Here is a 113,134-nt window from a genome sequence, read left to right as displayed (position 1 = left end):
GTCCACTTTCCGCTTCCCGACTTCAAGCATGCTTTCACTGAAATCGAGCCCTGTCACACTGCCGGATTCGCCCACTGCCTGTGCGAGGGCAATCGTCCAGTCCGCCGTCCCGCAGCACAGATCGAGTGCGTTGCTCCCTTCTCTTACCGCCATTTTCCGCATCAGGTCTTTCCGCCACCGTTTATGCTGGCTGAAGCTGATCACCGAGTTCATCCTGTCGTAGTTTTGCGAAATTTTTTCGAAAACGGCGTGTACCCGTTCTTCTTTTGGCATCATGGTTACCCTTCCTCCGCATATAATCTCGTTGCATCGCCATACCGCCCCAACAGCAGGCGGATCCGCTCTGAAAGCATTTCGTTTCCGCACGACATGGCCGCAGCCTGCAGCGCACGGATGCTTTCTTTCAAATACTTCTCACAAATATAAAATAGTTTCCGCTTTTTCTCATGCGGCAGCTGCTCAAAAGGGCGCCCGTCACCCGGGTAAGCCATTTTGTTCAAGGCTTCAAACAGGATGGAGCGCTTCCCGTTTTCAGCCTGTTTCTTTTCCCTTAACAGCCGGTTAAACAAAAGCAGTTCTTCGCTTAAACGGATGAGCGGCTGCGAACCGAAAAACTGCATAAATTTTGTAATAATCGCGGATTCGGTTTTTTTCAAATGCCCGACGAACGTTTCCGCGTCGGAATCGTCAAATTGGTAAAGCATCACTTTATATTCATTTACGGATTTGATTCCTTCCGCCAGTATGCCGACAAGCCGGACGTTGTGCACGCCCGCAAGCAGTTTGTAGTAAAGGCTGCTGAAATAATCCCCCGCTAGAACAGTAAGCTGGCGGTTTTTTTGATTTTCATTTGCATTGGTTACTTTTTCATGGGTGTCAAGGGCAATCTGGATCAGCATGGCAGTCGCAACAAACTGCTTCACTTCATGTTCCGTATACGGCTGCCCCGCAAGGCTGCTTATCAAAAGCAAAATCCGGTCTTCATCTATGTATGGGGCATCAATAAACTGATTTAAATAGTCGTGTGCCACTTCTTCTTCAATCGCCTGTTTGATTGCGGCAATTTGCTGCTCCCTCTGGTATGACATAACCCTTTCCCCGTTTCTTCGTTGATCTGGCCTAAAAATAAGCTGTAGTTTATTATATCACATATGTAAAACGGCCGTTAACAAATTGATTTCGGTTTATTTTTTCGCTTCGCTTTGCAAACTCCCGATGCCGGTCATGATTTGCGCTTCACCGCGAATCTTGATCATGGAAGTATGTTCGGTAAACTGTGCGACAGCACTTCGCCATCATCCAGCATTTCCGTATGGTTCAGCTTCGTATCGGTACCCCTTGACAGCCCAATGACGCTCACCCCGTCCTGCAACGCTTTCACGACGATATAATCCGCCTGCGCCTCTGCTTTCATTTTCGGGCCTCCTTTTTATTCGTTTAAAAAACTTTTCATATATTCATCTTACCACAGCGCCGTTTGCAGTCAAAGCGCCGGAAACGCCGCGCTCAGGCTTTCCCCGGCTGTACCGGGATTTCGCAGGCATTTGCCCCGGGAAAACGGGTGCCAAACGTATGCGCGTTTCCCTTTTTTGGGCCCTGCTGTATTAAAAAAAAAGGCTGCCCAGGCAGCCTTTTTTCCGCTCAAAGCCAACCATATGTAATTACTTCACTGCGTCTTTAAGCGCTTTCCCCGGCTTGAATGCAGGCACTTTGCTTGCCGCAATGTCGATTTCCTCGCCGGTTTGCGGGTTTCTTCCTTTACGGGCAGCGCGTTCGCGCACTTCGAAATTACCAAACCCGATCAGTTGGACTTTATCTCCGTTTGCCAATGCATTTTGAATTGTATCAAAAATAGCGTCAACTGCTTTTGTCGTATCTTTTTTGGAAAGTTCGGTAGCTTCTGCCACTGCATTGATTAAATCCGTTTTATTCATTCCATTCACCTCCTCCAAAAGAAACGTAGAAGTCATTTCCAGTTTCTTCTCTTCAGTGTATACGGTTTTCCCTCATCATAAACGTTTAAAACCGGATGGAATCAGGCTTTTCAGCACCAATTCTGTTAAAAGATTATCATAATCGCAAGAGAGGTGCAAGAACTATTCGCTAACAAAGGAAAACTTTTCAATTTTTTTCGGATTTAAAGTACTTTTCCCGAAAAAATTCTAACTTGCGGCCAAAGATGCTCGTCCCACGTATACAAAAAAGGGATACCGCGGTATCCCTCTTACAAAATAATGGCGATCAGGCCGCCTGACCCTTCGTTAATGATCCGTTCGAGCGTTTCTTTTAACTTATAGCGGGCATTTTCCGGCATAAGCGATAATTTTGCCTGGATGCCTTCCCTGACAATGGAACTTAAGTTGCGCCCGAAAATATCCGAATTCCAGATGGACAGCGGGTCATCTTCAAAATCCTGCATCAGGTACCGCACAAGCTCCTCGCTCTGCTTTTCCGTCCCGATGATCGGGGCAAATTCCGATTCGACATCGACTTTGATCATATGGATGGACGGCGCCACTGCCTTCAGCCGGACGCCGAAACGGGATCCTTGGCGGATGATTTCCGGCTCATCCAGGCTCATATCCTGCAGGGAAGGTGAGGCAATCCCGTAGCCGGTTTGTTTCACCATTTTCAGGGCATCGGAAATTTGGTCGTATTCCGATTTTGCATGGGCGAAATCCTGCATCAGCTCGAGCAGATGATCCTTGCCGCGGATTTCAACGCCGACGATTTCCTTTAAGACCTGGTCGTACAGTTCATCCGGCGCCTCGAGGTCGATTTCCGCCACCCCTTGCCCCATTTCAATGCCAGCAAGGCTTGCAGATTCAATAAATTCATATTCGTTAAAAGCCTGGACAACGCGGTCCACATCGCGTAGCCGCTTAATGTCTTTTACTGACTCTTTCACGGCGTCCTGATAATTTTCACGCAGCCAGTGGTTTTCTTTTAACACCATGACCCAGCTCGGCAGGTTCACATTGACTTCCAGTACCGGAAATTCGTACAGCGCTTCCCGCAGCACATTCAGCACATCGGCTTCACGCATGCTTTCCACTGACATGGCGAGCACCGGAAGATCATACTTTTCCTGCAATTCCGCCCTCAGCATTTCCGTCTCCGAATGATGCGGCTTTGCCGAATTTACAACAATGATAAACGGTTTGCCGACTTCTTTTAACTCGGCAACAACCCTTTCTTCCGCTTCCACGTAATCCTCACGCGGAATTTCGCCGATCGTGCCGTCTGTCGTGATCACAACCCCAATGCTTGAATGTTCCTGAATGACCTTTCTCGTGCCGATTTCCGCCGCTTCGTGGAAAGAAATCGGTTCTTCATACCACGGCGTATGGATCATGCGCGGGCCGTTTTCATCTTCATATCCTTTCGCGCCCGGAACCGTGTAGCCGACACAGTCGACAAGCCGGATGTTCACATCAAGCCCTTCGTCGACATGGACAGCAACCGCCTGGTTCGGCACAAATTTCGGTTCTGTCGTCATAATCGTTCTCCCAGCCGCGCTTTGCGGGAGTTCATCCTGCGCCCGGTTTCTGTCCGCTTCGTTTGTAATGTTCGGAAGCACAACGAGTTCCATGAATTTTTTAATAAAAGTGGATTTCCCCGTTCTGACGGCGCCCACGACCCCCAAATAAATATCGCCGCCCGTACGTTCTGCAATATCTTTAAAAATATCAACTTTTTCCAATTTGTTTCCCTCCCCACATTCGTTCCCGGGACACCATCATTCGCGCTGATGATAGGACATTATATGTGTATGATGTTGTCCGACCGCCTTATGTCTATAAAATGATTTTTTATAGATTTTCAAAAAGTTGCTGTACAGGATTTGCCCCTGTTTATTTTTTCAAAATTTTTCCTTACGAAGAGACGCAGGACCAAAAAATAAACCCTTTCTCTAACAATATATTGGGATGAGAAAGGGTTATGACTATTTTGCCATAAATACCGGTTCATTTTTTTGATTTACGGTGCAGGGAAGGGAATAAGCCGGTACAAACGGGGAGCCTTCAGTTAACAGCACGCGGATATCTTCCCCGGGTTTAAACGCCCGCTTGCCCGTTTTGAGCGCTTTTGCCAGATCAGCCCGGTAATCGACATAAATGCCGCCTCTCCCGGTAATGACAAACGGCAGTTTCCGGCCGGTATACGGAGACACCACGTACGGATCTGTTTTGTAACCGAGCTTTTTAAAATCTAAAGCGTATACATTTCTTGCAATCTCTTTTTTAAATGGCGGATAGCCCTGGGACGCAATCCGGATTTGCAAGTCTCTTATTTTCTCGGGTATTCTCGTATCAAACACTTTGACCGTCGGATGATGTTCCGGATCAAGGAGCACATATTGCAACGTGCCGCCGTTGTCATACGCATTTGCCGGCGGATCGGGCAGGTAGTTTTTCGGGCTTTTCAGCTTGTTGAAATCAATCGGGTATTTTAAATAGACCGGCGTATTTTGCGGCTTTGTCTTGATCGGAAGCAGGCCGCTATTGTCTTTCCGGTATTCATCTACAGCTTTTTGCACCATTTGAAGCTGCATGTCATCCGGCAGCCCGCTTTCTTTTTCCTGTGCCCCCGGATAAAGGCAGCCGCCTAAACTGATGCAGGCGCAAACAGCTACAAGCAATAGCAGCATATTTTTGAAGTGCAAAACGATCTCCCCCTCCGGTTAATTTGCCGGCCCGCTCAGCACGATATAAGCCATAATCAGGCCGCCCAGCGCCAGGCAGGCATACGCAATCACAGCAGCCGCCCATTTGAACAGTTTTTGTTTCAGCCTGTATCGGCTTGCAACAATCAATACCATCGCCAAACAGAGCAGGCCCATGCCAAAAAGCGAAATCCACATATTCGCCATCCCCCGGGACAAAACCATCTCCCCTTTCTCCCTTGTAAAATTCGTAAACTTTTCGGACTTCGGACATTATATCATAAGCTTTTGAAATGTTTCAATTTACGGCATAAAAAAGGCCGGGGCGAACGTCTGCCCCGGAGAAAAGGTTGACTATACCCAGCCTGCGCAGTTTAAAGCGAATTCTTTTTCCTTGCAGTTTATGCAACATGCATCCATCCGGTATCGTCCGAAAGCCTACCGGGACTTTTTTGCCAAGATGCCTAGTACTGTTCCCCCAGCATATCCATCAAACCTTCCATTTCATGTTTTTTCAGCCGGCCCATTAAATTGTCGACTGCTTCTTTCGGATCAAGTCCTTCAAATAAGACATGGTAAAGGGCATCGGTAATCGGCATTTTCACTTCGTACCGGCTGGAGAGCTGGTAAGCCGCCTTTGTTGTCCGGACGCCTTCCACGACCATTCCCATTTGTTCCAGCACATCATCGAGCTTTTTGCCTTTGCCGAGCATATTGCCGGCCCGCCAGTTCCGCGAGTGGACACTCGTACACGTCACGATCAGGTCGCCAATTCCGGCAAGCCCGAGAAAAGTGAGCGGATTTGCACCCATTTTAGTGCCGAGCCGGGCGATTTCCGCAAGCCCTCTTGTCATTAAAGCCGCTTTCGCATTGTCCCCGTAGCCGAGGCCGTCCGAAATGCCGGCTGCAAGCGCAATAATATTTTTCAGGGAACCGCCCAATTCGACGCCAATGATGTCGGGATTCGTATAGACGCGAAAATTCGAGTTCATAAAAATGTCCTGCGCTTTTTTGGCAGCTGCCATTTTTTTCGATGAAACGGTTACGGTCGTCGGGTGGCGCAGGCTGACTTCTTCAGCATGGCTCGGCCCCGATAAAACCGTGAGATCCCGCAGCAACGATTCCGGCATTTCTTCTTCAATCATTTCCGAAATGCGCATCAGGGAACCCGGTTCAATCCCTTTCGTGACATGGATGATGGAAAGCGGGCTTTTCCGCACCGCTTTTACTTGCCTGCATACATCACGCACCGCTTTTGTAGGGACCGCCAGTACAGCGGTATCAATGTCGTCTAACGCTTCTTCAAGTGAAAAGATGCCGGTAATGGCAGATTGCAGCTGAATGCCCGGCAAATAAAACGCGTTTGTATGGGATGTATTGATTTCATCGATCTGGCCTTTTTTGTTTCCCCACAACCTGACCTGAAAGCCGTTATCAGCCAAAACAATCGACAAGGCAGTGCCCCAGCTCCCCGCGCCGAGCACTGCAATCGTTTTTTTGGACAAATGAAACACCCTCTTTATGTTTATTTACGCGCACGGGCGATGATGTGGATCGGCGTTCCGGTAAAACCAAACGCATCACGGATCCGATTTTCCAAAAAACGTTCGTACGAAAAATGCATCAATTCGGGATCATTGACAAACACAACGATCGTCGGCGGTTTGACGGAGACTTGCGTTGCATAAAAAATTTTCAGCCGCCGCCCTTTGTCCGTCGGCGTCGGATTCATCGCAACCGCATCCGTTATAACTTCATTCAGCACGCTGGACTTCACGCGCATCGCATGGTTCTCGCTGACCGTCTTAAGCAGCGGGAACAGCTGGTCCAGCCTCTTTTTCGTTTTTGCCGATACGTAAATGACCGGCGCATAATCAAGAAACTGAAAATGGTCCCGGATTTTCTGTGTAAACTGATTCATCGTTTTTTCATCTTTTTGAACGGCATCCCATTTGTTGACGACAATGATCACGCCGCGGCCCGCTTCATGGGCGTAGCCGGCAATCCGCTTATCCTGTTCGCGGATCCCTTCCTCGCCGTTTAAAACGACACAGACGACATCGGAACGCTCAATCGCCCTCAATGCGCGCAGCACACTGTATTTTTCCGTGTTTTCATACACTTTTCCTTTTTTGCGCATCCCTGCTGTATCAATCATAACATAAGTTTGATCTTCATAAGTATAGACGGTATCCACTGCGTCTCTTGTCGTCCCTTCTATGTCGCTAACAATGACGCGCTCTTCGCCGAGAATCGCATTAAACAGCGAAGATTTTCCGACGTTCGGCCTCCCGATGAAACAAAATTTAATGACATCTTCCCCGTACTCCTCGTCCGCTTTTTCCGGAAAATGTTTGACAACTGCATCGAGCAGGTCGCCAAGGCCGAGGCCGTGTGCGCCTGATATCGGGAAAGGATCGCCAAAACCGAGGGCGTAAAAATCATAAATCTGGGTGCGCATCTCGGGATTGTCGACCTTGTTCACTGCCAGAACGACCGGCTTTTTTGACCGGTACAATATTTTGGCGACCATTTCATCCGCAGAAGTCACGCCTTCTCTGCCGCTTGTGATAAAAATGATCACATCCGCTTCCTGGATGGCGATTTCAGCCTGCTGCCGGATCTGCTCGAGGAACGGTTCATCCCCGATATCAATGCCGCCTGTATCAATCACGTTAAATTCGTGTGTCAGCCATTCAGCCGGACTGTATATGCGGTCCCTTGTCACTCCCGGAACATCTTCCACAATCGAAACGCGCTCTCCTACAATTCGGTTAAAAATGGTAGATTTGCCTACATTCGGGCGTCCGACAATTGCCACAACCGGTTTTGCCATACGATTCACCCTTTCTGTTCCGTTTTCGCAAAACAAATCAACTTTAGTAGTTTATCAATATTTTCTTGTTCAAGCAATATGCCGTAATTCATCCTGGCTTTTCCTTTTTTGCCGCTCTTTCTGAGATGAGATTCAAGGCGGTATCGATGAAATGCCAGCCGCACGCGTAGAGGAGAAAAAGCCCGGCGATATCGAGATATGCCGCAGATCCTGCCGTAATATGGAAATCCCATTTTGCAAGCACGAGCGCATACAGGATTTCCCCTTGTGCCGTACCGGTGAGTGCAGCGGCAACGGCATCCATTTTTGAGCGAAAAAGCAAATGGACAAGGATAAACAAAAACAGGCTATAGCAAATGGTACGCCAGGCAAACGTCCAGACCGGATCGTACAGTTCAAATAACAACAGGCCTGCATAACCTGTCATTACGATGAAGACGCCGGCGAGCCGGACCAAAAGTGCCCATTTCGAAAATCTGCCGAAGTACCCATAACCGGCAGCCATAATGACGATGAGCGCCCAGCTCATATCAAGACGGCCCACCGCCGCTTGATGCGGAAAGGCAATCAAAACCAGCAAAGCAACCAGTGCTGCCGGAAACCGCAAAGGGTGATCCCTTTCCAGCAAAAATGTCGCCCAAATCCATACCGCCCACATCACCCCCAAAAAAAATGCTCCTTCCACGGTGCACCCTCCTTTATCTCCATTATGGGAAAGATTGCACCGGGTTAACCGCAAGTTTTTCGCTTTTTTCAGGCATACTACAAGCGGGGGTGAATGGGCAATGGGAAAAGACCGCCAGGAGAAAAAACTGCGCCAAAGCGGGCGTGTAGAAAGCGACCGTGACCAAGCGCTCCATTACGGAGGGGCAACCCGCCTCGAAAGCGCTGACGCAGCACGCAAACGGCAGTAAAGAAAACGGTTTATAGAAAAGACAAAGCGCAAAAAAGCTGAGCGGCACCGGCAACCCGGGCGCCGCTCAGCTTTTCCATTCCATCCGGACATTTTTACTGTTTAAATTTCTTCAACTGGTCCCCAATCATATCCCCGAGCTGGAACCCGGTATTTTCTTCAGGCAGGTCATAATCAGAAGCTTCTGTATCGGCCTGTTCCAGTTCTTTCATGCTTAAGGACAAGCGGTGTGCCTGTTCGTTGACATCGAGCACTTTCACCTGCACTTCCTGTCCTTCCCTTAACACTTCATGCGGGGTGGACACATGCTTATGGGAAATTTGTGAAATATGAACAAGCCCTTCAACGCCCGGGAATACTTCTACAAACGCCCCGAACGAAACTAGGCGTTTTACCGTTCCTGTAAGGACAGTCCCTTTCGGCGCTTTCTGTTCAATGCCTTCCCAAGGGCCCGGAAGCGTATCCTTGATGGACAAGGAAATCCGCCCGTTGTCCCGGTCCACCGACAACACTTTCACTTTGACTTGCTCTCCTTCTTGGACGACATCGGACGGCGTTTCCACCCGTTCGTGCGCAAGCTGGGAAATATGGACAAGGCCGTCAATTCCGCCGATATCGACAAAAGCGCCGAAACTCGTCAGCCTTTGCACGGTCCCTTCCAGCACCTGGCCTGCTTCGAGATGGTCAAGGATATCCTGGCGTTTTTCTTCTTTTTCTTTTTCCACAACAGCTCGGTGTGATAAAATCAACCGGTTTTTGTCTTCGTCCAGTTCAACGATCAAAAAGGGCAATGTCTTCCCTTTATAGTCGGAGAAGTCTTCAACAAAGTGGTCCTCGACAAGGGACGCAGGAACAAAGCCGCGGACACCCAAATCGACAACAAGGCCGCCTTTTACCACTTCATTGACTTCCGCTTCAATGATTTCCTGGTTTTCAAATTTTTCCTTCAGCTCATCCCAGGCTTTTTCAGCATCATATTTCCGTTTGGAAAGAATGACGGCGTCTTCTTCCACTTTCGTAACGACGAGATTCAGCTCGTCCCCTTCTTTCACGGCATCTGATGCGGTTTCAATATGGAGATTGGAAAGCTCGCTGATCGGAATAATCCCGTCCACTTTGCTGCCTTCAATGGAAACGAGCACTTGCTTTTCCTCCACTTTGACAACCGATGCTTTCACTTTATCCCCTACAGAAAGGGACCGTACTTCTATTTCATTCATTTCGTCTGACATATGTACTTCCTCCTTATCCGGCGCTTCAACTACCATTGAATATACCCGTTCTTTTCAAATTAATTCGTATAATTCAAAAAGAAACGCTTTCCTATCAAATTTCTAACATCTTTTACTTTTTGTCAAGTAAAGAAGCCGATTGCTGCTGTGCCATTTTTTCTTTTGCCATCGCAAGAATCTTTCCGGCAACTTCATCAATATCCATGCTTGTCGTGTCCAGTTCTACGGCGTCCGCCGCTTTAGAGAGCGGTGAAACTTCCCGTTCGGAATCCAGCCTGTCCCTTTCCTCAATCTCCTGTTTTAAACGGCTGAGGTCTGAAGGGATCCCTTTTGCAACATTTTCGGCATGGCGCCGTTTTGCGCGCTCATCGACACTGGCCAGCAAAAAAATCTTCAATTCGGCATCCGGCAATACTTTTGTCCCGATATCCCGGCCATCCATGACAACGCCGCCGCCAAGGGCGAGCATCCGCTGTCGCTTGACCATTTCTTCACGGACAACGGCATGTTTTGAAACAGCCGAAACTGCTCTCGTCACTTCCCTTTCCCTGATCTTGCCGGTTACGTCTTCACCGTCGACAAAAACGACCTGGCCGTTTTCCCCCGGCTCCAGGCGGATATTTGTCTTGTACAAAAGTTCGGCAAGCGCATTGCCGTCTTCAAGGTCCGTTCCGTACTGCAGCGCTTTATAAGTAAGCGACCGGTACATTGCCCCTGTATCAATGTAAATATATTGCAACTGCTCGGCAACTTTTTTCGCCGCCGTGCTTTTCCCTGCAGCAGCAGGACCGTCGATGGCAATATTGATTTTTTTCATACAACGATTTCACCCTATTCTCTCTTGTTGCATATACCCGTTTTTTGGGCAGATAAAAGGATACACCCTTTTTATAGTGTACCATAAAATGGTGAATCCTCCTATCCATGAAATGCAAGTTTTATCCGGAAAGCCCCTTTTTACGGAGCAAAAGCTGCTGCTCGAAGCAAAAACGCAGGATATACTGCCTCTCTTTCGCGCTTGTATTTTTAAACTGGAGCGAGGCCCCTGTTTTTCCGCCGGTTTCAAACAGCCTAACGACGGAAAAATGCAGCTGTAAGTATTGGTAACCTTCTTTTAGCGGCAGGACAAGAAGCGCTTTTCCTGTTTCATGCTCCCTTGGGCGGATATCATCAGGCAAATAGACCGCACAGCCGCCCGAACTGATGTCTTTTGTAACTGCCGTTGTTTTCAAATTGGATTCCGGAAAGGTGAGGGCAATATCGAGTGCGGCGTCTACCCTGACATACTGCCGTCGCTGGATTTTGCGCACATCTTCCGGATCAGGAGCGGATAAAATGAGCATCGGGATATTGCCGAGTTCCCTGCCGGTTACTTTCGATGAAAACCGGTAAGGAATCTGGCCGTCCGAAACGAAATCAACGAGCAGCCCCTGGCCGAGCAGCAAAAATACGGTCCGGTTTGTTTCCATGTCGATCGGGTAATCAATATAAATTTTATCCTCTTTTATATCCGCAATTTTACATCTATATCTTTTACCTGTATCTTTATCTTCCAGTGTGAGTTCCAGCCCGACTTTTAACATCTTCCCAAACCCCTTTTATAGATTCCAATCTTATTATGACACAGGCTGGGCAGTTTTGTATTCTTTTTTCGCGTTTCATTTCATTTTTTGCCAAAAGGCCCGGCTGTACGCCGGGCAATGCTCATATGGACTTGCCGTATGCTCTTTCCGTGTTTTTCAGCTTTTCCACTTTTTCTTCGTTGCCGTTTTCCGCGTTGATATAAATCCGGTACGTTTCATCATGCAACACGCCGAGAAATTCATAACAAAGCACTTCCCGGTTCATGTCGCCGGTCATGATCGCAAGGCGGCTTTCCATAATGTCAAGCTTCGGATTCACACGGGACCTTGCTTCTTTTTCGCTGATGGCGGGCTTTGGAATATCCCTTTTTTGATGGCTTTTCAGAAAATCATCCGCTACAAACCCGATCACCTGGCCGTTGTCAAGCGCCACTTTTAATTTGACCGTTTCCGGATAAATGCGGACATTCCCCTGTTTCGCAGCGAAAGAAAAAACACCGACGTTGTCATATTGTGTGCTTTCAAACATGTCCATTTTCTCAAAATGGTGCCGGTTTAAAAAATCCGCCGCTTTCTTTTGGGCCTCGTTTAAACTGATTTTTTGCTTTCCCACCGGACGCTTGTTGAAAAACCAGACCGGGTATCCCCCTTTCCGCGTCACATCTGCGGTTGTTTCATTGCCGTTTTTGTCTTTTATACGGACGGTGTAAAAAGAAAAACGGGCGCCTTTTTGATTCGGTTTGGCTTCCGCCTGGCGGGCCGTTTTGAGTCCGGCGTATTGTTTTACAGTGGCGACCGCCTGTTTTTTGCTGATCATTTTTCCTTCCAGGTGCTCATAATGGTCATCGCGGTTTTGGAAACTCGTAAAAGACGGGCTGTTCAAATCGGCATTGTCATAGCCTTTGACCGTCCTTTCGACCGTCTTAAAGCCGTCGATGATCGTGTTATCCTTCGTTTCTTTTCCTTGGGCAAGGGCGCGTTCCACGTCCATCCAGCGGAGATTGTGCTTTAAAACATTATTTTGCACGCCCCGGAGCTGGTCCTGGATATCCGCGCTCTGGCCGTACAGTTTTTTCAGTGAAGCATACTCTTAATCGGATAGAGGTTCTTTATCCAAATCGCGCACCGCCGTCCGGTAGCTGAAATTCCCGATATTAGTCAGAAATTCTTCCGTTTTATGAAAAGGCAGAAGCGATAACGGAAGTTGGCCGACATCCGCATGCGCTTCTGATGTCAGGCGCCATACTTCAGCCAGTGCCGGTGAAAGGGACTTGCGTGAGTTCATGGCGAGGGTGTTTCCGATTTCATCATGCAAAAGGTCCATTCTGTATGCAAGGTCATGAAAAGCCCTTTGATACGTGCTTTCTGCATTTAACAAGACCGCCTCTTTTTCACGGTGCTCTTTATATGCCCAGGCAGCAGTCCCGCAAAGCCCGAGGGCAAGCACAACAATCATTGCCCGTTTCAGCATATTCATTTCCCCCTCTTATTTACAAAAAATATGTTTGCCGATTCGTTTGATTTGCGGCCTTGACCAGATCCACTTGCTTGTTGCGGTCGCCGGATTAAAATAATACAGCGCATTACCGGACGGATCCCAGCCATTGATCGCATCGAGGACGGCTTTTTTTGCCGTATCATTCGGCGCAAGCCAGATCTGCCCGTCGGAAACACAGGTAAACGCACCCGGTTCGAAAATCACCCCCGAGATGGTGTTTGGAAAAGACGGGCTGTCAATACGGTTTAAAATAACAGCCGCCACGGCCACCTGCCCTTCATACGGTTCGCCGCGCGCCTCCCCGTAAACCGCTTGCGACAAAAGGCGAATATCGTTTTGCGAAAATCCGTTCGGCACATTGGTAGCGGTTTGGACGGGTTTTTTGGCTGCCGTTTTCGGTGCCTGCTTTTTTGTGCCGCCGTAATACGTGAATTTTTTCCCGCTTGCAACCATGGACTTTACGTATGCCGCATCGTATTTTGACGCTTTGACGAGTTTCGCTTTGACGCCCGGGCCGGCGAGGCCGTCAACAGGCATTCCGTATGCCTTCTGGAAATTTCTTAAAGCCCAGTAAGTGCTGTAACCAAACACCCCGTCAATCGTTCCTTTATAGTAACCGATGTACTGCAGCCTCGCCTGCAGTTCAATCACATCATCCCCGACCGCTCCTTTTTGAATCACCTGATTCGAAAACGCCCGGGCCGTCCCGCTTGTGCCAAAAGAAAACAAGGCCAATACGGCACAAAGCAGCAACATGTATTTTAAGCGATTTTTTCCAATCATACCGCACCCCCCAAAAACTTTAAGCATTATCCGTAGTTTCTGGAGAAGGCGGCAATTTTATGCAAGACATAAAAAAACAACCGGCGATTGATCCGGTTGTTTTGCCCATTATCATAATTGTTGTGTCCCTGCCGCATCCTGCGCAAAATGTTTGGCAGAAAGGCTGTGCGCCTGCTTTGCTTTTTTCAGGCCGAGCCACCAAAGCCCGAGCATAAACGGTACCATAAAATACAGCCATTTTTGCTGGGTGAGCATGATCCAGTCGTAAAAACCGTGCAGGATCACCGGCACCATAAAAGAAAAAAGGAACCAGCACTTTTTGCGCGGGGAGAATCTGGATTTTCCCATATAAAAGCCCATCATGACACCGAAAATGGCATGGCTTGATACAGGAAGAAGCGCACGCCCGAACGCCAGGTCAACGCCGCCCGAAAAAAGCGATAAAATATTTTCGAGCGTGGCAAATCCGAGCGAGACGCTGACGCCGTAAACGATGCCGTCAAAAGGTTCATCAAATTCCCGGTTAAAAAACACAATAGCGGCCAAACACAGCCACTTGCAAAGTTCCTCCGGCAAAGCGGAATGGAGGAAAGCATGCCAGATGCTGCCCGAAAAGAGATGCTCCCGTTCGAGGATAAACTGCAAAAACATAACCGGCAGCGTGACAAGCGCACCGTATAAAAACGCTTTTGCAACAACAAGTATCGGCTCTGGCTCAAACTGGTCCCGCAAATAAAAATAGCATAGCAGGGCAAGTCCGGGGGCGATGCCGGCTGACAAAAGGACAAGCATATCGAAACCTCGCTTTTTGCAAAACTCAAATGATCCGTGCCAAGTCATTTGTTTTCATCGTAACATGAAAAAGCCGGAAAAGAAATACTGCCCCCCGAAAAAACCCTTTAATTTCCTTTTTGCAAGAGAGCCTCCCGGTTTTTGATCGCTGTGGCAATTACACCGCCATGGAAACGTCCGTTTTCAATAAAAATCTCATTGGCATTGTTTCCGGCAGCAAGCACGCCCGCAATAAAAATCCCTTCAACATTCGTTTCCATTGTCTCTTCGTTGTAATGCGGGCGGCCTGTTTCCGGGTCAACGTCCACTCCCATTTTCCGCAAAAACGTATGATCCGGATGATAACCGACCATCGCAAATACAAAATCATTCCGGATCTCTTTCACTTCTCCGCCTGCTTCGTATACAACGCTCTGTTCTTTAATTTCTTTTACGTGCGCCTGAAATTCCATTTTCACTTTCCCGTGGCGGATAAGCGAATCAAATTCAGGCAATATCCACGGTTTAATGCTTTCGGAATAATGATCGCCGCGGTACAGCACGGTCACACGGGCACCCGCCTTGTGAAGCTCAATGGCAGCGTCCACAGCCGAGTTTTTTCCGCCGATCACACAAACATCGGTGTCAAAAAACGGATGGGCTTCTTTAAAATAATGGTACACTTTGTTTAAATCTTCCCCCGGAACATCCAGCCTGTTCGGATTGTCGTAATAGCCGGTTGCGACGACCACATAAGGCGTCTCATATTGGCCTTTTGTCGTCGTAATGGAAAAGGTTCCGCGTTTCTTTTCGACACGGAGCGCTTCTTCAAACCGGTGGATGCGAAGGGCCTTCAGTTTCGCCACTTCACGGTAGTATGTAAGCGCTTGGTTGCGTTTCGGCTTTAAATTTTCGGTAATAAACGGCACATCACCAATTGCAAGCCGGTCGCTTGAACTGAAAAAAGTCTGGTGCGTCGGATACCGGTAAATCGCATTGACGACATTTCCTTTTTCCAGTATAAGCGGATGTTTCCCGATTTCCTGCAGGCTGATTGCAGCAGCCAATCCGCAAGGGCCGCCGCCGATAATAATACAATCTTCTTTTCGCATGTTTGTCCACTCATCCTTTTTTCGTATCTGCCTTTTCGTTTTCATCCGTTTATTTAAAAATCTCCCACCGTGAACACGACAGGAGATTTCAGCCTTTCCTTCTTCTGAACCTGTAAAGCCCCGTTTGCTGCCCAGCTGGAGCCGGCTTTCGGAAACTCTAAATCCAGCCTCTGAACCGCGAAGCTTCCGCCACTCTTCTCACACCGATCATATAAGCGGCAAGCCGCATGTTCACCCGGCGTGAGCGGGAAGTATTGTAGACCGTATTAAACGCCTGGACAAGCACTTTTTCAAGCTTTTCTTCCACTTCTTCCTCCGTCCAGTAATACCCCTGGTTATTTTGTACCCATTCAAAATACGAAACTGTGACGCCCCCTGCAGATGCGAGCACATCCGGAACGAGCAGAATGCCGCGGTTGGTTAAAATTTCGGTTGCTTCAAGCGTTGTCGGACCGTTTGCTGCTTCCACCACGATTTTCGCCCGGATATTATGGGCGTTTTCTTCTGTAATTTGGTTTTCAATGGCGGCCGGAACGAGAATATCGCAATCCAGTTCAAGCAATTCCTTGTTCGTAATCGTATTTTTAAACAGGGTTGTAACCGTCCCGAAACTGTCGCGGCGGTCGAGCAAATAGTCAATATCGAGGCCTTCCGGATCATGCAGCGCGCCGTATGCGTCGGATATGCCGATCACTTTTGCGCCCGCATCATGCATAAATTTTGCAAGGAAACTTCCGGCATTGCCGAACCCCTGAATGACAACCCTGGCGCCTTTTAAATCAATCCCTTTTTTTCTGGCCGCTTCACGGATGCAGATGGTTACCCCTTTGGCCGTAGCGGATTCGCGGCCGTGCGAACCACCAAGCACAAGCGGTTTTCCTGTGATAAAGCCCGGCGAATTGAATTCGTCAATCCGGCTATACTCATCCATCATCCAGGCCATAATCTGCGAATTTGTAAACACGTCCGGTGCCGGAATGTCTTTCGTTGGGCCGACAATCTGGCTGATCGCCCGGACATAGCCGCGGCTCAAATTCTCAAGCTCGCGGAAAGACATTTTCCGCGGATCGCAGATAATGCCACCTTTTCCTCCCCCATACGGCAGATTCACAATGCCGCATTTCAGCGTCATCCAGATAGATAAGGCTTTCACTTCATTTTCCGTCACATCCGGGTGAAACCGGACGCCTCCTTTGGTCGGGCCGACAGCATCATTGTGCTGCGCGCGATACCCCGTAAAAATCTTAACCGTACCATCATCCATTCTGACGGGAATTTTAACCGTTAACATACGGACCGGCTCTTTTAAAAGTTCGTATACTTCTTCAGGGTATCCAAGCTTTTCAAGAGCTTCGTGAATAATTGTCTGTGTCGATTTCAGCACATCTCGACTTGCTTCCATTGTTTGATGATCAGCGCCCTTTTCGGCTGCCATTATCGCAAACCTCCTAGATACGAAAGAAATATCTGCTATCAAATTTAGTATACAACTTTCCCCAGCAGATGAAAACCTGAAAAAACATGGCGGACGGTTACGGGAAATGCTTCAGGAGTTCCGCAAGCGCATTTTCCTCAAACACCGCGATCCCGTATTCCCGGACCATAAACGGGGAAATCCGGGCGCGCTCGCCGTATTCAAGAATAAGCGGCGCATTTTGTGTTCCCGGTTTTTGCAGCAAATAATACTGGTCTTCGAATATATAAAGGCTGCACGCGGAAATCCGGCCGATCTGGTTTAAAAAGCCCGCAAGCGCAATCACTTCCTCAATCGATGGAAAAAAGTAGGCTTCTTCCTGTTCCAGCGTTTCCGGATCCGCCCATTCGCCCGGATCCGCGTCGTCCGCTTCGCCCACTGTCAGAATAAACACCAATTCCTGGACATTAAATGAATAGATTTCAATGGTCAGCATATCGCTTTCGCCGACATGGTAAGCCTGATCCGCCAACTCCAGCATTTCTTCAAATAAATGATTCCAAATGGGCGAGTCGAGATCGTTTTCCATAATACCGCGTTCCGATAACTCTTCAAACGTAATGGAGTATTTAATTTTATTGGATGAAATCCGTTCCAGCTTCATTGATTTCCGCCCCCTGCATACGGATCTTACCTTATCGTATGCGGAAGGGGAAAGATGGTTCATGATGGCCGCCTGCTGCTTTCGATCGTAATTAAATGGGCTTCCGGTTTTGCACAAAGCCTGAGTGGAACAAGTGTCGTGCCGTAACCGTTGCTTATGAGGTGGATGACATTGCGCACTTTTCTCACCCCGCCGCGCCTGTAACGGCTAAGGCCGAGAATACGAATCTGCCCGCCGTGCGTATGGCCGCTCAGCATCACATCGATATTGTCCCATTCATGAAGCTGGTGGATCATTTTCGGGTTATGGCTGATTAAAATCCGGAGATCGTCCGGCTGCACCGATTGAAGTGCTTCATCGAGATTTTCGTTTTCCGTCGTCAAATCATCCACGCCGATCAGCGCAATCCGTTTTTTCCCGTTTACATATACAAAATTCGCCGCGTTGCGCAGCGTGCGGACGCCGGTTCTGGCAAAAACGGTCGCGAGCGCTTCGCCGTCCGCTTCATAATCATTATTTCCCCACACAAAAAATACCGGGCCAATTTTTTTCAGCAACCGCAAATTTTCCTCTGTTCTGGAAAGCGGAACCCCCTTTTCCAGCAAATCTCCCCCGATTATTGCAAATCGTGCTTCTCCTGTTGCCTCTTCGACCAGCCTGGGATCAATTTTGCGCCGGTGGATATCAGAAATAAAGAAAAAAGTGCACGGCTCCTCTCCGGCCGGATACTCATCAAGCAAAAACCGGTGCCGGATGAGCCGATTTAACGATGCTTCATAATGCATATACATCAATAAAACAATGCCAAGCAAAAAGGCAATCGATAAAAATGCAAACATACACGAGTGCTCCTGTTCCGCCGGGTGCTGGCCGGCACAAACGAAATTTTCTGCAATCCCTATCCGTATTATATCTTAATCATGGCAGATAGAAAGCATTCCGGCATTGTTTTTGACATAGCGGGAGAGAACCGCACATAAAATGAAAAAGACTTTTAAATGTCAGGAGGACTGAGATGAAAAACCATTATAAAACGTATCATCCCTTTATCGGACCGTTTGACCCCTGCCCGCCGATAACCGAAAAAGTTTACTCCACCCCGCCGAATTTGTATTTAGGGTTTCAGCCCCCGAACCTTCCGCAATTTGCACCGCAGGAAGCGTTAAGGCGCGGGACGCTTTGGAGGCCGCTTTATGACCCGTATTACAGCCCTTATGAACGGGCAAAGGAGGAAAACGATTGAAGCAGCTGCCAAAAGAGTATTACACAAGGCTTGAAGAACTGCAGGCCCTTGATTTTGCACTTGTGGAACTGAACCTTTATTTGGATACCCATCCCGATGACCAGGCAGCGATCGAACAGTATAACACTTTTGTCCATGCCAGGAAAAAAGTCAAAAGAGCATTTGAAAAACAGTTCGGGCCGCTGACAAATTTCGGGCACAGCTATTCGCCAACGCCTTTCCAGTGGAAAGAGCCGCCGTGGCCATGGCAGGTATAAGCAAATAAAGGAGGAAACCGTACATGTGGATCTATGAGAAAAAATTGCAATATCCCGTCCGGGTCTCAAGCTGTAACCCGAGACTTGCGAAACTTTTAATCGAGCAGTACGGCGGAGCGGACGGAGAGCTTGCGGCAGCGCTCCGGTATTTGAACCAGCGCTACACCATCCCAGATAAAGTGATGGGGCTTTTAAATGATATCGGCACGGAAGAACTGGCCCATCTTGAAATGATTGCAACGATGGTCTTAAAATTAACAAAAGATGCCACACCGGATCAATTGATTGCTGCCGGCCTTGACGCGCATTATGTGGACCATGATAAAGCGCTCCATTATCATAATGCCGCAGGAGCCCCGTGGACAGCTACCTATATCCAGGCAAAAGGGGATCCGATTGCCGATATTTATGAAGACATTGCCGCCGAGGAAAAAGCGCGGGCTACGTATCAATGGATCATCAATTTAAGTGACGACCCTGACCTAAATGACGGGCTCCGCTTTTTAAGGGAGCGGGAGATTGTCCACTCGCAGCGGTTCCGCGAAGCCGCGCAAATTTTAATGGAAGAAAGAGACAGAAAAAAAATTTTTTAGAAGATGCCGGGGCATCTTCTTTTTTTCGGCGGCTTTTAGTCTCCGTACCTGTTCCGGTGAATGGCTACTTGTTCTCGTGGTATAAATTAATATCAAACTCTTTTTGCATCATTTCGAATACAAGGTGGCGATCCTTCCAGCTTTCCCCTTTCCATAAATCTTTGCTTTTATCAATAATTTCGCAGCGGAGCGCATGAAATTCTTTTTCAGCCTTTTCCCGCTTGTCAAACAAGATTTTGCTCATGCCCCAAAGCGCAGCGGCCACAAGCAGGAAAAACAGGTGAAACGGGCTTTCAGAAATACCGGAGAAAACGGAGAACACGGAACCGGCATTTTCAAAAGACCTGTAAACATAGTAAGCCCAAGCGCATGTGTAGAGCATGCTTGTCCAAAGAAAAACAAGATGCCGCTTCCGCAGGCGGTCAAATTTTTTTTTGCGTTTGACAGCACTTTGCAGCATCTGCTTTGTCGCCGCATCTGTCCCTTTTAGTCCGGTGATGGACGGCTCCATACTGATCCCCCCTCACTCTACTATATGCGGCAAGGGACAGATCCATGACAAGCAGGCAGCTGCCCTGTCCTGAAATTTCGCCGGCAGATCCCCCCTTCTTGTGGCACCATTTATCGCGGGACGGGCATCTATCTGAAAAACAAAAAAGTATAACAGATGTAAACGGCAATTGGCACTAAAATAAAAATGACAGCCAATAGGTTCACAAGCGGCAACCGGGAGCGGGATTCCTTTTCGGTACTTTTCCGCTTTTCTGCCCGCGAAACGGCCGCCGCCGTTTGTTTCTCCGTTTTTTCCTTTGCTTTGCCGGCCGGTTCAAGCTTTTGCCGCCGTTTTTCCATTTCAATGATATATTTTTCGTCTGACATGGCTTCCCCTTCCCCACATCCGGACTAAATCCCCTGTTTTTTGATGCGGATACCTAGTAAACAATCGATTGTAAAATGCATGATGATGACCGCCGGAAGATTTTCATGAGAAAGCGCATAAACGGCACCAATCCAAAAACTCAAAAGCAGCACATTCGCGATTAAATACCAGTGGTCAAAATACCGGATATGCATGAGTGCAAAAATAAGGCTTGCTGCCGGCAATCCAAAATGCGTCTGGATGGCGCCCCGAAACAAGAGCTCTTCCGCCACCGCGATCAGCGCCGTTAAAGCAATAATAGACGGAACCGAACGGGTTTTAAAAATCCGCTCATTCACGCCCCCGTCATCATAATACGCTTTCGGGAGCCATTTCATGAGCAAAGTATCCGCAAAAACGACAGCAACTCCGTTTAATAAACCGTATGCACATTTCGCAAATGACATATGAAAGTGCTGAAAAAATGCTTTGCCATCCGGAAATAACAGAAATCCGAGCAAAGCGGCAGCAAACAGGAGAATCAGCTGTGTCAAAATTAAGTGAAAAGTAAGTTCCCGGTCTGTGAGTTCCTTGATCAAATCCGCCTGTTTTCTTCGTGCCATTTTTGTTCCCCTTTTCTGAATAGGTCCTGCAAAAGCAATTCCCATGCAGGAACGGTTTCGAGGGTGCCCCCGCTTTTTTGATTGCTTTCATATAAGGCTGTTTCAAGGCCGCAAATGTCACAGCACGCTTCATTGCCAGCAGCGGGCGGTTCACCGAAATACCGTAAAATTTCCGAGCGGCGGCATGACGAAGACCGGACCATCTGCACCATTTCCTTTAACTTCCGGCGCTTGTACGCCATCCGCTCGTCCCGGATGGCTGCAACCTCCCGGGTCCATGCTTCTTCCGGCAGGTTAAGCACTCTATGGTGCAGCAGAAACCGGAGTTGCGGTTCCGTGCATCCAAGCGCCGCCCCGGCTTCCTTCAAATCTCCTTTCCATCTGCTGAAAGCGGCCAATTGTGCATCAGTCGGAAGCTCAGCCTCGATCAGCTGAAGCGGGAGCCGTTCATCCCCTTCCGTATACAAAAGGACGGCAATGCTCGGGAGCCCGTCCCGCCCGGCTCTACCGATTTCCTGCAGATAGGCTTCCATCTGCAACGGCAGGTGAAAATGGATGACAAAGCGGATATCTGCTTTGTTCACCCCCATGCCAAACGCGCTTGTCGCACAAATGATCTTGATCTGTCCGTAAATAAACTGCTGCTGGATCAAAATTCTTTGCTCCTGGTCAATGCCGCTGTGATAGGCGGCCGCTTCGGCGATCCCCTCCTGCCTTAACCGCGCCGCCATTTCCTCAGCCGCCTTTTTGCTTGAAAAATAGATGATGCCGGGCTTCTGCAAGTTTTTCGCATAGGCAACTAGTTTTTCCTCTTTTTCGCGGTATGAAGGAATCCGGTCTATTTTAATGGCGATATTGGGCCTGTTGACAGAATAAATAAACCGGTTTGGGTCTTTTAAGCCAAGATACTTGCAAATATCGTCCCTCACCTGTTCTGTTGCTGTGGCGGTCAGAGCTAGGGTAAGCGGTGTGCCCAATTGTTTCCGGACTTCGCCAAGGTTTAAGTATTCCGGCCTGAAATCATGACCCCACTGGGAAATACAATGCGCTTCATCGACTGCAAAGAGCGCAGTCCGGATGGTTTTTAATTTTCCGAGGACATGGCGGTTGTGCAGCATCTCCGGCGAGACAAAGATGAATTTGAAAGCGCCCAGATGCGCAAGGGCCGCTTCCCGCTCCGGACCGGTTAAAAACGAATTTAACGCAACCACACTTTTTTCGCCGCGCATTTTCATCTGCTCTGTCTGGTCCTGCATGAGCGATAAAAGCGGAGAAACAATGATGCAGGATCCGTCCAGCAAATAGGCAGGCAACTGGTAGCATAAAGATTTTCCGGTACCGGTCGCAAGCATCGCCAGTGTATCTTTACCGTCCAGCAGTGAACGGATGACTTCTTCCTGCCCTGGCCGGAATGCGCTGAACCCGAACTTACTTTTCAAAAAGCTTAAAAGATCCACTGCGGCCCATCCTTTCTGCCAATACAAGGCGAATATGGAAATACGGGATGTCCCCTACTTTTTCTTTAATCGGTTTTAATTTCTTTGTATTTAAATCAGCGGCTGCCCGGATGATCTTTTGTTCTTCATCCTTTGGCACATACCGGTTCAGCGGAAAATCCGGGACCGTTAACGCGATTTCAATCAAATGGTCTTCAATCGTGCTTTGTTTTAACCCTCTCAGCGTGCTGATTTCCGCAATCGTTTTCCCTTGCTTCAAGAAGCCAAATGTCACCGCGGCAGACCGGGTCAGTGGCAAGGCCTTTTGCACATCGTGAAGCATTTGGTATAAATACCGGAATGTTTCAGGATCTCCAAGGATGCGCCGGACGATAAAATGAAGCAAATGCAAAAACCGGTACCAGTACTCTACAGGATCAAGGTGCAGGGCGGAGGCAGCCTGCGTGATCGTATATCCGATCCGGCCCGCACCCGTCAACCGAAGGACAAAAATTTCAGGCTTTTCCGGCGGGCTGCCGGAAAACAGACGGTAAAATTCACGGTACAAATGCTCCGCTAACGCAATCCTGCTTTTTGCATGCTGTTTCAGCCAGTTTTTTGCCCAAGCCTGAAGAGCCGGGTCCCTTTGAACCGGATAATATACTTTATTTCCATACACTAAGTTGGATACGGCCTGGGTGATGAGATTCAACCTTTTCCAAAACAGATTTGCCGAATCCTGGTATTTCAAGCCGTCCAGGTAAGGAAACCGTTCTTCCATCCTGCCGGTTGCCAAAAGCAGGGCAGTGCCTTTTTCTGTGACCACGCAGGCATCCGGGCCGCTTTTTTGCAGTAACCCGGCTTTTAAAAGGGCATCTACTTCGCGTGTGAAAGCCTCACGGGTAATAAATGGAAACGTTTGAAAGAGCCTGCCAATCTTGAAAAAATGGGAATCCTGGATCGTCTGTGCTGATTTTTTGCCGTTTAATAGATGAAAAACAGCATAAGGGGTGCGTTCTCCATTCAGGTTGCTGAAGCAATCCAGCAATACAGCCTGTAAAAAAGGCATCTGAATCCTCTCCTGTTCTTTAGCTGAAAAAAGGGGAAAGTGCAAGGAAAAATCGGGGGTTGGTTCTATTTTAACATGGAAACCGGCGATTTGTTTACCATTTTTTTCATTGATTCGACAGGTTTCACGAACTCCGCCAGCCCGCTATTGAAATAAGAAAAAAAGAGTTTTAAAATGAAGGAGAAACACCGGCATGCCTTCGTGCACATGACGAGGCTGCCCGTTTTTCTTTTCTGCCATGATTGAACAACGAGGAGGAATCAAAATGGCAAAGTTTACAATCGTGGACAAAGATACATGCATCGCTTGCGGCGCTTGTTCCGCCAGCGCTCCTGATATTTTCGACTATGACGATGAAGGGCTTTCTTTCGTGATTTTGGATGATAATAAAGGCACTGCGGAAGTCCCGGAAATATTGGAAGATGACCTGATGGATGCCTTTGAAGGATGCCCGACAGAATCGATTAAAGTTTCCGACAAGCCTTTTGATGGCGATCCGTTAAAATACGAATGAAAAAAAGCAGGCCGTTTGAGCCTGCTTTTTTTCATATTCTTTTCCCCCCAATGGCGGATGCTTTGTCAATCCAATTTTTCATTTTTGTAAACATGAGCATAAACAAAGCCGTCACGATGAGGCCTTTCACAAGATTAAAAGGCAGCACGCCCGCCACAATATACGCTTTTACATTCCCGACCGAAAAGTTCATGAAGTACAGATAAGCCGGTAAAATGACGAAATAATTTAAAATGCTCATACATACCGACATGGATACCGTGCCAGTGACTAGACCTACAGTCATGCCTTTTTTTGTCCGCATCCGTTTGTAAATGAGATATGTCGGCAGGACGAACAGCATCCCTGCAAAAAAGTTTGCCACATTCCCGATCGGTACCCCTGCTTCACTGCCGAGTGATAAATAATTCAGGATATTTTTGATTAGTTCCGCTACAACAGAAGCCATCGGCCCGTAAAGAAGGGCTGCCACCAATACCGGAATGTCGCTGAAGTCCACTGTTAAAAACGATGGAAAAGGCGGAACCGGAAATTTAATAAACATCAGCATAAAAGCCAGAGCACTGAGCAACGCGACCGCAACGAATTGCTTTACATCCCATTTCTTCATTTAAACTTCCTCTCTCCTTGTGACCGATTTATCATCAAAGGAAGAAAGGTGCCGCGGACCAAAATGAAAAGCCCCTGACAAAATGTCGGGGGCTTTGTAATAGGCGAGTCCAAATAAGCGTTTAATACGTCATTAAACACTGGCAACCTTTATCTTCTCCCATCCAGACTATACTGTCGGTTTTGGAATTTCACCAAATCCTGCCGGAAATCCGGCTCGCGGACTGAAAGGCAACTGCCTTATCACCGCCGGTCGGGAATCTCACCCAGCCCCGAAGATAAATCGTATGAAATTTTGATTACAAGCTTATTATACATGCCGGCTGCCATTTTGTGAAGCATTCCGCATCACTTTCATTCATTTTTTATTTTCAGCACCTGGCCGGCCATAATTCGGTCCGACCGCAATTTGTTCCAGCTTTTCAGCCTTCCCACGCTCGTATGAAAATGGAGGGCAATGTTCCAGAGCGTGTCGCCTTTTTTCACAGTGTAAGCTGCAGGCTGAGGGACGGTGGAAGCAGCAAAAACCCCGTAAGGATCATGGGTCTTGGCGGAAACCGTCTGGCCCGGCGCGCCTGGTCCGAAGATCAAAAACGGGTCAATGGCGTTTTTCTTATCCGGCGTCCATGGCCCGTTATGCACTTCAAAATGAAGATGGATACCAGTTGAATGGCCGGTCGAACCCATATAGCCGACCACCTTTCCTTTTTCAACATGCTGCCCCGCTCTCACTGCCCTTCCGGCAAGATGGGCGTAAACCGTTTCATAACCGGACGGATGGCGGATAAAAACAACATGGCCGTAGGATGCGGACAGATAGGAACGGGTAACGGTACCTTCTTGGGCGCTGAATACTTTTGCGCGGTATCTTCCGGCAATATCAAGCCCTTTATGTGTGCCGTATCTTGTGTTAAATGTGTCGGAGATCGTCCCTGCCGCCGGAAAAATCCAGTCTTTTGTCGCTTCATGGATAACCGACCCGGATGCGGCTACGTCATTTGCCGAACAGGCAAACCCCAGGCATGCAGCTGTCAATGAAACGAAAAGGCATATTTTGATGTATGCCGGCAATTGATCCACCCCATTTTCATTTTTTCAATTCCGTTTCAAGCAAAGCCATCTTCTAAGATGCGCAAAAAACGGGAAAATATACAAAAAAGGCAGACCCGGCGCAGAGGTCAGCCTTTTTTTGGAAGGAAAAATGAAAAGGTGGTCCCTTCCCCTAATTTGCTTTTGACAAAGATCCGGCCACCATGCCCTTCGACAATGTTTTTAGCAATCGCAAGGCCCAGCCCTGTTCCCGATTTGCCGCGCGTCCTTGCTTTATCCGCTTTGTAAAAGCGTTCAAATACAAACGGCAAATCCTCATCCGGTATACCGGATCCGTTGTCTTCGACGTGTACATATACGCCGCCGGGTGCTTCTTCCTCTTTTACTTTGACGTAACCGTTCGAGGAAGTATGCCGGAGGGCGTTATCAATTAAATTCGTCAGCACCTGTTCAATTCTGTCGGCATCGATTTCAAGGGTGAGATCGCTGTCCGAAGTCTCGCAAACGAGGTCGATTCCTTTTTCTTTCGCGATGCCGTTAAATTTATGTGTCACTCTTTCAATGAAACTGTTAAATGAGACCGGCTCCATTCTGAACGAAAAATGCCCCGCTTCCATTCTTGCCAGATCGAGCAGCTCATTGACAAGCCGGCCGATCCTTAGCGTTTCATCGTAAATGATTTTGGCAAATTCTTTCTTTTCTTCTTCACTTGCCGCAATATCATCAATGATCGCTTCGCTGTATCCCTGCAACATGGCAACCGGCGTCCGCAATTCGTGCGAAACGTTTGCGATAAAATCATCGCGCAGCTTGTCCAGCTTCCGTTCTTCCGTCATATCGCGGATAATGGTGACAACGCCGCGGATCCGGGACAAATTATAAAGCGGGCTTGCAATCATAACATAGTACCGACCGTTGATTTCAATTTCATCCGTCTGTTCTTTCTCCGTTTCGACCACTTTCGCAAGCAATGCGGACAACCCTTCAGGAAGCGGGGCGTCTTTTGCAGCCTGGTTATGATACCAGTTTTGAAGAAACATCTCAGCCGGCGGGTTCATGATTAAAATGGCACCGTCCCGGTTAAAGGTCAAAACACCGTCGGCCATGCTGCTTAAAATATTCCGCAGCTGCTCTTTTTCCTGCTTTAAGGCGTCCATATTAAATTTAAGCTGTCGCCCCATCGTATTAAAAGCGGTCGCCAGTTCCCCGATTTCATCACGGGTTAAAATCGGCACCTTTTTGTCAAAACGCCCTTTTGCCACTTCAAAAGCCGCTTCCCGCATTTTATGCAATGGCCCGCCAATCCTTTTTGAAAGGAAGAAAGCAAAGCCGGTCGTTAAAATAATGGCAATGCCTGCACCGAGCAAAATGATTTTTGTCGTTTGCCGCGTCATTTCCTGAAGCACTTCCAATGACTGGTAAACAAATACCGCGCCCGGTTCTTCCCCCTTCACATGAAGCGGGACGGCCGTCACAATCACATGATGGTACTTATTGCGGGAAGACCCGCCAGAAGGGGTTAACTCTTTGCTCACTTTCTTCTTTTCGCTAAACACTTGGGACAGCTGCTTGTCCTTTAAAATCGACGCGTACGGGATCCCTTTGTATGATTTGGAACCGGATGGATAAAAGATATCATTTTTGCGGTAAACGATCATGACTTTCTCGTTTTGGTCCAGAACGCCGAGGGCAATTTCTTTCCCGATCTTTCCGCTTGGGTGCTCCTCCATAATCCTCGAGATTTTTTGCGCCGTATTAGACAAATCCTGCTCAATCTGATTGATATGGTATTCTTCAAAAAACTTGAGCAACAGTACCGTCAGGATGAGCAGAACGCAGGCAACCATCAGTAGAATGGTCATCCACAGTTTCCCGACAACCGTCCGCCAAATTCTCATTCCGGCGCAACCTCAAATTTATACCCGACGCCCCAGACGGTAACGATCATTTTAGCCGCGTTTTCGCTCACTTTATTCAATTTTTCCCGCAAGCGTTTGACATGCGTATCCACCGTACGGAGATCACCGAAAAATTCATAATGCCATACTTCTTTTAAAAGCTGTTCGCGGTCAAACACTTTATCCGGAGATTTGGCGAGAAAATAAAGCAGCTCATACTCTTTCGGGGTCAGATTGACTTCCTTTCCGTCCGCTGTGACGCGGTGAGCATCATTGTCAATGGTAATATGCGGGAAAACGACAATGTCTTTTGCTTTTGTATCCGCGTTTAAGAAACCCGTTTGCAACGACCGGCGAAGCAGGGCTTTCACCCGTAGTACCACTTCGCGCGGGCTGAAAGGTTTTACAATATAATCATCCGCGCCAACTTCAAATCCTTCCACCCTGTTGGCTTCTTCGCCTTTAGCCGTCAGCATGATCACGGGCGTCATTTTCTTTTCGTGCAATTCCTGGCACACTTCAATGCCGTCTTTGCCCGGCATCATAATATCGAGCAAAATGCAGCTGTAGTCTTTTTCAAGCGCCATTTTCAAAGCGGTATCGCCGTCTTCCGCTTCATCTATCGTGTAATTTTCCCTTTCCAAATACATTCGTAACAGGCGCCGGATCCTTTCTTCATCATCAACCACTAAAATTTTTACATCCTCATCCATTGCTATTCCTCCTCAGTCAATATCAGCCGCCTGCTGCGAGCAAGATTCATCCAGCCGGTAAAATCCTTGCGGGCTTCCCGAGGCCATGCAAGCCGCCCGCATCCCCGGGTGGGGCTCCCGGGGATGCGGAGGATTCAAAAGCTTACAAAATCAGGCATACGAATGCAGCCCAGCAATGACAAGATTTACTGCAATCAGGTTAAACAGAATAATGGCAAAGCCAATGACGGCCAGCCAGGCGGATTTTTCACCTTGCCAGCCTTTTGACATGCGCAAATGGAGAAAAGCGGCATAAAACAGCCACGTAACCAGTGCCCACACTTCTTTCGGGTCCCAGCTCCAAAATTTGCTCCAGGCAATTTGTGCCCAGATCATCGCAAAGATTAACGCGCCGAGCGTAAACACCGGAAACCCGATCAATACCGAACGGTAGCCGATCTCATCCATTAAATCCGCATTTATATTTTTGGTGAGCGGTTTTAACAGCGCGCCGATCCGCTTTCTGGCCGCCAACCGGACCAGCACGTAAAGAATGATGCCGCTCAAAACAGACCAGAGCACCGTGTTCAGTTTGACGGCATTGATAAAGGCCGGCACATAAAACCACGGCGTCATTCTCCCAGCTGTTAAAAGTTCCCCGCCATGCGGCCCGATAACAGCCGGCATATGGTAGACGAGGGCATTTTCCCCCGTGTTTTTTGCCCCGTTACGGTCAATCCAGCTGAAATCCGCTTTGTAATGAAACAAGCCGAAAGCGGATTTTGCGACAATAAAACCGGCGATGCAGATTAAACAAAGCATAACAAATTCCAGCCAGAAAGTCTGCCGGTTTGATTTTTGCTGATCAGTGCTTTTCACAAGGTAAATCAGCCCGGCAGCAAAACTGACAGCAAGAATGGCCTCCCCGGCGGCCGCCGTTGTCACATGAATCTGCAGCCAGTAGCTCCTGAGAGACGGCACGAGCGGATTGATGTCTTTCGGGAACATGCTTGCATAGGCAATCAAAAGAAGTGCAACCGGCAAAGCAAACAGCCCGAGCACCGCACTCCTGTAAAGAAAATAAATGACCATAAAGGCTCCAACAAGCATCATACCAAAAAAAGTAGTGAATTCAAATAAATTACTTACAGGGGCATGCCCGGATGCGATCCACCTTGTAATAAAATAACCGGCCTGGCAAATAAACCCCGCAACCGTTGCGAAGATCGCAAAATTTCCCCACTTCGTTTTTTGCGGCCCAGTGCTTCCCTGTCCCTTTTTCGGTGTGCGGATCGCGCCGCCAAACAGTAAAGTGCCGATTAAATACAAAAGAAATGCGGCGAACAACAACCGGCTGCTCGTTTCGACCAGATTTTCCAATTTTCCCCCTCCTCATCCGATTGCTCCTGTCTGTTTAAGCCGTATGGGCCTGTTGCGGATTCTTCCGTTCTTTTCTGTCAACAAGCGCCGGCATGCCGGATGCGCTGAGCACCCATTCCAGCTCCCTTTTTAGCCCGTACCAGTTTTTATTTGTATGGGCTGCCAAAAGCACGGCGCCTTTCTCCCGCTTCAGCCAGAAACGGCGGTGATTCCAGTACGCGCCTTGAATAACCCCGATCATAAAGATCGCGCCCCCAACGGCCAGTACCCAGAGCGTCTCGTCTTTTCTTACGGCCAAAGCAGAAACATTCCGCGTTTCAAGCCCGGCAAAAGCCAGCTTGTAGTCATTTTTCCCGAGCGGTTCCACAGTCTGACGGATGGCAACAAAGCTTTTTTCCCCTTTCGGATGCTCCGGCGAAATTAAGCTAAAAAGAAAAGCAGGATTGTTTGGAATATACGAATCCGTTTGCGGCTCCCCGTTTTTGGCAAACCCTGTAAACGAAGGATAGTAGCCGAGCAGCTTGACTTTATAGCCTTTTCCGAGCGGGTACTCCGCCTTTGGATGGTACAGGTCAATTTTAAGTTTGCCGTATATTTTTTTATTCGACTTCTTCTCAAAAGCAAAAGACATCGCCTGGAATTCATCCAGCTTGTAATCCATTTGATACACGGCGTAATGTCCGAATTTCAAAGGTTTATTGACCTGGATGCGGTAGAATTTCACTTTTTTAAGCGGGGCGTCTTCCCCTAAAACGCGCTTTTTCCCCTGCTTGTAAAGCACGGCATCCGTCTCGAAATTTTTCGCAACATTGCCGACCCTATTCAGTGCCGATTCAAAATTTTGATTGTCTTTTTTGCTGTAAACTTGCAGCTTGAATTGCTTGTTCAGGAGCACATACTGCCCGTTTGTGCCGGGGAGCACCGCTTTTTCTCCTTCCCTCACCCAGACCAGTTCATCGACATACATGCCGGGAACAAAGCGGAGCATAGAGCCGCAAAGAAAGATGATCAATCCGATATGGTTGACGTACGGCCCCCAGCGGGAAAACCGATTTTTCTCGGCAAATAAGTTCCCGCCTTCTTCGCGGATTTTATAATGTTTCGCTTCAAGCCGGTGTTTGACCTGTGTATAAGCGGCGTCATCGATGACCCCATCTTTTTTCACGTACAGGCGCTGCCGCTTCAGAAACCCTTCATGGCGCGCTGCTTTCTGGTTTAAGAGGGCGCGGCGCAGCGGGATAAAGCGGTCAAGGCTGCAAATGACGAGCGAAACGCCGATCAGGGCGATGAAAAGCAGATACCACCAGGAATTGTAAAGGTTATCAAATCCGAGCGTATACCAGAGCTTGCCGAACCAGCCGTACTGATTCTCGTAATACTCGGACGGGTCGACATTGGAAGGGATATAGTCGGCCTGGGGCAGCACAGTGCCGAGTGCTGACGCAATTAACGTCAGGACAATCAGCCAGACGCCGGTTTTTACGGACGAAAAAAAATTCCAGATTTTATCCACCGGCGTTTTTTTATACACTTGCGACCTGCGCGCGCTCCCTTCATACCGCATATCATGGAGAACTGCCGCCTCCGCTTCTGCTGTCAGCGCTTTCCCACACGACTCGCACAAAACGGTCCCGGGAGGATTCACATGTCCGCACTCACATTTTATATCCTTCATTGTCTCTCTCCTCGGTTATGGTTTGATCATATCCATCATGTCCTGAATGTCTTTTTTGGAGAGGTTTTGGTTTCCAATGATCACTTTTTTGACTTTCCCGTCCGGCCCGATCAAAAAGGTTGTCGGAAGGGGGTCGATGTGATACGCATGCTGAACATCGCCGTTTTTATCAATCAGCACCGGGAACGTTAGCCCATACTGTTTCACGAATTCGTCCACAAGAAAGCGCGTATTTTTTACGTGGACGGCAAGAATTTCCACGCCTTTTGGTTTATAGGATGAATAGAGTTCATTCATATAAGGCATTTCTTTCTTGCACGGCTCACACCATGTCCCCCAAAAATTCAAAAGGACACCTTTCCCTTTATAATCAGATAACCGGTACGTTTTCCCATTCAAATCTTTCAGGATAAAATCAGGGGCCTTATCCCCCGCTGCAAGCGCTCCCCGCGACTCCTTCGTCGCATTTGCATACAGTGTGTAACCGACAGCCAATATCAAAACAGCGAGAATCGCGGCGCGGAAAATGAGACGTTTCTGTTTCGTTTGTGACATTGCTCCTCCCCCTGTCCAAAAGTGTCACACAACTCTCATACATTATAACATTTTTCTGTCCTTTTTCGCTGTTTTTTGAAGTTTTTGTGAACAAAATAAGCCCCTTAACTTGCGCTTTTATTTACGGGAGGCGTCGCCGTTTTCGGCAAGGGATCTTAACGTCTTGACTTCGTGCGGGGTGAGCTCCCTTTTTTCGCCCGCGTTTAATCCTTTTAATGTCAGCATGCCGTATGCTTCGCGCCGCAGTTTTTCAACCGGGTAGCCGAGATGTTCGAACATGCGCCTCACTTGCCTGTTTCTGCCTTCATGGATCGTAAGCTGGACGATCGCTTTCTTTTTTCGTTTGTCCATGGACAACAGTTTTGCCCTGGCAGGCGCAGTCATGCCGTCCTTTAGCCGGATCCCTTTTTCCAGCTGCTTTAATTCCTGCCTGGATGGAATGCCGGAAAGCCTTGCAATATACGTTTTGTCGATTTCAAAACGCGGATGCATCAGAAGGTTTGCAAATTCACCGTCATTGGTGACTACTAAAAGGCCCGACGTGTCGTAGTCGAGCCGGCCGACCGGATAAACCCTTGCACCTGCATCGCGGAAATAATCGCTTACCGTTTTTCTCCCTTTGTCATCGCTGACAGCGGAAATCACCCCTCTTGGTTTATAAAAAAGGTAATATACTTTTTCTTCACGCTCAAGCGGAATACCTTCCACTTCAATTTTATCCGACTGGGACACTTTTGTCCCCAGCGTTCTGACTGTCTCCCCGTTCACTTTTACTTTCCCTTCCAGTATCAGCTGTTCCGCTTTTCTCCGGGATGTGACACCGGCCTGTGCGATCACTTTTTGCAAACGTTCCATCCGTTACACCTCAATCTGTTTTGCTTAAACTATCCTTTAAGCATTATGGCATAACGTAAATAAAATGCAAAGCCGGACGAGCGAAACAAGCACCCTGAAATGACGGAGAAACCGTTTTTTCTTTTACCGCGTCAGAATAACAACAGCACCATGAAAATCGCAATTATAATCCCGAACAGATCGGCGAGCAGCCCGACTTTTAAGGCGTCCCCCATTTTCCGGATGCCGACTGCCCCGAAATAAACGGTTACAACATAAAGGGTGGTGTCCGTGCTGCCCTGGATGACGGATGCCATTCTCCCGATGAGCGAGTCCGGCCCGTATGTTTTGATCAGATCCGCCATCAGGGCAAGAGCGGCATTGCCGGAAACCGGCCGGATCAAAGCAAGCGGCACGACTTCAGATGGGATACCGAGCAAATGCAGGGCCGGTTTTAAAAATCCGACAAAAAAATCGAGCGCCCCTGAGGCCCTGAAAATTGTGATCGAGACAAGCATGCCAACTAAAAAAGGAATGATGGAAAAGGCAATTTTAATGCCTTCTTTGCCGCCTTCCACAAATGTTTCGTAAGCCGGCACTTTTTTCCATGCGCTGTAAAGTAGGATAAATCCGACCATTGCCGGAATCAGCCAAATTGAAATCAGTGAGATCCATTTCAAAAACATCACTTCCTCCGTTTCGTCCGCCGGTGGTAAAAATAGCGGTCAATGCAAATGGCGGCAATGGTCGTTGCAAAAGTGGCGATGCAGGTCGGCGCCACAATCTCGGTCGGATGCGCGGAACCTGCATTCAGGCGGATGGCAATCACCGTTGCCGGAATAAGTGTGAGCCCGGATGTGTTTAAAGCAAGGAACGTGATCATTGAACGGCTTGCTTCCGGTTTCCTTCCGTTCAGTTCGTGCAGCTGCTCCATCGCTTTAATGCCGAGCGGAGTGGCGGCATTTCCGAGCCCAAACATATTGGCAATCATATTGGAGAGGATGTAGCCGAGTGCCGGATGGTTGTCCGGCACATCCGGAAACAATTTTTTTATCACCGGCCGGAACAGGCGGGAAAGTTTCGAAAGGAGGCCTGAAACTTCCGCAATCTTCATCATCCCGAGCCAGAAAACAAGAACGCTGATCAGGCCGATGCTGATCGAGACCGCATCGCGCGCGGATGTAAAAATCGCCTCGTTCACCGCCTGCATCTTGCCATTTACCGCCGCAAAAACGAGCCCGATCACGGCCATGCCGATCCAAATATAATTAACCATTGTTTTTCAGCCCCAATTGGATCCAAAATGTCTCTTTGAACTGTTCAAGCCATGTTTCTTTCTCTTTAACCGGCGTTTTCTGATAATAAATAGGCGTGCTCGCGATCACCTTTTCGTTTAAATAAACAATCGCCCTTCCGACGGTCTCCGGCACTTTTTCCGGGTCTTTCCACGAATTTTCAGGCTTTTTGATCCGGTATTCGACTTTTACGGCGTCTTCTTCTCCGGCTTTAAGCGGGTAGGTGATATCCCGTTTCACATAAACATGCTGTTTCAAATATTTCGTGCGGACGGCGGCAACCGGCCCCTCTTCCACAATCCGTTTCCTGTCATACTGGCTGAAGCCGTACTCATACATCGCAATATGGTCATCCCAGTCATCCGAATCGTTCAGGGTAACGGCGATGAGATTTTCGCCGCCTTTTGTCGCCGTTGTCACAAGTGTCCGTCTGGCCGCTTTCGTATAACCGGTTTTCCCGCCCGTACAGTACCGGTACTTTTCAGTCAGCAGCCGATTTTTGTTCCGCCAGCCTTTGTAAAATTTCGTGCCGGTAATTTTCCGGAACTCTTTATTTTGCATCGCGTATTTCATTAACAGCGCCATATCGTAAGCGGTCGAATAATGGCGGCCACCCGGGTCTTCAAGGCCGTTCGGGTTAGCAAAATGGGTGTCATGCATGCCGATCTCCTTCGCTTTTTCGTTCATCATAAAAACAAAGCCTTCTATGCTGCCCCCGACATTTTCGGCAATGACATTGGCGGCGTCATTTCCCGACCGGAGCATGAGCCCGTAAACAAGATCCTTCATTTTCCATTTGTCTCCCGGTTTCAAATACAATGATGACCCCTCGGTACGTACGGCGCGGTTCGAAACGACAGCCTCCTTGTCCATTTTTCCCGATTCAATGGCCACTAGCGCCGTCATGATTTTCGTAATCGAGGCAATGCTTCTCGGTTCATATGCATCTTTTTCGTACAAAATCCGCCCTGTATCCTGGTCCATTAATATCGCGCTTTTTGCCTGCACAGACGGCGTATCAGCAGCAGCCGCTCCGGGCGGAAGGGCCGAAAAAACAAGCACTGCAAGCGCCGCATATAGGAAGTACCGTTTCATAAAGAAGCTCCTTTTTTCAGCTTTTCCAAACCGCGTTTTGTACAAGTTTATGCACGGAACAGGAAGAAATAACCGGAATATGTGTGAGACGAAAAAAGCCTGCACCAATTTGGGCAAGCTTTCTTCACGGCGAAAATCCGTTTTCGCCTTTTTCTTCATGGAATTTTTCAAAAAACAGATCTGCTTCTTCCTGCGAAAATTCGTCTTCCGGCTGTTCGGGAAACGGCGGCAGTTCTTTTAAACTTTTCAGCCCGAAATGGTCAAGAAATTCTTTGGTCGTACCGTAAAGGATTGCCCGCCCGGCGCCTTCCTGCCTGCCGACTTCCTGGATGAGCCCTTTTGCCATCAGCGTCTGCAGCGGCCTTTCTGTTTTCACACCGCGGATTTCTTCGATTTCAATTCTTGTAATCGGCTGTTTATAGGAGATGATCGCCAGTGTTTCAAGTGCCGCCTGCGATAATGTATTCGTATTCGGGGATTCGACCAGTTTTTTTAAATACGGCGCATGCTCTTTTTTGGTTGCCAACTGGTACGTGCCGGCCAGTTCAATGAGCGTAATGCCGCGATCCGGGTCGTTTTCATATTGTTCTTTTAAACGCTTTAAAATTTCAACTGCTTCAAACTCTTCAATTTCCATTACATGGGAAATTTGCTTCAGGGAAAGCCCCTCGTCCCCTGCAACAAACAACAGGCTTTCGAGGATGCCTTTCCAATGGACGATTTCCATATCAATCCCCCTCTTTCCTTACAACGGTAATGTCACCGAAATTTTCTTCCTGTACCGCCATAATTTGATGGCGCTTAATCAGTTCCAGGACAGCCAAAAAAGTTACGACAATTTGTTCTTTATCGTGAAAAGAGAATAAGTCGTAAAATTGGACGCCTCCCGGCGCCGTTTCCAGCTGTTTTAAAATTTCATCCATTCTTTCTTCGATCGAGATTTCCTGCCGTGTGATTTTGGTAAACAGCGGTTTTTGCAATTTTTTTCTGCGCAAAAGTTTATTTAACGCGCCGATCATATCATAGATCGTCACATTGGCGCCGATTTTTCTTCCATCTGCGTCCGACGCATACGCCGACAAATCGCTCGGCGGCTTGGTGAAGATTTCGCTGCGGCCGGCTTCAAGGCGTTTGAACGTGCTGGCTGCTTCCTTGTATTTTTTGTATTCGAGGAGGCGCTCGACAAGTTGTTCGCGCGGGTCTTCTTCCACCGTATAATCTTCATCCGGTTCATCTGGCTCCTGTTTTGGCAAAAGCATTTTGCTTTTGATCGCCAAAAGCGTGGCCGCCATCACAAGATATTCGCTTGCGACGTCCAGTTCAAGCTCTTTCATTGTATGGATGTAGTCCAAATACTGCTCGGTAATTTCAGCAACCGGAATATCGTAAATGTCGATTTCAAGCTGGTGGATCAGATGCAAAAGCAGATCGAGCGGTCCTTCAAACGCGCCGATTTTCACCTTATATTCCATAAAATTGTACACCGTTCCTTTTTCAAAGCGTCAAAATAAGTATAGCCTGAAACGTATGTATCTCCAATCAAAAGCGCGCAGATGGGCAGGAGTCCATACACGTTCCGGCGCGCCTACATAGTATACCATGTAATGACTGTTGAGGGAGGGGTTATCATGGCTGACGGTTTTGGCTGGGGCAGCGGATTTGCGTTAATTGTCGTGCTTTTTATTTTGTTGATCATTGTCGGCAGTGCGTATATCTGGTAACCGTAAAAAGGGCCTCCGGCATCATGCCGGCAGGTCCTTTTTGCCGTATCCGAAATAAAAGAAGACCCGGTCAGGACAGGTCTTCTTTTTCAGCACACTTATGGAAGAAGTCAACAATGTATTTATTCGGAACCACTTCTTTTCCTTCATACATTTGTTTTAAAGCCTTGACCATGCTTTTCCCGATTCCTTGGTCGCGATAAGACGGATTGACGGAAATATGCTGGATTTCCACTTTGTCCCCATCCAGTACAACCCCGATCAGGCCAACAATGTCATCATCCTCTTTCCATAAAAAAAGCTGCCACTTGTCTTCTGTTTCGTACAATTGCTTTGTTTGCTGCAGCTTTTTCAAATCTTTTTCATCTGGCATAAAGGACAACAGGCCCATTGCAATCTTATCGAAAGATTTTTTATACCGAATTAACATACTGAATCCCTCGTAATCATCCAATTTAATTCAAACGCTTTACTTATTAGTATATTCCTATTTCAGAGAAAGTAAACAAGGCACGTACAATATTTTCCAAAAGCAAGTCCGGAAAACAAGTGCCATCCGCTTTTCCGCCCCGGATTTGTCAAGAAAGCGGCACGCGCAGACGGAGATCATTGCGGATCAGGTCTTCGTACGTCTCCCGCTTTACGACAAGCTCATCTTTGCCGTTTTCGACAAACACAACCGGCGGGCGTGGGATCCGGTTATAGTTATTTGCCATCGAATAACCGTAAGCGCCAGTGCAAAATACGGCCAAAAGGTCATCGCTGCCTGTCTTCGGCAGCGGCAGATCCCAAATCAGCATATCCCCCGACTCGCAGCATTTCCCGGCAACGGATACGGTCTCTTCGCACTTATCAAGCGGACGGTTGGCCAGCACTGCTTCATATTTTGCGTCATAAAGTGCCGGGCGGATATTGTCGCTCATCCCCCCGTCAACCGCAATATATTTTCTGACATGCGGCACTTCCTTGCGGGACCCGACCGAATAAAGCGTCGTCCCGGCTTCGCCGACAAGCGAGCGGCCCGGTTCGATCCAGATCTCGGGAACCGGCAGGCGGCGGGAACCGGCCTGTTTCTTCACTTCTTTGACGATTTCTTCTACATAATAAGCAGGCGGAAGCGGATGGTCTTCTTCCGTATAGCGGATGCCGAAACCACCGCCAAGGTTAAGCACTTCCGGAAAATAACCGTACCTGGCATGCCACTCGTCCAGTTTATCCATAATTTTCTGCACAGCCAGGACAAAGCCGGCTGTTTCAAAAATTTGCGATCCGATATGGCAATGCACCCCGAGCAATTTTATCCAGCCGGATGAAAGCACCTGCTTCAGCGCCGCCTCCGCCTGCCCGTTTTGCAAGTCAAAACCGAATTTTGAATCTTCCTGGCCCGTTAAAATATAATCATGCGTATGGGCTTCAATGCCCGGTGTGACCCTTAAGAGCGCGGAAACTTTGCGGCCTTTTTCAGCGCACAAGTTTTCCAGCATGTCAAGCTCGTAAAAATTATCGGCAACGATGTAGCCGATTCCGGCATCAAGCGCCATTTCCAATTCTTCCCGGCTTTTATTGTTGCCGTGGAAATGAATGTGTTCAACAGGAAACCCGGCAGCAAGGGCAGTATACAGTTCCCCGCCTGAAACAACATCCAAAGACAGCCCCTCTTCATCTGCAAGCTGGATCATGGCAATGGCGGAAAAAGCCTTGCTGGCATAAGCAACCTGGGATTTGACGCCGAGTTTCCGGAATGTTTCCTTGAACGCTCTGGCCCTTTGCCGTATTAAAGCAACGTCATATACATAAAGAGGCGTTCCGTAACGGGCAGCGAGGCTTACCGTGTCAACACCGCCGATTTCGAGATGCCCCTTTCCATTTACCTTTACCGACCCGTTATGCTTCATGTTTTCAACCCCACCTAATATTCCGCCAATCGGGAGAGAAGCCTTCCCGGCATAAACCGGGGTAGGCTTCCCTCCCTTTCCTAGAGCTTTTGCGTTAATTTTCTACTAACTTTAACATAAAAACAGGCTTTCTGCAATAGTTTCAAGCTTCAGGCGGCTGGCGGAAGCGATCGACCGGGTGGACAATGCTCGGGCGGTACTTGGAGCCCGGAACCGGCCTTCTGAACAGGATTTGGAAAAATGCCTGCGGGTTAAACGGGATAAACGGCCAGAAATACGGCGTGTTCAACGGCCGGATGGACACGAGGAACAGCAGAAAAACGGTGCTGCCGATCACAAAGCCTTTGACTTTAAAAATTGCTACGATAATCAGTAAAATCATTCTCACAAGTTTATTCGCCACGCTCAGCTCATAACTTGGTGTGACAAAAGTGCCAATCGCCGCGGCGGATACATACAAAATGACTTCCGAAACAAACAGCCCGGCTTCAACCGCAATCTGCCCGACCAAAACGGCCGCAATCAAGCCCATGGCGGTGGCGAGCGGCGTCGGCGTATGGATGGCGGCAACCCGCATAAACTCAATGCCTAAATCGGCGATAAGAAGCTGAAGGACAAGCGGGACATGCGACTGCTTATTCGGCCCAATGTAATCCAGTTGCTCCGGCAAAAGCGACGGTTCCACCGCCACTAAATACCAAAGCGGCAGGAGAAAAAGAGAAACGGCAATCCCGAAAAACCGCACCCAGCGGATAAACGTGCCGACAGCTGCAGCCTGGCGGTATTCTTCGGCGTGCTGCATATGGTGAAAAACCGTTGTCGGCATAATCATCACGCTTGGTGAAGTGTCCACCAATACAAGCACATGCCCCTCCAGCAAATGGGTGGCCGCGACGTCCGCCCGTTCCGTATAGCGGATCAGCGGGAAAGGATTATAATTTTGTTTCAAAATAAATTCTTCTACCGTTTTATCTGCCATCGTAATTCCGTCAATATCAATCGCCTTCAGTTCTTTTCTGACCGTTTCGATGACTTCGGGATCTGCCACGCCTTCAATATAAGCAATCGATACATCCGTTTTCGAGCGTTCGCCAACTTTCATCATTTCAAAGCGCAGCCGCTCATCGCGGATCCGCCGCCGCGTCAAGGCCGTATTGATAACAATATTTTCAACATAACCGTCACGCGCCCCACGGACGACTTTTTCCGTATCCGGTTCCATCGGCGTCCTTCCCGGATAACTGCGAACATCGATAATAAATGCTTCTTGTTTTCCTTCGACATAAATGGCGATCAGCCCGGACAGCACTTCATCGACCATTTCATCATAGGTTTTGACTTTTTCGACCTGCATATGGACGATGTAATTTTCAACAAGCTCATGCACTTTCCCGGAAGAAAATTTGCCGTTATTTAATCTCAGCAGTTCTCTCATAATTTGGATAATCGAAATCGTTTCCGTGAGCCCGTTGACATAGTACAGCTGGATTTCTGTATCAAGGACCTGGATTTTTCTGACACCAATATCATAACTGATGCCAAGTCCGACTTTATTTTTAAAAAATGCTTCCACTTCTGCCGGATTGGATGAAATCAGCCTTTTCCTGCCTGTTTCAGCCATGCTTGAACCCGCTCCTTTCCAAGATCAGTCGTACCGCTTTTTCTGTGATCGGGGCGCCGATATGATAATCGTCTTTTTTCGACATTTTGCCGACATCCCCGATGCCGACAATAATGGGCACGTCCAGCCGGTCAAGACTGTAAACCGTGTCCCCGTTGATTTTTTTCAAATCCATTTCCGGAATGCCGAATTTGTCCACCCCGTACGGCGTGATTTCACCGGTATTGTCAATGCACACATCCACCCTTGACCATTCGGCCTGATGGGTTTTCGATGCGACCGCAATCACGCCGAGCACTTCGATGCGCGGATGCCCGGCCACAAAAGTGAGCGCCTCTTCGCCGGGTCCCGGGCCGATCACCCCTGAATCATCGAACATGGCAAAAACAGGGTCTCCGGCCGCCTTGAGGATCAGGTCCGCGATCTGCTCCCCACAAAGCCGGGTTGGATTTCCGTATGATTGTGAAATACAGCGCCCGCCCATTTTTTTCGCGACGCATTCGATTGCTTTTTTCGCATACTCATCCCCGTCCGTGACAAGGATCACCCGCCGTTTTTCCCCCATGCCGGTTGTTCCTTTCTTAATGATTTACATAATAAAGCCATTGAAATAAAGCGCCAGCCACCTTCCCGAGCACGATCGCCATCAATGCGCCGGCAAGACGCCCGTCCATTCCAATTCTTTTGGAAAAAATTGGGATGACATTGACCACTTCTGTGAGCGCCGCAGCAAGCATGCCGACAAACAGGCCGCAAAACAACCCGACAGGCGCCGCAACGATTGCTGAAAGCCGGCCGCCTGCGTCACCAAGCCCCCACCATGTCCCGGACAGCACCCCGAATACAACTGCCCATTCGTATGATTGGATGAACCGTTCTGTCCTGGACAGCTGGACAAGCCGCGGCACAATGCCAAGCACCGTTAAAAAAGCCACATACCCGCAGCCGACCACAAGCCCGCCGCCGAGCCCGCAAAACACGGTGAAGATTTGCTTAAGGATGGTCAAAATGTTTCATGTTCTCCTTATTCTCATTCAACAGGATATAATGGTCGATGTCCTGCTGATAGTTGAAAATTTCAACTTCAAGCGGGCTCGGTTCTTCATTAAATTTCTTTTTAAATGCATGGTTAAAAAAAATTACCATACCCGCCCCGAGGCCGAGCGAATAGGGAATTTGAAACATAAGCGGCGTATTGTCGCGGATGCCTGTAATCAGATAATAAATTTTTTCCTGGGCAGCCCGCATGCCGACATCTTCGTGAAAATTGATAATCCCAAGCGCAGAGCCTAAAAAAAGCAAAATCCAAATCAATATAAAAAACAAAAGCGGCAGGTACCTCTTTTTTGCGGCTACTTCCACAATCGTTGCCGCCGGACCGACCGGAGACACGGCAGCGTCCGGAATCTTTTTCTTGATACAGGAAATAATTTTCATCATATCAATGACAACGGTGTTCCCGTCGGCCTTGGAAATGGTTTGGACGGGGGTGTCCAAAAGGGTTTCCTGTATACCGGACGGCGCGTGAATCTGGGCAATATGGGATAATCTTACAGTAAAGCCCGGATTGACGCGAATACGGTGGCGGAGCCGCAAATAAATCGTTTCATCCACTGCCTTCACCCCCTGCTTTCATACGTTGTGTTTGTAGTATGTGATATTGGAAGATTTTCATGCACCAGTTTCATGCTGTATGTATCGTATGATCAGGCGATTCGCCGGACTTTTGCACGCTTCCTGTACTTTTTTCCATTGCCGGATGATTTTCGGCTTCTGTTGGACGCCACATCCGGGAATAAAAAAGCAAAAAAGCGCACGTTTACAACTCCATGCGCTCTTTCATTACTTCAAGTATTTTCTTTTCAAGCCGTGAAACCTGCACTTGCGAAATGCCAAGCCGTTCGGCCACTTCGGACTGTGTCTGGTCTTTGTAATAGCGGAGGTACACAATCAGCCTTTCGCGCTCCTCAAGCCCTCTGATCGCTTCCTGGAGGGCAATCTGGTCAAACCACTTTTGGTCGTTCTGGTCTGAAATCTGGTCGAGAAGCGTGATCGGGTCGCCATCGTTTTCATATACCGTCTCATGGATCGATGACGGGGCTTTGCCTGCCTCCTGCGCCATGACGACTTCCTCGACCGGCATCCCGAGTTCTGATGCGATTTCGTGCACGGTCGGCGATCTCCCCAGCTTTTTCGTTAACTCATCGCGGGTTTTGCGGATCCGGTTGCCCGTTTCTTTCAAAGAACGGCTTACTTTCACCGTTCCGTCGTCGCGCAAAAACCGCTGGATTTCCCCGATGATCATGGGGACTGCATAGGTGGAAAATTTGACGTCATACGAAAGATCAAATTTATCGACCGATTTTAACAGCCCGATACAGCCGATTTGAAATAAGTCATCCGGTTCATATCCGCGATTCAAAAAGCGCTGGACAACCGACCAGACAAGGCGCATATTTTTTTCAACAATCAGGTCGCGTGCCCCCTGGTCCCCTTCCTGGCTGCGCCTGATCAGGTTTTTCACTTCCTCATCTTTTAACCGGGTTTTCTTTTCTGCCTTTTTCAGTTCTGCATCCATCGGCACGACTCCTTAATTGCATAAGGCGTTTTTCAAGGCCAAATGCTTTTTTAGACGAATGATGGTGCCTGATTCTGGCTGCGACTTGATTTCTACATCGTCCATAAAGTTTTCCATGATCGTAAAGCCCATTCCGGATCTTTCCAGGTCAGGCTTTGTTGTAAATAGCGGCTGCCTGGCTTCTTCAATATCCGCTATGCCTTTTCCTTCATCGCGGACGGTAATTTCAACCGTGCCGTCGTCATAAATGGCAGCCGATACATAAACCATTCCGTCCGGGTTTTCTTCATATCCGTGAATAATCGCGTTTGTTACCGCTTCGGATACGACCGTTTTGATTTCGGTCAATTCATCAAGCGTCGGGTCAAGCTGGGCAACAAAAGCGGCAACCGCCACGCGGGCGAAAGATTCATTCCGGCTGAGCGCGGAAAACTGCAATTGCATTTTATTTTTCATTCAGGCAACCCCCAATCTGTGCAGCGCGTATTGTTCCGATTCATCAAGGCGGATGATTTTAAAGAGGCCGGACAGTTCAAACAGCCTTTTTACGGCCGGAGAAATGGCGCAGACGATCATTTCCCCGTTTTTCTGCTTGATCTGTTTGTATCTTCCCAATATCACACCTAAACCGGAGCTATCCATAAAGGAAAGCTGCTCCAGATTTAATACAAGATGGCGGATGCCGTTTTCTTCAATTGCTTTTGTCACACTTGCACGCAAACTTTCAGCCGTATGATGGTCCAATTCCCCCTGCAGCCGGATGCACAGGACATCTTTTTTCACTTCCAGGTCAATTGCCAGACTCACAATTAAAGCCTCCTTCGCTGTTAATAGTGAGTCATTTCGACCTTGCTTCCCGTTTTTCCTTCCGGGAGACAAAAGAAGCTTTAAAAAAACAGAAACCAAGCGGATTCGACATCAATCTTTCTGGACAAACATGCCCGCTGCACGTTTAAACAGCTGCCACCAGCCTGCACGTTTCACCGTTTTGTCGGCAACAAGCGTTGTTTTTGAAAGCACCTTTCCGTCTTGGCTGATAGTCAGTGTTCCAATTTCATCGCCTTTTTGGACAGGGGCCTGCACATTTTTTTTGAGCTTCACAGTTTTTTTCAAATTTGACAATTTGACGCCTTTTTTCGTCAGCACCGATACCGGTTCGCTCGTCACCGCCCGGACATGCCGCATGCTCCCTTTTGACACTTTGACCTGGTCAAGCGCCGCGCCTTTTTTGTACAGCGGGTGGGAGGTATACTGGCTGAACGCATAGTCAAGCATTTTTGAAACCTGGGCGTTCCGCACTTTTGTTGATGGCGCCCCGAAAACGACGGCGATCACACGCATGCCGTTTTTCTTTGCCGTTGCGGTCAGGCAGAATTTTGCTTCATTTGTAAAGCCGGTTTTCAGGCCGTCAACGCCGGGATAATGGCGGACCAGTTTATTGGTATTGACGAGCCAGAACTTTTTATCGGAGCCTTCCCTTAAGTAATCTTCATATTTGCCGGTGAAATGGGTAATGCCGTGATGTTTCAGCAATTGCTTCGCCATGATGGCCATGTCATAAGCTGAACTGTAGTGACCTTTGACAGGGAGCCCGGTCACATTTTCAAAATGGGTGTTTTTCAAACCGAGCGCTTTTGCCCGCTCATTCATTTTGTCGACAAAAGCTTCTTCGCTTCCGCCAATTCTTTCCGCCATCGCAACGGCCGCGTCATTTGCCGAACCGATCGCAATCCCTTTCAGCATTTGTTCCACCGTCATTTCTTCGCCGGGCTCGAGAAAAATTTGCGATCCGCCCATGGATGCCGCATACTCACTCGTCCGTACTTTTTCATCCATTTTGATTTCGCCTTTGTCGAGCGCTTCCATAATTAAAAGCATGGTCATGATTTTCGTCATGGAAGCAGGCGGCAATTCTTCATGGCTGTTCTTGCTGTACAGCACTTCGCCCGTGGCCTGTTCAATTAAAATGGCGGATTTCGCTTCCGGCGCCAGTTCATTTTTCTTTTCAGCTGCGAACGCTTCAGGCACAAGGACGCCGGCTGCAAGCATGAAGCAGGTAACCAAACCAATGATTTTCTTCATGATGACCCTCCAACTTGTAAAATCATAAAACGTGAAAACAAAACCTCCGTACACGATGGGAGATATGCATAAAATCATTTTTTCCAGTTGCGCCATTTTTATACTGGATAAATTCCCTTTCTTCTAATCCGCGGGATGCCGGCTGCCAGACAAATAAAAAACGCACGGTTTTTACGCCGTGCGCCTTAAAAATCTGTTTTTAGTTTTGTCCTTATAATTCCCGGAAACAGGGTGCTGCCAAACCCGGCTCGCCCGGAAAAAAGCATGCGGCCGGGTTTAAGCCCTTGGATGGAATTTCGCATAAACATCCTTTAACCTCGTTTTGGAAACATGGGTGTAAATTTGCGTTGTGGAAATGTCGGCATGGCCGAGCATTTCCTGGACCGCCCGCAAGTCTGCCCCGTTTTCAATCAGATGAGTGGCAAATGAATGCCTCAGTGTGTGCGGGGTAATGTCTTTCTCAATATTGGCTTTTTTCGCAAGCGCCTTTAATATTTTCCAAAAGCCTTGCCGTGAGAGACGGGCGCCGTGATGGTTCAAAAACAGGGCATCCGTTCTATTCGTTTTTGAAACCAGTTTGGGCCGCCCTTCTTTTAAATACCGTTCAAGCGCAGCCGACGCCGTGCGACCGATCGGGATAATCCTTTCCTTGTCCCCTTTTCCGATACATTTAATAAATCCCATTGATAAATGCAGATCATCAAGATTAAGGCCGGTCATCTCACTGACGCGCATGCCGGTCGCATACAACAGTTCAAGCATCGCACCATCCCGCATATGAAGAGGGGTATCCCCTTTTGGCGCAGCAAGGAGCGCTTCCACTTCCTGAACGCTCAGCACTTTCGGAAGCGTCCGCTCAGGCTTCGGGGTTTCAATATGGACAGTCGGATCCTGGCCCGCAAATTTTTCCCGCAACAAAAACTGATGAAAAGACCGGATAGAGGCGACATGCCTGGCAATCGTCTTCGAGGACTTTCCCTGCTGTTTTAAAAAGTTCAGAAAGTGGAGGATGTGAAACCGCGTCACTTCATTCCAAGATGTAACAAGCTCCACTTTTTGCAGGTAGCGGAGATAACTGTGCAGATCGCGTTTATAGGACGCGATCGTATTTTCAGCGAGCCCTTTTTCAACGATCATAAAATGCATGAAATCTTTGATTTGATCTTCCATTCCAATTACTCCCCATCCATATAAAAGAGCAGCAGCCGTTCTGCCCAAGCAGGCTTATGGTCCCCGGCACTCACCTTTACAGCCGCGCCTTTTGGTTTTTCATAACGGTGGTAGCTTTCATATTCCTGATTCACCCAAAGCAGGGCAAAGTAGAACAACAATGTGCAGCATAAAAATAAAATGAAGACTTTAAGCGCATGAAGCAAAAGTTTCAGCCACGGCATATCCCGCCCGCCTTTCTGTATCGCTTTACATACAAGCTATGACAGACTTCCGCCGTTTTATACATCCTTTTATGTAAAAATTCAACCGGCTGAAAATGCGGTGTTATAACAAAAACCTTTTCGTCTTGCGAAAAGGCCGGTTATTTTTCGTTTTTTCCGTTTTCGTTTCCCTTTTCTTTTTGCTGGCACCGGTAACAAATCCCGTGAAATGTCAGGCGATGGTCTTTGATAATAAAATTCCAGCGGCTTTCCACAACTTTTTCGACATTTTCCAGTAAATCTTCCTGAATTTCGTCCACCGCGCCGCATTCAATGCAGACAAGATGATGGTGAAAATGTGCGGCGCCTTCCTGCCTCAAATCATAACGGTACACCCCGTCGCCGAAATTGATTTTGTCCACCACTTTCAGTTCGGACAGCAGTTCCAGCGTGCGATAAACGGTGGCCAGACCGATTTCAGGGGATTTTTCTTTCACAAGGAGGTATACATCTTCCGCACTTAAATGGTCTGTTTCATGTTCCAGCAAAACGCGCACGGTTGCTTCCCGTTGCGGCGTCAGTTTGTAGCTGGCCGAATGCAATTGCTTCTTAATTCTATCAATACGAGCTTCTTCCATGATTCCTCCCCCTTGCCGCTGTCTCTGATATTATAGCAGATTAAGGGGAATAGTCAAAATGAAATGATTATAAACAGTTAAAAACAACATTTATTATTTAAGAATGATTTTAATGGATCATCTTCATCACGGCCTGCATCAGCTGCGGAGAAAGATAAGCCTCGATGCAGGCGGCCGCGAGAGATGCGATGAAAACAGCGAGAAGCGCCGTGCAATACCTTAAAAACAATTGAAAAAAAGCAAAGTGGGCAGCCTGTTTCATAAAAATTTTCCGGATCAGGTTCAAGGAAAACATGACAGCCATCACCGAGGTGAAAATAAACAAAGGAATGATCAGCAAATTTTGCGGAAGAACGGTTACAAACGAAAGCAAAAAACCGCCCCATTTCATCTGGTTGACAAGAAAACCGATCGAAAACCCGACGACAAGCCCCTTTAAAAATAAGAGAACAAGAATGAGCGGCAGGCCGATGATCGAAATACCGAGCAGCCAGATGAGGCCGAGAAATTTCAAATTGTGCAGGAAACTTGAACGGAACAGGTCCTCAGGCGCGGCGAGTTTGCCGGTTGAGACTTGTCCGAAAAATTGCTTTAAGTAAAAAAACAAGTCTTCTTTCTGTGCGATCGACAGGCTGTTGACGATGACGGCGCCAAAAATGACGCCCATCAGGAACAACGCGATGACAAATGCATAAATAGAGGAGTTTTCCCGGATATGGCGGCTGACAGGATTTTGCAGGGCAATTTGCTTCATGAGCGGTGTCCCCTCCTTCAAAAGATTGGCACTTGCTATTAATCTATGAAAGGACATAGCCGCTTATGAAAAAAGTCCAAAACCGGAGCGAAACTATTCCGGCTTTGGATTTTTTACCTTGCCATATTTTCCGCCCCCGCCGGCCTCAAACGCCAATCCCCCGGAACGCTGTTTCAAGATCAGTTCCGAAAGCGGCGGTTTTACAACGCTTTTCAGGGCGGATTCGGGCGCCCGGTGCAAAATATTCATCTCCGTCCCGAAATGGTCCAGCAGCTTGCCCATCGTTTTCGGGCCGAGCCCCGGCAAAAAATCAAGCGGCACCTGGTGGATGTAGGGTGGCCGGGCAGGATGCGTTTTTGCGTCTGTCAGCTCTTCTATTCTTTCCGAGACACCTTTTGTTTTCAGGCGCGACCCGCAATGCGGGCATGGGCCGTTTGAAACAGGGTTCCGGCATTTGGCGCAAGTCGTTGTATAATATTTCCCAAGTTTCGGGTTTAAGCCGTAATTGGCGGCAATCCGGTTTTCCCCTTCGCCGCGCAAAGCTTTTAACAGCCCTGTAAACCCCGGCGTTTCCAGCATCAATTTTTGGTATTCCCTTGCCATTTTGCCGAGGGAATGGGCGTCTGAATTGGTCACGAACGGATAGCGGTGCAGCTCACTGATGTTATCAGCCATGGTGGTATCAGAACTTAATCCCAATTCCACAGCATCTATCAGATCCGGGTCCAGCACTTCTGTTAGCGACCGTTCCACACCTTTTCCATAAAGGCTCTTAAAGGGGGTAAATACATGGGCGGGAATAAACAGCCCGGAGAGTTCTTTCGTTTTTTCCTGCACTTTCCGGGCCTCTGCGCGGACCCGCTGTGTGCTTAAATGCGGATTGGACACGCGCCCGCCATACCATGCGGAAAACTTGCCGAGTGTGTCCATATCCGGAAAATAGCTGAGCAGATGGACCGGCCCACGGCAGTTTTCATCATACACTTCCATTTCAATCCCGGGAATCAGCGTGACTTCCCCCTGGTAGAGGAGGCCGCCTTCATCAAGCTGCACCAGTTCACCGGCTGCAAGAAGCGCCTTCATCTCTTCCCTGACTTCCGGGACATGGCAGTCGATCACCCCGACGAGATCGAGCCCTTTCGGCTGTTTGGCCGCCTTTAATATATTTTCAAGCGTCAGGCTTTTTGCCCCCGTAATTTTGACGGGCCGCCCCGTTTTTGTGCGCCCGATGTGGATGTGTAAATCTGCAAAGTACGGATTGACACTCATTTTCGCGCCTCTTCAAGCATCCAGTGCTGGAGGGCAACCAATGTTTTGGCGTCGCATATTTTCCCCGACCGGATCATTTCCCTGACTTCATCCATGCCCAGTTCCAAAATATCGACAAATTCATCATCATCGCCCGCTTTTGGATTGGAAAGTTTTTCAAGGCCGGTTCCGGCATAAAGATGGATATATTCATCCGCAAAGCCCGGTGAAGTATAAAAAGCGGTTACCGGTTCTAATTTCGCGCAGGCATAACCGGTTTCTTCCTCCAGTTCGCGTTTTGCCGCTTCAAGCGGGTCTTCCCCCGGCTCGAGCTTTCCCGCCGGAATTTCAATGAGCGCGCGTTCAGCCGCTTTCCGGTATTGTTCCACCATCACCACTTTATGCTCATTTGTAACCGCAAGCACACAGACGGCGCCGGGGTGCTTGATGACCTCGCGTTTCGACGTTTTTCCGTCCGGCAGTTCAACCTCCAAGACTTGCACGTGCAAAATTTTGCCGTTGAAAATTTCTTCCGTCTTCAATGTTTTCTCTTCGTATTTATATTTATGCATGTTACCCGGCTCCTTTTGTTCTTCACCTGAAACTAACACATATATTTTACCATAAAAAACAGACTGTTCCGGGAGGGAAAGCTTGATGATCATCATCGTCCATCCGAAAGGCATCCTCATGAAGGGAAAAGCATGGGAAATTCGCGACCGGCTGAAAACATACTGTAAAAAATACGAAACGGTCGCCGAATGGGTTGCAAAAACAACTTCCTCATAAGGGGGCTGTCTCCATATTTGTATTTTTTCCTGCCCCTTCTATACAATAAAAAAAAGGAGGCAGAAAAACATGGAAAAAAACCGGTTGGGAAATTCAGATTTATATGTTTCAAAGCTCGGGCTCGGCTGCATGTCGCTCGGTACGGATCCGAAAAAAGCACGGATCATCATTGAATCCGCACTTGAAGCAGGCATCAACTATTTTGACACGGCCGATCTTTATGACCACGGGGTGAATGAAAAACTGGTCGCAGAAGCGCTTAAAACTGTGCGCGATGAAGTCGTCATTGCCACAAAAGCCGGAAACCGCTGGAATGAAGACGGCAAAACGTGGCGCTGGGATGCTTCCAAAGCTTACATAAAAGAAGCGGCAAAACAAAGCCTGAAACGACTCGGCACGGACTATATCGATTTGTACCAGCTGCACGGCGGCACGATTGAAGACCCGATAGACGAAACGATCGAAGCGTTTGAGGAATTAAAGGCAGAAGGCATCATCCGCGCTTACGGCATTTCTTCCATCCGCCCGAACGTGATCCGCGAATATGTGAAAAAGTCATCCATCGCAAGCGTCATGATGCAGTACAGCCTGCTTGACCGGCGGCCGGAAGAGGCCATCACGACGCTTTTGGGCGAAAACGGCATCAGCATTGTCGCAAGAGGCCCGGTCGCAAAAGGGATTTTAAGCGGTCTGCCGGAAAAGATTCCGGCAGACGGTTATCTTGGTACCCGTTATGAAGAAATCGCCGCCCTTCTTGAGAAAATCAAAAATACGCTTTTAACCGGCGGGCGGACGATGCTTGAACTTGCACTTCAATATGATCTCGCCTGCCCTCCAGTTGCCGCCGTGGTTGCCGGCGCCAGTTCCCCGGACCAGGTGCGCGCCAATGCAAAAGCCGTAAACGCTGCGCCACTTACACCGGAGGAGCACCGGCTTCTGCGCGAGCTCACCAAACAAAACCGATACGAAGCGCATCGGTAATCTGTTTTCAGCAAAGAATGCACCGCGTTCTTTGCTTTTTTGTTTATTTTTTTACCTTGTTCCAACAGCCCTTTCCCGGTTATGCCGGAAACCATCCCGTTTTCCCCCGTGCAAAGGAAGGATTTAAACGGCAAATGGAAATCAGGGCGTAGTCCATCGTACAGGCAGTTGTGTCAAGGCAACTGCCTGTACGATGGCCCCCTTTTTTAGCCTTTATATCGTTTCCAGTCCAAATCGGATTCTTCCAGCAGTTCCGCAAACGATTTGTTCCGCTCGCGCTGCTTCCGTTCTTCTCTTTTTCGTTCTTCTTCCGCCCTCTTTTTTTCTACTTCCACTGCCGCAAGTTCCTGCTTTGCCTGTTTCAATTTTTCGAGCACATCTTTTTGCAGCGCATCCTTCAGCTGCACTTTCTCATCCTGTTTTCCTTTTTGTTGTGCCTGTCTCTTTTTTGCCATTTGCTGCTGTTTGCAAAAAGCCCGCATGCCTCGAGTGCAGCCGGGGGCATCTTACAAACGGCCTTCACCGCCCTTCTTCTATCATCTTTTTTCATTATAATATATTTACCAATGCTTCATCATCCATCAGGCGGTCCGTTCATGGGCGACCCGCTCCCATACTGAAAAATATTTTCCGGAAGCTGCTTTCTCTCTTTAAATCCATGCGCGATCTCTGGTATAGTAGCGTTAAAGAAGAAATTTGCAAGGTTTTTGAATCTTTTCAGGGCTGCTTTTCGTATAAGACGTATGGCCGAATCAACCAAGATCGTGATCAGGGGTGTCGATTATGAAATTTTTTATGGGTACGGTGATTCGCACCGTAATAACCATTTCTAGCGTTATCCTTCTCTTTCTCGTCATTTATTTTTCATCCGGCCATCTGTTCTGGCTGTCGCTTTTGCTTTCGCTTGTCGGCGGCTTTCTGATCAACCGGCTTGTGAAGTGGCAAATGTTGCGGGGTTTTCTGAAAGCGCAGCAGCTAACGCGGAAAGATTATCAATATATCCGGAAAAACCTGAAAGAAGCGGACGAAAAAATCAGGCGATTGCAAAAAACCTTTTTATCCGTTCGTTCCATTAGCACGTTCAAACTTTTTTACGATATGAATAAAGTAATCAGGAAAATACAGGCACTGGTCAAAAGAGAGCCGAAACGTTTCTATCAGGCTGAATCTTTTTATTTTTACCATTTGGATTCCATGACGGAGCTTGCGGAAAAATATGCCCTCCTGCAATCCCAGCCTGTAAAAAACAAAGAAATGGCCGTGCAAATCCGGGAAACGGAAGAAACGTTAAAACAATTGGGACGCGAAACAGAGAAAGATCTGTACCATATGCTGTCAACGGATATGGATGAGCTCGATTACGAACTGGCATACGCCAGGCACACCATCGAACGCAAATCCCCTTCCCGGCATGAAAGGAGTGCAAAAAAATGAACGCAGACAAAGAACTTTGGCAGGAACCAACAGGCGGCGGGCTGGATGATCTGCTTGCCGATCCGTTCGGCACGCGTGACGCCATGCTGCCGGATGAGGGACAGAAAGCGGAGCCTGTCACTGAAACGAAACCATCACGCCTTGTGGACATGCTGCCGGAGGAAAACCGGCAAAAAGCATACGAACTCGCAAAGCAAATTGACCCTTCAAACCACCAGGCCGTCATTTTATATGGCACGCAGGCGCAGTCGAAGCTGCTGAATTTCTCGCATGCCATGCTTGACCAGGTCCAGAAAAAAGATATCGGGGAAATCGGCGATATTTTAAATGATTTGATGAAAAAACTTGAGCAGGTGAATCCCGAAGAACTTGTCCCAGAAAAGAAAAACTTCTTTTCGCGCATGTTCGGCAAAATTTCCAATTCGGTGCAGGAACTGCTTTCAAAATACCAGAAAACAAGCGCGCAGATCGACCGCATCAGCGTGAAGCTCGATCTCTCGAAAAAGACGTTGCTGAAAGATATCCAGCTGCTCGAACAGCTGTATGAAAAAAACAAAGATTATTTCCATGCACTTAATATTTATATTGCAGCCGGCGAACTGAAGCTCGAAGAACTGAACACAAAAACGATTCCTGAAATGAAGAAAAAAGCGGAAGCAACCGGCGACCAGATGGCCTTCCAGGAAGTCAACGACATGGTCCAGTTTGCCGACCGGCTTGAAAAACGGCTGCACGACTTAAAATTAAGCCGGCAAATCACGATTCAGAGCGCACCGCAAATCCGGCTGATCCAAAACACAAATCAGACGCTGGCTGAAAAAATCCAGTCCTCTATTATGACGGCGATCCCGCTATGGAAAAACCAGATCGCGATTGCCCTGACGCTCATCCGCCAGCGCCATGCGGTCGAAGCGCAAAAACAAGTGTCCAAAACGACCAATGAACTTCTGTTGCGCAATGCCGAAATGCTGAAATCGAACACGATCGAAACGGCGCAGGAAAATGAGCGCGGCCTTGTCGACATTGAAACGTTGAAAAAAACGCAGGAAAGCCTGATTTCAACGCTCGAAGAAACGCTGCGCATCCAGCAGGAAGGAAGAGCCCGGCGGTTCCAGGCCGAACAGGAACTGGCGACGATGGAAAACGAACTGAAACAAAAACTGATGAACTTGAAAGGGCCGGGGCCGGGTGCCGGGGCGTCCTGACCAAAACGGGCAAAACGGCAACAGGCCGGGCCGGCGGACGGAAAGCCTGCTGCCGCTTTCAAACATAGATCCATCCGGAAAAGCGGCAGGAGCCTGAAAATAAAACCGGCGCAACCGGAAACTTGCGCCGGTTTTTTCTTTCCGCTTATTAAACCGCATCCGGCATCCTTTTTTACTTCAACATGCGGAGGGATTTTGATGAAAAAATGGTTCTCCCTGGCCGGCACGGCGGCGCTTGCTGCAGGCGGGCTCGGCTTTTACATGTCAGAGCGGGTGATGCATATCCGAAAAAAAGACGACAGCCACGTCATAAGCCGGGAAGTGGCCGCGAAAAGGCTGGATCTTAAAGCGTACGAATCATTGCCGAAAGAAGAAGTTTTGATTCCGTCCCCATTCGGTTACAAGCTCAAATCGGTTTTTGTGAAACCGTTCCCCGAGTCAAAAAAATGGATGATTTTTTGCCATGGCGTGACGGAAAACAAAATGAATTCTGTTAAATATATGAACCTGTTCCTGAAGCGGGGCTTTAACGCTGTCCTCTACGACCACCGCCGCCACGGGGAATCCGGCGGCAGTACAACGAGCTACGGATACTATGAAAAGCATGACTTAAAAGCGGTGGCAGATGAACTTCTCAGGCGCGAAGGGGACGGTATCTTTTTCGGGATTCACGGCGAATCAATGGGCGCCGCCACGCTCCTGCTGTATGCCGGCGAGCTTTGCGGCCGCGCCGATTTTTACATCGCCGACTGCCCGTTTTCCTCGTTCCGGTCGCAATTGATCCGGGAATTTACGCGGGAAACGCGGCTGCCCGGAAAATGGTTTTTTCCGCTTGCCGATTTTTTTGTCCGCATCCGCGACGGCTACTCGCTCCGCCGTGTGTCGCCGATTGATGTAGTCGGCCGGATCAAACAGCCGGTCCTCTTTATCCACAGCGCCAAGGACGACTACATTCTGCCCGGGATGACCAAAGCGCTTTATGAAAAGAAAAAAGGGCCGAAACAGCTGTTTATTGCCGAAAACGGCGCCCACGCCCAGTCGCTCAACTTAAACCGCGAACAGTATGAACAGGTGATTGATGAATTTCTTGAAAAAATGGCGGCGTCCCGTAAGCTTTAATGCCATTTTTTGCGAACGTCCGCCCATGTTGCTGAATATGGTATAGGAGCCTATCAAAACAGGGAGTGTCCATGATGGAAATCTATACCGTACAGCAAGGCGATACCCTTTGGCGGATTGCAAACCGCCTCGATGCCGATCTTGCCCAGCTCTTTTTGGCAAACGGGCTGACTGCATCATCCCCGCTCGTCCCCGGCCAGGCGCTTGCCGTTCCTGACCGGTTCTTTCAGTACATCGTCCAGGAAGGGGACCAGCTCGGCACAATCGCCGCACGCCTCGGCGTTTTGGCACAAGCGCTTATAAACGCCAACCAGCTCCGCAATCCCGCCTCGCTTTTTCCGGGGCAGGTGCTTTTTATCCCCTACCGGAACCATACGGTAAAACAGGGCGAAACTTTGTATGGCATTGCCCGTACTTACGGGGCGGACATGGGGGCCATTATGCAGGCGAACCGGCTTCCCGGCACTGCTCTTTCCGCCGGCCAGGTGCTGCGTATACCCGCACCCCGCCGCCCTGTGAAAGAAGTCAATGCCTATACAACCGGGTTCGGCGCTGCGGGCACCGCTGAAGTTTACCAGCTCGGGCCGTATTTTACGTACTTGTCCCCTTTCCGTCATACATTCCGCGAAGATGGCAGCCTGACGCCGCTCAACGACCGCTCCGTCCTTCAGGCAGCGGAAGCAAACGGTGTCCTTCCGCTTTTAATCCTGGCCAATTTCACCTCGGAAGGATTCAGCTCCGATCTGGCTGCCCGGCTGCTTCGCAATGAAGCATTGCAGGAAACTTTGATCAGCAATCTTCTCGCCACGATACGGCAAAAAGGGTACCGGGGCGTCAATTTTGATTTTGAATATGTGTATCCGGAAGACCGCGACCGTTATACGGCGTTTCTCAGGCGCGTCGCCCGCCGGTTCCGCCCGGAAGGCCTGCTCGTCTCGACTGCGCTTGCGCCGAAAATTTCCGGCACGCAGCCGGGCCTGCTTTACGAAGCCCACGATTACGGCGCACACGGGGCCATCGTTGATTTTGTCATTTTGATGACGTATGAATGGGGATGGGCCGGCGGCAGGCCGCGGGCCATCGCCCCGATTCCTGAAGTGAGGCGTGTCCTTGATTATGCCGTTACCGTCATTCCGCGGAATAAGATTATGATGGGGGCGCCGCTTTACGGACGTGACTGGAGAATCCCGTGGCGCGCAGGCACAACGGCGCGCACGATCAGCCCGCATGAAGCCCTTTCCTTGGCGGCACGGTACGGGGCTGACATCCGCTACCACCCGACCGACCAGGCGCCTTATTTCCGTTACACTGATGCATCAGGCCAGCAGCATGAAGTCTGGTTTGAAGATGCGCGCAGCATGCGGGCAAAAATCAATTTGCTAAACGAATACGGGCTGCGCGGAATCAGCTACTGGGTGCTCGGCAACCCGTTTCCCGAAAACTGGGTCGTGCAGCAGGCACTCATTCAGGCAAGAAAACGGTAATCCGCAACAAAGCGTACGGATGCCCTAAGATTGATTTCATGAATGCTGCTTCTTGCTGCAACAGGATGCGTCCAAACCGCCAGTGCTGCATTTTTCTGCATCGCCCGTACGAAAATCCATCCGGCAGGCTTTTTCAGGCTTGCCGGTTTTTCATGCCCGTTCCACTTCTGTCACCGCGGAAAGTTTGATCGATATCCGCTCCCCTGTCTCCCCTGCCAGCTCCAGCTTTTTTTCGAGCGGCCGGAATTTTGTAATGGTACCGGTGGCGGTAAGAAAATTTCCCGCTTCAAAGAAACGGACCGTAACCGGCACGCGCAGCCGGCAGGCAGATATGAGCATACGGTTCATCTCTTCAAGCTGCTGCTCATCGAGTTCGGGTTTTGTCTGTTTCTCCTGTTCTTTCTGCCATTTTAAAAGTGCCTGCTTATGCTCGGGCAAAAACATGCGTGACCCTTCCCAAAGTTTGTTACCGCGCTGCAAATGGCCGCTCATTTATAATGCCCTCCTATCTTTTTGGCACGTTCAAGCGCCTGGCCGGCATCAAGCAGCGACACGGCGCGGATGACGGCGCCGGAACCGTATTTCTGCTTGATGCGGTCGACCGCATACCCAATCTTTCTTTCCCCTTCCCTGTTTTCAAACAGATCAAGCTGCCGGATATCATCCCGCGACAGGCGCGACAGCCCGACGCTGATACGGCGGACCGGATTTCCGTCCCAAAACGAAAGAAACAGCCGGCACGCCGCCCGGTAAACGTCCATTGTCCCGTTTGTCGGCGCCAGAAGCGTCATCTGGCGGTGAAAGCCGGACGGATGGGCATAATCCGCCCCCTGGCAGCCGACCGAAACACAAGCGCCCATGACGCCTGAAGTACGCGCCCGGAAACAGACTTCCTCGCAAAGTTCAAGAAGGGCAACTTTGATTTCATGCTCAAAATCGGCGTAGTCGCGCGGCAGCGTCATCGCATGCCCGATCGCTTTCTGTCCGACGTGCGATTCTTTCGAGACGGGCGACTCATCAATGCCGTTTGCCGTCTCCCACAGTACCTGGCCGCCAATCCCCCACCGTTTTTTTAAAACAGAAAGTGGAAAGCAGGCAAGCGCACCGATTGTATAAATGCCGAGCCGCTTCAGATGCTGCTCCATCCGGCTGCCGACACCGAACATCCTGCCAACCGGCAAAGGCCATAAATGCGTTTTGAGATGATGGTGATCCAGTTCAAAAATGCCGGTTTTGTTTTTCTTCGCAAAATGGTCGCACGCCATTTTGGCCAGCACTTTGTTCGGCCCGATCCCGCAGCGGGCATACACGCCGGTTTCTTCCATGATGTCCCGCTGGATTTGCGCGGCGATCTCGCGCGGCTCTCCGAACAGTCGCCTGCTGCCCGTTACATCCATGAACTGCTCGTCAACGGAATACGGTTCAACCATATCCGTATAGCGGGCAAGAATCGAAGAAATCTGCACCGATACATCGAGATAGCGCTGCATGCGCGGCCGAACAATAACGGCATCCGGGCAGAGCTGCTGCGCTTCCCACAGGCGGAGCGCATTCTTCACGCCGCGCTTTTTCGCGAGCGGGCAGGCAGCGAGCACCACCCCGGACCGGCGCGCCGGATCCCCCGATACGATCACGGGTTTATCCCTGTACGCCGGATGATCGGCTTTTTCCACACTTGCATAAAAAGACTGCATATCGACGAGAAAAATCACACGCTGGCTCATCTTTCAACCCCTCTTACCTTAGAAACTAAGCAAACAACACGAACTATAGTTCTTATTCTATTCCTCATTATAAACGAATATACGTTCTTTCGCCAATTGTTTTTTTAGGCAGAGGGGTTATATTTTTCCAAAACGCGCATCACACCGGCTGCTATTTTTTAAAGAAAGCCTGCCGTCCGAGCCTTTCCACAAGCCCGGGGAAAAGCGCATGGATGGTAGCGGATGCATTCATCCATTTTGGCGCATTGATTTCACGCCGATTTACAAGCATCGTATCCGTTATTTTTTCTGCAAGTTTTTCGGGATCCAGCATCCATTTTTCAATATTTTTCCGGTAGGTGCCGGACCGGTCGGCGATGTCGAAAAAACCGGTTGCAACCGGGCCGGGATGAACGGCTGTCACATAGACGCCAAAGCGCGCCATTTCCATGCGGAGGCTGTCCGTAAAGCCGCGCACTGCAAACTTGCTGGCCGCATAGACGCTTGATTTTGGGGTCGCCATTTTGGCCGCCTGGGAAGCGATATTGATAATATGGCCGGCACGGTTTTTTTGCATATGCGGGACGACCGCTTTGGTGCAGGCAATGAGCCCGATGACATTGACATCAAACATCCCCCTGACATCCTCCATGCGGATATCCTGCACTTCATCAAAAACGCCGAAACCGGCATTGTTCACGAGCACATCAATCTGGCCACAGCGGTTGTAAATCGATTCAAAAACAGCAGGAATTTTGCCGTGCTCCGCTACATCGCAGCGAACGGTCAGACACGAAACCTGGTAAGCTGCTTCGATCTCCGCCTTGATTTTTTCAAGCTTGCCGAGGCTTCTGGCGAGCAGAACAAGGTTAGCCTCGTTTTTGGCGGCGGCAAAGGCGATTTTTTCCCCGAGGCCGCCGGAAGCGCCGGTAATCACGATCGTTTTCTTCCGGATCCGTTTATTTGCCATGTTTCCATCTTCTCCCTCTATCTTGAAAATTTTCATTCCTCCACTGGTGCCATTTGCCGCGGCATGGATGCCTATTCTGAAAAATGGTGCCGGCCGATTTTCATGCTTCCTCCCGTGCCGCGTTCATTGCGGCAGCACGCCTGGTACCATTTTAAAATGGCCGGGCACGGATTTTTTATCTGAAAATTCACGGAATCGCTCTTGACAACTCCCCGATTTTTCTTCATAATAAGTAATACCATTTTGATAAGCGACCGGCTGTGACCAGGACCAGTAAGCCGGGCATGATGCAAGAGAGCGGGGTTCTCAGGCTGGAAAACTCCGCCATCCGCTGCCCGGCCGAACCTGCCTGTGAGCTGTTTGGCAAAACCAAACCGGATGAAAACCGTTAACCAAATGAGGTGTAGGATCGAATTCCTGCAATAAAGGTGGTACCGCGGAACATGCCCTTTCGTCCTTTACGGATGAAGGGGTTTTTTACTTTGAAGGGAGGCATTTGCATGAAAATATCATTTATTGGCGCCGGGTCCATGGCTGAAGCGATGATCATTGGCATGCTTGAAAAAAGAATCGTAAAAGCCTGGGACATCCGCGCCCATAACCGCACGAACAAGAAAAGGCTCCGCACATTGGAACAGAAATACGGCATCCGGGCTGCAGACGGCCTCGACCAGCTTTTCGAAGGCCCGGACGCGGTCATCTTAGCCGTAAAACCGAAAGATGCCCCAGATGTGCTCGAATCGGTCCGTCCGCTCATATCTCCGGACACCCTGCTCGTTTCGGTAGCGGCCGGCATCACCATTCCGTTTATCGAAAACAAGATTGGCCGGCATATTCCCGTTGCGCGCGCAATGCCGAACACATCGGCGAAAGTCGGGCTGTCGGCAACCGGCATTGCCTTTAACGCCGCTGCGACAAAACAGCACCGGCACCGGGCGTTTGCCATATTTTCGGCTGTCGGCATGACTACGGCCGTAAAAGAAGAACAGCTCGATGCTGTAACAGGGCTTTCGGGAAGCGGACCGGCGTATATTTATTATATCGCCGAAGCGCTCCAGCAGTCAGCTGCAGAAATCGGGCTCGACGCACAAACGGCAAAACAATTTATCCTCCAGACGATCATCGGCGCAGCAGAAATGCTGAAAACTTCAGCAGAACCGCCGGAAGCGCTCCGGAAAGCCGTCACAAGCCCGAACGGCACCACAGAAGCCGCGATCCGCGTCCTTGACCAACGCGAGGTCAAACAAGCTTTCATTGACTGTGTAAAAGCAGCTGCAAAGCGGGCAAATGAATTATCGAACGCAGGAAAAGAACCCGCAAGAGAATAACCGGCAATAAAAAAAGCGGCAGGCAAGCCGCTTTTTTTGCTTTACAAAACAGGCACTTCCATCAAATCATGGACAAGCAGACTGTCCGGGAATAAAGCTTGCGCTTCCTGCTCAAGCGCCGGCCAGTCTTCTTTTCCGTACCTGGCACTAATATGGGTGAGAAGCAGCCGTTTTGCCCCCGCCTGCTTTGCCGTTTGCGCCGCGTCCGCCGTTGTCGAATGAAAATAATCATGCGCCATTTGCCCGCTCTCCTTGTTAAACGTTGCTTCGTGAACGAGAAGATCGGCATTGGCTGCGAGCCGGATTTCCGCCTCATTCGGCCTTGTATCGCCAAGGATGGCAATGATCTTCCCCTTTTTCGCCGGGCCGAGATAATCTTTTCCGCTGATCACGCGGCCGTCTTCCAATGTTACCGTCCGGCCTTCTTTCAGCAGCCGGTAAACCGGGCCCGGGCGGATCCCTTCTTTTTTCAATCGATCCGCATCCAGCGCGCCCGGTTTGTCTTTTTCGGTAATCCGGTAGCCGAAGCTTTCGATCCCATGATCAAGCCGCAGCGCACAAACCGTAAAGCGGTCGTCTTCAAATACCGTCCCCTCTTCAATTTCGATGATCTCCAAAGGATATTTCAGACGGGTTTCGCTCACTTTCAGGGAAACTTCCACAAACGCTTTTATGCCTTTCGGGCCGTAAACGGTAAGCGGGCCATCCCCGCCCTGGAACGACCGGCTCCCAAGAAAGCCGGGAAGCCCGAAAATATGGTCGCCGTGCAAGTGGGTGATAAAAATTTTTTCAACTTTGCGCGGTTTGATCGCAGTGTGCAAAATCTGGTGCTGTGTCGCTTCCCCACAGTCAAAAAGCCAGATGGCATTTCGTTCTTCCAGCAATTTGAGCGCAATGGACGTGACGTTTCTTGCTTTGGCAGGTACGCCCGCGCCAGTTCCCAAAAATAAAATTTCCAAATGATGTTCCCCCCTTTCCTGCCGGATCCCGGCCGCACATATAGAACTATCTTATCATAATTTTACGGAAAGGAAACTATTGCATATCATTTGCGTATTTGCCCGTGAAAGTCTAGAATATAGTGACAATGAAATGGGGCCGGAAAACGGAAAAAAATGATTTTTCCCTGCTTTTGAAATGAAATGGCTGCAACAAGGCAAACTATAACCGTATCATGAGACAGGCCGGCCTTAAATCGTGATTTTTTGAACAAAGAGAGGTAAGAAAGATGCAGACAACTGAGACACCGAAATCGTTATTTATGCTTTTTGGCGCAACAGGTGATCTGGCGAAGCGTAAGCTGTTTCCTTCCCTGTACAATTTGTACCGGAAAGGCAGGCTGTCAGAGCATTTCGCTGTGATCGGCACGGCAAGAAGGGAATGGACGGACGAAATCTTCCGTGCGCATATAAAAGATTCCGTTCTGAGCGCGAGAGAACATGCTGAACAGCTTGAAGCGTTTGCCGCTCATTTTTACTATCAGCCGCATGATGTGACAGACAGCAACTCGTACATACAGTTGAAGCAATTGGCGGATGAACTGGATGAAAAGTACCAGCTGGAAGGCAACCGGATCTTCTATTTGGCGATGGCCCCGGAATATTTCGGGACGATTTCGGACCATCTGAAAAGTGACGGGCTTACCGCTACAAACGGGTTTAAACGGCTTGTCATCGAAAAACCTTTCGGGCATAGCCTCGAATCAGCGAAACAGCTGAACAGCCAGATCCGGAAATCTTTTTCAGAAGACCAGATTTACCGAATCGACCATTATTTAGGTAAAGCGATGGTACAAAATATCGAGGTCATCCGGTTTGCCAACGCCCTGTTCGAGCCGCTTTGGAACAATCGTTATATTTCCAACATCCAGATTACATCAAGCGAGATGCTTGGCGTGGAAGAACGGGCGCGGTATTACGAAGCGAGCGGGGCGCTCAGGGATATGGTGCAAAACCATATGCTGCAAATGGTGGCGCTCCTTGCAATGGAACCGCCGATCAGCCTGACAACAAACGAAATCCGGAGCGAAAAAGTGCGGGTGCTGCGTGCCTTGCGCACCATTGAAGGAAAAGATGTGCCGGCATACTTCGTGCGCGGCCAGTACGGTCCGGGCGAAATTGGCGGCAAAAAAGTCCAGGGTTACCGGGAAGAGCTGAATGTAGCGCCGGATTCCAGGACCGAAACGTTTGTCGCCGGGAAACTGATGATTGATAATTTCAGATGGGCGGGCGTGCCGTTTTACATCCGCACCGGCAAACGGATGGCGGCGAAATCGACGAAAATTGTCGTGCAGTTTAAAGATATCCCGATGAATTTGTACTACAATACAAATCATGAACTGAACCCGAATCTGCTTGTCATCCATATCCAGCCGGAAGAAGGGATTTCGCTTCATCTGAACGCCAAAAAACCGGGCCAGCATATGGAAACCACCCCTGTGCAGCTCAGCTTTGCAAGCAGCAGCAAAAACGGTATCAATACGCCCGAAGCCTATGAAAAATTGATTCATGACTGCCTGATGGGCGACGCAACCAACTTTACCCATTGGGATGAAGTCGCCTTATCGTGGAGCTTTGTCGATAATATTTCAAAAGTGTGGGAAAACAAGCCGATTTCATTCCCAAATTACAAATCCGGTTCGATGGGGCCGAAAGCAGCCGATGAACTGCTGGAAAAAGACGGCTTCTTCTGGTGGCCGGTGGAAGATCTGGAAGTTGGGAACTGCTGAACCTGTTAAAAAAGGAACACGCCATCTTTGCGCGTGTTCCTTTTTTATGGGACGTGCCGGAAGCCGGTAATTAACCGCGGGGATCCGGCGGCCGCTTTCCCGCTTCTCTCCCGGTTTGGATAATCTGCTCCCCAAATTTCTTGCGGAGCCGGCTGATTGCCTCATACAGCGGCTCTTTTTTGGCTGCTTCTTCATATGAAAACAGACTCAGCTGTTCTGCTTCCGCCTTCCGGTCCGTTAAACCGGAGGCGGTAATGCCCAAAAGGCGTACGGGCTGCCCGTTCCAGTTCCGGATAAAAAGCGTGCGGGCGGCTTGAAACAACGCATCGCCGCTTTCAACCGGCCCTCCGCTTTTTTTGCTCCTCGTCACCGTTTTCCGGTCCGCGTAACGGATCATGATGCCCACATTGGTTGCCGCAACCTCTTTTTTTCTCATCCGCTCCGCCGTTTCATCCGCAAGCTTTTTCAAGACGGCATCGATTTGGTGTTCATCCCCCGTATCCTTAGATAGCGTCACCATCCGTCCAACGCTTTTGGTGACGTTTACGGATTCGGGATCAACAGGACGCGGGTCTCTTCCATTCGCCCTTTCTTTCAAACGGATGCCACGGATGCCGAGAAGCTGCTTTAAAAGAAAATCATCCGCATGCGCCAGATCGCCGATCGTAAAAAGACCACAGCCGTTAAGCTTTTCCGCCGTTTTGCCGCCTACACCGTGCATCTCGATCAACGGCCGCGGCCATAATAAACGGGGAATATCCCGCTTTCTTAAAATGGTGATGCCCATCGGCTTTTTCATATCCGACGCTGTTTTCGCCAAAAATTTATTCGGGGCGATCCCGATGCTTGACGGCAAATCGAGTTCCGCAAGAATTTGCTGCTGGATCGATTCGGCAATGGCAGGCGGCGTCCCCAGTTCCTCGAGGCCGGTAATGTCCACATAACCTTCATCGATCGAAACCGGTTCGACCAAAGGCGAATACGCGCGGAGAATTGAAAACATTTCGGCGGATGCTTTTTTATACAGATCAAAACGGGGTGGCACGATTAAAAGATCCGGGCAGCGTTTTTTTGCTTCCCACACCGGCATGGTCGTTTTTACACCGAATTTTCTCGCTTCATAACTGCACGTCACAATGATGCCTTTTCGTTCTTTCGGATTCCCGGCAACGGCCAGCGGCTTCCCTTTAAGCGCAGGGTTTTCCGCCATTTCAACCGAAGCGAAAAAACTGTTCATATCGACATGCAAAATGACACGGCCGTTTTTCGGATAAAATGCTTTCATCTTTACCCACTCCGGTACTTCACAAATTTCCGGCCGCTTCTTTCATATAAGCGGCAATGTCTGCAATCCCTTCAAGCGACGCCGTAAACAAATCGGCATCCACAATGGTAATCAGCCTGTCCTTCAAACTGGCAACAGCCGTAAAATAATTTGTCCGCCCGTAGCCGGCAAGGCCGATCTGTTTTTTCTCTTCTTCCTGTATTTCCACGATGTCGTTTGCCTCTTTGACGAGCAGGCCGACCGGAATGGCTTCTGTCCGGACGACGATAATGCGGGCGTCCTCTATGGAAGAAAGCGGTGTCTGGTAAAAACAATGTTCGACGTCAATAACCGGGATCAGTTCATCCCTCACCTTCATGATGCCCCGTACAAATGCAGGCAGTTTTGGGACGGGATTGGCTGCTTGCGCCTTTTCAACAGAAATGACCGATCCAATATGAATGCCGTACTCCTCTTCCCTCGTTTTAAAAATGATATATTTATTGAGCGCTTCCAACTGATCGCTTCCTTTCTTAAAAAGGAAGCGGTTATCCCGCTTCCGCCTCAAATCCTGTTACTCCCCGCCGGCCACTTCCGCAATGGCAACCGCCATCTCAGCCAGTTTGACCAGTTCTTTAACCGGAATTCTTTCTTTTGTCGTATGGATTTCTTCATACCCTGTGCCGAGATTGACCGTCGGGATGTTAAATCCTGCAATGACGTTGGCGTCGCTTCCGCCCCCGCTTTGCTCCAGCTTGCTCTCGCAGCCGATTTTTGCTGCTGCTTTTTTGGCCACTTCCACCACTTGGTCGCCGTCTGAGAATTTAAATCCCGGGTACACGACGTTCACTTCGACTTCCGCTTTTCCGCCCATTTCCAGTGCCGTCTGTTCAAAAGCGGTTTTCATTTTGGCAACCTGTGTTTCCATTTTTTCCGGAACGAGTGAACGGGCTTCCGCCAGAATATCGACGCGGTCGCAAACGATATTGGTTGCCTGACCGCCTTCAAAGCGCCCGATATTCGCGGTCGTTTCACTGTCAATGCGGCCGAGCGGCATTTTTGCGATCGCTTTTGCGGCAATGGTGATCGCGGAGACCCCTTTTTCCGGCGCCACACCGGCATGGGCGGTTTTGCCTAAAATGGTTGCTTTGATTTTGGCCTGCGTCGGGGCAGCCGTCACAATCGTGCCAACCGGGCCGTCGCTGTCAAGGGCAAAGCCGTATTTTGCTTTTAACAGCGACGAATCGAGCGCGCGCGAACCGACCAGACCGGACTCTTCGCCGACAGTAATGACAAACTGGATATCCCCGTGGCGGATCTGGTCTTCTTTCAATACCCGGATCATTTCCAACATCGCGGAGAGCCCGGCTTTGTCGTCAGATCCGAGGATTGTCGTGCCGTCTGATTGGATCCAGCCGTCTTTGATGGACGGTTTGATGCCTTTCCCCGGAACGACGGTATCCATATGGGAAGTAAAATAAATCGGCGTCGCTTCAGGAACATTGCCTTTCAATGTGCAGATCAGATTGCCAAAGCCGTGCCCCGTTTTTGCTTTTGTATCATCCTCATATACTTCAAGGCCAAGGCCTTCAAATTTTTGTTTTAAGACCTTGCCAATTTCTTCTTCATGTCCGGTTTCCGAATCCACCTGAACCAGTTCAAAAAATTCTTTTACTAACCGTTCTTCATTCACCATGGAAAAACCTCCAATATGTATATGTACTTTAATAGTATAACGCGAATGATTTTACTTGTACAACCGGCGGCTTCAGGCTAGAATAAAAATGATTACCGTCCGTTTAAGAGGTGAAGTCTGCTTTGTCGAAAAAAACGCAGAAAATTGTCGTGTACTTAATGCTCATTGCCATGCTGGCAGGAACAGTTCTTTCCGGCCTTTCAATGCTGTTTTAAAAAAGGAACGGGAAAGTCCGCGTTCCTTTTTTAAATGGCGCCTTTTGCTTTTGCCAGTTCGGTCATCGGCCGGGTTGACCGAGTGATGTAAATTTTTGTTCCGACCGGCACTTCATCGTACAGCTTTTCGAGTGCCGCTTTCGGCAGGCGGATGCAGCCGTTTGAAATATACCGGCCGATTGAAGCAGGATTGTTTGTGCCGTGCAGGCCGTAAATCCGGCCGTCCGTGCCGCGCGCATCAAAACCGATCCAGCGCGAGCCGAGCGGATTGCGCGGGTCACCGCCAGGAATATTCTTTTTCCGGTAATACGGATTTTTCGCCTTGACTTTGATCGTAAAAAACCCTTCCGGCGTCAGGTCATTTGTTTTCCCGGTCGCAACCGGTGTTTCGAGCCGGACTTTCCCGCCGCGGATCCAAGCAAGCCGGTTTGTTGTTTTATTGACAATAATGAGCGGGTCCCCCGGGGCAACATGCCCATCCGCCGGCCATACCGATAACCCGAAAACAAGCATCCATGCCACCCATATATGCATAAGCCATTCACCTGCTGGTTGTATTTTTCTTTAGTATGCATCCCGCATGCCGGTTCATACATGCGGAAGATGCGCTTACGCAGAAGGCACACTTTGCACCCGGGTCACGCCCCTGTAAAAAAAGCCTGCCCCTTTCCAAAACGGAGGGGACAGGCTTTATGCATTACAGTTCTTCACAATATTCTTCAAACAATGCTTGCAGCTCGGCCACGACAGCCGCCGGGTCATGCCCTTCGATCTGGTGCCGTTCAATCATTTTCACAATCTTGCCGTCTTTTAAAAGAGCGAAAGACGGGGAGGACGGCGGATAACCGGTAAAATAGCTGCGTGCCCTCGCCGTTGCTTCTTTATCCTGGCCGGCAAAGACGGTTACAAGCTGGTCCGGACGCTTATCATAATGGATGGCGTGCGCCGCAGCCGGCCGTGCAATGCCCCCTGCGCAGCCGCACACAGAGTTGACCAGGACAAGCGTCGTCCCTTTTTTGGAAAACGCTTCGTCTACTTCTTCCGGCGTCCTCAGTTCCCGGTAGCCGGCTTCTACTGCCTCTTCACGGGACATGCGCACGACATCATTCATATAAAGATTAAAATTGACAGACATGCCACTCATCCTTTCATTCTGCTTTAAAGCTAATCATAGCAGGTTTTCACGCTGCTTTTCAAATATTCTGTTTGCAGCCGTCCCTTTTCTTTTATTTTACGCGTAAAAACGAAAAAATAGCCGGAAAGCGTTTATTTTTCCAAAAACGGGGTAAAATGACAGTACATCTAGATCCATACCCCTAAACTCCCTAGATGCTTTGGATGGCGCCTTATGCGCTGTCCCTTTTTTATGCAAAAAAACCGGGGCATCCCGGTTTTTCGTTTTATAAAGATTGGACATGGACCTGTTCGAGAAGCGATGTTGCTTCTTGCTTTGTGCACAGTTCCATGGAAAATGCCGTTGCAGAACCGCAGGCAACCCCGAGTGCAAACGATTCTTTGTACGATTTTCCTTTTGCCATCCCGCTTACAAACCCGGCCATGACCGAATCGCCGGCACCGGCAGAATTTTTTACCTTCCCTTTCGGCGCTTGCGCAAAATAAGATACTTCCTTATTCAAAAAGAGCGCACCCTTTTCTGCCATCGAAACGATCACATTTTCAACGCCCATATCAAGCAGGCGGCTGCCATATTGTTTCGCTTCTTCAGGCGTTTCGACTTTCACGCCGAAAATTTCGCCGATTTCATGATGGTTCGGCTTGATTAAGAACGGGCCCGTTTTGATGACATGGCCGAGCGATTCGCCGGAAACATCTGCGATCACGCGGATTTGTTTTTCACGGCATTTTTGAATGAGGCTGGCATAAATGGATGGCGGGAGCGAACTTGGGATGCTGCCGGAAAACAAAATGACATCGTCTTTCCCTAGGCTGTCAATTTTGGCAAGCAGCCGGTCCAGCTCAGCTTCCGAAATGGAAGGCCCCGTTCCGTTGATTTCCGTCTCTACACCGGATTTTAATTTTATATTGATCCGCGTGTCGCCTGAAACTTGGACAAAATCCGTTAAAATGCCTTCTGCTTTAAGAAAATTTTCAATGTAGCTGCCGGTGAAACCGCCGAGAAAGCCGAGTGCCGTAGAATCAACGCCCAGCCTTTTCATGACGCGCGAGACGTTGATGCCTTTTCCGCCCGGAAATTTGGTGTCCATCACGGAACGGTTCAATCCGCCAAGTTCAAAATGTTCCACCTGGACGATGTAGTCAACAGACGGATTCAGTGTTACCGTATAAATCATTTTTTACACAACCTTTGCTTTGGAGATCATTTTTAGTATTCCCCTTTTTGATGGCAATCGTTCCCCGCCTGCGCGATTGCAAGCGGTGTATCCGGTCGTTATTTTACCTTCAAAAACAGTAAAAATCAATTAAAATCGTTCAAAAACAATCAGTTTTGATAAATCGCCACATTTTCCAAAATAGAAAAGCCCGCTTCATCAGCGGGCTTTTCATTAATAGAGCGGTGCCGTTTCCGGTGTCACCGTCTCTAAAATCTCTTTGACGCGCTTCAAGAAGCGGCCGGAGACAAGTCCGTCCAAAATGCGGTGGTCAATCGACAGACAAAGGTTCACGATATCGCGCGCCGCAAACATTCCCTCTTCCATGATGACAGGGCGTTTGACAATCGACTCGACCTGGAGAATGGCAGCCTGCGGATAGTTGATAATCCCCATCGACTGCACCGAACCAAATGACCCGGTATTATTGACGGTAAAGGTGCCACCCTCCATGTCTTCCGGGGCGAGTTTCCCGGCGCGGGCTTTTTGCGCCAGGACAGCAATTTCACGGGCAATGCCTTTGATCGATTTTTCATCGGCATGCTTTATGACCGGCACGTACAGCTTGTCTTCGGCGGCAACCGCGATCGAGATGTTGACATCATGTTTCTGGATAATGGCATCCCCGGCCCACGTTGAATTGAGCGCAGGAAACTCTTTCAATGCCCGGGCGACCGCTTTGACAAAAAAGGCAAAGTATGTGAGGTTAAAGCCTTCACGCCGCTTAAACTCTTCTTTTACGGCATCCCGGTAGCGGACAAGGTTCGTAACGTCCGCTTCGACCATCATCCACGCATGCGGAATTTCCTGTTTGCTGCGTGCCATATTGTTCGCGATCGCTTTACGCACGCCGGTAACCGGAATCACCGTATCTTCTTTTCCAGCTTCCCGTACAGGCAAAGGCCGGGAAGCAGGCGGCGTTTCACGGGCAGGTGCCGGTTTTGCCGGTTCCGGTTTTGAAGGTGCCGGTTTTGAAGGAGTCGGTTCCGCCTCATTCCCCCTGCTTTCAATGATTTTTAACAGGTCTTTGCGCGTGATCCGGCCTTCCCTTCCCGTTCCTTTCACCTGGTTCAAGTCAATGCCGTATTCCTGGGACAGTTTTAAAACGGCCGGGGAATAGCGGACTTTTTTCCCTTTTTCCGCTTCCGGCTGTGGCGCTGCAGCATCCGAACCCGGACCCGGTTCTGCTTCAGGCTGGACATTTGTTTCGGCTGCGGTTTTGACCGTGCAAATGACTTCCCCGACAGCAACGGTTTCGTCTTCCGAAGCGATCAGTTCCACGATTTCCCCTTCAAACGAAGAAGGCACTTCGGCATTGACTTTGTCTGTTAATACTTCACAAAGCGGATCGTATTTATGGACATGATCACCCGGGGATACAAGCCACTTGCTGATGGTTCCTTCCGTCACACTTTCTCCGAGCTGCGGCATCGTAATATTTTCTATCGCCAATTGGCACCCTCCTATCCTGCAATTCTAAAATTCGGCCAGTTCCCGCATTGCTTTTTCGACTTTTTCGGGATTGACCATAAAATATTTTTCCATCGTCGGCGCATACGGCATTGCCGGAACATCCGGACCGGCCAGACGCATGATCGGGGCGTCCAGGTCAAACAGGCAGTTTTCCGCAATGATCGCGGCAACTTCGCCGATAATGCTTCCTTCTTTATTGTCTTCCGTGATAAGCAGCACTTTCCCGGTTTTTGCAGCTGCCTCGATGATTGCCTCTTTGTCGAGCGGATAAACGGTGCGCAAATCGAGAATATGTGCTTCGATCCCGTCCTCTCTAAGCTTTTCCGCAGCCTGGAGGGCAAAATGGACGCAAAGCCCGTACGTGATCACCGTAATATCCGTTCCTTCCCTTTTTACTTCGGCCTTGCCGATCGGGAGCACATAATCTTCATCCGGCACTTCACCCTTAATCAGGCGGTACGCGCGCTTATGTTCGAAAAAGAGAACCGGATCATCGTCCCGGATTGCGGCTTTCAGCAACCCTTTTACATCATAAGGCGTGGACGGCATGACAATTTTCAGCCCCGGCTGGTTTGCAAACACCGATTCAAGCGACTGGGAGTGATACAGTGCCCCGTGGACACCACCTCCGTACGGTGCACGCACGACAAGCGGGCATTGCCAGTCATTATTGGTGCGGTAGCGGATTTTCGCCGCTTCCGAAATAATCTGATTGACAGCCGGCAGAATAAAATCGGCAAACTGGATCTCGGCAACCGGCCGCATCCCGTACATCGCAGCCCCTACGCCGACCCCGGCAATCGCCGATTCAGCGAGCGGCGTATCGATCACTCTTTCGGCGCCGAACTGCTCGTATAATCCGGCCGTCGCCTTAAATACCCCGCCTTTTTTTCCAACATCTTCGCCGAGCACAAATACTTTTTCGTCCCGTTCCATTTCTTCCCGCAATGCTTTTGTAATTGCGTCAATATATGAAATGACAGCCATCGTTCTCCTCCTTACTCCCCGTAAACAAACCGGAGCGCATCTTCCGGTTTAGCATACGGCGCTTTTTCGGCGTAATCGGTTGCCTCATTGACGGTTTGGATGACGCGCGCATCGATTTCTTTTTCTTTTTCCCCGTCAAGAAGGCCCGCCTCTTTTAAGTACCGGCTAAATAAAACAACCGGATCTTTTTCTTTTGCCGTCTTCACTTCTTCCTGCGCACGGTAGCGGTCATCATCATCGGAAGAATGCGGTGTAAAGCGGTAAACAAGCGTTTCGATTAAAGTCGGCCCTTCCCCGCGCCGGGCACGGTCCGCCGCTTCTTTGACCACTTCATAGACAGCGAGCGGATCGTTTCCGTCAACTGTCACACCCGGCATGCCGTAGCCGATCGCACGGTCGGAAACGCGCGGGTTCCCGAGCTGCTTTTCAATCGGGACACTGATGGCATACTGGTTATTTTCGCACATGAAAATGACCGGCAGCTTGTGGACCGCGGCAAAATTCGCCCCTTCATGGAAATCGCCCTGGTTGGATGATCCTTCCCCGAAAGTGACAAAGGTAACAAAATCCTTTTTCTCCATTTTGCCTGCGAGCGCAATTCCGGCCGCATGCGGTACCTGTGTCGTTACAGGGGAAGACTGGGTGACGATTCTGTTTTTCTTCTGCCCGTAGTGGCCTGGCATTTGCCGGCCGCCCGAATTCGGGTCTTCCGCTTTGGCAAACCCGGAAAGCATAATGTCGCGTGCGGTCATGCCGAAAGCGAGCACAATCCCGAGATCGCGGTAATACGGCAATACATAATCTTTTGTCCTGTCGAGCGCAAAAGCGGCGCCAACCTGGGCAGCTTCCTGGCCCTGGCAGGAGACAACAAACGGAATTTTGCCGGACCGGTTTAAAAGCCACATCCGTTCATCCACCTTGCGCGCAAGCAGCATCATTTCGTACATTTCCAATACTTCCCGGTCGCTTAAACCTAAGTCTTTATGCCGATTTTTATTCATTGTTATCACTCCTTATCCAAAAGCTACGCATGGATTTCAAGCCCATCTACTGCGAGTGCCGCCTCCCCAATCGCTTCGCTTAGCGTCGGGTGCGGATGGATATTCATGGCCACCTCCCACGGCGCCGCATCCAAAACGCGTGCAAGCCCGGCTTCTGAAATCATATCTGTTGCATGCGGCCCGATGATATGTACGCCTAACAGATCGTCGGTTTTTGCGTCTGCCACGATTTTAACAAAGCCGTCCGTTTCCCCGTAGACAAGCGCTTTGCCGACTGCCTGGAACGAAAACCGGCCAATTTTTACATCATATCCTTTTTCTTTTGCTTTCTCTTCCGTCAGGCCGACACTGGCAATTTCAGGATTGGAATACACACATTTCGGCACCATGGTGTCATCGAGCGGGTCCACGCTTTTCCCGGCGATGCGGTCAGCCGCAATGATGCCTTCCCTTGCTGCTACATGGGCAAGCTGCAACCCGCCGATGCAGTCCCCGATCGCATAAATATGGGATTCTTTTGTCTGGTAAACTTCATTGACCTGAATAACGCCGTTTTCGATTTCAATATCCGTATTTTCGAGGCCGATGTTTTCCGTGTTGGCCAGCCGGCCGACCGATAATAAAAGCTTATCTGCCTCAAACGTTTTTCCGTTTTCCGTGCCGATCCGCACCTTGCCGTCCCCTGTCTGGAGGGAAGCTGCATTGAATGCGGTACCGGTGAAGATGGCAACCCCTTTTTTCTTCATAAGGCGCGTAATTTCTTTTGAAATGTCGCTGTCTTCTCCCGGCAAAAGGCGCGGGGAAGCCTCAATGATCGTCACCTTTACGCCAAAGTCGGCAAGCATCGAGGCCCATTCCACACCGATCGCCCCGCCGCCTGCAATCAGGATGGATGCAGGGAGTTCTTCCATTTCAAGCGCTTCGTCAGATGTCATCACATATTCCCCGTCGACTGCAAACCCGGGAAGCACACGCGGGCGCGAGCCGGTCGCAATGATTAAATTTTTCGGGAGGAGCATCTCATTGTCTGTACCCGCACCCTCGATTGAAACCGTTCCTGCTACGGGCGAAAAAATGGAGGGGCCGAGGATTCTGCCGGTGCCTTCATACACATCAATTTTCCCTTTTTTCATCAAGGATTGAACGCCGCGGTGCAATTGCGCCACAACTGCGTTTTTCCGTTCCCGGATTTTTGCAAAATTCAAGGCGGCATCACGGACATCCACGCCGAAATCGGCGCTTTTTCGGACCAGCCGGTATACTTCCGCGCTTCTTAACAGGGCTTTTGTCGGAATGCAGCCTTTATGGAGGCAGGTGCCGCCAAGTTTTGATTTTTCAACAATTGCTGTTTTTAACCCGTTTTTTGCTGCGCGGATGGCGGCCACATAGCCGCCTGTTCCGCCGCCCAAAACAACGACATCGTATTCTTTTGCCAATGTTGTTCCTCCTTCACTTGCGTTACCGCGGAAGCCGTTTTTCGAGCACGTGTTTATTGTGCGGCAAAAATTGTGAACGCGCACGGGAAACTTTTGCAATCCGTTCTTCCGCCATCCGGTCTGCCGCCAAATAGGACGGAATCCCGTCGCGTTTTGAAATGTCGATCACTTTCTGTACATTATAGTAGACTTGCTCGACTTTTTTCATCGCTCTTTCCCGGTTGTAACCGTGCAGTTCGTCAGCCACATTGATAACCCCGCCGGCATTGATGACATAATCGGGTGCATAAAGAATGCCCATTTCATGCAGCCGGTCGCCGTGCTTCGGTTCTTTCAACTGGTTATTTGCAGACCCCGCAATCACTTTTGCTTTCAGCTGCGGAAGCGTTTCATCATTCAAAATGGCCCCGAGCGCGCATGGGGCAAAAATATCACAGTCCTGGGCGTAAATGTCATCCGGGCCCACTGCTTTTGCCCCGAAAGCCTCAACAGCCCGTTTTACCGCCTCCGTTGAAATATCGGTCACAATAAGGCGGGCGCCTTCTTCGTGCAAATAGCGGCACAGTTCAAATGCAACATGGCCGACGCCCTGGACGGCGACGGTTTTCCCCTCAAGCGAATCACTTCCGAACGCCTCTTTTGCCGCTGCTTTCATGCCGACATAGCAGCCATACGCCGTGACAGGTGAAGGATTTCCGGATGAACCGTACGTTTGCGAAACGCCTGTCACAAAATCGGTTTCCTCGTGGATGATGTCCATATCTTCAACAGTGGTGCCGACATCTTCAGCTGTAATATAGCGGCCCCCGAGCCCCTGGATGAACCGGCCGAACGCCCGGAACATTTCTTCATTTTTGTCTTTGCGCGGGTCGCCGATGATGACGGTTTTCCCTCCGCCAAGATTGAGACCGGCGGCAGCGTTTTTATACGTCATCCCCCGCGCAAGCCGCAACGCATCTTCAATGGCGGCTTCTTCCGTTGCGTAAGTCCACATTCTCGTGCCCCCGAGCGCTGGCCCGAGTGTTGTATCATGTATGGCGATCACCGCTTTTAATCCAGATGCGTCATCATGGCAAAACAACAGTTGTTCATAATCGTATTTTCGCATATAATCAAAAATTTCCATTGGACTTCCTCCTTTTCCGCAAGCAAAGCTGTCAGAAAGCTGTACAGGCATTTTTGCGGCTGTAACGGACAGCCCGATGCCTCTTTTGAAAACGGCACACCGCTTTTTCCGAAACCCCGGGCCAGCCTTCACTGTTGAAAATGCAAAAAGAATGCCACTTTCGCATTGTTTTCCTGTTTCCGCTTTTCATGCAGAAATGGCGAAAAGAGCGGGGCTTAAAAAAATAAACTTCCGTTTACCAGTTTGCTACTTTTTGCACGAATATGCAAATTATTGCATGCTGATTTTTGCAAGCCGGTATTTTTCCAATTTATAGTACAGGCTTCTTAGTGAAATGCCAAGCTGTTTGGCCGTATTCGTTTTGTTCCCGGCATTTTCTTCGAGCGCTTTTTGGATCAGCTGCTTTTCAAAAGCGGACAGCATTTCATCGAGGTTGCCTTTTTCGGGTACCCCGTCCGCTTCTTGCTTTTCCGCGCGTTTCCCCGGGGATAAACCAAGCCCGTCAAGATGGTCCGCATCAATCGATTTTTCATGGAAACCCATAAAAATGATGGCCCGCCCGAGCACATTTTCCAATTCACGGACGTTTCCCGGCCAGTCGTAGCGGTACAGAATGGAAAGCGCTCTGCTTGTGATGCCTTCTACATTCCGGCCGTAATCCTGATTGATTTTTGGATGAGACGCCTGGCCAGTAACGGAATCTCCTGTTTTCTCGCCCTGAGCGGCGGAATCCGATTGGCATGCGGTCGAGCCGGTAATATAAGTCTTCCCGGAAATTTCCTTCTGCAACAGCTTTTTCAAGGTCGGCATGCGTGGCACAAATAATCCGGACATCCACCGGTACCGGCTTTGTGCCGCCGACTTTCACAATCTCTTTTTCCTGCAGGACGCGCAAAAGTTTTGCCTGCATATGGGCGCTCAGTTCACCGATTTCGTCCAAAAACAGGCTGCCATGGTCGGCTTCTTCAAACAACCCCTTTTTGCCGCCTTTTTTCGCGCCTGAAAAAGCGCCTTCCTCATAGCCGAACAGCTCGCTTTCAAGCAGCGACTCGGCAATGGCCGCACAGTTGACACGGACAAATTTATGGTTTTTCCGGCTGGATGCCTGGTGGATGGCATGCGCAAACAGCTCTTTACCGGTGCCGGATTCGCCGCGCAGCAAAATCGTCACAGGTGTCTGTGCCGCCAGTTTGGCCTGTTCCACGGCGATATCCATTTCATCGGAAGCATGGATAATGTCCTCAAATGTATATTTTGCCGTGGCAGCCTGCATCATTTGCCTTCTCGCCCGGCGCAATTCCGTTGTTAATGTCTCGATTTCAGAGACGTCATGAATCACGCCGACGCTTCCCTTTAGCATGCCGTTGACGATGACCGGCGCAACATTGACAATCACTTCTTTTTTTAACGGACCGACCCGCATTTTCACGCCGCGTACCGGTTTTTTCGTTTGCAGCACTTTAAAATGCATGCTTTCGCCTTCGGAAATATCCGCTGTTGCCGGTTTGCCGATGACTTCCTCTTCGCTTAACCCGGTGATTCTTGTATAAGCCGGATTGATGAGGATGCCGCGCCCTTTTTCATCGACAACGGAAATCGCATCATCGCTTGAGTGGATAATGGCCTGCAGCATCATCTTGATTTCTTTTAAATTCGTAATCTCCTCAGCCTGTTTCACAGCTTCCGTAATATCCCGGAAAACGGAAATGGCCCCGGCGACTTTCCCGCCATCAAACATCGGAATGTGGGAGGCGAGTATTTTGACCCCGTTTTGCAGTTCAATTTCCACGTTTGTTTCCCTTTTCTTTGTTTCAAGGACATGGGCAAGCCGGCTTTTCGGGATCACGCTTGAGATCGGCTTGCCAAGCACTTCCCGGGCCGAAACGCCGTTGATCTTTTCCGCGGCCCTGTTCATAAAAATGATCCGGCCGTTTTTGTCAATCACCGTCATGCCTTCTGCCGTCGACTGAAGGATGAGCGCATGTTTTTTTGTTTCGCTTTCCAACTTCCGGATTAAGGCTTCTTTTTCCTCCAGCAATTTCGCAATCAAATAGGCGACACTGCCGGGGATGACAATCCGGCCCGTGCAATCGGCAGCGATTTCACGAAAAACTTGCTCATCCCCGGTTACCTCAATGATAATATCGACATCGGGACCTGAAAAAACGCGCCAGTTGTTTCCGGTCTTTACGCCCATGTTTTTGGCAAGCCGGATCCCCTCCGCCTGCGGATTGATATCAACGATGCCGGCCACACGGAACCGTGCGCTCTCGGACAATATTTTTAAAATCGCTTTTCCGCCTTTCCCCCCGCCAACGATTAAAACATTTTGCATCGCTGCTCCCCCTTTTCGTGCTGGTCTCCGCTATTCTATTTTATTTGAAAGGGCTTACATTTACAATGGGCTGCATTGCCTGCGTCCAATCCCGGGTGTTATAATGATGGAAACGGTTTAAAGGGGGGCCGGGATGGGCAGGTTGGTGGCACTTTTTGTATTGGCGGTGCCGGTCATCGCCGCTGCTTATGGGATCAAATGGATGCGGGATATGGTTTTCGGGATTCCGGACCGCCCGTTTTCTTCGCTGACGCTCCAGTTTCTGACCGGGCTTTTGCTCTCTGCCGGCGGCATTGCCTTTACCGCCGGATTTATCCTGCACCGGGACAGAAAGCACCAAAAGGTACAGAAACGTTTCAGCAAACCATCAAAATAAAGCATCCGGCTATTGCCCGGATGCTTTTTCCCGTTCTGCTTTTCTTTCCTGTACCGCCATTTCCGGGAAATCCGTGATGATTGCCGTGCAACCGATTTTAAACAGCCTTCTCATATCTTTCGCTTTATTCACTGTGTACGGCCTGACTGCAACACCGTGGTTCATGGCGGCACGGATGATCCATTCGGCCGTTGTCAAAAGGCGCGGATGGATCGCTTTTGCTCGGATCGATTTCGCGTAGACCCACGGCATAAACATCACTTCCGAATACAGCGGGGCAATCTCCACTTCGGGTGCCAGACGGTAGCATTGAATGATGGAATAGTGGTTAAAGGAAGAAAAAATGACCCTTTCTTCCAAATGGTATGCCCGGATTAACGAAACGGCTTTTTCCTCGATCAGCGGATAATCCACTTTTGCCGTCTTCAGTTCAATATTGCAGAGAAGCTGGTTTTGGGCGAGCCATTCAAAGACTTCTTCAAGTGCCGGGATGCTTAGCGGTTTGCCGGTTTCGAACCGGTCAATCACATCAAGCGACCGTAATTGAGCAAATGTTAAATCTTTCACATACCCTTTGCCTTCTGTCGTACGGTTGACCGTTTCATCATGAATGACGACCAGTTCGCCGTCTTTTGACAACTGAATATCCAGTTCAATCCCGTCCGCTCCGGCCTTTTCCGCTTCGAAAAAAGCTTCCATTGTGTTTTCCGGACGTGTGCCTGCCGATCCCCGGTGGGCAAAAATAAGCGTCACTTGATACACACCCTTTATTTATTTCGTTCATCATTATATATTCCCCGAACAAGAAAAGCGTAACCTTTTACGCACGGAATCCGGCCGGTACAACTCACTGCACCGGCCCCTTTCCCTTTCAGGAAGCTTTGTGTTCGAGGCGGAGTTTATCAGCGACCATGGCAATGAACTCGGAGTTTGTCGGCTTTGCTTTGGTCATGGAAACCGTATAACCGAATAGGGTGGAAATGGATTCGATATTTCCCCTGCTCCATGCCACTTCTATCGCATGGCGGATGGCGCGCTCAACACGGCTGGCAGTGGTATTGTATTTCTTTGCAATTTCGGGGTATAACACTTTTGTAATCGAGCCAAGCAATTCAATATCATTGTACACCATTGCAATCGCTTCGCGTAAATACATATAGCCTTTAATATGGGCCGGCACGCCGATTTCATGGATAATGCTCGTAATGCTTGCATCGAGATTGACAGGCTTCGATTCCGGTTTGGAAGCTGCCATGCCGGGTGATGATTTCAGGACGGAGCCTTTTTTGCTTGTCTGTCGGATTTGTGAAACAAGCATGTCCATATCAAACGGTTTCAGCACAAAATAGGATGCGCCCAGTTCCACCGCTTTTTTCGTTACATCTTCCTGGCCGAAAGCCGTCAGCATGATGACGTTCGGCATCCGGGAATAAGCCGATTCTTTTAGTTTCTCGAGCACGCCGAGACCGTCCAGATGCGGCATAATAATATCCAGCAGCAAAATGTCCGGGTCCGCCTCTTTTAACTGTTCAAGGCATTCCGTCCCGCTGTATGCCGTTCCGCAAATTTCCATGTCTTCCTGCTGGGATATATAATCTTCTAATAAACGAACAAGTTCACGGTTGTCATCAACAATAAACACTCTGATTTTTTTCACTGCCACTGTCCTCCTCAAAAAAATAGCCGTATCTCTGTACAAGAATATGTTTCGACAATGGCGGAAAATTTCCTGCTTTTTTATTCATTATTTTTTGTTGAAAACCGGGACGCTGGAAAATCGCCCGGACAAAACGTCCGCACGCATTAATAATAGATAAGTGCATCATTCTTTAAAAGCGGAAGGGGACTTGCCCCCTCCGTAAATGCCTGCTTCATGGAGCATCCATTCGATATGGACGCCATAGCCGGATGTCGGGTCGTTGACAAACACATGTGTCACGGCACCGACAAGCCGCCCGTTTTGAATGATCGGGCTCCCGCTCATTCCCTGAACAATGCCGCCCGTTTTTTTCAGCAATTCCGGGTCGGTAATTTTGATGACCATTCCTTTTGTTGCCGGAAATTTTTGCGGAATGGTGCTGACAATTTTAATCGAATAGGCTTCCACTTTTTTCCCGTCGACAACCGTTAAAATTTTTGCCGGCCCTGTCTTTACCTGGTCTGACAGTGCAATCGGCATCGGTTTTGCATATGTGCTGTCTTTTGCACCCGGATCCAGCTGTCCAAAAATGCCGAATGGGCTGTTTTTCGTTATATTCCCGATCCGGCCTTCTTCGGTAAAACGCGCCAATTTTTCCCCTGGGCTCCCGTTTTTGCCTTTTTCAATCGACGTCACGACCGAATTGACAATCCTGCCCTTTTCGACGACGATCGGTTTTTTTGTGTCCATATCGGATATGACATGCCCGAGGGCGCCATATTTTTTCGTTTTCGGATCAATAAACGTCATCGTGCCGATTCCAGCGGCCGAATCTCGTATATAAAGCCCGAGTTTATACGACTGCCCGCTTTTATCTTTTAACGGCTTTATCGTTTTCCGGATGGTTTGTCCATCCCTTTTAATGACGGCATCCAGCGGTTTTCCTTCTTCCCCTGCCTGCTGGACAATTGGGGCAATATCGGACATATTTTCGATTTTTTTCCCGTTCATTTCAAGGATCATGTCCCCAACTTCAATTCCGGCCTGTTCACCGGGAGAAAACTTCCCTTTGTCCGTCTGCACAAGATGATGGCCGACGATAAGGACGCCGAGCGTATTCAGCTTGACGCCGATCGACTGCCCGCCGGGGATCATCTTAATATTTGGATGCACTTCTACTTCCGTTTTTTTGACCGGGATGCCCGCCAGTTTAAGAAACATTTCTTCCTTGCCGGCTGACTTCCCTTTTATGGAAACCGTATGTTGATGCGCATGAATTTCCGCACTGTTTCCGCTTGCCATTACAGCGGCAGCAGAAGTTTTATGAAATTCGATTTGCTGGCCTTCCAGTAAGCGAACTTGCTTCGGAAAGTGAAGATATTGTTGAAAAGGCTGCGAAAAAACGCATAATAAAAGTGAAACAAGGAGAAATCCGCCTGTCAGCTTCCTTATTTTTTCAAAGTTCAAACATTCCACTCTCCTCGCTTCCGGTTCACCCTGTTGTTTAGCCTTTGTTTGTTTTGGCTATGATTTTAATTTAGCCTTGAAGCGTTTTAAATATAACAGCGCCTGCGGGAAAAATGCTGCCCAATCTGGATAGAAAGGGTCCGGCTCCACCATTTTTCCAAATAGGCGGACCGGACCCTTATTTTATCGCTTCGGCCAGTTCGAGCAGCTCTTTCGCATGCTGTCTTGTCAACTCTGTCATTTCAACGCCTGAAATCATACGGCCGATTTCTTTAATTTTTTCTTCCTGACCTAAAGGCTTGACTTTTGTCCGCGTTCTCTCCTTTTCAGTCTCTTTCATGATCAACAGATGTGTATCCGCCATGGCGGCAACCTGCGGCAGATGGGTAATGCAGAGGACTTGCGAATGGACCGAAATGCGGTAAATTTTCTCCGCAATCGCCTGCGCAACGCGGCCGCTTACGCCGGTATCCACTTCGTCGAAAATGACGGAAGTGATCCCCTGGTGCCGGGAAAATATCGTTTTTAATGCCAGCATAATCCGCGACAATTCTCCGCCCGAAGCGGTTTTTGCGAGCGGTTTTAGCGGTTCGCCCGGATTGGTGGAAATGTAAAATTCAACCTGGTCGAGCCCGTCGCGCCGGAACGGAATGTCATCCGCCTCATAATAATCATCAGCAGCGGCAAGAAAACGGACTTCAAACTTTGTTTTATCCATATACAGCTGCTTTAATTCGGAATGGATATTTTTAGTCAGCTTTTCCGCCCATTTTTTGCGTAAATCGCTGAGCTGCTTGGCTTCCAAATACAGATCGCGTTTTACCGTTTGCAGTTCTTTTTCTAGAAGCTCCACATGATGGTCACGGTTTACGATCGATTCGATTTCTTCTTCAATTTTGGACCCGTATTCCAGAATTTCTTCGATCGAGCTACCATATTTTCGTTTTAACTGGTTGATCTCATTCAGCCGCGCTTCAATTACGTTAAGCCGTTCCGGGTCAAATTCAAGTCCGTCAAGCCGGGAACGGATTGAGCGGGACATGTCTTCGAGCGTATAAAAACAACTTTGGACGGATTCCAAAATGTCAGAGAGCTCGCCATCCACTTCAGCCGCGGTTTCAAGATGGCTCATGGCAAGGCTGAGCCAGTCGAGGCCATGCTGTTCCCCGGCAAGCGCTTCATACCCCGTATTCAATGATTCAAACAGCCGTTCAAAATTGACGAGTTTTCGTTTTTCTTCCGCTAATTCCTCGTCTTCATGCAGCCTCAGTCCGGCGTTTTGGATTTCCTCATGCTGGAATTGGATGAGGTCAAGGCGCTGGGCGAGCTGCTGGTCGTTTTCATTCATTCTTTTTAACCGCCCGTAAACGGCTTCGTATTTTTTATACAATTTTTCGTAATCAAGGAGAGCCGTTTCAATCTCACTTTGCCCGTACTGGTCAAGCAGTGGCAGATGGTACGTTTCGTTCAGCAGTTCCTGCGTTTCGTGCTGGCTGTGGATATCAATTAAAGTCGACCCGATTTCGCGCAGCACCGAAATCGTCACAAGTTTTCCGTTGATGCGGCAAACGCTTTTCCCTGTTTTCGATATATCGCGCCGCAAAATGACCATGCCTTCCTCAATCTCAATGCCGAATTCGCGGGCGCGATCCATGCACGGATGACCGTCCTCGACCAGAAATAAGCCCTCAATCTCAGCACGGTTTTCCCCGTGCCGGACGAACTCCGATGACCCTCTCCCGCCTGTTAGAAGCTGGATGGCATCGATAATAATCGATTTGCCGGCACCGGTCTCCCCTGTCAGGACGGTCAGCCCGGCTTCAAATGAAAGCGTTAATGCATCAATAATGGCAAAATTTTTAATCGATAATTCCTGCAGCAATCAAACATCACCACTTTCTACAGCAAGTCCAAAAACCGTTGCGAAACCGTTTCGGTCTCATCCTGGTTTTTGCAAATGATCAGGCATGTATCATCTCCGCACAAGGAGCCGATAATTTCTTCCCAATCCAAAATATCAATCAAAGCGCCGATTGCATGCGCGTTACCGGGCAATGTTTTCAATACGATCAGGTGCCCGGCTGTATCAATGCTGACAAATGCATCTGTCAGCGCCCGTTTCAGTTTCTGCATCGGGTTGAAGCGCTGGTCGGCAGGCAAGCTGTATTTGTACCTGCCGTTATTGAGCGGCACTTTGACAAGATGAAGTTCTTTTATATCCCTTGAAATGGTGGCCTGCGTCACATTAAAGCCGGCATTGCGCAAATGCTCGACAAGCTCGTCCTGTGTTTCGATATCATAATTGGTAATCATTTCCCTGATTTTGATCAAGCGCTGTCCTTTATTCATATCCTCACCTCAAGGATGCTCTTTTGTAAATATGCATCTACTTGTATGTTAGCGCATTTACGGGCAAATGTACAAGCAGCTTTTTTCCGTAAACGGGCTTTTTTTCGGGTGCGAAACGCCCTTATACAAAGCAGCCTACCGGTTATCCAATAGGCTGCCAAATCTTTGTCTATCCCTTCCTGAGCGTGGCATGGGCTTCTTCCACCACGTCATTTACGGTTACGCGCAACCGGTTGGCGCCGCCTTCTGTTTCGCTGGCGGGCTTTACGAGGTGGATTAAAAATTCAATATTTCCTTCCCCGCCTGTAATCGGCGAGAAGGAGAGGTTTTCCACCGAAAAGTTTTCACGCAAGGCAAGCTGGATGATTTTTTCGATCACTTCGCGATGGACATTTTTATCTTTTACAATCCCCTTTTTGCCCACCTGCTCGCGCCCCGCTTCAAACTGCGGCTTAATCAGGGCGACCACATCGCTTAAAGGTGCAAGGAGCGTTTTTAATACCGGGAGGATCAAGGACAGGGAAATAAAGGACACGTCAATCGAGGCAAATTCCGGAATGCCCTTTGTGAAATCCTGCGGGGTAACATAGCGGAAATTTGTCCTTTCCATAACAACAACCCGCTCGTCCTGGCGCAGCTTCCATGCAAGCTGGTTATAACCGACATCGAGGGCATAAGACATTTTGGCACCGTGCTGGAGGGCACAGTCGGTAAATCCACCGGTCGAAGCGCCAATATCGAGAACAATTTTGTCTTTTACATTAAGTCCAAATACTTTCAACGCTTTTTCCAGTTTCAGTCCGCCCCGGGAAACGTACGGAAGGGGATCCCCTTTTACGATGAGCGGGGCATCAGCAGCAATTTTTTCACCCGGTTTATCAAGGCGGGTCTCATTTGAAAAGACAAGCCCCGCCATGACCGCCCTTTTTGCTTTTTCTCTTGTTTCGATTAATCCGCGTTCTACGAGGAGAACGTCCACCCGTTCTTTTTTCATTTAAAATGAAGCCTTTCTTTGCTGTTTTTGAGGCAATATCTGCCGGACTTCCCGGATCAGCCGGTCCTTTGTCAGCCCGATTTCCTGCCATAATTCTTTTACGCTGCCGTGCTCGACAAAGCGGTCGGGAATGCCAATACGGCGAATGATCCGATCAGAGAAGCCACGATCACCCGCAAATTCCAACACTGCGCTGCCAAACCCGCCTGCAAGCACGGCCTCTTCCACGGTTAATACCGGCATTCCGGTGCGGAAAACGGCTTCGAGCATTGCTTCATCAAGCGGTTTGATAAAGCGCGCATTGACCACTTTAACCGATATCCCTTGCTTTTGCAAAAATTTCGCTGCTTCCATGGCCATCGGAATCGTCGTCCCAAAGGTAAGGATGCACACGTCATTTCCTTCTTTCAAGACTTCCCAGGTGCCAAGCGGGATTTCTTTTAATTCTTCATCAAGCGCTACGCCGAGGCCATTGCCGCGCGGAAACCGCATCGCGATCGGCCCGCCGTCATATTTTAAAGCCGTGTATACCATATGCTGGCCTTCATTTTCGTCTTTTGGCATCATTAACACCATATTGGGCAGGCTGCGTAAAAAAGCAATATCAAATACGCCCTGATGGGTTTCGCCGTCCGCGCCGACAAGGCCCGCCCTGTCGATCCCGATGAAAACATTTAAGTTTTGCCGGCAAATGTCGTGGACAACCTGGTCATACGCCCGCTGCAGGAATGTCGAATAAATGGCCAAAAACGGTTTCATGCCCTGGGTGGCAAGCCCTGCAGCAAAAGTGGCGGCATGCTGCTCGGCAATCCCGACATCATATACCCTTTCCGGAAGCTCCTGCTGGAACCGTTCCAGCTTCGAACCAACTGTCATTGCCGGCGTAATCGCGACAATGCGCGCATCTTCCTTTGCAAGGCTGAGGACGGTATCGCTAACAAGTTTGCTCCAGGCAGGAGGGGCATCCGCCGGTTTGATAAAATCGCCGGTTTCAATTTTATACTGCCCGGTGCCGTGCCAGGCGCCTTTCGTATCGTTTTCGGCCGGTTCATATCCTTTTCCTTTTTTGGTAACGACATGCAAAAGAACAGGGCCTTTCGTCTTTTTGGCATACTGAATATTTTCGAGCAATGCATCAAAATGATGGCCGTCAACAGGGCCTAAATAAGTGAAACCGAGTTCTTCAAAAAAAATCCCGGAGACAAGCAAATATTTCAATGAGTCTTTCAGCCGTTCTGCAGTGGCCGCAAGCTTTCCGCCGACAGCCGGAATTTTTTTCAGCAGGAATTCCAGTTCATCTTTTGCGCGCCGGTATTTATTCGCCGTTCGCAGTTTGCCGAGCACCTGGTGAAGCGCGCCGACGTTCGGGGCAATCGACATCTCATTGTCATTCAGCACAACGATGATATCCCGTTTTTCATGGCCGATATGGTTGAGCGCTTCAAATGCCATGCCGCCGGTCAGCGCGCCGTCTCCGATCACCGGGACAATATACGATTTTTCTCCTTTTAAATCGCGGGCGACCGCCATGCCCATCGCGGCGGACAAGGAAGTGGAACTGTGCCCGGTTTCCCAGACATCATGAATGCTTTCATTCCGTTTCGGAAACCCTGAAAGCCCGTGGTATTGGCGCAGTGAGCCGAACTCTCCAGCCCGGCCGGTTAAAATTTTATGCACATATGACTGGTGTCCCACGTCCCAAAGAATTTTATCATTCGGGCTGTCAAAGCATTTATGCAGGGCAAGCGTCAATTCCACGACACCAAGATTCGGCCCGATATGCCCGCCGGTCTTCGACAATGTTTCAATCAAAAAGCGGCGGATTTCCGCGCTCAGTTGTTTCAAAGCGGGGATGTCCATTTGTTTCAAAAAGGACGGGTCCTTGATCGATTCAAGATCCAATGCGGATCACTCGCTTTCCTCATCAATATACGGCATCACTTACATCTATTATAAACAATCAACGCGTTTAGACAAGAAATACCTCATTTAAACAAACGCCGCCGGTTTTGCTGTTCCGGCCGTTCGGTTTGCGCCAAATGAACGGCCGTTAATGGTCCCGCGTTTCGATCATCCCCGTCAGTTCCATTAAGGCGCCGGTTTCAGCGCCGGTTTCAGCGAGGCACTGCTTTGCAAGGCGAGTATGGCGCCTGAGTTCTTGTTTGGCACCCTCAAGCGTTAAAAGAGCCGGATATGTACTTTTATGGCGGGATTCATCGCTGCCGACCCGCTTGCCGATTTTTTCCTGTTCCCCCTCGATATCCAATATGTCATCCCGGATTTGAAAAGCGAGGCCGAGATGATCGGCAAATTGCCCGAATTTTTCCAGCTGCTCTGTTGACGCGCCGCCAATCATCGCGCCGGCAAGCACGCTGAAACGAAGCAGTTTGCCGGTTTTGTGGGCATGGATATATTGTAGTTCCTCGAGGGTCAGTGTTTTATTTTCGCCTTCCATATCCGCCACCTGCCCGGCGACCATGCCTTCCGGACCCGCAGATTTTGCAAGGAGCGCAATCAGTTTTACCTTCAAAGCGTCATCCAACCCCGGATCTTCGGCAATCAGTCTGAAACTGTGCGTCAAAAGGCCGTCGCCGGCAAGAATCGCCACCGCTTCGCCAAATACTTTATGGTTGGTCGGCTTTCCTCTCCGCAAATCATCATCGTCCATTGCCGGGAGGTCATCATGGATCAGAGAATAAGTGTGGAGCATCTCGACTGCACACGCGGTCTGCATGCCCCGACCAGCCGGTTTACCGAGCGCGGATACGGTTGACAACAAAAGAAGGGGGCGGATCCTTTTCCCCCCGGCCTGGAGGGAATAATGCATCGCGTCTTTTAATACAGCAGGCGCACGAAGATCCGCGATATATTGTGCCAGGTGTTTTTCAATTTCTTTCACATCATACGCAGGCTTCTGCACGGTTATTCCTCCTCCCGGATCTCAAAATCCTGCTCTTCGCCATCCTCCGACATGATTTTTGCCAGCTGTTCCTCTACATTTTTCAGTTTTCCGTGGAGTAATTTGGACAGCTCCATTCCCTGTTTGTAAATGGAAATGGCTTCTTCGAGGGGCACATCCCCTTCTTCCAGTTTCCGCACAATGTCTTCCAGTTGCACCATCGCTTCTTCAAAAGTTAATGAATCAGCCATCTTTTTTCCCCCTTTCAATTTTATCTACCGTGCACAAAAGGCCGCCGTCCGTCAACCGGACCCGGATCGTTTCACCCGTTTTGGCCTGGCTTGTTTTTTTCAGGATCGTTCCGTCTTCCGCCATAGCCAGACTGTAGCCCCTTTCCATTACTTTCAACGGGCTCAGCGCTTCAAGGGCGGAAATATTTTTGGCAAAACGATGCTGCTTCTCCCGCAAGACCGCTTGCATTTGCTTCACGAGGTTTGCTTCAAGGCTCGTGAAATTCCGCCGCGCCTGCAGCAGTTTCTGTTCAGGACGGTTGCGCAAAAGCCGGCCGTGCAGATTGCGGGTTTGTTCCTCCGCTGTACCGATTAAGCGCCCCGCTTCCCTGTGCAGGCGATCTGTAAGGCGATCAGCCTGCTCGATTTGCTGGCGGATGAGCCGGTAAGGATTTGTCAAAACGGGCGACCGTTCAAGGTAAGCAAGCCGGCTTTTTTCATAGCGTACTTTCTCCCGCATGTTTCGTATAAGCCGCGTCTTTAAATGCAAGATTTTTTCCCGTACGTCATCAATATGGGGAACAGCAAGTTCAGCTGCAGCAGTCGGCGTCGGTGCCCGTAAGTCTGCCGCAAAATCGGCGATCGTAAAATCCGTCTCATGGCCGACAGCAGAAATCACCGGAATATTTGACGCAAAGATCGCCCGGGCCGTTATTTCTTCATTAAAAGCCCACAGCTCTTCGATGGAACCGCCGCCCCTTCCGACGATCAGCACATCCGCTTTGCCGATCCGGTTTGCCTGTTCAATTGCCTTTACAATCGAAGGGGCTGCATTTTCCCCTTGGACAAGGGCCGGATGTAAAATGATTTCAGCAACCGGATATCTTCTCCTGATGGTGGTGATGATATCGCGGACAGCAGCCCCTGTCGGCGATGTGATCACCCCGATCACTTTCGGATAAGCCGGGATGGGCCGGCGGTTTTGAAACAGGCCCTCTTTCTCCAGTTTTTCTTTTAGCTGTTCAAAAGCAAGATAAAGTGCGCCGATTCCGTCAGGCTGCATGCTTTTCACATACAGCTGGTAACTGCCGCCTGCTTCATAAACAGATACGGAACCCGTAACGAGCACTTTCATACCGTTTTCCGGCATAAACTTCAACGTCCGGTTTGCAGAAGCAAACATGACCGAAAGCAGTCTCGCTTTTTCATCTTTTAATGTAAAGTACATATGGCCGCTTGAATGCCGTTTGAAATTGGAAATTTCCCCTTTTACATGGATATCGTTTAAATAAGGGTCCGCGTCAAATTTCCGTTTGATATATTTTGTCAGCGTGTGTACGGATAAATATTGCATCGCTTTCCACCACCTTTCTCATGCATGAAGAAAGCTGCCTTCCCGCCGGAAGTCAGCTTTCTTTTAATGCCGCCCGCTCCCAGCACAAATGTCTCCCGGCACACTTCCGGACGATAAGCGGTTTTCCGGAAAAATGCCGTGACGGCAGGGCAGCCTGTTTAACGGTACAAGCGTTTTGCGGCTTTTACTGTATTGGAAAGCAGCATGGTAATCGTCATTGGCCCTACGCCGCCCGGGACAGGGGTAATATAGGAAGCTTTCTCCTTTACTTCATCAAAGTCAACATCCCCGCACAGCTTCCCGGACGCGTCACGGTTCATCCCGACATCAATGACGGCAGCACCCGCTTTGACAAAATCCGCTTTGATGAATTTTGCTTTGCCGACAGCACTGACCAAAATATCCGCCTGGCGGGTGAAAGATTTTAAATCGGCCGTTTTCGAATGGCAGTATGTGACGGTCGCATTTTCATTGAGGAACAGCTGGCCGCATGGTTTGCCGACAATATTGCTGCGGCCGATTACGACAACATGCTTCCCTTCGATCCGGATGCCCTTTGACTTCACCATTTTTAAAATTCCGTGGGGGGTGCAGGGTAAAAAGGTATCCTGGCCCGTCATCATCCTCCCGATATTTATCGGATGGAAACCGTCCACATCTTTCTCCGGGCTGATCGCTTCCACGATTTTTTGCGCATTGATATGCGGCGGCAAAGGAAGCTGGACGAGAATCCCGTGAATGTCAGGATCTTCATTTAAGGTTGCGATATGTCCGAGCAGTGCCTGTTCCGACACGTCTTCGGGAAGCTCGATTAAAACGGATTTCATTCCGAGCGCGCGGCACGCTTTTTCTTTGTTTTTGACGTATGTACGTGAAGCCGGATCGTTTCCGACTAATATGACAGCAAGCCCCGGGATAATCCCCTGTTGCGTTAACTGCTCCGCTTCCGCCTTTATCTCTTTTCTGAGTGCTTCGGCCAGTTGTTTTCCGTCAATGATTTCCGCTCCCATTATCCATCCCCCGTTATTTAGATTCAATCGAGTCTTTCATTTGATTCAAAACGCCATTAATAAATTTGGCAGATTTTTCATCTGCAAACCGTTTGGCAATCTCGAGTGCTTCGTTGATCGCCACATTGGCGGGCACATCCTCTGCGTACATCAGTTCGTAAGCGGCAAGGCGCAAAATATTGAGTTCCACTTTTGCAAGCCTGTCAAGCGTCCAATTTTCAAGATGCTGGCTGATCATGGCGTCGATTTCCGCGAGATGTGTTGCCGTTCCGTTTACCAATTTCTCAAGATAATCATCACTTTCCTGCCCGTCCAGCGCATTCCGGATCGCATCTTCCGGGCTCGCTTCATTCATATCCATCTGGAATAAAGCCTGAAGCGCTTTTTCGCGGGCGGTTCTTCTTTTCATCATTCGGCAGTAACTCCTTTAAAAAGCTCAAATTCGCATGCTTTTATTGTAACAGAAAGGTGGGACCAAAAAAAGGCCAGGACGCTTTGCCCGGACCCTTTTTCTCTTACTCTTCCGCCTGAAATTCAGGCTCCGCTTTCTGCGTATCAAATTGAATGCCGACAATATGAATATTCACTTCCGACGCTTCCAGGGCAGTCATATTGAGCAAAGCCTGGCGGATATTATCCTGGACTTCCTGGGCAACTGCCGGAATGGAAACGCCAAAATTCATGGTGCAATAGACATCGACTTTAATGCCATCATCACTCAGTTCCACTTTTACGCCTTTCCCGTGGTTTTTCCTGCCAAGGCGCTCCACGACGCCGCTTGCGAAATTGCCACGCATTTGGGCAACCCCTTCGACTTCGGAAGCGGCAATGCCCGCAATCACTTCAATCACTTCAGGAGCAATTTCCACTTTTCCCAAGCCGTCTTCATCATGATGCATTTCCAACATTTGGTTGTCTTCTGCCATCTTCAACACCTCCTATAATTACACGTTATTTCATTACATCATATTTTTCAAGGAATTTCGTGTTGAAATCCCCTTCGACAAAAACTTCATGTTCGAGGAGGCGCTGATGGAACGGAATCGTCGTGTGGACGCCTTCCACGGCATATTCGCTGAGCGCGCGTCTCATGCGAGCAATCGCCTCATCGCGCGTCGCTCCGTAGGCAATGAGCTTGGCAATCATGGAATCATAATACGGCGGAATGCTGTAACCCGGATATACGGCCGATTCCACGCGGATGCCGATCCCGCCCGGCGGCAGGTAAAAGTTAATTTTGCCCGCAGACGGCATAAAATTCTTTTCCGGATTTTCGGCATTGATCCGGCATTCAATTGCCCAGCCGTTCCATGTGACTTCATCCTGCTTTAAGGATAACGGTTCCCCGGATGCCACAAGGATCTGTTCTTTGACAAGATCCACGCCAGTGACCATTTCTGTAACCGGGTGTTCCACCTGGATGCGGGTATTCATTTCCATAAAGTAAAACTTCTGGTTGCGGTGGTCAAAAATAAACTCGATGGTGCCGGCCCCCGTATAGTCAACCGCTTTTGCCGCTTTCACGGCAGCCTGCCCCATTTCTTCGCGCATTTCGCTCGATAGTGCCGGGGACGGGGATTCTTCAAGCAGTTTTTGCAGCCGCCGCTGGATGGTGCAATCCCGTTCGCCCAGGTGGATCACATTGCCGAATTTATCAGCCATGACCTGGATTTCAACATGGCGGAAGTCTTCAATGTATTTTTCAAGATAAACACCCGGGTTGCCGAAAGCAGTCGCGGCTTCCTGCTGGGTGATGTGGATGCCTTTTACAAGCTCTTCTTCATTCAAAGCTACGCGGATCCCTTTGCCACCGCCGCCGGCCGTTGCCTTAATAATCACCGGATAGCCGATTTTTTTTGCGACGACTTTTGCTTCTTCTGCGTCTTTTACAAGCCCGTCCGAACCCGGGACAATCGGCACGCCCGCTTTTTTCATCGTTTCGCGCGCCACATCTTTTGCGCCCATTTTCGCAATGGCTTCCGGGCTTGGCCCGATAAACTCAATATTGCATTCTCGGCAAAGCTCGGCAAAATCGGCATTTTCAGCAAGAAATCCGTAACCGGGATGGATCGCGTCACAGCCTGTTAAAGTTGCTGCGCTGATGATGTTGGCAAAATTTAAATAACTGTCTTTCGATGCTTTCGGGCCGATGCAGTACGCTTCATCCGCAAGCTGGACATGCAGTGCATCTTTGTCCGCTTCCGAATAAACGGCCACGGCTTCAATCCCGAGGTCGCGGCAGGCACGGATAATCCGAACCGCAATTTCGCCGCGGTTTGCAATCAAAACTTTTTTAATCATGAAAGTCCGCTCCTTACTTTGTCTTTACCAAAAATAATGGCTGGCCGAATTCAACAAGCTGGCCGTCTTTGACGAGGATATCTACAATTTCCCCTTCCACTTCCGCTTCGATTTCGTTAAACAGCTTCATCGCTTCAATCATGCATACAACCGTATTCGGGCTGACTTTGGAGCCGATTTGCACATACGGTTCTTCTTCCGGGGAACCCGCCTGGTAAAAGGTGCCAACCATCGGCGACACGATTTTATGCAGATTTTCGTCGGCTGCTTGCGCCGGAGCTTCAGGCTGCGGGTTTTCTGCAAGCTGGCGGGGCTGCGCAGGCATTTGCGGGGGTGCGGAAACCTGAGCCACTTCACGCACCGGGCGTTCAATGACTTGGACGCCGGTGTTTTTCTTCATTTTGATGACGGTCCCGTCGTTTTCAAATTCAAATTCATCGAGGTTTGAACGGTCCACAAGCTCGATCAAAGCCTGGATTTCCTCTACTTTCAGCATATATGACACTCCTTCGTTTTTTCAGCTTCTAAAATTGTTAACAATTTATGAATAAATAACTATCCATATCATACGATAACCGGAGGCGAAAATTCAATCATTTGTATAAAAAACGGATTCCCGGCACATTGCAAAAATGCCCTTCCCCGCTTGGCGCAAAAAGGAGGAAGCGTTTTACGGAAATTTAAAATCACGCGCAAATCTATTTTTCAATCATTTTTCAATCATTTTTTAAATATAGAAAAAAAGCCCGGCAAAAAAGCAATCTCCCTTGTTTTCCGCACAGAAAAAAGGGCTGTAACCGCCCCCTATTCTGGCTTTCCTTAATTTGTCTGGAATTCCACGGCCAGTTTTGGCGTATTGCCCAATTCCTGGTTCACAAGCTTGACGATTTCATTTGCAGCCGCTTTATCGTGCTTTTTCGATTTGACGGTCACGACCACTTCATCGCCGTCTGCCTGAACGAGCGCATCCTCATATCCTTTTGCTTTGATCAGGCTTTCTAAAACCTGTTCTTTATTCGCCGTCTCCGTTAATTTTTTCATTTCATCCATTGCCTTGCTTTTTTCATCCGGCGTCAGGTCGGTCGATGCGAGTTTATTGGTCAGTTCTTCCTGCTTTTTGCTCATTTCATCCTGCCGCTCAAGGCGGAGCGTCTCAAACACTTCATCACTGGCAGACTTTGTTGTCAATTTGATTTTTTGCGAACCGGAAGCCTTTTCCTTCGTTGCCGCAGATTCCTTTTCTTTTTCTTGCCGGGTAACCTGATTCGTCGTTTTTGGTTCCGCCGTCACATAGTACACGGACAAAACCACAACAAGGCTTAACATGGTCAACAGCCAGACCGTTTGTTTTTTCAAAAGCATACCCATTCCTCCTCATTCTTTTTTTGGCATGACGGAAACACGGTAACTTGCGATATCAAGGGCGCTTGCAACAGCTTCTTTTACCGATTTTTGGATGGAGACGTCGCCGCCACCCTCGCAAACGACTAACACCCCTGTGATCTCCGGCTTCCTGGTTTCCGTTACAAGCGGCACTTCCTTGTCCCCGTTTTGGACGATGACGACTTTATCATCTTTTGAAATGCTGTCAATTTTCCGTTCCCCGCCGTTTTTATCTGTTTCGGTTGTCGTTTCATTCCGGATGGTGGCGTTTTTTTCGTACACTTTGCTTTCTGATGTGGCCACATTCACTTGGACGTTTACGGAACCGACGCCCTTGATTTGTTCCAGAATGCTTTTCAGTTCTTTCTCATATTGGTTTTCGTACGTGGAGATCGATTTTGATTTTTTGGAAGTGCCTGCACCGAATGCGGCTGTCCCTTTTCCGCCTGCCGTTTTTACGGGTGAAGATGCAGTCAGCGCTTCGTTTTTTTCGCTTGAAGTCCCGAAAAGGTCGTTGATAAACATCATCCCGAGACCGGAGATCAATAGTACGGTTAACAACACAAGCTTTTTCTTTTTATCCGGCGGGCCGGATGGCAGCCATTTTTCTTTCAGTTTTTTGAACGGTCCCTGGTTACGATCCATTTTCGTTTTCAAGCCCCCCTTCGAAACGGAGATCAATTTTTTCTTTATTGATTTTCCAGCGATTTGACAACATGGCAATGATCGATTGCTGCTCCCGTGTGCTTTGTTTTTCTGTTTGTTTATCCGTCCCGATTTCAACCGGTTTAATGGCAGCAACAGTCTCTTTTTCGTTTTGCGCTTCCAGATAGACGTGGATTTTTTTTACGTTTGACGCTTTTAAAGCGGTAAGATCCCCGCTTTTGGCCCCGTCTTTCCACTCGACCGTGATTTTTGAAATCGATTTTCCAAACGCTTCCTCTACCTCCCCTTCCACATCCTGCTTCAGTTGGACAGCCATTTGTTGTAATGTATATTCCTGCTGCATGTCATTTATTTCTTTTTTCTTCGTTTCAAGCGCATTTTCTTCCGCAGACGGGCTTGAAGTACTGGAATCCCCGAATTTTTCTATCCATATGGCAGGATCTGTGGAAAAGAGCCGGAATACGGGTGTGACGATGATGGCAATGAGCAAAAGCCCGGTCACAAGCTTTGTATATTTCCGCATCCCGGAGTCAGGCAGAAGCATGTCCGTTATGGTCGCCAAAAGGATAAAAATGATGATATTCAGCACCCATTTTGTCAAAACGTCCACAGGTCTCCCCCCTTAACGCATCATCATCGTAAGATTGCCCGCCGTAACGATGATCGTAATGCTGAGAAAAAACATGATGGTCACAATCGCGAGGGCGGCAAATACGTACAGCATGTTTTTGCTGATGATATCAAGACAGCTGATGACCGGCCCCCCGCCGAGCGGCTGCAAAAGGGCGGAAGCGAGCTTGAACATGAACGACATGGCGAAAATTTTGATAGCCGGAAACGCCGCAATGAGCAGCACAATGGCGACACCTGCAATGCCGAGCGTATTTTTCAAAAGGACGGAAGCGCTGATCACCGTATCGGCGGCATCCGTCAGCATCCGCCCGACAACCGGGACAAAATTGCCGGTCACAAATTTTGCGGTCCTGACCGCAAGCCCATCCATCACCGCCGTTGCCGTCCCCTGAACGGACAAGACGCCTAAAAACACAGCCATAAAAGCGCCGAGTATGCCGATCCCGAGATTGCGCAACAGACCGGCCAGCTGTGTTGCTTTGTGCTGTTCCGAGAGGGTGCTGACGACGCCTAAGAGCGTTGAAAGCAGCAGAAGCGGCAGCACGATGATCTCGACCAGCATGCCGCTTGTGCCGGAGAGAAAAATAATGACCGGGTGAAAAAAGGCTGCCGATCCGGCGCCGCCCGATGTGGAAAGCAGCGCCAGCAAGAGCGGCATCAGCGCCAGGATAAAACCTTTCATTGTCCGGATCGCCTCAAGCGCATATTGAAGGGCGACATGAAAACTGTTCAGGGCAATAATGACGAGCACCATGAAAACAACCGCATACGCAATTTTGCTGATCGTCCCTTGCTGGAACGAATGATGCAGGTTTTCCAGCAGGATGCTCAGAATCGTAAGAATGATGAGGGAGCCTAATAGTTTTGCATTGATCAGCAGCTCCTGAAAAATATACGAAAGCAGCCCTTTCAGCCAGGCTTGCAAAGAAAAATGCTTTTCGCCTTTCATAAAATCCATAAGGCTCCCTTTCTGGCTTTCCGGCAAGTATCCGCCGTATTTGCTGACAATTTCATCCCAGTAGTTTTTCAGTTCTGATAAGTCCAATTGATTCAGTTGTTCATCGACCATTTTTTCCGGAATGTTCTCCTGTTTGTCCGTATTTTCCGAAGCGGCGGATGCCGGCTGTGCGAAGAAACAGAAGGCAAACAGAATGAAAAGCGCGATGCACATTTTTTTGCGCCCCATATTCTCAACTCCCTGCACGCGGAACGAGATTGACAATCGTTTCAATCAGCACGGTAAGAATGGGGATGGCCATTGTTAAAATTATGATTTTGCCGGCCAGCTCCACCTTTGCCGCAAGTGCCCCCTGCCCGGCATCTTTTGTAATATTGGATGCAAAATCGGCGATATAAGCGACGCCGATAATTTTCAGGATCGTTTCGATATACATCGTGTCGACATTCCCTTTTTGGGCAATTTTTTGCAGCAGGCGGATGATCTCATATATCTTGTCCACCAGAAATAGAAAGATAAAACAGCCGGCAAAAAGCGTCAGCAAAAAGGCAAAATTCGGTTTCTGCTCTTTTAATATGAGCGCAAGGAAAGTCGTGATGAGCGCCACACCCGCAATTTGCAAAATTTCAATGGGAAATCCCCCCTTTTTTCCCGGCTTACTGAAAAAGAAAGACCGTTTTGATTTTGGAAAACAAATCCCCTACGATGGATGCCACTAAAAACAAAATGTAAAGAAAACCGAGAAGCGTAACCCATTGCGCATATTCTTTTTTGCCAACCTGGTCAAGAATCGTGTGGAGAAATGCGACGACAATCCCGACCCCGGCAATTTTAAAAATGATATCCACATCAATGCCCATTGCTTTTCCCCCAATATGATCCGTGCATCTCTCAGATCAGTAAAATAGCGATCAGTAAACCCGTGAGGACGCCAAGGCTTTTTGCCATTTTTTCATAGCGGAGCTGCCTTTCGTGCGCTTCTTTTTCTTCCCGTTCCAAATGCGAAAGGGCCAGGAGCAGCTGCTTTTGCTCGGTATAGCGGTCATGTTTGCCCAGGTTTTCCCCGAGTTGCCGCAATACTTCATACTCATTTTCTTTCAGGGCCGTCAGTTCCCAAATCCCGTCAAGGCTTTTTTCCCATGCTTCTTTTACCGTTGTTTCCAATGTTGTCAACTGGCCGGCAAAGGAACGGAAGAAGGCGGCAGCCGGATCCGGAAGCTGGTCTGACAGTTTTCTTGCCGCTTCATGCAGCGGGGTATGCCCGTACATGATTTCCACCTCCAGTGCTTGAAGCGCGCTTTGAAAAATTCTTAGCTGGCGGGGGCGTTCGCTTAACCGTTTCGCTGCCTCAAAGCCGATGAAACTGGTGGCGAACACAATCAGTGCTGCTCCAAAAAGTTTAAGCACGGGAAACACCTTCACCGGTACGAATGATGTTCCCTTCCGCATCCCGGACTGCTGTTACCCTTCCCGGCCGGCTCCCCCGCGACAGTTCGAGAAAACGGTCAAACGCATACGATTCGAGGATTTTCTTTAAAATCGGGCGCTTATTTATATCCCGGAAGTTTTCCCCGTGCGTTGTCATGACGAGCGAAATGCCCGCATTTACCGCCTCCATAATTGCCGCCGCATCTTCTTCGCGGCCGATCTCATCCACGATGATGACATCCGGGCTCATCGACCGGATCAGCATCATCATCCCTTCCGCTTTCGGGCAGGCATCCAGCACATCGACCCTTGGCCCGAAATGGAGTTGCGGGATGCCGTGGACGCAGCCGGCAATTTCAGACCGTTCGTCGACAATTCCCACTTTGGCGGGCGAAATGCCGCGTTCCGGGATGCCGGTTGAAATCAGCCGTGCGATATCCCTTAAAAATGTCGTTTTCCCGGTCTGGGGCGCCCCGATGATCATCGCGGACAACCAGTGCCCGTTGTGAAGGGCAGAAAGATAAGGATCTGCAGTCCCGATTTTTTCCCGGGCAATCCGGATATTAAAAGATGAAAAATAGCGGATCGCCTTTACTTGTCCATTTTCAAGAATGACTTTCCCCGCGAATCCGACACGGTGCCCGCCGCTGATCGTGACATATCCCTTTTTCAGCTCTTCTTCAAGGGCGTAAAAGGAGAAATTCGCAAGCCGGCTGATCAGCTGCTCGGCATCGCTCTCCGTTGGCATGTAGCGCAAAAAATACGGGATTCCTTTTGAAGTAATTTCAAGCGGGCGGTTTACGCGGATGCGGATTTCTTCCACATCTTCGAGTATATCCCCCAACTTTTCCAGCTGGTTGGATAAGGATTTCGGCAAAATGCCCAGCAAATCTTCCATTCTTCATCCCTGCTTTCAAAACATACAGTTTGGTTCATGGATAGTACAATCTATTCGCCGGGTTTGAAAACTATGACAAGGAAGCAGTGGCAGGCTCTGAAAGTTTAAGTTGTTTATAATATGATTATGTAAACTTATTTTTTTCCTATCTTGCCGGAAAAGCAAAAAAGCTTGACGCCGTTTGGGACGCCAAGCTTTTTTCAAAGCAATCAGGCACGGGACACGTATGAACCGTCCGTTGTATTGATGATCAATTTATCGCCTTCATTTACAAAGAAAGGCACTTGTACCGTCAGGCCGGTTTCAAGCGTGGCCGGTTTGGACCCGCCTGTTGCCGTATCGCCCTTTACCCCCGGTTCCGTATGGGTAACTGTCAGCGTGACCGTATTCGGGAGTTCAATGCCGAGCGTTTCTCCTTGGTACATGATCATTTGCACTTCCATGTTTTCCAGCAAGTATTGCAGCTCGTCTTTAATTTGGGCGCTGCTCAGCTCGATTTGTTCATACGTTTCCGTATCCATAAATACGTGCTGGTCGCCGTTTGCATATAAATACTGCATTCTCCGGTTGTCGATCTGTGCCCTTTCGACTTTTTCGCCGGCACGGAACGTTTTTTCCTGGATGGCGCCGGTACGCAAATTGCGAAGCTTCGAGCGCACAAAAGCGGCGCCCTTTCCCGGTTTAACATGCTGGAAATCGAGGACGCGCCAGATGCCGTTGTCCACTTCAATCGTTAAGCCGGTGCGAAAATCGTTTACTGAAATCATATTTTTCCTCCTACATGTTCATTCGATCCCCTGTTAAGGGCTGTAACTATTATAATATAATCAGTTCTTTTGCGGAATGCGTCAGCAATTCATTCGAATTTTCGGTCATCACCGTATCGTCTTCAATCCGGACGCCGCCGACACCCGGCACATAAATACCCGGTTCGATGGTGACAACCATGCCCGGTTCCAAAGTATAAGCCGAGCGCATGGAAAGATTCGGGCCTTCGTGGATTTCAAGGCCGATCCCGTGCCCGAGGGAGTGGCCGAACGCTTCACCATAACCTTTCTGGGCAATATAATCGCGGGAAATGGCGTCTGCTTCAACACCGGACATGCCCGGTTTAATGTTTTCGACGGCAAGCAGCTGCGATTCCAGCACAATATTGTAAATTTCCTTCAATTGCTCGGAAGGCTCCCCGACGGCAACCGTCCTTGTTATATCCGAACAATAGCCTTTATAGAGCGCACCGTAATCCATCGTGACCAAATCGCCTTTTTCGATCACTTTGTCCGTCGCCACCCCGTGCGGCATGGCAGAGCGGAGGCCGGATGCGACGATGGTATCAAATGAAGAAGCGGTCGCGCCGCATTTCCTCATGAAAAATTCGAGTTCATTGGAAACTTCCAATTCCGTGACGCCCGGTTTTAAGAAGTCAAGGATATGTTTAAAAGCAGCATCTGCAATATCCGCAGCTTCTTTTAATATCTTAATTTCCGCATCTGTTTTGATCAAGCGCAAATTTTCAACAAGTCCGGAAACCGGGACCAGTTCTGCATCGAGTAGCCCTTCATACGTTTTAAAAAGCGCATAGCTCATATGGTCCTGCTCAAACCCAAGCCGTTTGATTCCCATTGCTTCTACCTGTTTGGCCACTTCCTGTTCCACCGGTCCCTGATGCTGGACGATCTCGTAGCCTTCGCACTCTTTTGATGCCTGCTCGACATAACGGAAATCCGTAATAAATTTTGCCGCTTCCCCGGATATAAGGACAATCCCGGTCGTTCCCGTAAAATTGGACATATAGCGGCGGTTATACGGACTTGTAATGAGCAAGCCGTCAATAGCGGCCTGCGGAAATGTTTCTCTTAATTTCTCCAGTTTTAACATCTTTCTTCCTCTCCCTTTTCTGCCTCAAGCAAAGCCATGAGGGCAAGCTCATAGCCGTACAGCCCAAGGCCCGCAATTTGCCCGCGCGCAACAGCCGCCGTTACAGAATGGTGGCGGAATTCCTCGCGAGCATGGATATTCGAAATATGTACTTCAATCACCGGTAGACGGATGGCACTGATCGCGTCCCGCAAAGCATAGCTGTAATGCGTGAACGCGCCTGGATTGAAAATAATCCCGGCAAAGCCTTCATCCCCGGCAGCATGGAGCTTGTCAATCAGGGCGCCTTCATGGTTGGATTGGAAAAAACCGATGGCAACGCCGTACTTTCGGGCCGCCGCTTCCATGTGCGCCATCAAGGTTTTTAGCGAATCTTTCCCGTAAATGCCGGGTTCCCTTTGCCCGAGCAAATTCAGATTTGGGCCGTTTAATACGAGGTATTTTTTCATTTCAAGCACCTTTTTCCCATATTTAACGTGCCCATTTTACCACAAATTGAAGAAAATTTCTATTTTTTAACTTTCCGGTCGCATGCATCTCCCTGAATCCGGGTCTCGCGCTTCTTCCCGCCCGGATCGATTTACGGGAGCGGGTTCGACTGCCTCTCCAGTTTTCTCTTAAAAACCCGGCTTCTTTCATACTCAAACGAAATCGAGTAACCGATAAACACACCGTAGAGAATGTAAATGCAACAGCAAGTGATAATCGTATTGGCATCGAGTTTTAAAAAAGGCTTCATGCCGGGAAAAATCGGATTCAGCACAATCAGGACGACCGCGCACAGGCAAAGCCCGTAGATCGCGCCCACCCACATCGATTTCAATTTTTTAAAGAAAAGATAATAGACAAGGGCACAGCCGGTAGAAAACAATCCGTATACCAATATGGAAATGGTTTTTCCGATCCACATTTTGCGCCAGGATCCGACCGTAAATGGTTCAAGCAGGACATTCGGTTCAATCGCCGTAAAATGAAAAGAAAAGCATAAATAGGCAACCAGGCTCCAAATGATCCCGCCCGCAAATCCGGTCATAAGCACCATTTGAAAAAAGGTCATGGAATGCTCCTGGTTTTTCAATGCTTTACTGTTATTTTCCATATTTTCCACCCCTTCACATGTGACGGCGCGCATCTTTTCTTTCTTATCTTTCCCATAAGTCTTTCCCCTAGTCGTATTTAAAATGATTTAGTAAAATAAGCGTAAGTAACGTTTCGGAAATCCATTCCGTTTTAAACGGGAAAGAAACATTCGAAGTTTAGGTTTGGGGGAGAAGAAATTGACAAAACCAGCTTATGGCGGCCAGGCAGTCGTGGAAGGGGTCATGTTCGGCGGAAAGCGGCATTCGGTCACTGCCATCCGCCGCAAAAACAACCGGATCGACTTCTTTTATCTGCCGAAAAAGACGCGCCCGTCCATTCAAAAATTAAAAAAAATCCCGTTTTTGCGCGGGATCATTGCCATCATTGAATCATCCGCAAACGGGGCAAAGCATTTGAATTTTGCAAGCGAGCGGTATGATGTTGACCCGGAAGAAGACGAAAAACGGAAGGAAGCAGCCCCGGCAAAAACAACGGTGGTGCTCGGCGTGGCTGCTGCCGGCGTCTTGTCCTTTTTGTTTGCCAAATTTTTCATGACGCTGATTCCCGTTTTTCTGGCAGAACTGACAAGGCCGTTTTTTCCCGGGGATACCGCGCAAATTCTCATTGAAGGCGCGTTTAAGCTGCTGCTCGTGCTTTCGTATATTTATTTGATTTCTTTAACGCCGTTTATCAAGCGGGTATTCCAATACCACGGGGCTGAACATAAAGTCATCAATACGTTTGAAAACGGGCTTGCCCTGACCGTTGAAAACGTCCGCTCACAATCGAGGCTGCATTACCGGTGCGGCAGCAGTTTTATTCTGTTTACCGTGATTGTGAGCGTCCTGATTTATACGCTTGTCCCGACAGATCCGCTCTGGCTTCGCCTCACCGACCGGATTTTGCTGATTCCAGTTGTGCTCGGCACGTCGTTTGAAGTCCTTCAGCTGACCAATAAAGTCCGCCATATTCCGGTTTTGAAATATCTTGGCTATCCGGGCCTGTGGCTGCAGCTGTTAACGACAAAAGAGCCGGATGACAAGCAAATTGAAGTTGCGATTTCCTCCTTTCAGGCGCTGCTTGAACTGGAATCGGGTGATCCAGCTTCTGCCGCCCGTTAAAAACGGCGTTTGAAGTTTCCAGTGCATGGGAATACATTTACTATCACAAGCTTGTTTGTGCGACGGGGAACCAACCTCAAAATAAAAACGGCCGGAACCGTATAAACTGATAGAATGATGGAAAAAATGGTTAGGAAAACATGAGGAGGTGGCTTTTGTTGAAGACGCGTCAATGGATCATCGCCGGCATTTTTCTTTTGGCCCTGCTTGGCCTGGGTTCCTCTTTGTTTCATGAGCCGGTTGTATTCTTAAAAAGGGTTTTGATAGCCTTCATTTTTGCGGCAGTGCTTTTGGCTGGCATGCGTTTCTTGCTCAAGAGAAGCACGAATGTTTCCAACCAGGAGCAAAAAGCATTTTTAAAAGCCGCCCGCAAATCCAGAAAAAGAATGAAAAAACGGAATATGAAGGTCCATACTGTCCACACGGTTAAATTTTCAAAACGGCCGCTGCGCAAAAAATCCAATGTCCAGTTAACCGTGATTGAAGGCAAAAAGGGCAAAAAGAAAAATCGAGCTGTCTACTAAGCTCGATTCTTTTTTAATTAATAGGACCACGTTTTCAGAAACGTTTCTGTTTTTTTCCGGCCCGCCTCGATTAAGGCTGCTTTTTGTTCGGCGGAAAGCTGAAAATCTGTGGCAGGTACGCCATCTGCAGCGATAAAAATAATGTCCTTTTCCAGTTTTCTTGAAATATAGCGGGCATCATGGGCGTCTTTCATCGTCTTGAACAAGGCATCGAACAGCTGGATCGCATTTTTTATCTCCGCATTTGGCTCTTCCGATTGTTTCGAGCTTAGCGTAATGCCAAGCACCGGCCGCGCCTTTTTTTCTTCCGGTTTGACAAACAGCCACATCGGAAAATTGCTTAAAACGCCACCGTCTGCAATAAGGCTCGTGCCTTCCAGCGAGCGCAGCCGTACCGGTTCGAAAAAATACGGGATGCTCGCGCTCATCCGGATGGCCTTTGCTACCGGAAAGGTTTGCCATGGCACCCCGTAACGCTCCAGGTCATCAGGCAATACAACAAGCCGGTTATGGGTAAGATCGGATGCCGTGAAATAAAGGGAGCCTTTTGGAACATCTTTGAACGTGTACACCCCTTTAGAGGCGAGTTTTTCCCCGATCCATTCCTCAAACGCGGCGCCCCTGTACAGCCCGAGCCGCCAATACAGCAGCAGCCATTTCGCAAACGGCACCGGCAGCAGCGTTTTCCGCTCGTCAAGGAACGCGGCCGCGTCTGTTTCCGCAAGCATTTGCTTCATTTCGCCGCTTGTATAGCCTGCAGCCAACAGCCCTGCAAAAACGGAACCGACGCTTGTGCCGGCCAGCCGTTTAAACGTAAATCCCCTTTTTTCCAATACTTCCAATGCCCCGATGAGCGCAAGGCCTTTTATGCCTCCACCGGAAAAAACCGCATCAATTTCCATGGAAACCCACCCTTGGATTCGCATCGGGCGTTTCGGTTTGTTGGTCAGAAAAGATACGGAATGTTGGCAGGATGCCCTGCTTAAGCGAAAGATGAAAAATGCTTTTTTATTATTTTAGCGCACAAGGAGAGGAATTAGAACAAAGCGTTCATACGGGACTATAACCGTGCCATGCTCCTGGTTAGCACAGCCTGCGCTTCCTTTACCATTTTTTCTAATAATTGGGCAACAGACGGGCAGTCCTCAATAAGGCCGGAAATTTGGCCCCCGTTTATAAAACCGTGCTCCATATCGCCTTGAAGCGCTCCCCTTTCATGATGGGCTTCGCTTGTCAGCGCTTTAAAGCGGTCCGGATCCGCGCCGCTTTCTTCCAGTTCGCGGAGATAGTCTGCGTACGCATTTTTGAACACTCTGCGCATCATTTGGTATCGTCTGCCGATGATCATCGTCGCTTCATCTGTTGCTTCCATTACAGCCTTCTTATATACAGGGTGAAACTGCGCTTCTTTTGTTGCGATGAATCTCGTCCCCATTTGCACGCCGTATGCCCCGAGCGAAAGTGCCGCCGCCAAACCTTTGCCGTCCGCAATCCCTCCCGCTGCGACAACCGGAATGTTGACCGCTTTTACAATCTGCGGAACGAGCACCATTGTCGTGCTTTCATTGGCAGCATTGATTCCTGCTGCTTCGTATCCTTCGCATACAAGGATATCAGCCCCCGCTATTTCCGCTTTTTTCGCCTGGCGGACAGTGGAGGAGACACAAATCACTTTTATGCCGTTTTGATGCAAAACCGGGATATATTTCGAAGGGTTGCCGGCAGATAGGGAAACAACTGGAATCTTTTTTTCAATGGCTAACCGGATGACTTCGTCCGCGTTTGGATGAACCGAAATGGCAATATTGACGCAGCAGGGGGAAGCGGCCAGGCTGCGCATTTTATCCATTCTTTTTTCGATTTCCGCTACGGGCAGCGTCCCGGCGCCAATCGTTCCCAGCCCGCCGGCGTTGGAAACACTTGCAGCAAGGGCAGGATCACTGATATTTCCCATCCCGCCTTGAAAAACCGGAAATTTGATGCCCAACATTTCAGTTACCGGATTTGCCACTTGATCGCTCCTTTCTGCGCTCGGATCTCGTCATGCTTTTTCAGTTATAAGCGGATGCTCAAACACATCATAATGCTTGCTTTTCTGAAAAGTGTCGTATCCTTCAGAAAAAATATCTTCAAAAAAATCATTTGCCGGTTTGGCAAGGATTCGGTAATAGTCCCGGAAAAGCGCGGCTGCTTCCTCCCCTTTCCATTTTTCCGGCAGCAGTTCTTCCGGCAAACCGGGATCCACAAACAATAGTTTCCGGTAATTATGGACAAGCATCGTCCGTTCGACAAAGCAGTCCTGATTCGTCATTTCCCCTCTTTTCATCTTTTCTTTGACGCTTTCATATTTTTCCCGGTAATGGGCCATAAAATCTTCATACCGGTCGTTCATATAATCAATATCCCATAATTCCTGTACAAGTTCTTTATCGGATTTGCCCCATACATTTTCGGCAGTGAAGATTTTGACATATTCATTGATCCCGTACTTGTCGATAATCCCTTTCATTTCATCCAGCAAATCATTCGGCGTAAGCCAGACACTGTTTAACAGGAGGCCGAAGCCGCTCCACATCAGTTCTTTTCTCAGTTCATCCCTGATGTTCCGCTTTTTTTCGGGTATCGTATACAGAAAAAACCGCCATTTGCCGTCCCATTTGCCCGGGTTCAGTTTAAAAATCCGCCCGGCAGCCTCATTCATCCGTTTTACACCGCGTTCAGTCAAAGAATAGTAACTGTTGTTTCCTTCTTTGCGGCTTTCCACCCAGCCTTGTTTGCTCATGCGGGAAATGGCAGCACGGACAGATTGTTCATGGTGGCCGAACGCTTCCAGCAATTTGATTAAACTGCCAATCCAAATTTCGCTTCCGTAATGGCGGATGTAATCGCCATAAAGCGTAAAAATCATCGAACGCGTATTTAACGTTTTTTCCATTTATAAACTCCTTGTCTCTGCCAAAGATCTCTTTCCCCCATTTTAAATTTTTTCGATAACGGTTGCAATCCCCTGGCCCACCCCGATGCACATCGTAGCGAGCCCCCGTTTTGCCTTTCGCTTTTGCATCTCGTGGACGAGCGTTGTTAAAATTCTCGCGCCGCTTGCTCCCAATGGATGTCCGAAAGCAATCGCCCCTCCGTTTACATTGACAATCTCACTGTCCAGTTCCAGCTGCCGGATGCATGCAATAGACTGAGAAGCAAAGGCTTCGTTTAACTCGACAAGATCAATATCCGAAATATTGAATCCGGCGCGCTTTAATGCTTTTCTCGTTGCGTACACCGGTCCCAGCCCCATGACCCTTGGTTCCAATCCTGCCGTTGCGCTGGCGACAAACCGGGCCATCGGTTTGATGCCCAATTGGCCGGCTTTTTCAGCGCTCATCAATAGCACGACAGACGCCCCGTCATTGATGCCCGATGAATTTCCGGCCGTCACCGTGCCTCCTGTAAAAAGCGGTTTTAGCCTTGCCAGTTTTTCCGGCGTAGTATCGGGGCGGGGATGTTCATCCTGGGTGACAGACACGGATTCCCCCTTTTGATTCGTATACACGACAGGCACGATTTCATCTTGGAAGCGATTTGCTTCCATGGCCGCTTTCGCCCTCATTTGCCTCGTAAAAGCAAAGGCATCCTGCGCTTTCCGGCTGATATGAAATTGCTTTGCGACATTTTCCGCCGTTTCCGGCATGCTGTCTGTCCCGTACATTTTCTTTAATTTTTCATTGACAAATCTCCATCCGATCGTTGTATCAAACATTTCCAAATTGCCCCTCGGGTAGCCGTTTTCCGGCTTTGCCATGACAAACGGCGCCCTTGTCATGCTCTCCGTTCCGCCGGCAATATAAATATCCCCGTCACCAACCATGATCGCTTTGACTGCGATATTGACAGCATCGAGGCCCGATCCGCATAAGCGGTTAACGGTTGTGCCGGCGGTTTCGACCGGAAGCCCGGCGAGCAGTGCAGCCATTCTTGCGACATTCCGGTTTTCTTCGCCCGCGCCGTTCGCATTTCCGAGAATGACCTCTTCGATTTCGTTCCAGGGAACTTCGGGATGGCGGCCGAGCAACGCCTTGATGGCGGTTGCCGCCAGATCGTCCGGCCTTACTGATTTTAACGCTCCTTTATATCGCCCCATCGGTGTTCTGACCGCATCAACGATGACGACGTCTCTCATCTTCATTCTCCTTCAACCGTTGTGTAATCATATACGCCCTTGCCTGTTTTCCGCCCAAGCCTGCCCGCTTTCACGTACTTTTCCAGTAAAGGCGCCGGCCGGTACTTTTCGCCAAGCTTTTCATGCAAGTAGCGCAAATTGTTTAGCCTTGCATCCAAACCGACCAAATCCGCCAGTTCAAACGGCCCCATCGGAAAATTCAAGCCGAGCTTGACGGCTTTATCGATTTCTTCTGGTGTCCCTACCCCTTCCTGCAGCATGTAGAATGCTTCGTTTCCAACTAAACAGCTGATTCTGCTTGTAACAAAGCCGGGAAATTCATTCACGATCACCGTTTCTTTCCCCATTTTTTCAGCCCGTTGAACCGTTTCATCGCTTGTTTCAAGCCCCCTGATGATCTCGACAAGCGGCATTTTATGCACCGGATTGAAAAAATGCATGGCAATGACAGATGCGGGACGGGTAGTAAAAGAACCGATTTCAGTCGGGCTCATCGTTGATGTATTGGTCGCAAGGATGCAACCGGCAGGCGCAAACCTGTCCATTTTTTCAAACACTTCTTTTTTTATTTCCGTTTTTTCCGGCACTGCCTCGATGATCACATCTGCACAACCGGCTGCAACCGGCAAATCAACGGTATATTCGATATTTGCCTTTATCCTTTCAGCGTCTGCCCCGTTGATTTTCCCCCTCGAAAGCCCTTTTTCCATGACGGATTCAATCCTGTTTTCCGCTTGATGCAAGATGTCAGGCCGGACATCTACCAGTCTGACTTTGAAACCGCCGAGTGCGCCCGCATAAGCGATGCCGCGCCCCATTACCCCTGAACCAATGACAACCAATGTTTCCGCCATCATACCACTTCCTCTTTATATTTTCTATCTTTTTAGACGATTTTTAAAAGAAGCGAACCCATCCCGAAAGAATGCGTTCGCTTCTTATTTGTCCATCCTGCCCTGCCGGATACCCGTTTCACTGCCCGTGCTGCAATGAGTGCCTTTGTTTGACCGGAAGCTTATAACTGAAACGGGTTTAAAGGTTTTGCCCCTGCATAAGTGAGTACACTCTTGGTTTCACTGTATAAATCGAGGCATTCGAAGCTTAATTCGCGCCCGAAGCCGGATTGTTTATATCCGCCGAACGGTGTCCCCGGGAATGCGGAGAACGGGCTGTTGACCATGACAATGCCTGCCTGGATGCCGTCTGTGACCCGCTTAATTAGGCCCTGGTCCTTTGCCCAAATGCTTGAAGCCAGGCCGTACTTCGTCGCATTTGCAAGTTTTACGGCTTCCTTCTCCTCTTTAAAAGGCATCACCACCACGACCGGCCCAAAAATTTCTTCCTGGGCAATTTTGCTGTCATTGGTGACGTTTGTGATAATGGTCGGTTCATACCAGTAACCATTTTCAAACCCTTCCACTTTAGCCGGTTTTCCGCCTGTCACGATGGTTGCGCCGGCCTGCTTTGCTTCTTCGACATAGCGGTGGATGGTTTCCAGCTGCCCTTTGCTGATGATCGCCCCGATATGCGAGGCAGGCGAAAACGGATCACCGAGCACCAGTTTTTTCGTTTTGGCCACAAATTTTTCCATAAACGCATCGTAAATGTCTTCGTGCAGGAAAATACGGGATCTCGCTTCGCACGATTGCCCGGTATTATAGAAGATGCCGTACAGGGCACCATTGACGGCGGCATCGAGATCCGCATCCTGAAATACGAGATTCGGAGATTTTCCGCCAAGTTCCAGCGTGACTCTTTTCAATGTTTCCGAAGCGTTTGCCATGATCTCTTTTCCGGTGGAAGTTTCTCCGGTAAAGGCGATTTTATCGACCCCTTCATGCTTCGCCAAATAAGACCCGATTTTCGCCCCCGGCCCGGTAATCACGTTCACAACGCCTGCCGGAACACCGGCCTCATGGCAGATTTCAGCCAGTAAAATGGCTGTAATCGGCGTAAGGCTTGCCGGCTTTACCACAACAGAACATCCTGCTGCGATCGCCGGGGCAATTTTCCATGCAGCCATCATGAGCGGGTAATTCCATGGAATGATCTGGGCAGCGACCCCAACCGGTTCTTTTTGGGTATAGTTAAAGAACTGGCCGGGAACATGGTTCACAGCGCCGCGATGTCCGACAATCACCCCCGCGAAAAACTCGAAATCTTCAATGGCCTGCATCACCTGCCCCTTTGCCGTTTCAATCGTCTTTCCGGTATTTAAAATTTCCATCTCAACAAGCGCATCAAAACGGCTGCGCATAATGGAGGCAATTTTGTTCAGGACGCGCGCCCGTTTTCCAACCGGATAGCGCCTCCATTTTCCGTGTTCAAAAGCATGGCGCGCCGCCTCAACGGCCCGGTAGACATCCGCGTCATCCGCTTTCGGCACCGTGGCGATGGCTTCGCCGGTTGCAGGATTATAGACGTGAAACGTTTCGCCGCCTGCAGCATCCACCGGTTCTCCGTTGATGACCATTTTATACGCGCTCCGTTTCATTTCAGCAGGAAATACTGCTACTTCTTTTGTTATCGGCATGCATGTTCATCCTTTCTGTTTAATGGCCTTTGTATTCCGGTTTTCTTTTTTCAAAAAATGCCCGGACCCCTTCCTTGTGGTCGGCTGTTTGCCCTGCAATCTGCTGGGCGTATGCTTCATTTTCGAGCATTTCATCCAATGTGCTTTCAAAGCTTTTTTGCATATACCGCTTCACGAGGCCGATTGCTTTTGTCGGCATCGCGGCAAGCCTTTCAGCAAAATGCTGCGTTTCCTGTTCCAAGTGGCAGGCTGGAACCACTTTCGTTAATAGCCCGGACGCCATCGCTTCTGGTGCACTGATTTTCTCCCTTAAATTTGCGCATATCATTCACAAAATAATGGAGGTTTTTGTTTTCGTATTGCGATGCCTGTTCGTGTTCGATCCGGCGTGGCTGGCATGCCCCGATACCGGCTGTGATCAAGACCGTTTTTGAAAAATGGAGGCCTGATCCGGTTTCGATGCGAAAAGTGCCGCGGCCGGTTTTCTTCACATCCTGCACCGTCTCGTTCAGCACAATCGTTGGATGAAATTGCATGGCTTGTTCAATTAACCGGTCGGCCAATGATTGCGCTTTCACTTTTGGCATGCCCGCAACATCATAAATGTATTTTTCGGGGTAAAGCGCGGCAAGCTGCCCGCCAAGTTGCGGCATGCTTTCAATGATTTTAACTTTCATTTGCCGCAAGCCGCCGTAAAAAGCCGCAAATAAACCAACAGGCCCGCCGCCGATAATCGTCACATCATAAACGGTTTCGTCCATCAACCGCTCTCCTTTTTATCATTTTAATTTATATAACGTTTTTAACACGTTATATATTGTTTTTGATATATAAATAGTAGCATCGGACATTTTTGCTGTCAATATTCGAATTAAAATTTTTTAACCATTTTTCTGATGATTCTTTTAAACAGTGTTTTATAAGCGAAAAAAAACGGAGCATCACTTTGCTCCGTTTTTTTCTCCATTATTCCATTTACAAGCCGCATTTTAATTGCGCGCCGCAGTTATCGCATGTATTGCAGCCGCCGATTTCCTTAACTTTCCCTTTCCGGCAGATCGGGCAGGTATCGCCAATTTCGTTGCCGTATGTGACGTTTGTTGACCGGATATCCGGGATGGTATCAACCAGGACGACATGCTGTTTCGCGTGTTTCACTTCCGCTTTTTCCCGTTTTTCTTCCTGTGGTTCTTCTGCTTTCAATGTCAGGACTTGCGAATCCCGGCTCCCGTCCACATAAACGGTTCCGCCTTTCGCGCCGCCCTTATACAGGCGTTCGTACACTTTTTCCACCTGTTCAACCGTGTAGCCGCGCGGGGCGTTGACCGTTTTCGAAATCGAGCTGTCCACCCAGCGCTGGATAACGCATTGGACATCGGCATGGGCTTCCGGTGCAAGATCCATCGCGGTTACAAACCAGTTTGGCAGATGGTCTTTGTCCGTTTCCGGGTGCTTATCCAGATACTCCTGGACGATATCCGCATTGACCTCGATAAATTTGCCGAGGCGCCCGCTGCGGAAATAGGAAAAGGAAAAATACGGTTCCAGCCCAGTGGAAACGCCAACCATGGTGCCGGTCGATCCGGTTGGTGCAACGGTTAGCAAATGGGAGTTCCGGATGCCGTGTTTTAAAATCGCCTTGCGGATGTCTTCCGGCATGTTTTTCATATAGCCGGTTTCCGTGAATGCATGGCGCAGGCGGTTTGTCTCTTCTTCGGTTTCACCCGTTAAAAACGGGAAACTCCCCTTTTCTTTTGCGATCTCAATGGATGCGCGGTATGCTTCGGTCGCGATTGTTTCAAACACTTTGTCGACAAGTTTATTGCCTTCTTCAGATCCGTATTCTTTTTCCATATAAATGAGAAGGTCGGCTAAGCCCATAACGCCAAGGCCGACACGCCGTTCCCCGAGCGCCTGTTTTTTGTTTTCTTTCAGGAAGTACGGGGTCGCGTCAATGACATTGTCCTGCATGCGGACGCCGGTACGGACGGTTTGTTTCAATTGGTCCCAGCGCACTTCTTTCGTTTCTTTGTCGACCATTTTTGCAAGATTGACTGCTGCCAGGTTGCAGACGGAATAGGGCGCAAGGGGTTGCTCTCCGCAAGGGTTTGTTGCGACGACTTTCTGGCCGTATGCTTTTGCGTTTGTCATGTCGTTGGCGTTGTCGATAAAGAAGACGCCCGGTTCCGCCGAGTAAGTCGCGCAGATGTTAATCAAATTCCAAAGTTCTTTTGCTTTGATTTTGCGATAGACGCGCACTTTGCGGCCAAGTTTTTCCCATTCGCGCACATCGCCGATCTTATGCCATTCTTCATTATATATGCGCATTTCTTCTTCGCTGTAATTTTCCACATCCGGAAATTTCAGCTCGAATTCTGCGTCTTGCTCAACTGCTTCCATAAATTCTTTTGTGAGGCAGACGGAAATATTGGCGCCGGTTAAAAATTCCGGATTATGAACGGTGTAATGGCCGCCTGTTTCCAGTTTTTCTTCCGCCTCTTTCATGACTTCTTCCGTAAAGCCGCCTTGGCCCGGAATATGTTTGTAGTTCACAATCCCATGGTACATTTGCCTTTCCATTTCAGAGAGCGGCGTGAATTTCAATTTGTCGTGGGCAAGTTTGCGGATCCATTCATCGTTCGTATTTTCGATCAGGAAACGCAAAATCCGCGGATTCTGCATTTTCGAAATGATAAATTCAACAATGTCCGGATGCCAGACAGCCAGCATGATCATTTGCGCTCCCCTGCGACTGCCACCCTGTTCGACCAGGTGCGTAAGTTTGGCGATGTCATCGAGCCATGAGACAGAGCCGCTTGATTTGCCGTTGACCCCTCTAGCCAGCGTATTGCGCGGGCGCAGCGTCGAACCGTTTGTCCCAACTCCGCCGCCGCGGCTCATAATTTCCATCACCTGTTTACGGTGTTCGGAAATGCCTTCCCTTGAATCCGGTACAAACGGCATCACATAACAATTAAAATAAGTCACTTCCGTTTCCGAGCCGGCGCCGTAGAGGACGCGGCCTGCCGGGATAAAGTTTAAGTTTACCAGTTCATTGTAAAACTTCTCAAACCATTCATTTCGTTTCTCTTCTGTTTTTTCCACTGCCGCTAAGCCGGTTGCATTCCGTTTTGCGATTTGTTCGTAATAGACTTCAAGAGGCTTTTCAATGATATCAAGCGACCTTTTGATGACCCCCGTTTCTCTTTCATCCGGGTGTTCCAGCGCCTGGCGGTAATCTTCTTCAATTAAGACTTCCGCTTCATTTTTTTCCCAGTCGATCCCTTTAATGACGCCGAGCCCCCTGGCCGGAAATTTCGGGTCTTCTTTAATCGTGAGGACAACAAAATCGCCCTTGCCCAATGTGACTTTTTCCGTGTCTTTAAACGCGTATCTGTCAATCATGACAAGCCTTGAAACGCCTTTGTACGTAATGTTCATATCCGGTGTAATCGGATGGACCTGCGGAAATAAGCGGATATCTTCGTTCAGCTTCTCCACATTCCATAATTTTTCTGTCGAAGCAACAGACATAACGACAACTCCTTCTCTATTTCTCCATGCAAATTCTCTGGTGGTTCTGCCTCCTTTAAAATAGCACACCGCAGGGAAAAATTGCAAGCAAAAATACTAGATATTGTATTGACATTTTGTTTTTATATACCATATATTGTGTTTAGGTCAAACCTCTTTCTTTTTGTCAAATGAAAAAAAGAATAAACCATGCCGAAAATCTGAGAAATACCCCGAAAAAGCAGGCAAACCCGGGCATAACGAAAAAATTTGCCGCTTGCATCAAAAAAGCAGCCATAAAAAGCGCGGCACTAAAGGAAAAAGCGAAAAATCATACCTCTGGCCGCTAAAAAAACAAATGTTCATTTATCTCTTAAAATTCCATTCATCCGACCGGTACCTTCTGTCTGCCAGTTCTTCGACATACGCCTGTTGCGCCGGCGTCAGCGTGTACGGTTCCAGCCGGATGCCGAGCCCTTCTTCAAACCCCTTATGGAAAGCCTCTTTTGCCTCCTCGTATGTGACGGGAACGTTGCGCAGCTCATTGATTGCAACCGCCTTTTTCTTAAAACTCCGCTGCATCCTTTCTCTCACTCTGTCATTCGGATATTTAAACAGGCTGAACAGCTTGTCCTCATCCATATCGAGCAAAATCGAGCCGTGCTGCAAAATGACGCCTTTCTGCCGCGTCTGTGCGCTGCCGGCGACTTTTCGCCCTTCCACGACCAGTTCGTACCAGCTCGGCGTATCAAAACAAACCGAAGAATGCGGAGACCTTAGTGCCTCCCGTTCTGCTTCCGTTCGCGGCACTGCAAAATACGCCTCCAGGCCGAGCGCACGAAATCCCCTGACAAGCCCCTCTGAAATGACACGGTAGGCTTTCGTGACCGTTTTCGGCATATCCGGATGCGCTTCCGACACGATCACGCTGTAGGTCAGCTCGTGCTCGTGCAAAACAGCCCTTCCCCCTGTCGGTCGCCGGACAAAACCGAGCCCGTATCGTTTTACCGCTTCGAGATCGATTTCCTGTTTTGCCCGC

At 49.1% G+C, this 113,134-nt stretch carries 122 protein-coding genes, 4 pseudogenes and 1 riboswitch (2 of these 127 only partly in view); of the genes and pseudogenes, 18 read left to right on the top strand and 108 right to left on the bottom strand.

Annotation, left to right across the window (positions count from 1 at the left end; genetic code table 11):
• From BCOA_RS32405 to BCOA_RS32360, 10 genes and pseudogenes are all read right to left on the bottom strand, one after another.
• On the bottom strand, positions 1-276 hold the start of the coding sequence (locus BCOA_RS32405; RefSeq protein WP_014098158.1) for a demethylmenaquinone methyltransferase. 429 nt of this gene lie to the left of the window's left edge; the window shows 276 of its 705 coding nt (coding positions 1-276); it begins with the start codon at positions 274-276; its stop codon lies off the left edge, out of view.
• Between the two features lie 2 nt (positions 277-278).
• Positions 279-1,088 carry a heptaprenyl diphosphate synthase component 1 gene (locus tag BCOA_RS32400; protein WP_014098157.1) on the bottom strand — a complete coding sequence of 270 codons (810 nt, stop codon included), beginning with the start codon at positions 1,086-1,088 and terminating at the stop codon, positions 279-281.
• Positions 1,089-1,184: 96 nt separating this feature from the next.
• A pseudogene (gene mtrB, locus BCOA_RS32395) lies at positions 1,185-1,414 on the bottom strand (trp RNA-binding attenuation protein MtrB).
• Positions 1,415-1,661: 247 nt separating this feature from the next.
• Positions 1,662-1,934, bottom strand: coding sequence for an HU family DNA-binding protein (locus tag BCOA_RS32390; protein ID WP_013859513.1), 273 nt, complete (start codon positions 1,932-1,934; stop codon positions 1,662-1,664).
• Between the two features lie 290 nt (positions 1,935-2,224).
• The gene (spoIVA, locus tag BCOA_RS32385) at positions 2,225-3,703 is read right to left on the bottom strand and encodes a stage IV sporulation protein A (RefSeq protein ID WP_014098155.1); all 1,479 of its coding nucleotides are present in this window, start codon (positions 3,701-3,703) and stop codon (positions 2,225-2,227) included.
• A gap of 243 nt (positions 3,704-3,946) precedes the next feature.
• A complete protein-coding gene (locus BCOA_RS32380) occupies positions 3,947-4,666 on the bottom strand; it encodes a hypothetical protein (RefSeq protein ID WP_014098154.1) in 720 nt (239 codons plus the stop codon).
• Between the two features lie 18 nt (positions 4,667-4,684).
• Positions 4,685-4,891 (bottom strand): DUF2768 domain-containing protein, encoded by a 207-nt coding sequence (locus BCOA_RS32375; RefSeq protein WP_014098153.1) that lies wholly within the window; start codon positions 4,889-4,891, stop codon positions 4,685-4,687.
• A gap of 239 nt (positions 4,892-5,130) precedes the next feature.
• Positions 5,131-6,171 (bottom strand): NAD(P)H-dependent glycerol-3-phosphate dehydrogenase, encoded by a 1,041-nt coding sequence (locus BCOA_RS32370; RefSeq protein WP_014098152.1) that lies wholly within the window; start codon positions 6,169-6,171, stop codon positions 5,131-5,133.
• Positions 6,172-6,191: 20 nt separating this feature from the next.
• Complete coding sequence (gene der / locus BCOA_RS32365) at positions 6,192-7,502, bottom strand: ribosome biogenesis GTPase Der (protein ID WP_014098151.1); 1,311 nt, start codon at positions 7,500-7,502, stop codon at positions 6,192-6,194.
• 88 nt (positions 7,503-7,590) lie between these two features.
• On the bottom strand, positions 7,591-8,187 hold the full coding sequence (locus BCOA_RS32360; RefSeq protein WP_014098150.1) for a YphA family membrane protein: 597 nt from the start codon (positions 8,185-8,187) through the stop codon (positions 7,591-7,593).
• 100 nt (positions 8,188-8,287) lie between these two features.
• Here BCOA_RS32360 and BCOA_RS34875 point away from each other — a divergent pair, with 100 nt between their 5' ends.
• Positions 8,288-8,416: a YpzI family protein gene (locus BCOA_RS34875; RefSeq protein ID WP_014098149.1), complete on the top strand. Its 129-nt coding sequence runs from the start codon at positions 8,288-8,290 to the stop codon at positions 8,414-8,416.
• 94 nt (positions 8,417-8,510) lie between these two features.
• On the opposite strand, the gene rpsA is transcribed toward BCOA_RS34875, so the two are convergent.
• The 10 genes and pseudogenes from rpsA to BCOA_RS32310 all read right to left on the bottom strand — a co-directional run bounded on the left by rpsA (position 8,511) and on the right by BCOA_RS32310 (position 18,311).
• Complete coding sequence (gene rpsA, locus BCOA_RS32355) at positions 8,511-9,647, bottom strand: 30S ribosomal protein S1 (protein WP_014098148.1); 1,137 nt, start codon at positions 9,645-9,647, stop codon at positions 8,511-8,513.
• A gap of 112 nt (positions 9,648-9,759) precedes the next feature.
• Positions 9,760-10,464 (bottom strand): (d)CMP kinase, encoded by a 705-nt coding sequence (cmk, locus tag BCOA_RS32350; protein ID WP_014098147.1) that lies wholly within the window; start codon positions 10,462-10,464, stop codon positions 9,760-9,762.
• Positions 10,465-10,585: 121 nt separating this feature from the next.
• Entirely contained in the window at positions 10,586-11,230 is a 645-nt protein-coding gene (locus BCOA_RS32345; protein ID WP_014098146.1) for a flagellar brake protein, read from the bottom strand.
• Between the two features lie 121 nt (positions 11,231-11,351).
• Positions 11,352-12,701: pseudogene (gene ypeB, locus BCOA_RS32340) on the bottom strand (germination protein YpeB).
• Between the two features lie 15 nt (positions 12,702-12,716).
• Positions 12,717-13,511, bottom strand: coding sequence for a spore cortex-lytic enzyme (gene sleB, locus BCOA_RS32335; protein WP_014098143.1), 795 nt, complete (start codon positions 13,509-13,511; stop codon positions 12,717-12,719).
• A 111-nt stretch (positions 13,512-13,622) separates the two neighbouring features.
• Positions 13,623-14,303, bottom strand: coding sequence for a glutamic-type intramembrane protease PrsW (gene prsW / locus BCOA_RS32330; protein ID WP_014098142.1), 681 nt, complete (start codon positions 14,301-14,303; stop codon positions 13,623-13,625).
• A gap of 107 nt (positions 14,304-14,410) precedes the next feature.
• The gene (locus BCOA_RS32325; protein ID WP_014098141.1) at positions 14,411-15,394 is read right to left on the bottom strand and encodes a YpdA family putative bacillithiol disulfide reductase; all 984 of its coding nucleotides are present in this window, start codon (positions 15,392-15,394) and stop codon (positions 14,411-14,413) included.
• Positions 15,395-15,551: 157 nt separating this feature from the next.
• On the bottom strand, positions 15,552-16,829 hold the full coding sequence (locus BCOA_RS32320; protein WP_014098140.1) for a Glu/Leu/Phe/Val family dehydrogenase: 1,278 nt from the start codon (positions 16,827-16,829) through the stop codon (positions 15,552-15,554).
• Positions 16,830-16,926: 97 nt separating this feature from the next.
• A complete protein-coding gene (locus BCOA_RS32315; protein ID WP_017550477.1) occupies positions 16,927-17,472 on the bottom strand; it encodes an adaptor protein MecA in 546 nt (181 codons plus the stop codon).
• Between the two features lie 59 nt (positions 17,473-17,531).
• Positions 17,532-18,311: a metallophosphoesterase gene (locus tag BCOA_RS32310; RefSeq protein WP_014098138.1), complete on the bottom strand. Its 780-nt coding sequence runs from the start codon at positions 18,309-18,311 to the stop codon at positions 17,532-17,534.
• Positions 18,312-18,487: 176 nt separating this feature from the next.
• Here BCOA_RS32310 and BCOA_RS32305 point away from each other — a divergent pair, with 176 nt between their 5' ends.
• Genes BCOA_RS32305 through BCOA_RS32295 form a run of 3 tightly spaced genes read left to right on the top strand, consistent with a single transcriptional unit; the run spans position 18,488 to position 19,565 of the window.
• On the top strand, positions 18,488-18,715 hold the full coding sequence (locus BCOA_RS32305) for a spore coat associated protein CotJA (RefSeq protein WP_014098137.1): 228 nt from the start codon (positions 18,488-18,490) through the stop codon (positions 18,713-18,715).
• Positions 18,712-18,972: a spore coat protein CotJB gene (locus BCOA_RS32300; protein WP_014098136.1), complete on the top strand. Its 261-nt coding sequence runs from the start codon at positions 18,712-18,714 to the stop codon at positions 18,970-18,972. Before BCOA_RS32305 ends, BCOA_RS32300 begins: the two co-directional genes overlap by 4 nt.
• Positions 18,973-18,995: 23 nt before the next feature.
• Positions 18,996-19,565, top strand: coding sequence for a manganese catalase family protein (locus BCOA_RS32295; RefSeq protein ID WP_014098135.1), 570 nt, complete (start codon positions 18,996-18,998; stop codon positions 19,563-19,565).
• Between the two features lie 64 nt (positions 19,566-19,629).
• Here the strand turns inward: BCOA_RS32295 and BCOA_RS32290 are convergent, their stop codons facing one another.
• From BCOA_RS32290 to BCOA_RS32270, 5 genes are all read right to left on the bottom strand, one after another.
• Entirely contained in the window at positions 19,630-20,076 is a 447-nt protein-coding gene (locus BCOA_RS32290) for a YpbF family protein (protein WP_014098134.1), read from the bottom strand.
• Positions 20,077-20,204: 128 nt separating this feature from the next.
• Positions 20,205-20,444: a hypothetical protein gene (locus BCOA_RS32285; protein WP_014098133.1), complete on the bottom strand. Its 240-nt coding sequence runs from the start codon at positions 20,442-20,444 to the stop codon at positions 20,205-20,207.
• A gap of 24 nt (positions 20,445-20,468) precedes the next feature.
• A complete protein-coding gene (locus BCOA_RS32280) occupies positions 20,469-21,047 on the bottom strand; it encodes a CPBP family intramembrane glutamic endopeptidase (RefSeq protein WP_014098132.1) in 579 nt (192 codons plus the stop codon).
• Entirely contained in the window at positions 21,020-22,504 is a 1,485-nt protein-coding gene (locus BCOA_RS32275; RefSeq protein WP_014098131.1) for a RecQ family ATP-dependent DNA helicase, read from the bottom strand. Before BCOA_RS32275 ends, BCOA_RS32280 begins: the two co-directional genes overlap by 28 nt.
• Positions 22,476-23,552 (bottom strand): helix-turn-helix domain-containing protein, encoded by a 1,077-nt coding sequence (locus tag BCOA_RS32270; protein ID WP_014098130.1) that lies wholly within the window; start codon positions 23,550-23,552, stop codon positions 22,476-22,478. The genes BCOA_RS32275 and BCOA_RS32270 overlap by 29 nt, the downstream gene beginning before the upstream one ends.
• A gap of 265 nt (positions 23,553-23,817) precedes the next feature.
• Between BCOA_RS32270 and BCOA_RS32265 the strand changes: the two genes are divergently transcribed.
• On the top strand, positions 23,818-24,066 hold the full coding sequence (locus tag BCOA_RS32265) for a ferredoxin (RefSeq protein WP_014098129.1): 249 nt from the start codon (positions 23,818-23,820) through the stop codon (positions 24,064-24,066).
• Positions 24,067-24,097: 31 nt separating this feature from the next.
• On the opposite strand, the gene BCOA_RS32260 is transcribed toward BCOA_RS32265, so the two are convergent.
• The 13 genes from BCOA_RS32260 to BCOA_RS32200 form a co-directional block, all read right to left on the bottom strand.
• A complete protein-coding gene (locus BCOA_RS32260; protein WP_014098128.1) occupies positions 24,098-24,676 on the bottom strand; it encodes an ECF transporter S component in 579 nt (192 codons plus the stop codon).
• A 147-nt stretch (positions 24,677-24,823) separates the two neighbouring features.
• A riboswitch (FMN riboswitch) is annotated at positions 24,824-24,959 on the bottom strand.
• 70 nt (positions 24,960-25,029) lie between these two features.
• The gene (locus tag BCOA_RS32255; RefSeq protein ID WP_235221967.1) at positions 25,030-25,755 is read right to left on the bottom strand and encodes a peptidoglycan DD-metalloendopeptidase family protein; all 726 of its coding nucleotides are present in this window, start codon (positions 25,753-25,755) and stop codon (positions 25,030-25,032) included.
• A 98-nt stretch (positions 25,756-25,853) separates the two neighbouring features.
• Positions 25,854-27,623 (bottom strand): ATP-binding protein, encoded by a 1,770-nt coding sequence (locus BCOA_RS32250; RefSeq protein ID WP_014098126.1) that lies wholly within the window; start codon positions 27,621-27,623, stop codon positions 25,854-25,856.
• The gene (locus BCOA_RS32245) at positions 27,620-28,336 is read right to left on the bottom strand and encodes a response regulator transcription factor (protein WP_014098125.1); all 717 of its coding nucleotides are present in this window, start codon (positions 28,334-28,336) and stop codon (positions 27,620-27,622) included. Before BCOA_RS32245 ends, BCOA_RS32250 begins: the two co-directional genes overlap by 4 nt.
• Positions 28,337-28,486: 150 nt before the next feature.
• Positions 28,487-29,686 (bottom strand): c-type cytochrome biogenesis protein CcsB, encoded by a 1,200-nt coding sequence (gene ccsB, locus BCOA_RS32240; RefSeq protein WP_026104515.1) that lies wholly within the window; start codon positions 29,684-29,686, stop codon positions 28,487-28,489.
• A gap of 43 nt (positions 29,687-29,729) precedes the next feature.
• Entirely contained in the window at positions 29,730-31,370 is a 1,641-nt protein-coding gene (gene resB / locus BCOA_RS32235; protein WP_014098123.1) for a cytochrome c biogenesis protein ResB, read from the bottom strand.
• A gap of 15 nt (positions 31,371-31,385) precedes the next feature.
• Entirely contained in the window at positions 31,386-31,925 is a 540-nt protein-coding gene (gene resA / locus BCOA_RS32230; RefSeq protein WP_014098122.1) for a thiol-disulfide oxidoreductase ResA, read from the bottom strand.
• A 117-nt stretch (positions 31,926-32,042) separates the two neighbouring features.
• Positions 32,043-32,780: a pseudouridine synthase gene (locus tag BCOA_RS32225; RefSeq protein ID WP_014098121.1), complete on the bottom strand. Its 738-nt coding sequence runs from the start codon at positions 32,778-32,780 to the stop codon at positions 32,043-32,045.
• A gap of 131 nt (positions 32,781-32,911) precedes the next feature.
• Positions 32,912-33,445, bottom strand: a complete 534-nt coding sequence (locus tag BCOA_RS32220) for a spore maturation protein (protein ID WP_014098120.1) — start codon at positions 33,443-33,445, stop codon at positions 32,912-32,914.
• Positions 33,445-34,035: a nucleoside recognition domain-containing protein gene (locus BCOA_RS32215; protein ID WP_013859547.1), complete on the bottom strand. Its 591-nt coding sequence runs from the start codon at positions 34,033-34,035 to the stop codon at positions 33,445-33,447. The genes BCOA_RS32220 and BCOA_RS32215 overlap by 1 nt, the downstream gene beginning before the upstream one ends.
• Positions 34,028-35,308, bottom strand: a complete 1,281-nt coding sequence (locus BCOA_RS32210; RefSeq protein WP_080564937.1) for a D-alanyl-D-alanine carboxypeptidase family protein — start codon at positions 35,306-35,308, stop codon at positions 34,028-34,030. The genes BCOA_RS32215 and BCOA_RS32210 overlap by 8 nt, the downstream gene beginning before the upstream one ends.
• Complete coding sequence (scpB, locus tag BCOA_RS32205; protein WP_014098117.1) at positions 35,274-35,876, bottom strand: SMC-Scp complex subunit ScpB; 603 nt, start codon at positions 35,874-35,876, stop codon at positions 35,274-35,276. The genes BCOA_RS32210 and scpB overlap by 35 nt, the downstream gene beginning before the upstream one ends.
• A 1-nt stretch (position 35,877) precedes the next feature.
• A complete protein-coding gene (locus BCOA_RS32200) occupies positions 35,878-36,621 on the bottom strand; it encodes a segregation/condensation protein A (protein ID WP_014098116.1) in 744 nt (247 codons plus the stop codon).
• Between the two features lie 156 nt (positions 36,622-36,777).
• Here BCOA_RS32200 and BCOA_RS34870 point away from each other — a divergent pair, with 156 nt between their 5' ends.
• On the top strand, positions 36,778-36,870 hold the full coding sequence (locus BCOA_RS34870) for a YjcZ family sporulation protein (RefSeq protein ID WP_014098115.1): 93 nt from the start codon (positions 36,778-36,780) through the stop codon (positions 36,868-36,870).
• Between the two features lie 70 nt (positions 36,871-36,940).
• On the opposite strand, the gene BCOA_RS32195 is transcribed toward BCOA_RS34870, so the two are convergent.
• The 16 genes from BCOA_RS32195 to BCOA_RS32120 form a co-directional block, all read right to left on the bottom strand.
• A complete protein-coding gene (locus BCOA_RS32195) occupies positions 36,941-37,300 on the bottom strand; it encodes a GNAT family N-acetyltransferase (RefSeq protein ID WP_014098114.1) in 360 nt (119 codons plus the stop codon).
• A 148-nt stretch (positions 37,301-37,448) separates the two neighbouring features.
• Positions 37,449-38,765 (bottom strand): diaminopimelate decarboxylase, encoded by a 1,317-nt coding sequence (lysA, locus tag BCOA_RS32190; RefSeq protein ID WP_014098113.1) that lies wholly within the window; start codon positions 38,763-38,765, stop codon positions 37,449-37,451.
• 142 nt (positions 38,766-38,907) lie between these two features.
• Positions 38,908-40,386, bottom strand: coding sequence for a spore germination protein (locus tag BCOA_RS32185; protein ID WP_014098112.1), 1,479 nt, complete (start codon positions 40,384-40,386; stop codon positions 38,908-38,910).
• A complete protein-coding gene (locus BCOA_RS32180; RefSeq protein ID WP_014098111.1) occupies positions 40,379-40,951 on the bottom strand; it encodes a stage V sporulation protein AE in 573 nt (190 codons plus the stop codon). The genes BCOA_RS32185 and BCOA_RS32180 overlap by 8 nt, the downstream gene beginning before the upstream one ends.
• Positions 40,952-40,967: 16 nt before the next feature.
• Positions 40,968-41,393, bottom strand: coding sequence for a stage V sporulation protein AB (locus BCOA_RS32175; protein WP_014098110.1), 426 nt, complete (start codon positions 41,391-41,393; stop codon positions 40,968-40,970).
• A complete protein-coding gene (locus BCOA_RS32170; protein WP_014098109.1) occupies positions 41,380-42,000 on the bottom strand; it encodes a stage V sporulation protein AA in 621 nt (206 codons plus the stop codon). The genes BCOA_RS32175 and BCOA_RS32170 overlap by 14 nt, the downstream gene beginning before the upstream one ends.
• A 205-nt stretch (positions 42,001-42,205) precedes the next feature.
• A complete protein-coding gene (gene sigF, locus BCOA_RS32165; RefSeq protein ID WP_014098108.1) occupies positions 42,206-42,964 on the bottom strand; it encodes an RNA polymerase sporulation sigma factor SigF in 759 nt (252 codons plus the stop codon).
• A gap of 12 nt (positions 42,965-42,976) precedes the next feature.
• Positions 42,977-43,420: an anti-sigma F factor gene (gene spoIIAB / locus BCOA_RS32160; protein ID WP_014098107.1), complete on the bottom strand. Its 444-nt coding sequence runs from the start codon at positions 43,418-43,420 to the stop codon at positions 42,977-42,979.
• A complete protein-coding gene (gene spoIIAA / locus BCOA_RS32155) occupies positions 43,421-43,771 on the bottom strand; it encodes an anti-sigma F factor antagonist (RefSeq protein WP_014098106.1) in 351 nt (116 codons plus the stop codon).
• Between the two features lie 111 nt (positions 43,772-43,882).
• Positions 43,883-45,046, bottom strand: coding sequence for a D-alanyl-D-alanine carboxypeptidase family protein (locus tag BCOA_RS32150; protein WP_014098105.1), 1,164 nt, complete (start codon positions 45,044-45,046; stop codon positions 43,883-43,885).
• A gap of 276 nt (positions 45,047-45,322) precedes the next feature.
• Positions 45,323-46,216 carry a site-specific tyrosine recombinase XerD gene (gene xerD, locus BCOA_RS32145; protein ID WP_014098104.1) on the bottom strand — a complete coding sequence of 298 codons (894 nt, stop codon included), beginning with the start codon at positions 46,214-46,216 and terminating at the stop codon, positions 45,323-45,325.
• 5 nt (positions 46,217-46,221) lie between these two features.
• Complete coding sequence (locus BCOA_RS32140; RefSeq protein ID WP_013859564.1) at positions 46,222-46,440, bottom strand: YqzK family protein; 219 nt, start codon at positions 46,438-46,440, stop codon at positions 46,222-46,224.
• 140 nt (positions 46,441-46,580) lie between these two features.
• On the bottom strand, positions 46,581-47,057 hold the full coding sequence (gene fur, locus BCOA_RS32135) for a ferric iron uptake transcriptional regulator (protein ID WP_013859565.1): 477 nt from the start codon (positions 47,055-47,057) through the stop codon (positions 46,581-46,583).
• 109 nt (positions 47,058-47,166) lie between these two features.
• The gene (spoIIM, locus tag BCOA_RS32130) at positions 47,167-47,811 is read right to left on the bottom strand and encodes a stage II sporulation protein M (RefSeq protein ID WP_014098103.1); all 645 of its coding nucleotides are present in this window, start codon (positions 47,809-47,811) and stop codon (positions 47,167-47,169) included.
• Between the two features lie 93 nt (positions 47,812-47,904).
• Positions 47,905-49,080, bottom strand: coding sequence for an endonuclease Q family protein (locus tag BCOA_RS32125; RefSeq protein ID WP_014098102.1), 1,176 nt, complete (start codon positions 49,078-49,080; stop codon positions 47,905-47,907).
• The gene (locus BCOA_RS32120) at positions 49,077-49,631 is read right to left on the bottom strand and encodes an NUDIX hydrolase (RefSeq protein ID WP_014098101.1); all 555 of its coding nucleotides are present in this window, start codon (positions 49,629-49,631) and stop codon (positions 49,077-49,079) included. Before BCOA_RS32120 ends, BCOA_RS32125 begins: the two co-directional genes overlap by 4 nt.
• Positions 49,632-49,716: 85 nt before the next feature.
• Between BCOA_RS32120 and mciZ the strand changes: the two genes are divergently transcribed.
• Complete coding sequence (gene mciZ / locus BCOA_RS32115) at positions 49,717-49,848, top strand: Z-ring formation inhibitor MciZ (protein WP_014098100.1); 132 nt, start codon at positions 49,717-49,719, stop codon at positions 49,846-49,848.
• A 69-nt stretch (positions 49,849-49,917) separates the two neighbouring features.
• Complete coding sequence (locus BCOA_RS32110) at positions 49,918-50,829, top strand: aldo/keto reductase (RefSeq protein ID WP_014098099.1); 912 nt, start codon at positions 49,918-49,920, stop codon at positions 50,827-50,829.
• Positions 50,830-51,035: 206 nt separating this feature from the next.
• Here the strand turns inward: BCOA_RS32110 and BCOA_RS32105 are convergent, their stop codons facing one another.
• Positions 51,036-51,284 (bottom strand): YqkE family protein, encoded by a 249-nt coding sequence (locus BCOA_RS32105; RefSeq protein WP_026104517.1) that lies wholly within the window; start codon positions 51,282-51,284, stop codon positions 51,036-51,038.
• A gap of 328 nt (positions 51,285-51,612) precedes the next feature.
• On the opposite strand from BCOA_RS32105, the gene BCOA_RS32100 reads away from it, so the two are divergent.
• The 4 genes from BCOA_RS32100 (at position 51,613) to BCOA_RS32085 (ending at position 56,071) form a co-directional block, all read left to right on the top strand.
• Positions 51,613-52,263 carry a 5-bromo-4-chloroindolyl phosphate hydrolysis family protein gene (locus BCOA_RS32100; protein WP_014098097.1) on the top strand — a complete coding sequence of 217 codons (651 nt, stop codon included), beginning with the start codon at positions 51,613-51,615 and terminating at the stop codon, positions 52,261-52,263.
• Positions 52,260-53,468 carry a toxic anion resistance protein gene (locus BCOA_RS32095; protein ID WP_014098096.1) on the top strand — a complete coding sequence of 403 codons (1,209 nt, stop codon included), beginning with the start codon at positions 52,260-52,262 and terminating at the stop codon, positions 53,466-53,468. Before BCOA_RS32100 ends, BCOA_RS32095 begins: the two co-directional genes overlap by 4 nt.
• A gap of 198 nt (positions 53,469-53,666) precedes the next feature.
• Positions 53,667-54,587 carry an alpha/beta hydrolase gene (locus tag BCOA_RS32090; protein WP_014098095.1) on the top strand — a complete coding sequence of 307 codons (921 nt, stop codon included), beginning with the start codon at positions 53,667-53,669 and terminating at the stop codon, positions 54,585-54,587.
• Positions 54,588-54,661: 74 nt separating this feature from the next.
• Positions 54,662-56,071, top strand: coding sequence for a LysM peptidoglycan-binding domain-containing protein (locus BCOA_RS32085; protein WP_014098094.1), 1,410 nt, complete (start codon positions 54,662-54,664; stop codon positions 56,069-56,071).
• A gap of 150 nt (positions 56,072-56,221) precedes the next feature.
• Here BCOA_RS32085 and BCOA_RS32080 read toward each other — a convergent pair whose 3' ends face one another.
• The 3 genes from BCOA_RS32080 to BCOA_RS32070 all read right to left on the bottom strand — a co-directional run bounded on the left by BCOA_RS32080 (position 56,222) and on the right by BCOA_RS32070 (position 58,744).
• Positions 56,222-56,563, bottom strand: coding sequence for a YolD-like family protein (locus BCOA_RS32080; RefSeq protein ID WP_014098093.1), 342 nt, complete (start codon positions 56,561-56,563; stop codon positions 56,222-56,224).
• Positions 56,560-57,795, bottom strand: a complete 1,236-nt coding sequence (locus BCOA_RS32075) for a DNA polymerase IV (RefSeq protein ID WP_014098092.1) — start codon at positions 57,793-57,795, stop codon at positions 56,560-56,562. Before BCOA_RS32075 ends, BCOA_RS32080 begins: the two co-directional genes overlap by 4 nt.
• A 151-nt stretch (positions 57,796-57,946) precedes the next feature.
• A complete protein-coding gene (locus BCOA_RS32070; protein WP_014098091.1) occupies positions 57,947-58,744 on the bottom strand; it encodes an SDR family NAD(P)-dependent oxidoreductase in 798 nt (265 codons plus the stop codon).
• 500 nt (positions 58,745-59,244) lie between these two features.
• Between BCOA_RS32070 and proC the strand changes: the two genes are divergently transcribed.
• Entirely contained in the window at positions 59,245-60,072 is an 828-nt protein-coding gene (proC, locus tag BCOA_RS32065) for a pyrroline-5-carboxylate reductase (RefSeq protein ID WP_014098090.1), read from the top strand.
• Positions 60,073-60,113: 41 nt separating this feature from the next.
• Here the strand turns inward: proC and rnz are convergent, their stop codons facing one another.
• Positions 60,114-61,031 carry a ribonuclease Z gene (gene rnz / locus BCOA_RS32060; RefSeq protein ID WP_014098089.1) on the bottom strand — a complete coding sequence of 306 codons (918 nt, stop codon included), beginning with the start codon at positions 61,029-61,031 and terminating at the stop codon, positions 60,114-60,116.
• Between the two features lie 269 nt (positions 61,032-61,300).
• On the opposite strand from rnz, the gene zwf reads away from it, so the two are divergent.
• A complete protein-coding gene (gene zwf / locus BCOA_RS32055; protein WP_014098088.1) occupies positions 61,301-62,800 on the top strand; it encodes a glucose-6-phosphate dehydrogenase in 1,500 nt (499 codons plus the stop codon).
• A 70-nt stretch (positions 62,801-62,870) separates the two neighbouring features.
• On the opposite strand, the gene BCOA_RS32050 is transcribed toward zwf, so the two are convergent.
• From BCOA_RS32050 to BCOA_RS32040, 3 genes are read right to left on the bottom strand one after another with little or no spacing between them, the layout of a single operon-like run.
• Positions 62,871-64,085 carry a DNA polymerase IV gene (locus BCOA_RS32050; protein WP_014098087.1) on the bottom strand — a complete coding sequence of 405 codons (1,215 nt, stop codon included), beginning with the start codon at positions 64,083-64,085 and terminating at the stop codon, positions 62,871-62,873.
• A 19-nt stretch (positions 64,086-64,104) separates the two neighbouring features.
• Positions 64,105-64,632, bottom strand: coding sequence for a chemotaxis protein CheW (locus BCOA_RS32045; RefSeq protein ID WP_080564931.1), 528 nt, complete (start codon positions 64,630-64,632; stop codon positions 64,105-64,107).
• A 6-nt stretch (positions 64,633-64,638) separates the two neighbouring features.
• Complete coding sequence (locus tag BCOA_RS32040) at positions 64,639-65,760, bottom strand: M20/M25/M40 family metallo-hydrolase (RefSeq protein ID WP_014098085.1); 1,122 nt, start codon at positions 65,758-65,760, stop codon at positions 64,639-64,641.
• A gap of 158 nt (positions 65,761-65,918) precedes the next feature.
• On the opposite strand from BCOA_RS32040, the gene BCOA_RS35725 reads away from it, so the two are divergent.
• Positions 65,919-65,975 (top strand): hypothetical protein, encoded by a 57-nt coding sequence (locus BCOA_RS35725; protein ID WP_372510082.1) that lies wholly within the window; start codon positions 65,919-65,921, stop codon positions 65,973-65,975.
• A 30-nt stretch (positions 65,976-66,005) separates the two neighbouring features.
• Here BCOA_RS35725 and BCOA_RS32035 read toward each other — a convergent pair whose 3' ends face one another.
• From BCOA_RS32035 to BCOA_RS31990, 9 genes and pseudogenes are all read right to left on the bottom strand, one after another.
• Positions 66,006-66,509 (bottom strand): L,D-transpeptidase, encoded by a 504-nt coding sequence (locus BCOA_RS32035; protein WP_014098084.1) that lies wholly within the window; start codon positions 66,507-66,509, stop codon positions 66,006-66,008.
• Positions 66,510-66,672: 163 nt separating this feature from the next.
• A complete protein-coding gene (locus tag BCOA_RS32030) occupies positions 66,673-67,110 on the bottom strand; it encodes a BrxA/BrxB family bacilliredoxin (protein WP_014098083.1) in 438 nt (145 codons plus the stop codon).
• Positions 67,111-67,375: 265 nt separating this feature from the next.
• Positions 67,376-68,287, bottom strand: coding sequence for a 1-phosphofructokinase (gene pfkB, locus BCOA_RS32025; RefSeq protein ID WP_014098082.1), 912 nt, complete (start codon positions 68,285-68,287; stop codon positions 67,376-67,378).
• 213 nt (positions 68,288-68,500) lie between these two features.
• Entirely contained in the window at positions 68,501-69,778 is a 1,278-nt protein-coding gene (locus BCOA_RS32020) for a dihydrolipoamide acetyltransferase family protein (protein WP_014098081.1), read from the bottom strand.
• A gap of 24 nt (positions 69,779-69,802) precedes the next feature.
• A complete protein-coding gene (locus BCOA_RS32015) occupies positions 69,803-70,786 on the bottom strand; it encodes an alpha-ketoacid dehydrogenase subunit beta (protein ID WP_014098080.1) in 984 nt (327 codons plus the stop codon).
• Between the two features lie 11 nt (positions 70,787-70,797).
• A complete protein-coding gene (locus BCOA_RS32010; protein WP_014098079.1) occupies positions 70,798-71,787 on the bottom strand; it encodes a thiamine pyrophosphate-dependent dehydrogenase E1 component subunit alpha in 990 nt (329 codons plus the stop codon).
• A gap of 23 nt (positions 71,788-71,810) precedes the next feature.
• Positions 71,811-73,223: a dihydrolipoyl dehydrogenase gene (gene lpdA / locus BCOA_RS32005; protein ID WP_014098078.1), complete on the bottom strand. Its 1,413-nt coding sequence runs from the start codon at positions 73,221-73,223 to the stop codon at positions 71,811-71,813.
• Between the two features lie 22 nt (positions 73,224-73,245).
• Entirely contained in the window at positions 73,246-74,349 is a 1,104-nt protein-coding gene (locus BCOA_RS32000) for a Leu/Phe/Val dehydrogenase (RefSeq protein ID WP_014098077.1), read from the bottom strand.
• Between the two features lie 270 nt (positions 74,350-74,619).
• Positions 74,620-76,684, bottom strand: a pseudogene (locus BCOA_RS31990) (sigma 54-interacting transcriptional regulator).
• 133 nt (positions 76,685-76,817) lie between these two features.
• Here BCOA_RS31990 and BCOA_RS31985 point away from each other — a divergent pair.
• The gene (locus BCOA_RS31985; RefSeq protein ID WP_014098074.1) at positions 76,818-77,060 is read left to right on the top strand and encodes a DUF2627 domain-containing protein; all 243 of its coding nucleotides are present in this window, start codon (positions 76,818-76,820) and stop codon (positions 77,058-77,060) included.
• Between the two features lie 9 nt (positions 77,061-77,069).
• On the opposite strand, the gene BCOA_RS31980 is transcribed toward BCOA_RS31985, so the two are convergent.
• From BCOA_RS31980 to BCOA_RS31845, 27 genes are all read right to left on the bottom strand, one after another.
• Positions 77,070-77,813 (bottom strand): glycerophosphodiester phosphodiesterase, encoded by a 744-nt coding sequence (locus tag BCOA_RS31980; RefSeq protein WP_014098073.1) that lies wholly within the window; start codon positions 77,811-77,813, stop codon positions 77,070-77,072.
• A gap of 118 nt (positions 77,814-77,931) precedes the next feature.
• Positions 77,932-78,717: a sporulation transcription factor Spo0A gene (gene spo0A / locus BCOA_RS31975; protein ID WP_014098072.1), complete on the bottom strand. Its 786-nt coding sequence runs from the start codon at positions 78,715-78,717 to the stop codon at positions 77,932-77,934.
• A 165-nt stretch (positions 78,718-78,882) separates the two neighbouring features.
• Positions 78,883-80,166, bottom strand: a complete 1,284-nt coding sequence (gene spoIVB, locus BCOA_RS31965; RefSeq protein WP_014098070.1) for a SpoIVB peptidase — start codon at positions 80,164-80,166, stop codon at positions 78,883-78,885.
• Between the two features lie 178 nt (positions 80,167-80,344).
• Complete coding sequence (recN, locus tag BCOA_RS31960) at positions 80,345-82,048, bottom strand: DNA repair protein RecN (RefSeq protein WP_014098069.1); 1,704 nt, start codon at positions 82,046-82,048, stop codon at positions 80,345-80,347.
• Between the two features lie 17 nt (positions 82,049-82,065).
• A complete protein-coding gene (ahrC, locus tag BCOA_RS31955) occupies positions 82,066-82,515 on the bottom strand; it encodes a transcriptional regulator AhrC/ArgR (protein WP_014098068.1) in 450 nt (149 codons plus the stop codon).
• 169 nt (positions 82,516-82,684) lie between these two features.
• Entirely contained in the window at positions 82,685-83,509 is an 825-nt protein-coding gene (locus tag BCOA_RS31950) for a TlyA family RNA methyltransferase (protein ID WP_014098067.1), read from the bottom strand.
• A complete protein-coding gene (gene dxs / locus BCOA_RS31945) occupies positions 83,510-85,411 on the bottom strand; it encodes a 1-deoxy-D-xylulose-5-phosphate synthase (RefSeq protein WP_014098066.1) in 1,902 nt (633 codons plus the stop codon).
• A 148-nt stretch (positions 85,412-85,559) separates the two neighbouring features.
• Positions 85,560-86,429 (bottom strand): polyprenyl synthetase family protein, encoded by an 870-nt coding sequence (locus tag BCOA_RS31940; RefSeq protein ID WP_014098065.1) that lies wholly within the window; start codon positions 86,427-86,429, stop codon positions 85,560-85,562.
• 2 nt (positions 86,430-86,431) lie between these two features.
• On the bottom strand, positions 86,432-86,659 hold the full coding sequence (locus tag BCOA_RS31935; protein WP_013859605.1) for an exodeoxyribonuclease VII small subunit: 228 nt from the start codon (positions 86,657-86,659) through the stop codon (positions 86,432-86,434).
• Positions 86,652-87,992 carry an exodeoxyribonuclease VII large subunit gene (gene xseA, locus BCOA_RS31930; protein ID WP_014098064.1) on the bottom strand — a complete coding sequence of 447 codons (1,341 nt, stop codon included), beginning with the start codon at positions 87,990-87,992 and terminating at the stop codon, positions 86,652-86,654. Before xseA ends, BCOA_RS31935 begins: the two co-directional genes overlap by 8 nt.
• Before the next feature lie 158 nt (positions 87,993-88,150).
• Positions 88,151-89,002 carry a bifunctional methylenetetrahydrofolate dehydrogenase/methenyltetrahydrofolate cyclohydrolase FolD gene (gene folD / locus BCOA_RS31925; protein ID WP_014098063.1) on the bottom strand — a complete coding sequence of 284 codons (852 nt, stop codon included), beginning with the start codon at positions 89,000-89,002 and terminating at the stop codon, positions 88,151-88,153.
• 13 nt (positions 89,003-89,015) lie between these two features.
• Entirely contained in the window at positions 89,016-89,411 is a 396-nt protein-coding gene (gene nusB, locus BCOA_RS31920; protein WP_026104520.1) for a transcription antitermination factor NusB, read from the bottom strand.
• A gap of 106 nt (positions 89,412-89,517) precedes the next feature.
• On the bottom strand, positions 89,518-89,928 hold the full coding sequence (locus BCOA_RS31915; protein WP_014098061.1) for an Asp23/Gls24 family envelope stress response protein: 411 nt from the start codon (positions 89,926-89,928) through the stop codon (positions 89,518-89,520).
• Positions 89,929-89,953: 25 nt separating this feature from the next.
• A complete protein-coding gene (gene accC, locus BCOA_RS31910) occupies positions 89,954-91,303 on the bottom strand; it encodes an acetyl-CoA carboxylase biotin carboxylase subunit (protein WP_014098060.1) in 1,350 nt (449 codons plus the stop codon).
• A gap of 13 nt (positions 91,304-91,316) precedes the next feature.
• On the bottom strand, positions 91,317-91,799 hold the full coding sequence (gene accB / locus BCOA_RS31905; protein WP_014098059.1) for an acetyl-CoA carboxylase biotin carboxyl carrier protein: 483 nt from the start codon (positions 91,797-91,799) through the stop codon (positions 91,317-91,319).
• A gap of 323 nt (positions 91,800-92,122) precedes the next feature.
• A complete protein-coding gene (locus BCOA_RS31900; protein WP_013859613.1) occupies positions 92,123-92,665 on the bottom strand; it encodes a SpoIIIAH-like family protein in 543 nt (180 codons plus the stop codon).
• 12 nt (positions 92,666-92,677) lie between these two features.
• Positions 92,678-93,331, bottom strand: coding sequence for a stage III sporulation protein AG (gene spoIIIAG / locus BCOA_RS31895; RefSeq protein ID WP_014098058.1), 654 nt, complete (start codon positions 93,329-93,331; stop codon positions 92,678-92,680).
• On the bottom strand, positions 93,321-93,962 hold the full coding sequence (gene spoIIIAF / locus BCOA_RS31890; protein ID WP_014098057.1) for a stage III sporulation protein AF: 642 nt from the start codon (positions 93,960-93,962) through the stop codon (positions 93,321-93,323). The genes spoIIIAG and spoIIIAF overlap by 11 nt, the downstream gene beginning before the upstream one ends.
• Before the next feature lie 12 nt (positions 93,963-93,974).
• Positions 93,975-95,171, bottom strand: coding sequence for a stage III sporulation protein AE (gene spoIIIAE / locus BCOA_RS31885; protein WP_014098056.1), 1,197 nt, complete (start codon positions 95,169-95,171; stop codon positions 93,975-93,977).
• A gap of 4 nt (positions 95,172-95,175) precedes the next feature.
• Positions 95,176-95,565, bottom strand: a complete 390-nt coding sequence (gene spoIIIAD / locus BCOA_RS31880; protein WP_014098055.1) for a stage III sporulation protein AD — start codon at positions 95,563-95,565, stop codon at positions 95,176-95,178.
• 34 nt (positions 95,566-95,599) lie between these two features.
• On the bottom strand, positions 95,600-95,803 hold the full coding sequence (gene spoIIIAC, locus BCOA_RS31875; RefSeq protein ID WP_013859618.1) for a stage III sporulation protein AC: 204 nt from the start codon (positions 95,801-95,803) through the stop codon (positions 95,600-95,602).
• Positions 95,804-95,834: 31 nt separating this feature from the next.
• Positions 95,835-96,350: a stage III sporulation protein SpoIIIAB gene (spoIIIAB, locus tag BCOA_RS31870; protein ID WP_014098054.1), complete on the bottom strand. Its 516-nt coding sequence runs from the start codon at positions 96,348-96,350 to the stop codon at positions 95,835-95,837.
• The gene (gene spoIIIAA / locus BCOA_RS31865) at positions 96,343-97,269 is read right to left on the bottom strand and encodes a stage III sporulation protein AA (protein WP_014098053.1); all 927 of its coding nucleotides are present in this window, start codon (positions 97,267-97,269) and stop codon (positions 96,343-96,345) included. Before spoIIIAA ends, spoIIIAB begins: the two co-directional genes overlap by 8 nt.
• A gap of 209 nt (positions 97,270-97,478) precedes the next feature.
• The gene (gene efp / locus BCOA_RS31860) at positions 97,479-98,036 is read right to left on the bottom strand and encodes an elongation factor P (RefSeq protein WP_014098052.1); all 558 of its coding nucleotides are present in this window, start codon (positions 98,034-98,036) and stop codon (positions 97,479-97,481) included.
• Positions 98,037-98,085: 49 nt separating this feature from the next.
• Positions 98,086-99,147, bottom strand: coding sequence for a M24 family metallopeptidase (locus BCOA_RS31855; RefSeq protein WP_014098051.1), 1,062 nt, complete (start codon positions 99,145-99,147; stop codon positions 98,086-98,088).
• Positions 99,141-99,596 carry a type II 3-dehydroquinate dehydratase gene (gene aroQ / locus BCOA_RS31850; RefSeq protein ID WP_014098050.1) on the bottom strand — a complete coding sequence of 152 codons (456 nt, stop codon included), beginning with the start codon at positions 99,594-99,596 and terminating at the stop codon, positions 99,141-99,143. The genes BCOA_RS31855 and aroQ overlap by 7 nt, the downstream gene beginning before the upstream one ends.
• A gap of 131 nt (positions 99,597-99,727) precedes the next feature.
• Positions 99,728-100,246 (bottom strand): YqhR family membrane protein, encoded by a 519-nt coding sequence (locus BCOA_RS31845; RefSeq protein ID WP_230090457.1) that lies wholly within the window; start codon positions 100,244-100,246, stop codon positions 99,728-99,730.
• 178 nt (positions 100,247-100,424) lie between these two features.
• Here BCOA_RS31845 and BCOA_RS31840 point away from each other — a divergent pair, with 178 nt between their 5' ends.
• A complete protein-coding gene (locus tag BCOA_RS31840) occupies positions 100,425-101,348 on the top strand; it encodes a DUF1385 domain-containing protein (RefSeq protein WP_014098048.1) in 924 nt (307 codons plus the stop codon).
• A gap of 158 nt (positions 101,349-101,506) precedes the next feature.
• The gene (locus BCOA_RS31835) at positions 101,507-101,872 is read left to right on the top strand and encodes an SA1362 family protein (RefSeq protein WP_014098047.1); all 366 of its coding nucleotides are present in this window, start codon (positions 101,507-101,509) and stop codon (positions 101,870-101,872) included.
• A gap of 17 nt (positions 101,873-101,889) precedes the next feature.
• Here the strand turns inward: BCOA_RS31835 and BCOA_RS31830 are convergent, their stop codons facing one another.
• The 10 genes and pseudogenes from BCOA_RS31830 to BCOA_RS31785 all read right to left on the bottom strand — a co-directional run.
• A complete protein-coding gene (locus tag BCOA_RS31830) occupies positions 101,890-102,774 on the bottom strand; it encodes a patatin-like phospholipase family protein (protein ID WP_014098046.1) in 885 nt (294 codons plus the stop codon).
• A gap of 158 nt (positions 102,775-102,932) precedes the next feature.
• A complete protein-coding gene (locus BCOA_RS31825) occupies positions 102,933-103,883 on the bottom strand; it encodes an NAD(P)H-dependent flavin oxidoreductase (RefSeq protein ID WP_014098045.1) in 951 nt (316 codons plus the stop codon).
• Positions 103,884-103,913: 30 nt separating this feature from the next.
• Positions 103,914-104,807, bottom strand: a complete 894-nt coding sequence (gene paaX, locus BCOA_RS31820; RefSeq protein WP_014098044.1) for a phenylacetic acid degradation operon negative regulatory protein PaaX — start codon at positions 104,805-104,807, stop codon at positions 103,914-103,916.
• A 42-nt stretch (positions 104,808-104,849) separates the two neighbouring features.
• Entirely contained in the window at positions 104,850-106,049 is a 1,200-nt protein-coding gene (locus tag BCOA_RS31815) for an acetyl-CoA C-acyltransferase (protein WP_014098043.1), read from the bottom strand.
• A gap of 2 nt (positions 106,050-106,051) precedes the next feature.
• Positions 106,052-106,903 (bottom strand): 3-hydroxyacyl-CoA dehydrogenase, encoded by an 852-nt coding sequence (locus tag BCOA_RS31810; RefSeq protein WP_014098042.1) that lies wholly within the window; start codon positions 106,901-106,903, stop codon positions 106,052-106,054.
• 161 nt (positions 106,904-107,064) lie between these two features.
• A complete protein-coding gene (locus tag BCOA_RS31805; protein WP_014098041.1) occupies positions 107,065-108,582 on the bottom strand; it encodes an aldehyde dehydrogenase family protein in 1,518 nt (505 codons plus the stop codon).
• Positions 108,583-108,601: 19 nt separating this feature from the next.
• Complete coding sequence (locus BCOA_RS34865; protein ID WP_110134024.1) at positions 108,602-108,865, bottom strand: enoyl-CoA hydratase-related protein; 264 nt, start codon at positions 108,863-108,865, stop codon at positions 108,602-108,604.
• Positions 108,840-109,343, bottom strand: a pseudogene (locus BCOA_RS35170) (NAD(P)/FAD-dependent oxidoreductase); the annotation flags it as partial. The gene BCOA_RS34865 and the pseudogene BCOA_RS35170, both read right to left, overlap by 26 nt.
• Positions 109,344-109,557: 214 nt before the next feature.
• Positions 109,558-112,116 carry a vitamin B12-dependent ribonucleotide reductase gene (locus tag BCOA_RS31790; RefSeq protein ID WP_014098037.1) on the bottom strand — a complete coding sequence of 853 codons (2,559 nt, stop codon included), beginning with the start codon at positions 112,114-112,116 and terminating at the stop codon, positions 109,558-109,560.
• A gap of 345 nt (positions 112,117-112,461) precedes the next feature.
• On the bottom strand, positions 112,462-113,134 hold the 3' portion of the coding sequence (locus BCOA_RS31785) for a lipoate--protein ligase family protein (protein ID WP_014098036.1). 164 nt of this gene lie beyond the right edge of the window; 673 of the gene's 837 nt are visible here — the last part of the coding sequence; its start codon lies beyond the right edge, outside the window; it ends in the stop codon at positions 112,462-112,464.

Source organism: Heyndrickxia coagulans 36D1 (assembly GCF_000169195.2).
Lineage (GTDB): Bacteria > Bacillota > Bacilli > Bacillales > Bacillaceae_C > Weizmannia > Weizmannia faecalis.
Note: the sequence above shows the minus strand (reverse complement) of the source record. Positions and strands in the feature narration are given on the sequence as shown.

What these genes read in the sequence shown, in the direction of transcription:
- BCOA_RS32400 (WP_014098157.1), bottom strand. Translation starts at nt 1,088, where the DNA reads ATGTCATACCAGAGGGAGCAGCAAATTGCCGCAATCAAACAGGCGATT.
- BCOA_RS32390 (WP_013859513.1), bottom strand. Translation starts at nt 1,934, where the DNA reads ATGAATAAAACGGATTTAATCAATGCAGTGGCAGAAGCTACCGAACTT.
- BCOA_RS32375 (WP_014098153.1), bottom strand. Translation starts at nt 4,891, where the DNA reads ATGGTTTTGTCCCGGGGGATGGCGAATATGTGGATTTCGCTTTTTGGC.
- der (WP_014098151.1), bottom strand. Translation starts at nt 7,502, where the DNA reads ATGGCAAAACCGGTTGTGGCAATTGTCGGACGCCCGAATGTAGGCAAA.
- BCOA_RS34875 (WP_014098149.1), top strand. Translation starts at nt 8,288, where the DNA reads ATGGGAAAAGACCGCCAGGAGAAAAAACTGCGCCAAAGCGGGCGTGTA.
- rpsA (WP_014098148.1), bottom strand. Translation starts at nt 9,647, where the DNA reads ATGTCAGACGAAATGAATGAAATAGAAGTACGGTCCCTTTCTGTAGGG.
- cmk (WP_014098147.1), bottom strand. Translation starts at nt 10,464, where the DNA reads ATGAAAAAAATCAATATTGCCATCGACGGTCCTGCTGCTGCAGGGAAA.
- BCOA_RS32345 (WP_014098146.1), bottom strand. Translation starts at nt 11,230, where the DNA reads ATGTTAAAAGTCGGGCTGGAACTCACACTGGAAGATAAAGATACAGGT.
- sleB (WP_014098143.1), bottom strand. Translation starts at nt 13,511, where the DNA reads ATGATTGGAAAAAATCGCTTAAAATACATGTTGCTGCTTTGTGCCGTA.
- prsW (WP_014098142.1), bottom strand. Translation starts at nt 14,303, where the DNA reads ATGCTTGTCCTTTTGTCAGCCGGCATCGCCCCCGGACTTGCCCTGCTA.
- BCOA_RS32325 (WP_014098141.1), bottom strand. Translation starts at nt 15,394, where the DNA reads ATGCGAAAAGAAGATTGTATTATTATCGGCGGCGGCCCTTGCGGATTG.
- BCOA_RS32320 (WP_014098140.1), bottom strand. Translation starts at nt 16,829, where the DNA reads ATGGCAGCCGAAAAGGGCGCTGATCATCAAACAATGGAAGCAAGTCGA.
- BCOA_RS32315 (WP_017550477.1), bottom strand. Translation starts at nt 17,472, where the DNA reads ATGAAGCTGGAACGGATTTCATCCAATAAAATTAAATACTCCATTACG.
- BCOA_RS32310 (WP_014098138.1), bottom strand. Translation starts at nt 18,311, where the DNA reads ATGTTTGCATTTTTATCGATTGCCTTTTTGCTTGGCATTGTTTTATTG.
- BCOA_RS32305 (WP_014098137.1), top strand. Translation starts at nt 18,488, where the DNA reads ATGAAAAACCATTATAAAACGTATCATCCCTTTATCGGACCGTTTGAC.
- BCOA_RS32295 (WP_014098135.1), top strand. Translation starts at nt 18,996, where the DNA reads ATGTGGATCTATGAGAAAAAATTGCAATATCCCGTCCGGGTCTCAAGC.
- BCOA_RS32290 (WP_014098134.1), bottom strand. Translation starts at nt 20,076, where the DNA reads ATGGAGCCGTCCATCACCGGACTAAAAGGGACAGATGCGGCGACAAAG.
- BCOA_RS32285 (WP_014098133.1), bottom strand. Translation starts at nt 20,444, where the DNA reads ATGTCAGACGAAAAATATATCATTGAAATGGAAAAACGGCGGCAAAAG.
- BCOA_RS32280 (WP_014098132.1), bottom strand. Translation starts at nt 21,047, where the DNA reads ATGGCACGAAGAAAACAGGCGGATTTGATCAAGGAACTCACAGACCGG.
- BCOA_RS32270 (WP_014098130.1), bottom strand. Translation starts at nt 23,552, where the DNA reads ATGCCTTTTTTACAGGCTGTATTGCTGGATTGCTTCAGCAACCTGAAT.
- BCOA_RS32265 (WP_014098129.1), top strand. Translation starts at nt 23,818, where the DNA reads ATGGCAAAGTTTACAATCGTGGACAAAGATACATGCATCGCTTGCGGC.
- BCOA_RS32260 (WP_014098128.1), bottom strand. Translation starts at nt 24,676, where the DNA reads ATGAAGAAATGGGATGTAAAGCAATTCGTTGCGGTCGCGTTGCTCAGT.
- BCOA_RS32250 (WP_014098126.1), bottom strand. Translation starts at nt 27,623, where the DNA reads ATGAGAATTTGGCGGACGGTTGTCGGGAAACTGTGGATGACCATTCTA.
- BCOA_RS32245 (WP_014098125.1), bottom strand. Translation starts at nt 28,336, where the DNA reads ATGGATGAGGATGTAAAAATTTTAGTGGTTGATGATGAAGAAAGGATC.
- resB (WP_014098123.1), bottom strand. Translation starts at nt 31,370, where the DNA reads ATGAAGGATATAAAATGTGAGTGCGGACATGTGAATCCTCCCGGGACC.
- resA (WP_014098122.1), bottom strand. Translation starts at nt 31,925, where the DNA reads ATGTCACAAACGAAACAGAAACGTCTCATTTTCCGCGCCGCGATTCTC.
- BCOA_RS32225 (WP_014098121.1), bottom strand. Translation starts at nt 32,780, where the DNA reads ATGGAACGTTTGCAAAAAGTGATCGCACAGGCCGGTGTCACATCCCGG.
- BCOA_RS32220 (WP_014098120.1), bottom strand. Translation starts at nt 33,445, where the DNA reads ATGTTTTTGAAATGGATCTCACTGATTTCAATTTGGCTGATTCCGGCA.
- BCOA_RS32215 (WP_013859547.1), bottom strand. Translation starts at nt 34,035, where the DNA reads ATGGTTAATTATATTTGGATCGGCATGGCCGTGATCGGGCTCGTTTTT.
- BCOA_RS32210 (WP_080564937.1), bottom strand. Translation starts at nt 35,308, where the DNA reads ATGAAGAAAAAGGCGAAAACGGATTTTCGCCGTGAAGAAAGCTTGCCC.
- scpB (WP_014098117.1), bottom strand. Translation starts at nt 35,876, where the DNA reads ATGGAAATCGTCCATTGGAAAGGCATCCTCGAAAGCCTGTTGTTTGTT.
- BCOA_RS32200 (WP_014098116.1), bottom strand. Translation starts at nt 36,621, where the DNA reads ATGGAATATAAGGTGAAAATCGGCGCGTTTGAAGGACCGCTCGATCTG.
- BCOA_RS34870 (WP_014098115.1), top strand. Translation starts at nt 36,778, where the DNA reads ATGGCTGACGGTTTTGGCTGGGGCAGCGGATTTGCGTTAATTGTCGTG.
- BCOA_RS32195 (WP_014098114.1), bottom strand. Translation starts at nt 37,300, where the DNA reads ATGTTAATTCGGTATAAAAAATCTTTCGATAAGATTGCAATGGGCCTG.
- lysA (WP_014098113.1), bottom strand. Translation starts at nt 38,765, where the DNA reads ATGAAGCATAACGGGTCGGTAAAGGTAAATGGAAAGGGGCATCTCGAA.
- BCOA_RS32185 (WP_014098112.1), bottom strand. Translation starts at nt 40,386, where the DNA reads ATGGCTGAAACAGGCAGGAAAAGGCTGATTTCATCCAATCCGGCAGAA.
- BCOA_RS32180 (WP_014098111.1), bottom strand. Translation starts at nt 40,951, where the DNA reads ATGGGGGAAAAACGGCGGGTGATCCTTGTCACGGACGGGGATGAGTAT.
- sigF (WP_014098108.1), bottom strand. Translation starts at nt 42,964, where the DNA reads ATGGATGCAGAACTGAAAAAGGCAGAAAAGAAAACCCGGTTAAAAGAT.
- spoIIAB (WP_014098107.1), bottom strand. Translation starts at nt 43,420, where the DNA reads ATGAAAAATAAAATGCAATTGCAGTTTTCCGCGCTCAGCCGGAATGAA.
- BCOA_RS32150 (WP_014098105.1), bottom strand. Translation starts at nt 45,046, where the DNA reads ATGAAGAAAATCATTGGTTTGGTTACCTGCTTCATGCTTGCAGCCGGC.
- xerD (WP_014098104.1), bottom strand. Translation starts at nt 46,216, where the DNA reads ATGGAAGATCAAATCAAAGATTTCATGCATTTTATGATCGTTGAAAAA.
- BCOA_RS32140 (WP_013859564.1), bottom strand. Translation starts at nt 46,440, where the DNA reads ATGCCGTGGCTGAAACTTTTGCTTCATGCGCTTAAAGTCTTCATTTTA.
- fur (WP_013859565.1), bottom strand. Translation starts at nt 47,057, where the DNA reads ATGGAAGAAGCTCGTATTGATAGAATTAAGAAGCAATTGCATTCGGCC.
- spoIIM (WP_014098103.1), bottom strand. Translation starts at nt 47,811, where the DNA reads ATGAAGCAAATTGCCCTGCAAAATCCTGTCAGCCGCCATATCCGGGAA.
- BCOA_RS32125 (WP_014098102.1), bottom strand. Translation starts at nt 49,080, where the DNA reads ATGAGTGTCAATCCGTACTTTGCAGATTTACACATCCACATCGGGCGC.
- BCOA_RS32120 (WP_014098101.1), bottom strand. Translation starts at nt 49,631, where the DNA reads ATGCATAAATATAAATACGAAGAGAAAACATTGAAGACGGAAGAAATT.
- mciZ (WP_014098100.1), top strand. Translation starts at nt 49,717, where the DNA reads ATGATCATCATCGTCCATCCGAAAGGCATCCTCATGAAGGGAAAAGCA.
- BCOA_RS32110 (WP_014098099.1), top strand. Translation starts at nt 49,918, where the DNA reads ATGGAAAAAAACCGGTTGGGAAATTCAGATTTATATGTTTCAAAGCTC.
- BCOA_RS32105 (WP_026104517.1), bottom strand. Translation starts at nt 51,284, where the DNA reads ATGGCAAAAAAGAGACAGGCACAACAAAAAGGAAAACAGGATGAGAAA.
- BCOA_RS32100 (WP_014098097.1), top strand. Translation starts at nt 51,613, where the DNA reads ATGAAATTTTTTATGGGTACGGTGATTCGCACCGTAATAACCATTTCT.
- BCOA_RS32095 (WP_014098096.1), top strand. Translation starts at nt 52,260, where the DNA reads ATGAACGCAGACAAAGAACTTTGGCAGGAACCAACAGGCGGCGGGCTG.
- BCOA_RS32090 (WP_014098095.1), top strand. Translation starts at nt 53,667, where the DNA reads ATGAAAAAATGGTTCTCCCTGGCCGGCACGGCGGCGCTTGCTGCAGGC.
- BCOA_RS32085 (WP_014098094.1), top strand. Translation starts at nt 54,662, where the DNA reads ATGGAAATCTATACCGTACAGCAAGGCGATACCCTTTGGCGGATTGCA.
- BCOA_RS32080 (WP_014098093.1), bottom strand. Translation starts at nt 56,563, where the DNA reads ATGAGCGGCCATTTGCAGCGCGGTAACAAACTTTGGGAAGGGTCACGC.
- BCOA_RS32075 (WP_014098092.1), bottom strand. Translation starts at nt 57,795, where the DNA reads ATGAGCCAGCGTGTGATTTTTCTCGTCGATATGCAGTCTTTTTATGCA.
- BCOA_RS32070 (WP_014098091.1), bottom strand. Translation starts at nt 58,744, where the DNA reads ATGGCAAATAAACGGATCCGGAAGAAAACGATCGTGATTACCGGCGCT.
- proC (WP_014098090.1), top strand. Translation starts at nt 59,245, where the DNA reads ATGAAAATATCATTTATTGGCGCCGGGTCCATGGCTGAAGCGATGATC.
- zwf (WP_014098088.1), top strand. Translation starts at nt 61,301, where the DNA reads ATGCAGACAACTGAGACACCGAAATCGTTATTTATGCTTTTTGGCGCA.
- BCOA_RS32050 (WP_014098087.1), bottom strand. Translation starts at nt 64,085, where the DNA reads ATGAAAGCATTTTATCCGAAAAACGGCCGTGTCATTTTGCATGTCGAT.
- BCOA_RS32040 (WP_014098085.1), bottom strand. Translation starts at nt 65,760, where the DNA reads ATGGTGAATGAAGAACGGTTAGTAAAAGAATTTTTTGAACTGGTTCAG.
- BCOA_RS32035 (WP_014098084.1), bottom strand. Translation starts at nt 66,509, where the DNA reads ATGCATATATGGGTGGCATGGATGCTTGTTTTCGGGTTATCGGTATGG.
- BCOA_RS32030 (WP_014098083.1), bottom strand. Translation starts at nt 67,110, where the DNA reads ATGTCTGTCAATTTTAATCTTTATATGAATGATGTCGTGCGCATGTCC.
- pfkB (WP_014098082.1), bottom strand. Translation starts at nt 68,287, where the DNA reads ATGATTTATACGGTAACACTGAATCCGTCTGTTGACTACATCGTCCAG.
- BCOA_RS32015 (WP_014098080.1), bottom strand. Translation starts at nt 70,786, where the DNA reads ATGGCTGTCATTTCATATATTGACGCAATTACAAAAGCATTGCGGGAA.
- BCOA_RS32010 (WP_014098079.1), bottom strand. Translation starts at nt 71,787, where the DNA reads ATGAATAAAAATCGGCATAAAGACTTAGGTTTAAGCGACCGGGAAGTA.
- BCOA_RS32000 (WP_014098077.1), bottom strand. Translation starts at nt 74,349, where the DNA reads ATGGAAATTTTTGATTATATGCGAAAATACGATTATGAACAACTGTTG.
- BCOA_RS31985 (WP_014098074.1), top strand. Translation starts at nt 76,818, where the DNA reads ATGGGCAGGTTGGTGGCACTTTTTGTATTGGCGGTGCCGGTCATCGCC.
- ahrC (WP_014098068.1), bottom strand. Translation starts at nt 82,515, where the DNA reads ATGAATAAAGGACAGCGCTTGATCAAAATCAGGGAAATGATTACCAAT.
- BCOA_RS31950 (WP_014098067.1), bottom strand. Translation starts at nt 83,509, where the DNA reads ATGAAAAAAGAACGGGTGGACGTTCTCCTCGTAGAACGCGGATTAATC.
- BCOA_RS31935 (WP_013859605.1), bottom strand. Translation starts at nt 86,659, where the DNA reads ATGGCTGATTCATTAACTTTTGAAGAAGCGATGGTGCAACTGGAAGAC.
- xseA (WP_014098064.1), bottom strand. Translation starts at nt 87,992, where the DNA reads ATGCAATATTTATCCGTACACACGCTGACAAAATATATCAAACGGAAA.
- folD (WP_014098063.1), bottom strand. Translation starts at nt 89,002, where the DNA reads ATGGGAGCGGAAATCATTGACGGAAAACAACTGGCCGAAGCACTCAGA.
- nusB (WP_026104520.1), bottom strand. Translation starts at nt 89,411, where the DNA reads ATGAAAAGAAGAACCGCCCGCGAAAAAGCGCTTCAGGCTTTATTCCAG.
- BCOA_RS31915 (WP_014098061.1), bottom strand. Translation starts at nt 89,928, where the DNA reads ATGGCAGAAGACAACCAAATGTTGGAAATGCATCATGATGAAGACGGC.
- accC (WP_014098060.1), bottom strand. Translation starts at nt 91,303, where the DNA reads ATGATTAAAAAAGTTTTGATTGCAAACCGCGGCGAAATTGCGGTTCGG.
- accB (WP_014098059.1), bottom strand. Translation starts at nt 91,799, where the DNA reads ATGCTGAAAGTAGAGGAAATCCAGGCTTTGATCGAGCTTGTGGACCGT.
- BCOA_RS31900 (WP_013859613.1), bottom strand. Translation starts at nt 92,665, where the DNA reads ATGCTTTTGAAAAAACAAACGGTCTGGCTGTTGACCATGTTAAGCCTT.
- spoIIIAG (WP_014098058.1), bottom strand. Translation starts at nt 93,331, where the DNA reads ATGGATCGTAACCAGGGACCGTTCAAAAAACTGAAAGAAAAATGGCTG.
- spoIIIAE (WP_014098056.1), bottom strand. Translation starts at nt 95,171, where the DNA reads ATGGGGCGCAAAAAAATGTGCATCGCGCTTTTCATTCTGTTTGCCTTC.
- spoIIIAC (WP_013859618.1), bottom strand. Translation starts at nt 95,803, where the DNA reads ATGGGCATTGATGTGGATATCATTTTTAAAATTGCCGGGGTCGGGATT.
- spoIIIAA (WP_014098053.1), bottom strand. Translation starts at nt 97,269, where the DNA reads ATGGAAGATTTGCTGGGCATTTTGCCGAAATCCTTATCCAACCAGCTG.
- efp (WP_014098052.1), bottom strand. Translation starts at nt 98,036, where the DNA reads ATGATTTCAGTAAACGATTTTCGCACCGGCTTAACGATTGAAGTGGAC.
- BCOA_RS31855 (WP_014098051.1), bottom strand. Translation starts at nt 99,147, where the DNA reads ATGTTAAAACTGGAGAAATTAAGAGAAACATTTCCGCAGGCCGCTATT.
- aroQ (WP_014098050.1), bottom strand. Translation starts at nt 99,596, where the DNA reads ATGAAAAAATACCTCGTATTAAACGGCCCAAATCTGAATTTGCTCGGG.
- BCOA_RS31845 (WP_230090457.1), bottom strand. Translation starts at nt 100,246, where the DNA reads ATGGAAAATAACAGTAAAGCATTGAAAAACCAGGAGCATTCCATGACC.
- BCOA_RS31830 (WP_014098046.1), bottom strand. Translation starts at nt 102,774, where the DNA reads ATGGAAATTGATGCGGTTTTTTCCGGTGGAGGCATAAAAGGCCTTGCG.
- paaX (WP_014098044.1), bottom strand. Translation starts at nt 104,807, where the DNA reads ATGGAAAAAACGTTAAATACGCGTTCGATGATTTTTACGCTTTATGGC.
- BCOA_RS31815 (WP_014098043.1), bottom strand. Translation starts at nt 106,049, where the DNA reads ATGAGAGACGTCGTCATCGTTGATGCGGTCAGAACACCGATGGGGCGA.
- BCOA_RS31810 (WP_014098042.1), bottom strand. Translation starts at nt 106,903, where the DNA reads ATGGCGGAAACATTGGTTGTCATTGGTTCAGGGGTAATGGGGCGCGGC.
- BCOA_RS31805 (WP_014098041.1), bottom strand. Translation starts at nt 108,582, where the DNA reads ATGCCGATAACAAAAGAAGTAGCAGTATTTCCTGCTGAAATGAAACGG.
- BCOA_RS34865 (WP_110134024.1), bottom strand. Translation starts at nt 108,865, where the DNA reads ATGGCGTCCGGGCTATTAACGAAAGTGGTTCCAGCCTGCCACTTGGAA.
- BCOA_RS31790 (WP_014098037.1), bottom strand. Translation starts at nt 112,116, where the DNA reads ATGTCTGTTGCTTCGACAGAAAAATTATGGAATGTGGAGAAGCTGAAC.